Here is a 112,872-nt window from a genome sequence, read left to right as displayed (position 1 = left end):
GACGCCCTGCAAGCGGCGCTGCGCTCCTGGACGCTGCGGCACGAGACGCTGCGCAGCGGCTTCCGCTGGGCGGGCGAGGAACTGCGCCGGTTCACCCTCGATCCCGCCGACGTGTCCCTGAGCAGGACGGACGTCGGCGAGTTCACCGACGCCGACCGGCTCGTGCGCCATCTCCAGGACCGCTTCGACACCGTCGCGGACGCCCTGCGCTGGCCGAACCTCATCTACACGGCCGTCGTGCGCGAGGACTCCGCCAGCGTGTACATGGCCTTCGACCACAGCAACGTGGACGCCTACTCGCTGACCCGGATCGCCGCCGAGGTGAGCGAGCTGTACGCGGGCATCCGCGGCGGCCGCACCGAGCAGCCCCGCACCCCCGCCGCCAGTTACGTGGACTTCTGCGAGATCGAGCGGGCGGACGCGGACCGGCTCGACGGCGGCCACGACATCGTGGCGCGCTGGCGGGAGTTCATCCGGCGCGGCGACGGCACCCTGCCGGCCTTCCCGGTGGACCTCGGCCTGACGCCCGGCGGGCCGCTGCCCCGGCAGGCGATGCTGTGCGAACCGCTCGCGGACGCGGACACGGCGGCCGCGTTCGAGGCGTACTGCCGGCCGTACGGCGGGGCCCTGGTCGGGCTGCTGGCGGCGACCGCGCTGATCGTGCAGGAACTGGGCGGGCAGCCGGTGTACCGGACGGTGGTGCCCTTCCACACCCGGGTGCGCTCGCGCTGGACCGACTCGGTGGGCTGGTACGTGGGCGGGGCCCCGATCGAGGTGCCGGTCGGCCGCACCCGGGGCCTGCCGGACGCGCTGCGGGCGGTACGGGCGGAGCTGGGCGCCAACCGGGCGCTGGCCCGGATGCCGCTGGCCCGGGTGCTGGCGCTGCTCGGCGCGGACTTCCGGCCGACCTCGCCGGACCTGTACTCGATCGTCTCCTACGTGGACACCCGGTCGGTGCCCGGCGCCGACCGGTGGCGGGAGATGCGGGCGCACGCCCTGCTGCGGGTGTCGTACGGCGACCAGGTGTGCGTCTGGGTGAACCGGCAGCACGAGGGGCTCTGGCTGGCCACCCGGTACCCGGACACCGACGTGGCGGCGAAGAACATGCGGCTCTACGTCGAGCGGCTGCGGGACCACATCGCCTCGGCGGGCCACGGGCGCCTGTCGGCGGTGTCGTGAGCGCACATCGTTACCCAAACGGGCAACTTTGGCCCTGGCGTCGATCAACTGCCCCTTTTTACACTGTTGTTGAGGGGGGAGATGCGGTGCACACACAGTTGCACGGGCGGGGGGCCCTGTTCGACGCGGATCCGGCCGGCCTCGCGCCCCGGCTGGTGGGCCTGGCCCCCGGGCACCATCGCGCCCACCCTCTGGAGCACCCGGAGGAGCCGCCCTTCGTGGTGCTCACCGGGGCCCGGGGGCTGGGCAAGAGCGCGGTCCTCGGCGCGCTGCGGGACGCCTACCAGGGGCATACGCCGGTCGCGTTGATCGACTGCTCGGCCCGCCAGTTCACGGAGCCGCCCGCGGGTCGGTCCCCCGAGTCCTGGTCGCCGTCGGCCATCGCGCTGCTGGTGATCGCGGAGCAGCTGGCCGAGCCGGTGACCGGCGCCGGGCGGATCGCCTTCCCGCGGCTGATGTCGGGCCTGGTCGCGGTGGCCGCCGGCGGCTGGGGCGACGCCGACTCGGAGCGCATCCGCCGGGAGGTCGAGCGCATCCTGCTGCTGAACGAGCGCGGCGGGCGGTTCGGTTCGCTCGCCGGACGCTGGGCGGCCAAGGTCGCGGCGAAGGTGGTCGCGGCCGCCGCCGGCGGGAACGCGTTCGTCTCGGGCGCGGTGGAGGCCACCCTGGAGTCGGTCGCCGAGGGGTTCACCGGCCACCGGCAGCAGAAGGCGTCCCAGTGGTACCGGTCCTACCCGAACGCGGGCGGCAGCTCCCAGCGCGGGCTGATCCTGCTGTCCCAGCACTTCCGGGACGGCGGCGGCTCGCGCGAGCACGCGGAGCGGTATCTGGTACGGGCCCTGCTCGCCGACCTCACCGAGGCGTACACCGGGTTCATGGCGAAGATGCAGCGCCTCGGCCGGCCCCTGGTGCTGCTCGACAACGCCCAGTCGTCACCGGGTCCCGAGCTGACCGCGGCGGTGCTGCGCGACCGCGCCGACGGCATCGGCGACCGCGTCGCCTTCGTGGCCGCCCGGCGCGGCGAGGGGCGCGAGGAGCTGCCCAACGCGACACGGCGGAAGCTGGCCGAGGTCGCCCGGCGTACCGAGTGGACGCCGGACTCGGCGCCCTCCTCGCGTGCCCTGCTGGTCGCGCTGTCCCCGCTGAGCGCCGACGACACGCTGCACATCGTCGGCGCGCTGTGCTCGGACACCGCCGTACCGTCCCACCTCCCGGCCGCCGCCCACCGGCTGACCGGCGGGAACCCGCTGGGCGTGGTGCTGCTCGCCGAGTCGGCCGCGCAGCATCTGCCCGGCGTGACCTCGCTGGGCGAGCTGCTCACCGCGGAGTTCCGGCCGGCCGAGGACCGGCGGGGGCTGCCCGCCCACCAGGCGCTGCTGGACCGGCTGGTGCCGGCCGAGTACCTGGAGGAGCTGACCGTGCTGGCCGCCGCCCACGACCACGACTCGGCGTGCGCCCTGGCCGCGGCGCTGCTGCCGGACACCTTCGGGCCCGCGGACGTCCGGGCACTGCAGACGCTGCTCGCCGAGGAGGGACTGCCCGTGGTACCGGGCCAGTTCGTCGGCGATCCGTTCGTGCGGGCGCTGCTGTTGCTCCGGCTGCACCTGCGCGACGCGGACCACGCCTCCTGGCGCCGCGCGCACCAGACGCTGATCGACCACTACACGCGGCCGGAGCGGGCGCCGTACCGGCTGCACCACGAACTCGCCCTCGGCAACACGGAGTCGGCGGTCGCCAGGCTGCGGGACGACTTCACCACCGCCGACCCCCGGGCCTGGCTGCGGACCCTGCGCTTCATCGCGTCCGCGCCCTACTTCCACGCACACGACGCCGAGGGCCGTGACTTCAGCGGGCGCGGCAACCGGCGGGCCGCGGTCGCGCTCGGGACCACGGACGCCGGGTACGCGGTGCCGCGGGACGTGGACGCCGTACTCCACCTGCGGGTACGGCGGCTGCTGCACGCGGTGTGGGAGCTGACGGACCCGCTGGTGCTGCCCGATCCGAAGGTGTGCGACCGGCTCCGCTTCGAGCTGGAGCAACTGTCCAATCTGCGCCCCGCGGCGGGCGCGCTGCTGTGGCGGGCCTCCCGGGACTGGCCGGCCGCCGCGCTGGCCGGGCGCCCGCTGGAGGGCCCGGACGAACCCGAGGACGACGGGCGTGGGGAGGCCTGATGGCGGTCGGGGGCATGGGGAGCTGGGTCCGTGAGCACGTGTGGGAGATCCCGCTGCGCCGGTATCTGTCCCTGGGGCTCGCGGTGGTGCTGGTGGCCGGCGGGGTCTTCGGGGTGCGCACCGTGATGCGGGAGGTCCGGCAGTGCGCGCCGGGGGTGTCGCGCCCCGCGGGCGGCAAGGAGTGCCTGGGCGTGGCGACCGGGCCGTACGACTTCGGGCAGGAGCGGTTCGGCAAGGTGGTGGAGTCGATCCGCAAGGAGAACGACTCGCTGAACGGGCAGAAAGCGGACCCCTCTGTGACGGTGGCGCTGATGCTGCCGTTCACCTCGCACGAGACGACCGATCTCAACGACGTCGAGCACCAGCTCCAGGGCGCCTATCTCGCGCAGTACTGGGCCAACCACAATGGCGAGGACCAGTCCCCGAAGATCCGGCTGGTGCTGGCGAACTCGGGCACCGGCAAGGACACCTGGAAGACGGCGGTCCACCAGCTGGAAGGCATGACCGGGGGCAAGGACCGGCTGCGGGCGGTGGTCGGCATAGGGCAGAGCACCGACGCCAACGAGGCCGCCGTCAGAGAGCTGACCGAGCACCGGATCGCGGTGGTCGGCTCCTCCATCACCGCCGACACGCTCGCCAACGGGCAGCCCGGCAAGCCGAACCCGTTCCCCGGTCTCGCCCGGGTGGCGCCGACCAACGCCGACGAGGCCCGCGCGCTCGCCCACTACGCCCAGGCGAACCCGAACGGGAACAAGGCCATCCTGGTGTACGCCGACCCCGGCGACCCCTACACCAACTCGCTCAAGCAGTCGTTCGGGACGCTGCTGAAGGGCTCGCCGTACACCTCGGTCCTGGAGCAGCCCTTCACCCCGTCCGAGTCCTCGACCGACTTCCGGGACATCAAGCACACCGTGTGCGACACACCGGCGGACACCCACACGATCCTGTTCGCGGGCCGGCACGCCGATCTCCAGCAGTTCGTCAACGTGCTGGGCGGCCGCGGCTGCAAGGAGCACTCCTTCCAGATCCTCACCGGCGACGAGGCCTCCTACCTCACCTACGACAAGGACCTGGACCAGGAGGCCCTCCAGCAGAACCTCACCGTGCTCTACACCTCCCTCGCCCACCCCGACGCCTGGGTGGACGACCCGCCGAAGACCGGCGGGTCCACGGACGACTACTACGTCCTCAGGGGGCTGCTGAACGACGACAAGCGGGGGCCGATCGGCCCGGTCGCGCTCGACGACGGCCAGCTGATCATCGGCTACGACGCGGTGCGGCTCGCGGTGGAAGGCATCCGGCGGGCGGTGGTGCCCCAGGGCGAGGACATCCCCGCCCTCAAGAGCGTCGGAAACGTCTGGCCGCGTGTCGTCGGCTCGCTGAAGCTGGCCGGCGCGAGCGGCTGGATCTGCCTGGACAGGCACGGCAATCCCTACGACAAGGCCGTACCGATCGTGCGGCTGACCAAGGGCGGGGCCCAGTTCGTCCGGCTGGCCTGGCCGAAGGGGAAGGCGCTGGACAAGAGCGGCTGTCTGAAGCCCGAGTGAGTCGTCAGCCCGGGAAGTCCGCCCCCAGCAGGGCGATCAGTCGTTCGAATCTACGGCGCCAGTCCATGTCCGTCGGGCCCTCACCCTGGAACTCGTGCGTGAAGCGCAGCACACTCTCCGCCGTGCCGTCCCGCTCCAGGTGGAAGCGGAGCCGGCCGCCCTCGACCGTGTACTCCGCCATCCGGTCCACGTCCCAGGCGGTGATCCGGCCGGCGCCCAGGCCGCGCAGCGAGACCGCGCCGTCCAGACGGGGTTCGAGAGCGTCGACGGCGGTGCACCACGCCCCGATCCCCTCGGGGGTGGCCACCGCCGCCCAGACGTCCTCCATGGGCCTCGGGAGCCGCACCAGGAAGTGGAGTATGTGCGTGTTCCCGTGGGTCTGACTGGTGCCCTGCGCGATGGAACCGCTCATGACTCCAGTGTGGGCGACCCCTGGCTCACACGCCCGCGTAGGAGTGCTTGCCGGTGACGAAGATGTTCACGCCGTAGAAGTTGAACAGCCAACAGGCGAAGGCGATCATCGCCAGGTAGGCGGCCTTGCGGCCCTTCCAGCCGGCCGTGGCCCGCGCGTGCAGGTAGCAGGCGTAGGCGACCCAGGTGATGAACGACCAGGTCTCCTTGGGGTCCCAGTTCCAGTAGCGGCCCCAGGCGTCGCCGGCCCAGATCGCGCCCGCGATGATCGTGAACGTCCACAGCGGGAAGACGGCCGCGTTCACCCGGTAGGCGAACTTGTCCAGGGTGGCGGAGGCGGGCAGCCGCTCCAGGACCGAGGTGGCGAAGGAGCCGGGCTTCAGGCCGGCCTCCAGCTTGTTCTCGTACGAGTCCTTGAACAGGTACAGGATCGTGGCCACCGCGCCGACGTAGAACACGGCACCGCAGAAGATCGCGGTGGAGACGTGGATGTACAGCCAGTACGAGTGCAGGGCCGGGACCAGCTGGTCGCTGGCCGTGTAGAGCACGGTGACGGCGAGGCCGAGGAGCAGCAGGACCGTGGTGGTCAGGAACAGGCCCAGCCAGCGCACGTTCTTCCGCAGCGCCAGCAGCACCAGGTACACGCCGACGGCGACCGCGGTGAAGGTGATGCTGAACTCGTACATGTTGCCCCACGGCGCCCGCCGCACCGAGGCGGCGCGGGCCACCACGCCCGCGAGGTGCACCACGAAGGCCAGCACGGTCAGCGAGACGGCGATCCGGCCATACAGGTCGCCCTGGACGGTTCCGCCGTGCGCGCCGGGGCCGTCCGGCACGTCCCGGGAGCCGGCCGCGGCCCGGACGACGACCTGGGGGCGCTCCAGCACGGCGGTGCCGCCGGCCTTCTTCACGGTGACGGCGGGACGGCTCGTCTGCCGGGCGGTGTCCGCGGTGAGCGCGTTGGCCGTGCGGCCCACCTTGCTGCGGCTGCCGAAGATCCATTCGGCGATGTAGGCGAGGAAGGCCAGGGTGTACACGGTCATCGCGGAGTAGACGAGCGTGTTGCTCATGCTCGCGAGATGCTCGTTGGTCCCGGCGGCCAGCTCTGTTACGGCGGCGAGAGTCACTTCTCAGCCCCTTCGGCAGGTACGACGTGAGGGTCGGGGATGGGGGAAGGGTCGTCGTCGGGGTCGGGTGCCCCCGGCGCCTGGTCGTAGAGGGTTCCGGCGAGGTCGCCCAGCTCCTCCGGGAGCTTCGAGGACTCGCTGCGGCCGAGCCCGGCCATCTCGACGACCGTCACGCCGTCGGCCCCGCGCACCGCGCGCACCCAGACCCGGCGGCGCTGGATGAACAGGGACCCGGCCAGACCGAAGATCGCGGCGATCGCGCCGCCCAGCGCCCAGCCGCTGCCCGGCTCCTGGACGATCTCGAAGCCGGCCCACTGCTTGATCTCCTTGTCGAAGGTGATCGAGCCGGCGCCGTTCGGCAGCTGCATGCTGTCGCCGGGCTGGAGCAGCTTCTTCAGCAGCTGGCCCTTGTCGTCCTTGAACGCCTTCATGTGCGAGGTGTCCAGCTGGTACACGCTCTGCGGGATGCCCGCGTCCACCCCGAGGTCGCCGTGGTAGGCGTTCACCGCGAGCAGCGGGTTCAGCAGCGCCGGGAACTGGGACATCATCGTGCCGGCCTTCGGGTCGAAGGTCGGCACGAAGAACGCCTGGAAGCCGAGTTGCTCCTTCAGGCCCTTCGGGCTGCGGTAGCCGTCCATCACCTTCACCACGCCGTTGGAGGTGACGTTGCCGTCGAGCGGCAGCAGCGGCACGGCGTCGTGGTAGACGACCTTGCCCTTGCCGTCGCGGACGGTGATCACGGGGGCGTAGCCGTGGCTGACGAGGTAGACCTTGGACTCGCCGATGTGCAGCGGCTGGTTGACCTTGATGGTCGTGGCCTTGCGCTTGCCGTCCGCGCCCTCGCTGTATTCGATCTTCGCCTGGTAGGTGCGCGGCGTGCCCTTGTTGGGCCCGCTGGTCTCGTAGGTGCCGGTGAACTTCTTCAGGTCGAAGCTGAACGGCACCAGCTCGTCCGGCTGGAACATGCTGCCCGACTTGAAGTCGTCGTACATCGGCAGCGCGTTGGAGAAGCCGTCGCCCTCCACCATCAGCTTGGTGCCGTCCGACTTGTACATCTGGCCCCAGGCGAAGGCGACCAGCAGCACGATCAGCGCGATGTGGAAGATCAGGTTGCCGACTTCGCGCAGGTAGCCCTTCTCGGCGGCGACCGCGTCACCCTCGGCGTGGGCACGGAAGCGGCGCCGCTTCAGGAGCCTCAGCGCGGCCTCGCGCACATCCTCGGGCTCGGCCGTCGTGCGCCAGGTGGTGTACGCGGGCAGCCGGGACAGCCGCTTGGGGGCGCCCGGCGGCCGGCCGCGCAGCTGGCCGGTGAACTGCCAGGCGCGCGGCACGATGCAGCCGATGAGGGAGATGAACAGCAGGATGTAGATCGCCGAGAACCACACCGAGCTGTAGACGTGGAACAGCCCGAGCTTGTCGTAGACCGGCGCGAGCGTCTTGTGCGCCTCGCGGAAGGCGTCGACCTTGTTGAAGTCGGCACCGGTCTGCGGGATCAGCGAACCGGGGATCGCGCCGAGCGAGAGCAGCAGGAGCAGCAGCAGCGCGACCCGCATGGAGGTCAGCTGCCGCCAGAACCAGCGGATCCAGCCGACGACGCCCATGGCGGGCACACCGGACAGCTGCTCCTCGCGCGGGGCGGTGGACAGCTGGGACCCGGCGGCGCCGAGATCCTCCTGGCCCTGGCTCGTGTCGGTTTCGGTCTTGCTCATCGATCAGATCCCCACAGTGAAGCCGTTGGACCAGGTCTGCATCTGCTGCACCAGGCTGTCCCACGCACCGGTCAGCAGCAGCACACCGGTCACGATCATCATCGTGCCGCCGATGCGCATCACCCACACATAGTGGCGTTTGACCCAGCCGAAGGCGCCGAGGGCCTTGCGGAAGGCCACGGCCGCCAGCACGAAGGGCACGCCGAGGCCCAGGCAGTAGGCGACCATCAGGGTCGCCCCGCGCCCGGCGCTCGACTCCTGCATCGCGAGGATGTTCACCGAGGCGAGGGTCGGGCCGATGCAGGGCGTCCAGCCGATCCCGAACAGGGCACCGACTATCGGCGCGCCCACCAGCCCGGCCGTGGGCCGCTTGTGGAGGCGGAACTCGCGCTGGGTGAACCAGGGCATCAGCCCCATGAAGAACGCGCCCATGAGGATCATGACCACGCCGAGCACCTTGGACAGCGTCTCCTTGTGCTCCTGGAGGGTCCAGCCGAAGGAGCCGAACAGCGCGCCGCCGGAGACGAACACGGCGCTGAAGCCGAGCACGAACAGGGCGGCGCCGGCCACCATGCGTCCGCGCCGGGCCTCGGCCAGGTCGGTGCCGGCCACCCCGGTGACGTAGGAGAGGTATCCGGGCACCAGCGGCAGGACGCAGGGCGAGAAGAAGGAGACGAGGCCGCCGAGCAGGGCGAGCGGCAGCGCGACCAGCAGTGCCCCGTGGAGCACCGTCTGGTTCTGCGCGGCCAGCGTCACCGGGCCGGCCAGCGTCACAGTCGCGCTCACGTCACTTCTCCGCGACGACCGGCTTGAGCATCTTCAGCAGCGTGGTGTCGTCCAGCGCCTCCAGCGCCCGGGCGGCGACCTTGCCGTGCCGGTCGATGACGAGCGTGGAGGGGATCAGCTGGGGGTTCAGGGTGCCCTTCTTGAAGCGCAGCATGAGCTTGCCCGTGGGGTCGTACAGGCTCGGGTAGGCGATCCCGTGCGCCTGCTCGAAGGCGACCGCGGGGGTGGTGCTGGTGTCGCGGGTGTTGATCCCGACGAACTGCACGCCCTTGCCCTGGTACTGCTTCGACACCTTGGCGAAGTACTGGGCCTCCTCGCGGCACGGACTGCACCACGAACCCCAGACGTTGATGACGACGACCTGGCCCTTGTAGTCGGCGACGTTCAGGGTCTTGCCGTCGATGGTCCTGCCGGACAGGTCCGGGGCCGCGGCGCGCTTGCTCACCGGCACCGTGTCGATGCCGTTGTTGCCGGTCACGAAGTTGGTGTTGCCACCGCCGCCCGAGGTGCCGCCCTTACCGCACGCGGACAGGGACAGGGCCGCGGTGACGGCCACGGCGCTGAGCAGGACGGCGCGGCTACGGGTACTCATGTGAAAAGTTTCGCATGTCGTTCCCGGGGTTCTCGCGCACCCCCCTGCGGGGCGGAAAACCGCATTTCAGAGCTATTTACACGGGACATTTCAGACAAGGGAGCCGGGCCGGGCGGTCAGGCGAGGAACGTCTTCCAGCCACCGGCGGGCTGCCGGCCGACCTCCAGCGTGCGCAGCTTGTCCAGCACCTCGGGCTTCTGCACGTCGATCCACTCCACGAACTGCTTGAAGGAGACCAGCCGTACGTCGGCGCCCTTGTCCCGCTCGGCCGCGATGTGCTTGAACGCCTCCTCGACGGAGTCCATGTAGATGCCGCCGTTCCACTGCTCGAAGTGGTTGCCGATGAAGAACGGCGCCCGGTTCGTCTCGTAGGCCCGCTGGAAGCCGGCGATGTACGCCTGCGCGGACTGCTTGCGCCAGCCCGGGTAGTTGTAGGCGGGCGCCTTCGTGGAGTTCACGGACTGGTTGGCGAGCATGTTGTAGTCCATGGACAGCACCTCGAAGGAGTGCCCCGGGAACGGCACCTGCTGCAACGGCAGGTCCCAGATCCCCGACCGCTTCACCGGCCACACCTGACGGCCGCCCGGGGAGGAGGCGTCGTAGCGCCAGCCCAGCTCGCGCGCGGTGGGCAGCAGGTTGTCCTGGCCCAGCAGACAGGGGGTGCGGCCGCCGGCCAGCTCCTTGTCGTAGTCGAAGGGGAGCGCGGGCAGGTCGTGCCAGCCGGTGTTGGTCTTCCACTCCTTGACGAAGGACTTCGCCTGGTCGATCTCGCTCTTCCACTGCTGTGGCGTCCACCACTTCACCGAGCCGTGCGTCTCGCCGCAGAAGTGCCCGTTGAAGTGGGTGCCTATCTCGTGGCCCTCCAGCCAGGCCCGGCGGACGTTGGTGAGGGTGGCCTTGATGTGCTCGTCGGTGAGGTAGCCGATGTCGGAGGCGCCGCGCGGGTTGTTCGGGGGCAGGTACAGCCGCTTCTTCGACTCGGGCAGCAGGTACAGGCCCGAGAGGAAGAAGGTCATGTGCGCGCCGTGTTCCTTGGCGAGGTCCAGGAAGCGCGGGAAGAGGCCGTTGCCGACCTCGCCCGCGCCGTCCCAGGAGAAGACGACGAACTGGGGCGGGGTCTGGCCCGGCTCCAGCGGCTCGGGCCGCGCGGGCTGCCCCGGCTGCTTGCCGGTGAACGCGGTGGAGCCGTCGCCGATCGGCTTGGCCGGCCGTTCCCCGCTGCCCTGCACCTGGTGGGAACCGCCCGTGTGGTCACCGCCGTCCGAGGACTTGAGGCTTCCGCAGCCGGTGAGCGTGGCGGCGGCGGCCGCACCCGCGCCGAGGCCGAGCATTCCCCTGCGGGTGAGTGTCCGGGAGACGGTACGCATGAAAGATCCCCGATTCGTCGCGCGTGATGGTGGTCACCCAGTCAGAGGGCACGACGATCGGGGAGGTTCCGTGAACTTGTATGTTTTTCTTAATACTCCCGGCAAAAGCGTCCTAAGTGTCCCTTAACGGTCCGTCAGGTGACGGGACTCGGAACCGCGGTCGGCCGCTCGTACCGTGGTCAGGCGCCGAAGGCCTTCCCCTGCCCGGCGCCCTTGCCCTGCTGCGGCTTGGCGCCGGCGCGCAGATGGGCCGGCACGAGATCGATCGCGGGCTCGCTGTAGCCGACGGACACGATCTTGTCGCCGAGGTAGGTGAACGAGGTCAGGGAGGCGAGGGTGCACTGCCGCTTGCGCGGATCGTGCCACAGCCGCCGCCGCTCGACGTACGACCGCACGATCCACACCGGCAGCTGATGGCTGACCAGCACCGCCTCGTGCCCGCGCGCCTTGTCCTTGGCCGCGTTCAGCGCGCCCATCATCCGCACGACCTGGTCCACGTACGGCTCGCCCCAGGACGGCCGGAACGGGTTGGTCAGGTGCTTCCAGTTGCCGGGCCGCTGGAGGGCGCCGTCACCGACGCCGAAGGTCTTGCCCTGGAACACGTTCTCGGCCTCGATGAGCCGCTCGTCGGTGTCCAGGTCGAGGCCGTGCGCCTTGGCGATCGGGGCGGCGGTCTCCTGCGCCCGCTCCAGCGGGGAGGCGCAGACGTACGTGATGTCGCGCGGGGCCAGGTGCTCGGCGACCCGGTCGGCCATCCGCCGCCCCAGCTCGGACAGGTGGTAGCCGGGCAGCCGCCCGTACAGCACCCCGGTCGGGTTCTCCACCTCGCCGTGCCGCATGAGGTGGACGACGGTGACGTCCTTCTCGCTGGTGCCGACGCTGTTTCCGATGGTCACGCGGTGGCCTCCGCAGCCGCCCGGGCCGCCGCCGGAAGGGCGTCGGCGATCTTCTGCACGGCCCGCTCGTCGTGGGCCGTGGACACGAACCAGGACTCGAAGGCCGACGGCGGCAGGTAGACGCCGTTCGACAGCATCGAGTGGAAGAACGCGGTGAAGCGGTGCGTCTCCTGACGCTTGGCGTCCTCGTAGTTGCGCACCTGACGGTCGGTGAAGAACACCGTGAACATGTTGGAGGCGTTCTGCACCCGGTGCGCCACGCCCTCCTTGCTCAGCGCCTCGGTGACCAGGGACCGGAGCTGCGCGGAGGTCGCGTTGACGGTGTCGTACGCCGCCTCGTCGAGCAGCCGGAGCTGGGCGAGCCCGGCGGCGGTGGCCACGGGGTTCCCGGACAGCGTGCCGGCCTGGTAGACGGGCCCGGCGGGCGCGAGGTAGGCCATGACGTCGGCCCGGCCGCCGAACGCGGCGGCCGGGAACCCGCCGCCCATCACCTTCCCGAAGGTCATCAGGTCGGGCTTGACCCCGTCGACGCCGTACCAGCCGGCGCGGCTGGTGCGGAAGCCGGTCATGACCTCGTCGGAGATGTAGAGGGCGCCGTTCTTGTGGCAGGCGTCCCTGAGGCCCTGGTTGAAGCCGGGGTCCGGCGGCACCACGCCCATGTTGCCGGGCGAGGCCTCGGTGATCACACAGGCGATCTCGCCGGGGTGCCGGTGGAAGGCCTCCTGCACGGCTTCGAGGTCGTTGTACGGCAGCACGATGGTGTCGCCGGCCTGCGCGCCGGTCACCCCCGGCGTGTCGGGCAGCGCGAACGTGGCGACCCCGGAGCCCGCGGCGGCGAGCAGCGCGTCGACGTGCCCGTGGTAGCAGCCGGCGAACTTGATCACCTTGGACCGCCCGGTGAACCCGCGGGCGAGCCGGATGGCGGACATGGTCGCCTCGGTGCCGCTGCTCACCAGCCGGACCTGCTCCACCGGCTCGATCCGCGCGACGATCTCCTCGGCGAGCGCGACCTCGCCCTCGCCGGGCGTGCCGAAGGACGTTCCGCGGGTCACGGCCTCCTGGACGGCGGCGATGACCTCGGGGTGCGCGTGCCCGAGGATCATCGGGCCCCAGGAGCACACCAGGTCGACGTACTCCCGTCCGTCGGCGTCGGTGAGGTAGGGGCCGTTGCCGGACACCATGAAGCGGGGCGTGCCGCCGACGGCGCCGAAGGCGCGCACCGGGGAGTTCACGCCCCCCGGCGTGACCACCGAGGCACGGTCGAAGAGCGCCTGGGAGGCGGGCGCTTCGTAGGGATAGGGCGTTTCGCTCAGGGCACTCATGTGTGCGGCTTCTCCGACCTCTCGGACTCCGGTTGCGGGGTGACCTCCTCAGGGTAGGCCGCCGGACCGGTGCGGTGGCGGCCCGCCCGCCGTTCCGCGCCGCTCCGGTCCGCCATCTGCGAGACTGAGACCCGACACACACAGCTCCTGCGGGCACGTAAGGATCAGGGACCGGCAGATCCCCGTGGACTGTTGTTCCACCGCACGTTTCGGCGGGCGGCCGTGGGGGAGGTCACTGACACGATGATCGGGTTGCGCGGCGGGGGCCACGCGTCCTAGAAAAGCAGTCGGGTGGAGATATGCATCGCGGTGGCGGACTGGGCGAGGGGACCGATGACCTGGGTCCTCGACGTGCCCGGCGGGGAAGGCACCGGCGCGAAGCGGAGGACACGACCGAGGCACGTCGCACCCCGGCCGCACCGGCCGAACCGGAGCGGTACGACCGGGGGACCGACCGGTACGACCGACAGCCCGAGCGCACGCGTGAACAACAGCCGGAACGACCGCTGGACCGGACACGGGAGACTCCCCCGGACCGGCCGCGGGACTTCCCGCGGGACCTTCCGCACGACCGGACGGCACGGGACCTCCCCCTCGGCCGACCGCAGGACCTTCCGCTGGACCGGCCGAGAGACCTGCCTCTCGGCCAGGCACGGGACCTTCCGCTCGGCCAGGCACGGGACCTTCCGCTCGGCCGGCCGCAGGACCTTCCGCTGGAGCGTCCGTCGGACCCGGCGCGGGACCGGTCGTCGTCGGACCCGGCACGGGACCGGACCTTCGACGTCCCCCGGGACCGGACGTTCGACCTTCCCCGGGACCGGACCCTGGACCTGGACCCGACCTTCGGCGTGGACCGCGCGGGGGGCCCGGACCGCCCCGCGGACCCCGCTCCGGGGCGCGCGGGCCGGCGCCGGAAGGACCGCCGGGCCAACCGGGCCGACAGGGCCGAGCGGGCTGATCGTACGGACCAGGCCGACCGCCTCCGGGCGGGGAGCGGGAATGGTGGTCGAGTGGGGGTGACCTACAAGTACTTCGGCGCGCCGGACGGCGCGACGGCGGCCCGCGTTCCCATCTCGATGCGCCCCGAGGAACTCGGCGGCGACGAGCTGGGCATGAACGGCATGTTCACCAAGATCAAGCCGGAGACCATGGCGGCCATGGTCCTGACCGGCATCGAGGGCGTCCCGCTGCACAAGGTCCCGCCCCTCGAACTGGTCGTCCTGCACCCCGACTACGCGGTCGTCAAACTCCCCATGACCGTGGTCGACCCCCTGCGCGGCATCGGCGAGGAAGCCGTCGGCGCCGCGGCCTTCATCTGGTCCACGGTCCCGGACCGGGGCGGCCCCCGGGACGCCTTCAACGTGTACCAACTGCTGCACGAATGGCAGGACTTCTCGCATCGGCTGCATGAAGCGGGGCATCAGGCGTACTGCCTGGTGTGGCCGTGAGGTGGGGTTCGGGCGGGCGTTGAGGTGCCCCCTCTTCCAGCACAGTTGAGGGGGCCCGTCAGATGCAGACAGCCCGGCATGGAGAACCAGGCGGAGTCAGGACGGTGAGGTGGCCCTCGGTCCGCAGGTGCCCGGGGCGGTCAGGCGTCCTCGGTCGGTGTCGCCTCGCCGAGCATCGCCAGGGTCAGCACATTGCCGCCGATCCCCCAGCCGCCGTCGGTGACCTCTTCGACCAGGACCATGGTGTTGGCGCGGGCGCGCTCGCCGTAGAGCTCGACGTACAGCTCCGTGGTGCGGGTGACGATCAGTTCCTTCTGCTTCGGGGTGAGGGTCTTCTCGGGGATCTTGAAGTTGGCGAAGGGCATGGCTCGTTCTTCTTTCTCTCGGTGGGGTTCTCTCGGTGGGGTGTCGCGCGGGTCAGATGATTCCGCCGTTGGCGCGGACGACCTGGCCGTTGATCCAGTGGCCGGCCGGGGAGGCCAGGAAGGCGACGACCTCGGCGATGTCGGCCGTGGTGCCGAGCCGTTCCAGCGGGGCCCGGGCGGCCAGGCGGGCGATGGTCTCCTCGTCCTTGCCGTCCAGGAACCCGTCCGTGGCCGTGGGCCCGGGTGCGACGGCGTTGGCGGTGACGTCCCGGCCCCGCAGTTCCCGGGCCAGGATCTGGGTCAGCGCCTCGACCGCGCCCTTGCTCGCGGCGTACGCGCCGTAGGTCGGGAAGGCCAGCCCCACCACGGACGTGGAGAACGTAAGGATCGTCCCGCCGGAGCGCACCCGGCGGGCGGCCTGCTGGACGACGACGAAGGTGCCGCGGATGTTGGTGCGGTGCAGGTCGTCCAGGTCCGCGAGGTCCATCTCGGCGATCGGCGCCATGCGCACCCGGCCGGCCGCGTGCACGACGACGTCGATGCCGCCGAACTCCGCCTCGGCCGCGTCGAACAGGGCCGCGACCGCCTGTTCGTCGGCGACGTCGGCGCGCACCGCGATCGCCCGGCCGCCGCCGGCCTCGGCCTCCCGCACGGCCGCCTCGGCCTCGGCCCGGTTCCCGGCGTAGCCGACCACGAGCGCGTAGCCGTCGGCGGCCAGCCGGCCGACGGCCCCGCGGCCGATGCCGCGCGAACCGCCGGTGACGATCGCGACCCGGGGCGCGCCGGAGCGCGGGGCCGGACCGCCGGTCGCGTCGGGGAAGGTGGGGATGGGCATGGCCGGCTCCTGTGGTGGATGGTGGTCGGGCGACCGCGGCCTCGCCGTCGCCCTGCTGCTTCTCCACGATCGGCCGGTTCCGCGCGCCCAGCCAGGGCTGCGTCTACCCAGGGGACGCCATCCCCTGGTTACGCTCCCGCGCGCGAGTGACCATGGAGGGGTGAACCTTCCAGAGCTCGGCGCCTTCCTCCGGTCACGCCGCGACCGCGTCCGCCCCGCCGACGTCGGTCTGCCGCAGGGCCCGCGCCGTCGCGTCCCCGGGCTGCGCCGCGAAGAGGTCGCCCAGCTCGCGGGGCTGTCGGCGGACTACTACACCGAGCTGGAGCGCGGCAGCGCCAAGCACGGCGCGCAGCCCTCGGCCCAGACCCTGGCCGCCCTCGCCCGAGCCCTGCGGCTGAACGGCGACGAGCGCGACCACCTCTTCCACCTGGCCGAACGGCCGATCCCCCGATCGGCCCACGGAACGTCGGCACATGTGCAGCCCGCGCTCCTCGGACTGCTGGACCGGCTGTCCAACACCCCCGCGCGCGTCATCACCGACCTGCACGAAACGCTGGTGGAGAACGAGCCCGCCCGGGCCCTGCTCGGCGCGTCCCCGGCGCGGCGCGGCCCGGAGGCGAGCTACGTGTACCGCTGGTTCACCGATCCGCGGGCGCGCGAGATCCACCCTCCCGAGGACCACCCCCGCCACTCCCGGGTGTTCGTGGCCGACCTCCGGGCGGCGGCCGCCCGGCGCGGCCGGGACGCGGAGGTCGCGAAGATGGTCGCCGCGCTGCGCCGGCGCAGCCCGGAGTTCGCGACCCTCTGGGACACCCATGACGTCGCGGTGCGCCGCATGGACCACAAGCGGATCGTCCACCCCCTGCTCGGCGTCATCGAACTCGACTGCCACAACCTGCTCAGCGAGGACGGACGCCAGCGCCTGCTGTGGTTCACCGCGCCGCCCGGCAGCCGGGGCGCCGAGCAACTGGAGCTGCTGTCCGTCATCGGGACCCAGGACCTGGGTCCCGGCGCGGACACGGCACCGCAGGGGCTTGCCGCCCGGGAATCCGGATCCCAGCACTGACCCACGCCGCCGCGCGCACGCGACACCGATCACCGCGCCGCCGCACGCCCGCCGGACCGATCACAGCGCCACGCCGCGCCGCCCCCGCCCTCGGGACCGAACGCGGCGCCGACCCGCGCCGCCGCGCGCCCGCCGGTCCCCCGGTCGCATGAGCCGGGGCTCCCCGCCGCGCCCTCCCGGGGAACGACACCGGCCCGCCGTTCGTCTACAGTTCCGTAGACGGTCTACGGGGCTGTAGACGCTCGTTGTCGGCCGTCCACACGTCGACGCGGTCCGCGGCGGCAGGCACCCGTGCCCGAGCGGCGGTGCCGGCGGCCGTCGTCCGGACCGCCCGTCCCCGTACCCTCGCCGGCAGGCGGCTGGAGAATCATGCGCCCCAGGATCCTTGTCGTCGAAGACGATCACGTCCTGCGGGACGTGCTGCGCCGAGGTCTGTACGACGAGGACTTCGAGCCGGTCTTGGCCGCCGACGGCGCCACCGCCCTGCGCCTGGCCACGTCCGGCATCGCGGCGGCCGTCCTGGACGTCGGCCTGCCCGACGCGGACGGCCGGGACGTGTGCCAGGCGATGCGCGCCAACGGCTTCCCCGGTCCCGTGATCTTCCTGACCGCCCGGCACCACCTCGCCGACCGCCTCTCCGGCTTCTCCGCGGGCGGCGACGACTACCTGCGCAAGCCCTTCCACCTCGCGGAACTGGCCGCGAGACTGCGCGCGCTCCTCAGAAGGACCGCCCCGGCGGCGGTGGCCACGGCCGGGGACCTGGTCCTGGACGCGGTGGACCACAGCATGAGCGTGCACGGTGTCCGTACCGCGCTGTCCCCGACCGAGTTCCGGCTGCTGGCCACCCTCGCCGCCGCCGACGGGTCGCTCGTGCGCCGCCGCGACCTGGTGCGGGCCGGCTGGCCCGAGGGCGCCCGGGTCAGCGACAACACCCTGGACCAGTACCTGAGCCGGCTGCGCCGCAAGCTGCGGGAGACCGGCAGCCGCCTGTCGATCGGCACCGCGCGGGGGATCGGACACCGCCTGTCATGACGTGGAGGCGGAGGAACCGGAACCGGTCATGGAGGCGGGCGTCGCCCGCGCTCCTCGAACCCGGGCGTCCGGCCGTACCGCCGTCTAGCAGTACGGCGCCTGGTTGGTCAGGGACGACGCCACGCGCATCCACACGCCGAACTGGCGGTAGAGGGAGGCGAGCGGGCCGCTCGCCCGGACGGTGCGGTCGTCCTCGGCCGTGACACCGGGGAGGCCGAGCAGGGTCGCGGGGACGGCGGCGGACTGCCAGCGGACGGTGAGGACGGACTCGCCTGCGGCCGGGGCCGGGCGGGCCGGCAGCGTGGTGAGGGCGCCCGCGACCGCGTCCTCGATCGCCTTGCGGGCCTCCGCCTCCGGCCGCAGCTCGGCCGCGAACCGGCCGTGGGCGTACTTCACCGGGACCGTGACCACCGACGCGTCCCACTGCGCCATCTCGGCGCACGCCGCGTCGTCACCGGTGAGCGCCACCACCGGCACGCCCAGCGCCGCCGCCGTGGCGTGGGCGAGGCCGATCTCGCCGACCGGGCGGCCGTCCAGCCAGATGTCCTCGATCTCGTGGCCCATGAAGCTGTGGCTGAGCACGCCCGCGGCGCCGGCCCGGGAGTGGTAGCCGACGCAGACCATCGCGTCGTACTCCCCGGTCAGCCCCTCCAGCATGCCCATCTGCTTGGGCTTGCCGCGCACCAGGCGGACGGCCGGGAGCAGGGCTTCCGGGAGGAGGTTGCGCATCGGGCCGTGGGCGTCGTTGACGAGGACGTCGCTCGCGCCGGCCGCCAGCGCGCCGCGCACCGCCGCGTTCACGTCCTCCGCCATCATGGAGCGGCCGCGCTCGTAGTCCCGGCCGCCCGGCTGGACGTCATCGGCGTCGACGAGGCCGGTGATGCCCTCCATGTCCGCACTCATGTACACACGCATGGCGTCGACCCTAACGGACCCTACGTATTGTAGGTTCCCAACCGGCCACGGCCACCTGGTCGTTCGACCGTCCCTTCCACCACGCCCAACGGGGGAGCCATGCAGGACACGGAGACGGCGCCCGGCGCGGAGATCTGCGCCCGCAGTCTCGCGCCGACCCTGGCCGTGCTCGTCGTCAGCCTCGTCGTCGCGGCCGTCGGGGTGTACGAGCTGTGCGGCTTCGGTCTGCACAGCCTCGACCGGCGCCCGCACCTGTTCAGCGACGGCCTCGCCACCGGAGGGGTGATCGTCGCCGTGGTGGCGGCCGGTGCCGCGGTCGGCAACCTGGCCTGGACCCTGACGTCCGCCCGGCGCGGCATGGAACGGGCGGGCTGACGAGATGTACGAAAGGCCGGAAAGGGCCAGGTAAGAACCTCGCCCGCTACGCTCCTGTCCCGTACGCCGACCGGCGACGCTCCGCCCTACGACCTGTAGGGTCCGCGTAGAACCGTCCCCCTCCCCAAGGTGACCAGTCACCATGCCCGCTCCGCAGTCGACCCTGCCCTCGCCGCACGCCTCCACCCAGACCGGCCCGCGCCGGACGCTCCCGTCGCTCGCCCCCGGCCCGCGGCTGCGCGCCGCGGCGGCCTCGGCCACGGTCTGGTACCTGCGGCTGATCGCCGTACTCAACGTCCTCGCGGTGCTGTCCCTGCCGTTCCGCGAGGAGGTCCACGAGCACAACACCAGCAAGCTCTTCAACGAGCAGCACCCGCACCAGCACGTCGGCGCCTTCTTCACGCCGTACCTGGCCACCGCCGGCCTGGTCTCCGCCGCCCTCGCGATCTTCCTGACGCTGGTGATGCGGCGGCGCAAGCGGGCCGCGTGGCTGACCAACCTGCTGCTCGCCGGCCCGCTCTTCCTGGTCTACGCCGTCGGCCTCACCCAGGACCGGTACGCCGACCACGTCTTCAACTGGGTCTCCGCCGCCCTGACCGGCCTGTTCGTGGCCGCCCTGCTGATCGGCCGGCGCGAGTTCAACGCCGTCGGCGACCCCTCCAACCCCAAGCTGGCGCTGGCCGTCGGCGCGGGCGGACTGCTGGTCACGGGCGGCCTCGGCACCCTGCTGGTGCACGCCACCAACAAGCTGCCCGGCGCCGGCCTCACCGACGAGATCGCCTACACCTACCTGCGCGGCATCAGCGTCGGCGTCTTCGCCGACCGCATCGAGCACGTGCACGCCCCCCGCTGGACCGACATCACGGTCAACGCCCTGCTCGCCGCGGCCTTCTGCCTCGTCCTGTACGCCTGCTTCCGCTCCCCGCGCGGCAAGCAGCTGCTCACCGCCGCCGACGAGGAGAAGCTGCGCGCGCTGCTCGACAAGCACGGCGCCCGCGACTCCCTCGGCTACTTCGCGCTGCGCCGCGACAAGGCGGCCGTCTTCTCCCCCAGCGGCAAGGCGGCGATCACCTACCGCGTCGTCGGCGCGGTCTCCCTCGCCTCCGGCGACCCGATCGGCGATCCCGAGGCGTGGCCCGGCGCCATCGACGCCTGGCTCGCCGAGGCCCGCCGGCACGCGTGGATCCCGGCGGTCATGGGCGCGAGTGAGGAGGCCGGCACCGTCTACGCCCGGCACGGACTCGACGCCCTCGAACTCGGTGACGAGGCCATCGTGGACATCGCCGACTTCACCCTGGAGGGCCGTGCGATGCGCGTGGTCCGCCAGGCCCACAACCGGGTCAAGCGGGCCGGCTACACCGTGCGCGTCCGCCGGCACGAGGACATCCCGGCCGAGGAGATGGCCGTCCTCGTCGACCGCGCCGACCGGTGGCGCGACGGCGCGACCGAGCGCGGCTTCTCCATGGCCCTGGGCCGCCTCGGCGACCCGGCGGACGGCCGCTGCGTGATGCTGGAGTGCCGGGACGCCGACGGCGAGCCCCGCGCCCTGCTCAGCTTCGTGCCCTGGGGCGAGCACGGCCTCTCCCTGGACCTGATGCGCCGCGACCGCGACTGCGAGAACGGCCTGATGGAGTACATGGTCGTCGAGCTGCTGCTGGGCGCGAAGGAGCTGGGCGTGGAACGGGTGTCGCTGAACTTCGCGATGTTCCGCTCGGTCTTCGAGCGCGGTGCCCGCCTCGGCGCGGGCCCGGTGCTGCGGCTGTGGCGCTCGATCCTCACCTTCTTCTCACGCTGGTGGCAGATCGAGTCCCTGTACCGGGCGAACGCGAAGTACCGGCCGGTGTGGGAACCCCGCTTCCTGCTCTTCGCCAAGTCCAGCGACATCCCCCGGATCGGCCTGGCCAGCGCCCGGGCCGAGGGTTTCCTCACCCTGCCGGTGATCGGCGAGCGGTCCTCGTGACCTCCCGGTGAGGGGGCCGGACGGCCGTCTTCCCCGTGAGGGGGGCGGCCGTTCGCCTCCCCGGTGGAGCCGGTCAGCCCCCGCCCACCGTGAAGCCGATCACCGCGCCGCCGCCCTCGCGCCGGTAGGCGAACGGCGCGCCCCCGTGGGCCATCGCGACCTCCCGGACGATGGACAGACCGAGCCCGGAGCCCGGCAGGGAGCGCGCGTCGGCGGCCCGGTAGAAGCGGTCGAAGATCCGGATCAGGTCGCCCTCCGCGATCCCGGGGCCCCGGTCCAGCACCTCCACCCGTACCGTCCCCGGCCGCGCCGGACCGGTCACCTGGACCTCGATCGGCGCCTTGCCCGCACGGTCGAACTTGGCCGCGTTCTCGACCAGGTTGGAGATGGCCCGTTGCAGCATCCCGGGCCGGCCGTCGGTCGTGGTGTCCCCGGCGGCCCGCAGCACGATCTCCCGCCCGGTGCGCCGTGACGCCAGCCCCACCACGTCCTCCGCGATGTCCGCGAGGTCCACCCGCTGCGGCGGCTCGGTGTCGGACTGCCCGGCGGCGAGGTCGACCAACTCGTTGACCAGGTCGGTGAGTTCGCGCGCCTCCTGGGTCAGGTCGGCGACGAGGTCGTCCCGGGTGTCCGGCGGCAGCTCGTCGATGCGCCGCAGCAGCGAGATGTTGGTGCGCAGCGAGGTGAGCGGCGTACGCAGCTCATGGCCCGCGTCCTGGACCAGCCGCCGCTGGTCCTCCTCCGACTGCGCGAGCCGCCCCAGCATCCGGTCGAAGGCGCGGCCGAGCCGTCCCACCTCGTCCAGCCCCGCCACCGGCACCTCGATGCCCAGGCGCCGGGTGCGGGCGACGTCCTCGGCGGCGGAGGTGAGCACCACCAGGCGCCGGGTGATCCGGCGGGCCAGCCACCAGCCGAACAGACCGGCCGCCACCACCACGGCCGCCGTCAGGATCAGCGTCCGCTGCTGGAGGGTGCGCAGCAGGTCCTCGGTGTCGCTGAACTCCTGCGCGACCTGGACCGCGCCCCGGCCGTGGCCGAGCGAGACGGTGGCGATGCGGAAGAGGTCGTCGCCGACCCGTACGTCCTTGTGCTCGGCGACCTTCCCGGCCGTGCGCGCGGTCGCCATCGCCCGGTCGCGGGAGGTGACGGGCAGCACCGGGCTGCCGTGGTCCGTGATCTGCCCCTGCGCGCCGAGCACCTGGACGTCGGTACGGGCGGGGCGGACCAGGTCGTGTCCGGGCCGGGAGGAGGAGAAGTCCTCGGGGACCATCGTGTGCTGGCGCACCTCGTCCCGTACGTCCTGGACGACCTGGCTGAACACCGACTGCTGGTCGACGCGGACCAGCCGGGCGGCGGAGCCGTACGACACGATGCCGACGAGGATGGTGACGGCGGCGGTGACGGCGGCGAAGGAGACGGCGAAGGTGGTGCGCAGGGAGACCAGCTTGGGCCGACGCCGGGCCGGTGTCCGGCGCAGGCGGTCCACTCAGTCCTCCCGCAGCACGTAACCCACGCCCCGCACCGTGTGGATCAGCTGGGGGGCGCCGGGCTCGTCCAGCTTGCGGCGCAGGTAGCCGACGTAGACGGCGAGGTTCTTGGAGCCGGGGCCGAAGTCGTAGCCCCAGATGCGGTCGTAGATGGTGGAGTGGTCGAGCACGATGCCGGCGTTGCGGACCAGCAGCTCCAGCAGCTCGAACTCGGTGCGGGTCAGCTCCAGCTCCCGCCTGCCGCGCCAGACGCGGCGGGCCTGGAGGTCCATGCGCAGGCCGGCGGCCTCGATCTGCCGGTCGGACAGCTGGGGCTCGCCCCGGCCCGCGCCGTCGCCGCCGCTCGTCCCGGCCGGGACCGGGCTGGTGCGGCGCAGCAGGGCGCGCAGCCGGGCGAAGACCTCCTCGACGTCGAAGGGCTTGACCACGTAGTCGTCGGCGCCGGCGTCCAGCCCCGCGATGCGGTCGGCGGTCTCGACGAGGGCGGTGAGCATGAGGATGGGGGTGCGGTCGCCCTCGGCGCGCAGCACGCGGCAGACCTGGAGGCCGTCGATGCCGGGCATCATCACGTCGAGCACGAGGACGTCCGGCGGGGTCTTGTGGGCCTGTGCGAGCGCCTCGACGCCGTCCGCCACCGCCGTCACCTCGTACCCTTCCAGGGTCAGGGCACGCTCCAGGGCATGGCGGATGGCACGGTCGTCTTCGGCGAGCAGCACAGTCTGGGGCACGTACCCAGTTTGCCAAGGTCTCGATCGGTTCGGCCGGGACGGATGGGCCTACGATCACCCTTTTTACCGCCCTCTAACCGTCAAACGCGCAACCACCTCGGGTCCCCTACCGTCTTCTCACCCACCCCGTGGACAGGCCCGAAGCGGCGCGGCCCGGAACCCCCCGCCGCGGACGGCGCCCACCCGGCCGACCGGGTCGCACGGGTGGGCGGCGAGGCGGTGCGCCTACGGTTCCAGCGCCGCCAGTTGCTCGGCGAAGGGCACCACGCCGGGCTCCGTGCGGCGTTCGGCCTTCGGCATCAGGGAGGCCAGTTCCCGGCCCGCCCGCTCGATCCGCTGCGCGAGTCCCTCGGCTCCCCAGTCCTCGGAGGCGGCGTAGACCCCGGTGGGGACGGCCACGGCCTTCAGGTAGGAGAAGAGCGGGCGCAGCGCGTGGTCCAGGACCAGGGAGTGCCGCGCGGTGCCGCCGGTCGCGGCGAGCAGCACCGGCTTGCCGGTCAGCGCGTCCTTGTCCAGCACGTCGAAGAAGGACTTGAACAGCCCGCTGTACGAGGCGGAGAACACGGGCGTGACGACGATCAGCCCGTCCGCCCCGGTCACCGCGTCCTGCGCCGCGGCCAGCGCCTGTCCGGGGAACCCGTTGGTGAGGTGGTGCGCGATCTCCACCGCGAGGTCGCGCACCTCGATCACCTGCACGTCCACCTCCGCGTCGGCCCGCCGGACGACGGCGGCGGCCAGCCGGTCGGCGAGCAGCCGGGTGGAGGACGGGACGCTCAGTCCCGCCGACACGACGACGAGCTTCATACGGTGCTCTCCTCCTTCACGCCCTCGACGCCGTTCGCGTCCTGCGCGTCCTTCGCGTCCTTCGCGTCCTGCGCGTCCTTGGCGTCCTTCGCGGCGAGCAGGGACCGGTGGGTGGGGGCGTCCGGCACGCCGGCCGGGCGGTTCTTCGCGAACTCCGCGCGCAGCACCGGCACGACCTCCTCGCCGAGCATGTCCAGCTGCTCCAGGACGGTCTTCAGCGGCAGCCCCGCGTGGTCCATCAGGAACAGCTGGCGCTGGTAGTCGCCGGCGTACTCCCGGAAGGACAGGGTCCGCTCGATCACCTGCTGCGGGGAACCCACCGTCAGCGGGGTCTGCTCGGTGAACTCCTCCAGCGACGGACCGTGCCCGTACACCGGGGCGTTGTCGAAGTACGGCCGGAACTCGCGCACCGCGTCCTGCGAGTTCCGGCGCATGAACACCTGACCGCCCAGCCCGACGACCGCCTGCTCCGGCGTGCCGTGCCCGTAGTGGGCGTACCGGTTGCGGTACAGCTCGATCATCCGCCGGGTGTGCCCCATGGGCCAGAAGATGTTGTTGTGGAAGAAGCCGTCGCCGTAGTAGGCCGCCTGCTCGGCGATCTCCGGCGAACGGATCGAGCCGTGCCACACGAACGGCGCCACCCCGTCCAGCGGGCGCGGCGTCGAGGTGAAGCCCTGCAACGGCGTGCGGAACCTGCCCTCCCAGTCCACGACGTCCTCACGCCACAGCCGGCGCAGCAGCGCGTAGTTCTCCACCGCCAGGTTGATGCCCTCGCGGATGTCCTTGCCGAACCACGGATACACCGGACCGGTGTTGCCCCGGCCCATCATCAGGTCCACCCGCCCGTCCGCCAGGTGCTGGAGCATCGCGAAATCCTCCGCGATCTTCACCGGGTCGTTCGTCGTGATCAGCGTGGTCGACGTGGACAGGACCAGCCTCTCGGTGCGCGCGGCTATGTAACCGAGCATCGTGGTCGGCGACGACGGCACGAACGGCGGATTGTGGTGCTCCCCCGTCGCGAACACGTCCAGACCGACCTCCTCCGCCTTCAGCGCGATCGCGACCATCGCCTTGATCCGCTCACGCTCGGACGGCACCCGCCCCGTGGTCGGGTCCGGCGTGACGTCACCGACCGTGAAGATCCCGAACTGCATGGTCGCTCACCTTCCCAAGTTGTTTACGTTTCAACTATACCCCGCCAACAGAGCCCCACCTCCGGATATTCCGGAGCAGGCGCCGTGCGAAGCTGCCCCCATGCCGATCCTGCGTTCCGCCGCCCTCTTCGTCGTCGCCGCGCTGTTCGAGATCGGCGGCGCCTGGCTGGTCTGGCAGGGCGTGCGGGAGCACCGGGGCTGGCTGTGGGCGGCCGGCGGGGTGCTCGCGCTCGGGGCGTACGGCTTCGTCGCCACCTTCCAGCCGGACGCCCACTTCGGCCGCATCCTGGCCGCGTACGGCGGCATCTTCGTGGCGGGCTCGCTGCTGTGGGGCGCGGTCGCCGACGGCTACCGCCCCGACCGCTGGGACGTCACCGGCGCGCTGGTCTGCCTCGCCGGCATGGCCCTGATCATGTGGGCGCCGAGGAACGGCGGCTGACCCTCGCCTACATTGGACGCACGTCCGCCGATCCACCCGAGGAGCAGCCCATGGCCACGTCCGCCCCGTCCGCCGCCTCCCGCATCGCCGTCGTCACCGGCGCGAGCAGCGGTATCGGCGCCGCGACGGCCCGGCAGCTCGCCGCGGCCGGCTACCGCGTGGTGCTCACCGCCCGCCGCAAGGACCGCATCGAGGCGCTGGCCGAGGAGATCAACGCGGCCGGTCACTCGGCGACGGCGTACCCGCTGGACGTGACGGACCGCGCGGCCGTGGACGAGTTCGCCACGGCCTTCACGACCATCGGCGTCCTGGTGAACAACGCGGGCGGCGCGCTCGGCGCCGACCCGGTGGCCACCGGCGACCCGGCCGACTGGCGCACGATGTACGAGACGAACGTCATCGGCACCCTGAACCTCACCCAGGCCCTGCTGCCCAAGCTGGAGGCGAGCGGCGACGGGGTCGTGGTGGTCGTCTCCTCCACCGCCGGCCACGCCACCTACGAGGGCGGCGCCGGCTACGTCGCCGCCAAGCACGGCGCCCACGTCCTCGCCGAGACGCTCCGCCTGGAGATCGTCGGCAGCCCGGTGCGCGTCGTGGAGATCGCGCCCGGCATGGTGCGGACCGAGGAGTTCGCCCTCACCCGCTTCGGCGGCGACGCGGAGAAGGCGGCGAAGGTCTACGCGGGCGTGGCCGAGCCGCTGACCGCCGAGGACGTGGCCGAGACCATCACCTGGGCGGTGACCCGGCCCAGCCACGTCAACATCGACCTCCTGGTCGTACGCCCCCGCGCCCAGGCCTCCAACACCAAGGTCCACCGGGAGCGGTGATGGCGGAGGAACCCGCCGGTGCCGGGGACGCGCCCGAGACCCTCACCCCCGCCGAGGCCTACGACAAGCGCCGCCTCGCCCAGGAGAAGCGGGACGAGCGCAAGGTCTGGTACTTCCTGGCCTACTTCCTCTTCGGCATCCACCTGGTGGCGTTCGTCATGATCTACGCCGTGCGCCACGCCAAGTGATCACCGGCCGGCGGGGGCCCGGCAGGACGGGTCGTCCACGATGACCGCGTGCGCGGGCAGGATCTTGACGTCGTCCTTGTCCTCGACCTTGACGAACTTGGTGGTGGCGTAGCCCCGCTTGCCCTCGCCGACGCACTTGGTGGCCAGGTTCCCGAACCCGTCGGGGAAGTTGTAGACCTCGGCGGGCGAGTCCTCCCCGGCCCGGCCCGACACCGGCGCGTCCGCCTTGCCCCGCTCCTCGTAGTGCTGCCGGGAGCAGCCGCCGAGCAGCAGCACCGCGCCGAGCACGGTCACGGCGAGGCCCGCGCTCAGCCGGCGCACGCCTTGTCCTCCACGATCTGCACGTTCGACGGCGCGTTGGCGTTGGTGGTCACATAGGCCCGGTACCCGTGCCCGACGCACTTGGTGGCCAGGTTCCCGAACCCGTCGGGGAAGTTGTAGACCTCGGCGGGCGTGTTGTCCCCGGCCCTGCCCTGCACGGGCGCGTCGCCCTTGCCGCGCTGGTCGTCGTAGTGCTGCGAGCAGCCCGCCAGCAGAGCCGCCACGGCCACCGCCAGGCCCGCGGCCCGGACCGCCCCTCTTGTGCGCACTCGGTTCATCGGCCTTCCCCCTCCGGAGAGTTGACGCGTGCACCAAGAGGACAGCGGGGCGGCCCGCCGTGGTTCCGCCCCGCCGTGCGGCGAGGGCCCGCTCAGCCCTTCACGCAGACGACCTGCTTCAGCTTGGCCACGACCTCCACCAGGTCGCGCTGCTGCTCGATGACCTGGTCGATGGACTTGTAGGCGCCCGGGATCTCGTCCACGACGCCGGAGTCCTTGCGGCACTCCACGCCCCGGGTCTGCTCCTCCAGGTCCCTGGCGGTGTACCGCCGCTTGGCCGCGTTGCGGCTCATGCGCCGGCCCGCGCCGTGCGAGGCCGAGTTGAAGGAGTCGTCGTTGCCCAGGCCCCGCACGATGTACGACCCCGTGCCCATGGAGCCCGGGATGATCCCGAACTCCCCGGACCCCGCCCGGATCGCGCCCTTGCGGGTCACCAGCAGGTCCATGCCCTCGTACCGCTCCTGCGCCACGTAGTTGTGGTGGCAGGAGATCTCCGGCTCGAAGGAGGGCTTGGCCTTCTTGAACTCCTTGCGGATCACGTCCTTCAGGAGCGCCATCATCAGGGTGCGGTTGTGCTTGGCGTACTCCTGCGCCCAGAACAGGTCGTTGCGGTACGCCGCCATCTGCGGGGTGTCCGCGACGAAGACGGCGAGGTCGCGGTCGACCAGGCCCTGGTTGTGCGGGAGCTTCTGGGCCACGCCGATGTGGTGCTCGGCCAGTTCCTTGCCGATGTTGCGGGAACCGGAGTGCAGCATCAGCCAGACCGCGCCCGCGGTGTCCGTGCAGACCTCGATGAAGTGGTTGCCGCCGCCGAGCGTGCCCATCTGCCTGACGGCGCGCTCCTGCCGGAACCGGACCGCGTCGGCCACGCCGTCGAACCGCCCCCAGAACTCGTCCCATCCGCTGGTGGCGAGGCCGTGGAAGCCGCCGGGCTCGACCGGGTCGTCGTGCATCCCGCGCCCGACCGGAATGGCCTGCTCGATCCTCGTCCGCAGCCGGGACAGGTCGCCCGGCAGGTCGTTCGCGGTCAGCGACGTCTTCACCGCCGACATCCCGCAGCCGATGTCCACCCCGACGGCGGCCGGACAGACCGCGTCCCGCATCGCGATCACCGAACCGACCGTCGCGCCCTTGCCGTAGTGCACGTCCGGCATGACCGCGAGGCCCTTGATCCAGGGCAGGGTGGCGACGTTCTGCAACTGGCGCAGGGCGACGTCCTCCACCGTCGCCGGGTCCGTCCACATCCGGATCGGCACCCGCGCGCCCGGTATCTCCACGTATGGCATGACTTCCTCGTTCCCCCGGAAAAGACAACAAAAGGCTTAGAAGCAACAAAAAGGAAAAGCAACGCCAGAAGCGCTGACAGCGGACTTCGAACCGGCGTTCACGGCGGCGCGTGCGATACACATTGTCTCCAGGCCGGACCCCGCCGCGGCAAGCGAATAACCAGCGGGGACACTGGTGCGACCATCGAGCGCATCCGTCGGAGCGCAGCCGTCGAGAGGAGCCCGCCCGTGCAGCGGAAGGCGTATGTAACCGGCACCGCCGCCCTCCTCGCGGCGCTGCTGACCGGCTGCACGGGCGGCTCCGGCGGCTCCGGCGCCGCGGACGACGCCAACCCCGGCGACGCCGGCACCGCCACGGCCGCCGCCCAGCCCGGCAGGTACCGCACCCTGCCCGAACCCTGCGGCGCGGTCGGCCACGACACCCTCGACTCCCTGCTGCCCGGCATCAAGCAGATCACCGACCCCAGCCAGCGGGACAAGGCCTACCAGGGCGAGGCCGAACTGACCTACGACACCGACCGCAAGGTCGGCTGCCGCTGGAAGGTCGCCTCCGCCGACGCCACCGACCGGCTCTCCGTCGACCTCGAACGCGTGGTGTCGTACGACAACACGGTCAGCGACGACGACCAGGCCGACCAGCTCTTCCGGCAGAAGGAGACGGCCGCCCACCTCCCCGAGCCGAGCGGCACCCCCTCGGCGCCCGCCACGCACGGCGACGAGCCGAGCGGCACCCCCTCCGGCTCCGCCTCCGCCGCGGACGCCACCGGCGGCCCCTCCTCCGCACCGGGCTCCACCTCCACCTCGCCCGACCTCCAACCGCGCACCCTCTCCGACCTCGGTGACGAGGCGTATCTCGACGACCAGCTCGCCGGGTCCGGATCGACGGCCGCACAGCGGACGGTGACTGTGGTCTTCCGCACGTCCAACGTCGTCGTCACCATCCAGTACGAGGAGCAGCCGATGGCCGCCGGAACGACCCCCGACAGCAAGGAAATGCAGGACAGGGCCCGGAAACTGGCCTCCCGGCTGGACGGCGCGCTCGGCGGCTGATCCACTTCCCGGCCCCGGCGACCCCCGTCCGCGAAGCCCCCGGACGGAAACCGCACAGCTCCTTCACCGCGTACGGTGGGGCCCCGCAGGAACCCGCACGAACACCGAGCGTCATGAGTGAAGGAACCATGCAGCGAGACGACCGAGCCCACCTGAGCCAGCGAACCAGGAACCTCCGCCGTGTTCTTGTCTGCGCGGCAGCCGTTCCCGCGATGCTGATCACCGCGGCCTGCTCCTCCGACTCCGGCGACTCCAAGCCCAAGAGCGACGCCGGCGCGAGCGCCGGGCAGTCGGCGAGCGGCAGCGCGACGCCCTCCGCCAGCGCTTCCCCGACGCTGGAGCCGGCCACGTACACGACGCTCCCGAACCCCTGCAAGGTGCTGTCGGACAAGACCCTGGGCGACCTGGTCCCCAAGGCCGACACCGCGGGCAAGAAGGGCAGTTCGGACGAACCGTCGTCCCGTTCCTCCTGCTCCTGGAGCAGCCTGGCCAACAACGGCGTCAAGGGCTCCCAGTTCCGCTGGCTGAACGTCTCCCTGCTGCGCTTCGACTCCGACACCGCGCGCGGCTCCGCCAACACCCAGGCGCACGCGTACTTCGGCAACCAGGTCAAGGACTCCCAGTCGGTGGACGGCGGCACCAACGCCAAGGTCCAGCCGGTCTCCGGCGTCGGCGACGAGGCGACCGCGGTCCGCTACGACCTGAAGAAGAAGGAAGGCCTGTTCAAGCAGGAGACGATCGTCGCCCGGGTGCAGAACATCGTCGTCACCCTCGACTACAACGGCGCGGGCCTCGCGGGCGACAAGACCCCCGACGCCGACGACATCGCCAAGTCCGCGGAGAAGGCCGTCAAGGAGGTCGTGGCCTCGATCTCCTCCGCCGGCAAGGGCACCTCCGCGGGCGGCTCGTCGGCGAGCCCCTCCTCGTCCGCCAAGTCGCCCTCGGCCGACGCTTCTTCGTCCAAGTCGTCCGACAAGAAGGGCTGACCGAACGGGCTTACGACCCACCGGCCCCACGTGTCCCGCACACGTGTGCCACCCTGTTGCGTCGCAACAACAGGCAACGGGAGGGGAGTACGAGTGGCCGCGCCACCGCAGCTGACTCGGATGCACCGGATACTCATCGGCGTGGTCGTGGGCGGTGCCCTGATCATCGCGGGAATCGGTTTCGCCGGTTCCTACGCGGCCGTCCGTGAGCTGGCCTGGAAGAAGGGCTTCGGGAACTTCGCCTATGTGTTCCCGGTCGGCATCGACGCGGGCATCTGTGTCCTGCTCGCCCTGGACCTGCTGCTGACCTGGATCCGCATCCCCTTCCCGCTGCTGCGCCAGACCGCCTGGCTGCTGACGGCGGCGACGATCGCGTTCAACGGCGCCGCCGCCTGGCCGGACCCGCTGGGCGTCGGCATGCACGCGGTGATCCCGGTGCTCTTCGTCGTCTCCGTCGAGGCGGCCCGGCACGCCGTCGGCCGCATCGCCGACATCACGGCCGACAGGCACATGGAGGGCGTCCGGATCACCCGCTGGCTGCTCTCCCCGGTGCCGACGTTCCTGCTGTGGCGTCGCATGAAGCTCTGGGAGCTGCGCTCCTACGACCAGGTCATCAAGCTCGAACAGGAACGCCTCGTCTACCAGGCCCGGCTCCGTTCCCGCTTCGGCCGCGCCTGGCGCCGCAAGGCCCCGGTCGAGTCCCTGATGCCCCTGCGGCTGGCCCGCTACGGCGTCCCGCTGGCGGAGACCGCCCCCTCGGGCCTGCTGGCCGCGGGGATAGAACCGGTCCTGCTGCCCCCGGCGCCGGCGGCCGAGCTGACGGCGGGGGTTCCGGTGGCGGCCGGCACGGGGACGGCGGCCGGTACCGGTGCGGGCCCGTCGGCCGACGCCACCGCGCCCGCACAGGCCGGACCCGAACGGGCCGTACCCGCGCAGCCCGCCGCCGCGCCCGCGCCGCACGGCGAGCAGCACCCCCAGGCCCCCCAGAGTCCCCCGGGCCCCCTGCCGGACGACCAGAGCCCCTGGTTCCAGGCGCCCCGCGAGGTCGAGTACCACGGCGACTACGACCCGACCTACGAGCCGCCCCCGGAGCCCCAGTACGAGCCGGAGGAGCAGTACGAGGACTGGTACGAGGACCAGCCCCCGGAGCAGTTCCAGCAGCCCTCCCCCGAGGAGACCGGCAGCTTCCCGATCCCGGTGAGCCACAACCGCACCCGGGAACTGGGCGAGGGCGGCGGCTTCCCCGAGCCCGAGCCGACCGAGGAGGACTACTACCAGGTCTTCCGCAAGTCGATAGACGGCAGCTACCCGACCGGCGCCCAGTTCAAGGACAACGTCGAGGCGACCTTCGGCATCGCCCTCCCGCTGGAGCGGGCCAACCGCATGGTCGAGCACTTCAGCGAGCACCACGACGCACAGCTGCGGGAATACCCCATCGCGTAGGGAACGCGCGGACCTGCCGCCGGAGAACGAGCGGACATGACGAAGGGGCCCTCCCGAAGGAGGGCCCCTTCCGCGCGTCCGCGTCACATCGGCGTCACTCGCCGAGCAGGCTCCGCACCCGCTCCTGGCCCACCGCCAGCAGCAGCGTGGGCAGCCGCGGCCCGGTGTCCCGGCCCACGAGCAGCTGGTACAGCAGCGCGAAGAAGGACCGCTGGGCGGTCTTGATCTCCGGCGGCAGCTCCTTCGGCGTCGCGTCCGCCGAGAACCCGGCCTGCACCTTCGGCACGCCGTACACGAGGTGCGTCAGACCGTCCAGCGACCAGTGCTCGGCCAGGCCGTCGAGCAGCAGCCGCACCGACCGCTGCGACGCCTCGTCCAGCGACTTCAGCAGCTCGGCGTCCGGCTCCTCGCGCACGATGGTCCGCTGGTCCGCCGGCACGTGCGTGTTGATCCACGCCTCGGCCTTGTCGTAGCGCGGGCGCGCCTCGTCCAGCGAGCCCAGCGGCCGCTCCGGGTCCAGCTCGGAGAGGATGCGCAGCGCCTGGTCCTCGTGGCCCGCCGTGATGTCGGCGACGGAGGCCAGCGTCCGGTACGGCAGCGGGCGCGGCGTCTTCGGCAGCTCGCCGGCCGCCGTGCCCACCGCGCGGGTGTACGCGGCGACGTCGCCCGGCAGCGCGGAGCCGTCGGCGACCTTCGCGGCGAGCTTGTCCCACTCGTCGTACAGCCGCTGGATCTCCTGGTCGAAGGCGATCTTGAAGGACTGGTTGGGCCGGCGGCGCGCGTACAGCCAGCGCAGCAGCTGCGGCTCCATGATCTTCAGCGCGTCCGCCGGGGTCGGCACGCCACCGCGCGAGGACGACATCTTGGCCATGCCGGAGATGCCGACGAACGCGTACATCGGGCCGATGGGCTGCTTGCCGTCGAAGATCCCGACGATCTGCCCGCCCACCTGGAAGGACGACCCCGGGGAGGAGTGGTCGACACCGCTCGGCTCGAAGATCACGCCCTCGTAGGCCCAGCGCATCGGCCAGTCGACCTTCCAGACCAGCTTGCCGCGGTTGAACTCGGCGAGCCGGACGGTCTCGGTGAAACCGCACTCGTTGCAGGTGTACGACAGCTCGGTGGTGTCGTCGTCGTACGAGGTGACCGTGGTCAGGTCCTTCTCGCAGTTGCCGCAGTACGGCTTGTACGGGAAGTACCCGGCGGAGCCGGAGGAGCCGTCGTCCTCGGACGCGGCGCCGGAGCCCTCCTCGGCCTCCAGCTCCGCCTCGTCCACGGCCTTCTGCTGCTGCTTCTTGGCCTTGGGCTTGGTGCGGTACTGGGCGAGGATCGCGTCGATGTCGCCCCGGTGCCTCATGGCGTGCAGGATCTGCTCGCGGTAGGCGCCGGAGGTGTACTGCTCGGTCTGGCTGATCCCGTCGAACTCGACGCCCAGCTCGGCCAGCGACTCGACCATGGCGGCCTTGAAGTGCTCGGCCCAGTTCGGGTACGTGGAGCCCTTCGGGGCCGGGACCGAGGTCAGCGGCTTGCCGATGTGCTCGGCCCAGGAGTCGTCGACGCCGGCGATGCCCGCCGGGACCTTGCGGTAGCGGTCGTAGTCGTCCCAGGAGATCAGGTGGCGGACCCGGTACCCGCGGCGGCGGATCTCGTCGGCGACCAGGTGCGGGGTCATGACCTCGCGCAGGTTGCCCAGGTGGATGGGACCGGACGGGGAGAGTCCGGACGCGACCACGACCGGTTTGCCCGGGGCCCGGCGCTCCGACTCCTCGATGACCTCATCCGCGAAACGGGAGACCCAGTCGGTGGTCTCGGTGCTCTGAGCCACGATCGGCACGTCCTTCTTTCTCCATCGGGCAGCCGCAGCGGTCGCACGGCTGACCGCTCCATTGTCCCAGGCGGGACCACATCCACGAAAACGGCTTTTCAACGCGTTGGACGGCCCTCCCGCGGCCCGCGTTCACCGGTGGACCGGAAAATTCGTTGGACCCCCCGTGGGATACTGGGCGTGACCATCCATCCCCACGAGGAGAACGGCACTCCACCTATGGCCTCGGTCACGTCCCTCAGCGACTCCGTCCGGCAGCACCTCGCGTCCGCCCTCTCGGCCACCCTGCCGGAGGCCGCCGACGCGGACCCGCTGCTGCGACGAAGCGACCGGGCCGACTTCCAGGCCAACGGGATCCTGGCCCTCGCCAAGAAGGCGAAGGCCAACCCGCGCGAGCTCGCCACCCAGGTCGTCGCCCAGGTGACCTCCGGCCCCGTGATCGAGGACATCGAGGTCTCCGGCCCCGGCTTCCTCAACATCACCGTCTCCGACCGGGCGATCACCGAGAACCTCGCCGCGCGGTACGCGGACGAGGCCGGCCGCCTCGGCGTCCCGTTCGCCGCGAACCCGGGCACCACGGTGATCGACTACGCGCAGCCGAACGTGGCCAAGGAGATGCACGTCGGCCACCTGCGCTCCGCGGTGATCGGCGACTCGGTCGTCCAGCTCCTGGAGTTCACCGGCGAGACCGTGATCCGCCGCCACCACATCGGCGACTGGGGCACCCAGTTCGGCATGCTCATCCAGTACCTGGACGAGCACCCGCACGAGCTGGACCACAAGCGGTCCGCCGAGGACACCGCCGCCTCCGGCGAGGAGGCGATGTCCAACCTGGACCGCCTCTACAAGGCCGCCCGGAAGCTCTTCGACTCCGACGAGGAGTTCAAGACCCGCGCCCGCCGCCGGGTGGTAGACCTCCAGGCAGGCGACCCGCGCACGCTCGCGATGTGGCAGAAGTTCGTGGACGAGTCGAAGATCTACTTCTTCTCCGTCTTCGAGAAGCTGGACATGGAGGTCCGGGACGCGGACATCGTCGGCGAGTCCGGGTACAACGACATGCTGGCCGAGACCTGCCGCCTGCTGGAGGAGTCCGGCGTCGCGGTCCGCTCCGAGGGCGCGCTCTGCGTCTTCTTCGACGACATCAAGGGCCCGGACGGCAACCCGGTCCCGCTGATCGTCCAGAAGTCCGACGGCGGCTACGGCTACGCGGCCACCGACCTCTCCGCGATCCGCGACCGCGTCTTCAACCTCAAGGCGAGCACCCTCCTGTACGTGGTGGACGCCCGCCAGGCCCTGCACTTCCGGATGGTCTTCGAGACCGCCCGCCGGGCCGGCTGGCTGAACGACGACGTGACCGCCTTCCAGCTGGCCTTCGGCACGGTCCTGGGCAAGGACGGCAAGCCGTTCAAGACGCGTGCGGGCGAGACGGTCAAGCTCCAGGACCTGCTGGACGAGGCGGTCGACCGCGCGACGGCGGTGGTCCGGGACAAGGCCGAGAAGGTGGGCCTGACCGAGCAGGAGATCGAGGAGAACGGCCGGTACGTCGGCATCGGCGCGGTCAAGTACGCCGACCTGTCCACGTCGGCGGTGCGGGACTACAAGTTCGACCTGGACCAGATGGTCTCGCTCAACGGCGACACCTCCGTCTACCTCCAGTACGCCTACGCCCGCATCCAGTCCATCCTGCGCAAGGCCGGCGACACCCGCCCCGCGGCCCACCCGGAGCTGGCACTGGCCCCGGCCGAGCGCGCGCTGGGCCTCCACCTGGACCAGTTCGCCGAGACGGTCCTGGAGGTGGCCACGTCGTACGAGCCGCACAAGCTGGCCGCCTACCTCTACCAGCTGGCCTCGCACCTGACGACCTTCTACGACCAGTGCCCGGTCCTGAAGGCCGACACCCCCGCCCAGACCGAGAACCGCCTCTTCCTGGTCGACCTCACCGCCCGCACCCTGCACCAGGGCATGTCCCTGCTGGGCATCAGGACCCCCGAGAAGCTCTGACCGCGGGCCCTCGGCGGCTGCGGAGCCCGTCTCCGCGGCCGTCCGGGCGGTGGGCGCCGCCGGCCGGCTGGAACTCGGCGCCGCGAAGCCGGAGTTCCGGCCGGGCGAGGAGCGGTGGACGGTGCTCCTCGGCCCGGCCGGACACCCGTTCTGCATCACGGCCCAGGGATCAGCTCGCCGTGCAGCTGAACGTCGGCCAGGTGGTGGAGCCGTTCTTCTGGATGGTCAGCCCCCAGTTGTCGCCGCTGCCGTTGGGCTTGGCGACCAGCACCTGGGCGCTGGGATAGCTCGCGGTCACGTTCCAGGTGGCGATGACCTTCTCGGGCGCCGGTACGTTCGCGGTGACGGTCCAGTTGCCGGAACCGCTCACCGAGACGTTGAGGTTGTACCGGTCGTCCCACACCTGGCCCGCGGTGACGGCCGCCGTACAGCCGCCGGTACCGCCACCACCGCCACCGCCCCCGCCCCCGCTTCCACCGCCGTCCGGCGCGACGGCGCGGCCGGTCTGCGGGGAGATCATGCCCGCGCACATCCCGCGGCTCGCGAGGTTCTGGGCGATCCGCGGGATGGCGGCCAGGGTGTTGGCCGGCCACTCGTGCATGAGGATGACCTGGCCGTTGCCGAGCCGGGAGACGGCCTGGACGATGGCGTCGGTGCTGGCGCCGTTCCAGTCGCCCGAGTCGACGTCCCAGATCACCTCGGTGAGGCCGTACTTGGCCTCGACGCTCTTCAGCGTCGCGTTGGTCTCCCCGTACGGCGGGCGGAACAGTTTCGGCGTTCCGCCGCCGGCACTCGCGATGGCCTGCTGGGTGCGGGAGATCTCCGAGTCGATCTGGGCCTGGCTCATCTGGATGAGGTGCGGATGGGTGTAGCTGTGGTCGCCCACCCACATCCCGGCGTCGATCTCGGCCTTGACCTGCGCCGGGTACGAGGCCGCGTACTGGCCCTCGTTGAACATGGTGGCCCGCAGCCCGTTCTGCTTGAGCGCGTTGAGGACGGCCGGTGTGTGGTCGTTGGACGGGCCGTCGTCGAAGGTGAGTCCGACGTATCCGGAGCAGGTGGCGGCCTGCGACGGTGCTGCTCCGACGGTCAGGGTGCCCGCGGTCGCCGCCGCGAGGGCGGCGGTGACGGCAAGGGCGAGTCTGGCGGTGCGCATACGTGTGCTCCTTCTTGGGACCGGGGCGTCAACTCGCCGAACAGGACACCGTGGGCCAGGTCGTACTGCCGTTCTTCTGGATGGTCACGCCCCAGTTGTTGCCGTTGCCGTTGGGTTTGGCGACGAGCACCTGGCTGCTGGGATAGCTGGCGCTGACGTTCCAGGTGGCCATGACCTTCTCCGGGGACGGCACGTTCATCGTCACCGTCCAGTTGCTGGAGCCGCTGACCGAGACGTTGAGGTTGTACCGGTCGTCCCACGACTGGCCGGCCGTGATGGTCGCCGTGCAGCCCCCGGTGCCACCACCACCGCCGCCACCGCCACCACCGCCGCCACCGCCCGAACCCGAGCTGTCCAGCGTGATGTTGGAGTTGCCGCTGCTCTGGTAGCCCTCGGTCGCCATGATCATGTAGTAGTTGAAGCTGCCCAGGTTCATCCCGTGGCTGGCCCAGGCGTCGAAGTGGTTGCCGGTGGTGATGGTGCCGCCGGTCCGCTTGGTCTGCCGCACGCTCCAGTACTGGTTGAACGTCTTGGTGCCCTCCACGGACGGCGCGTTGGTGCGGGTCGTCTCGTAGATGTCGTACGTCCCGCCGTCACTGGTGACGGTGCCCTTGTAGGTGCCGGTGGGCCGGTAGGTGCCCCAGTTGTCGACGATGTAGTACTCGACCAGCGGGTTCGAGGTCCAGCCGTACAGCGAGAGGTACGCGTTGCCGGACGGGTTGAAGGTGCCGGAGTAGGTGACGGACCGGCGGCCGCCGTTGCTCCAGCCCTTGCCCGCCACGAAGTTGCCGACGTTGCTCCAGTTGGTGCTGTAGTTGCCCGCGGAGCCCAGGTTCATGGAGACGGAGCCACCGCCGTCGGTCCAGAACGAGTAGTAGTAGCCGTTGTTGGTGCCGGTCTGGTTCGTGGTGATGACCGTGTCGGCACGGGCGATCCCGGTGCCGGGCAGGGTCAGCGCCCCCACGGCGAGCAGGACGACGGCGCAGACACCTCTGAAGAGCGAGGTGAGACGGCCCAGCGGACCGCGTTCTCTTCGGCTGCGGATCTTCATGGACGTGCTTCCTCCTCATGGAACGGGGTGGGGCCGGATGAGGGGTGGAGCGACGCGCTGCGCGATGGGGCATCAGTGTTGGGTCGTCCGCAAGGACAGTCAATGGTTTCGGTAGAAATTTCGAAACATTCGCTTCATCAAGTCGTAATGTCTGTCTGCGTTTTGGCAGGTCGGACCGCGGTTCCGAGGGGTGTCACAGGTTCCGCAGAAACTCGGGGGACGACACCGCGGGAATGGTCTGAGCGCATGTCGAAAGTTTCGAGGCCGTGAGGCGATGCGTTGTCAGACCCTGCCCCTACAGTCACCGGCATGGCGACTCTTCCCAACCCGCTGCCCCGGCTGGCCACCGAGCCCAGCGGGCGTTCCGTGGGGCTTCGGCTGCCGCCCGGCAGGCTGATCGACGAGACCCGTGACGGCCCGCACCACGAACCCCTGCTCTGGGTCGCGGACAAGCCGGCCGCCCCCGGCACCTGGACCGCGCTCGGCGCACCCGCCGCCCGCGCCGGGCTGCTGCCGGTGCTGGTGGAGACCGGAGGCCCCCAGGGCGCCCCGGACGAATGGGACCTCGTCCCGGCGCACACGTCCTACCCCGGGGACCACGACCCGGAGGAGGTCCTCGCCGACCACTGGGAGGCGGACTGGGCGGACGCGGACGGCGAGTCCGCCGGCACGCTGGCCCCGTTCGCGGCCGACTGGCCCGGGACCGCCCCCGCCAAGCGGCTCACCGTCGACCCGGGCACCTGCGCGGCGCGCGCCGCCGACGAACTGACCGCGGACGAACGCCAGTCCGTGTTCCCGGAGCCCCGCCTCGCCCTCGTGCCCGCCCGGCGCTCCGCCGACATACCGGCCGCGCTCGGCTGGAGCGGCCCGGTGAACCACGACGGTGACGTGGCCCGGCTCTGCGCGGTCCTGCGCTCCTGGGAGGACCGGTTCGGTATACGGGTCGTCGCCCTCGGCTTCGACGCCCTGCTGCTGTCCGTGGCTGCCCCGCCGACCGACCCGGCGGAGGCCGAGGCCGTCGCGGCGGAGCACTTCGCGTTCTGCCCGGACAACGTCATGCAGGGCACCGGCACCCTGCGCGCCTACGCGAAGGAGCTGGTCGGCGAGACCACCTGGTTCTTCTGGTGGGACTGACCCGGGACCGCACGGGACGGAAGCGGACGGGGGGAGGACCGGGTCACTGCTGCGCGGGCGCCCACTTCTCCCCGCCCAGCGGAAAGGCGTACGCGGGCCGCCCGTTGTTGCCGCTGGTGCGGAACGGCCGGCCCTTGTCGCCGATCTCCAGGGTGCCGTGCCGCCCGCCGCTGGACCAGGAGAGCTCCAGGTACCAGCTGACGTCGTACGCCGACGCGTCCGCCGTGATGTAGAAGACCTCCGGGTCCGACTCGCTCACGCTGAACGGGAAGCCGCGCTGCCCGGCCACCGGCTGGACGGCCGGGCGTACGGCGTCCAGGGCGACGGTGAAGGAGTGGGTGGGCACCCCGGCGCCGCAGCCGACGCCGGGGTAGCCCATGGCGTAGTCGTTCCAGGCGAGCGGTGCCCGCTTGCCCGCCATCCGTACCGAAAGCCCCTCCAGCACCACGGTGTCCCGCCCGCTGCCCTGCACGGTGAGCGTCACGAACTGCTCCCCGGCCGACACCGCCTGGTGCACGGCCACCCACGCGGGCGCGCCGTTCTCGCTGGGCGGCGGGTTCACATCCTCGGGCGGCCGGTTGATCAGGTAGTGCTGGGAGCAGGGGCTTTCCCAGGAGTACGGGTGGGTGGTCACCGTGAGGGGGACCGCCGAGGCGGGCGCCTGCCCGCTGGTGTCGGAGGGCGCGCTCGTGGCGGCGTCCGGTCCGCCGGCGTTGCCCGGGGTGGCGGAGGCGGAGGGGTGCCGGGCGGACGGCGAGGCGGAGGGTGAGCGGCTGCCCCGGGGGCGGACCGGTCCGGCACCGGTCGCCGGCGCCCGGTCGGAGGCGGCGACCGCCGCGGGTTCGGCGCCCTTGCCATCGTTGTCCTGGTTCCCGCCGGGCACGACCAGCGCGACGGCCACGGCGCCGAGTACGGCGGCGCCGGCCACCGCCGCCAGCAGGACGGGGCGACGGCGGCGGACGCGGGGAGCGGGCGGGGCCGGATCCGGCGCCGGGCCGCCCACCGCTGCCGCCACGGACTCCGGGGCGGGGGCGGGGGCGGGTTCCGATGGCGGATCGGCCTCCTCGGCCGGCGCCCCGGCACCCTCTTCCGACCCGGAAACCTCTCCAGCCACCACAGCCTCGGAAGCCTCGGCGGTCACACCCTCACCAGCGGCCCCCTTCTGTCCGCGCCGCGCATCCGCCAGCACCCAGCTCCGGTGCAGTGCGACGAGTTCCCCGGGCGTCGCCCCGCACAGCCGGGCCATGCGTTCCACGGGCGCGTAATCCGTCGGTACCGCGTCCCCGTTGCAGTAGCGGTGCAGCGTGGACGTGCTCATGTGGAGCCGTTTGGCGAGCATGCCGTAGCTGTGTCCGGAGCGGTTCTTCAACTCCCGCAACAGCTCGGCGACTCCGGTCCCCCCGGCGCTTTCCGACACGGTCCTTCCCCTCCCCTGTCCCATTCCCCCGTTCCAGGGAAGGGACGTTCTTGCAGGTCACAGCCCATTTGACCGTTCCAGCGTCCCGGATGCTCCGCCGGGGCTGGCGGGCGGGACGAACGGCCCCGCAGGCTGTGGACATCCAAGCACTCCACGACCAGGAATCGAGAAGCGCCATGCTCAACTCCCGGATGCGCCGCACCCGTACGCCCCTGCTCGCCGTCGCCGGCGCCGCCCTCGCCGCCCTCGCCCTCACGGCGTGCGACAGCGGTACGGGGACCCAGGACGAGGGCGCGGCCAAGCACTCCTCGTCGGCGGCCACGAGCGAGGGGACGCCGAACGCCAACCAGCCGTCCGCCGACGCGAAGGGCGGCGAGGACGCGACGGGGGCGAAGGACGGGACCGGATCCGGCACCTCCTCGTCCGGCCACGCAAGCGCCAGGCAGTCCTCCACCGGCACCCACCGCGGCTCCTCGGGCTCGGGTTCGGGTTCCGCCGCCTCCGAGCCGTGGGACCCCGCCAACCGGGTGCTGTGCAACGGCTCCAACACCCGCGTCACCGCGCAGCTCCAGTCCCGTCCGCTCAACCACATGCTGCTCACGGTCACGAACACCGGCTCGAAGTACTGCGACCTGACGTACTACCCGGTGCTGCGCTTCGACGGGATGCAGTGGGCGCCGCAGGCGGACGAGTCGACCCACCCGCAGGCGGTGACCACCCTCGCGCCCGGCAAGTCGGGTTACGCGGAGGTCCGGCTGTCCGCCGCCGATGGCAGCGGCGACGGCGGCACGACGGGCCGCCGGCTGACCGTGTACTTCCAGGGCAAGACGCCGAAGAGCGACGGCGGCGCGACGGCGAACCCGACGCTGCCCGCGAAGGGCGTGTACTACGACAGCTCGCTGGAGGTCACCTACTGGCAGAGCGACCTGTCCAGCATCTCCGGCTGGTGACCCGCCCGCCGGGCGGGCTCGAGAGGGCCTAGGGTCTTTCGTTTGGATCAGGCCCCGCGAGCCCGGCGTGATCCAAACGAGAGGCCCTAGTAGGCGATGGAGATGTGGGCGCGGGGATGCGCGTCGCGCTCGATCTCGTCCACGACGGCGAGCGCGAAGTCGGCGCCGGAGATCTCCGACCCGCCCTGGTCGTCGTAGAACGCGACGTCCCCGCCGACGCGGTAGGTCCCGGTCCGCTCGCCGGCGGCCCAGGAGCCGTAGCCGGCCGCCGGGGAGACCAGGGTCCAGTCGAGCGAGGCGGGCGCGGAGCCGGAGAGCCATTCCCGGACCGTGTCCATCTCGCGCGCCTCGGACCGGAACTGCTCGGGGACGTCGCCCTCGGCGAACCGGGGCTCGCCCGGCGCGCGGCGCAGCGAGGAGAACCCGCCGATGACGATCAGCCGGGCGCCGTCGGCGTCCGCCGCGGCGGCGACGTCCTGGTAGAGGCCGAGCAGCCGGCCCACCAGGTCGCCGCGCGGCGACAGGGCCGCGACCACCGCGTCGTGGCCGGGGACCAGCCGTACGGCGTCCTCGGCCGGGCCGTGCGTGTAGGTCACCCCGTCGACCGGGGCCTTGGGCGTCGACCGTGAGTACGACGCCACCCGGTGGCCCCGGGACACGGCCTCCGCGGCGATGTTGGCGCCTGTGTAGCCGGTCCCACCGATGATCAGGATCTTGCTCATGGGCCGCTCCCGCCGGTCGGGGTCAGCGCCAGCCGAGGGCGGGCGCGACATGGGTGAGGATGCTCTCCAGGACATGACTGTTGTAGTCCACGCCGAGTTGGTTCGGCACGGTCAGCAGCAGCGTGTCGGCCTCGGCGATCGCCTCGTCCCCGGCCAGCTGCTCGATCAGGGCTTCCGGCTCGGCGGCGTAGGTGCGGCCGAAGATCGCCCGTGTGTCGGCGTCGAGGTAGCCGATGCTGTCGCTGCTGTCGCCGTCACGGCCGAAGTAGGCGCGGTCGCGGTCGTCGGTGAGGGCGAAGATGCTGCGCGACACGGACACGCGTGGCTCGCGCTCCCAGCCCGCCTCGGCCCAGGCCTTGCGGTAGGCCCGGATCTGCGCCGCCTGCTGGACGTGGAACGGCGCGCCGCCCTCGTCGTCCTTGACGGTCGAGCTCATCAGGTTCATGCCGAGCCCGGCGGCCCAGGCGGCGGTGGCGTTGGAGCCCGCACCCCACCAGATGCGGTCGCGCAGTCCCTCGGAGTGCGGCTCGATGCGCAGCAGCCCCGGCGGGTTGGCGAACATCGGGCGCGGGTTCGGCTCGGCGAAGCCCTTGCCCTGGAGCACCATCAGCAGCACCTCGGTGTGCTTGCGGGCCATGTCGGCGTCGGTCTCGCCCTCGCCGGGCGCGTACCCGAAGTACCGCCAGCCGTCGATGACCTGCTCCGGTGAGCCGCGGCTGACGCCGAGCTGGAGCCGGCCGCCGGAGATGAGGTCGGCGGCGCCGGCGTCCTCGGCCATGTACATGGGGTTCTCGTACCGCATGTCGATCACGCCGGTGCCGATCTCGATGCGCGAGGTCTTCGCGCCGATCGCGGAGAGCAGCGGGAACGGCGAGCCCAGCTGCCGGGCGAAGTGGTGCACGCGGAAGTACGCCCCGTCGGCCCCGAGCTCCTCGGCGGCCACGGCGAGGTCGATGGACTGCAGCAGCGTGTCCCGGGCGCTGCGGGTCCGCGAGTGCGGGCTGTCGGCCCAGTGGCCGAAGGAGAGGAATCCGATGCGTTTCATGCCGGGTGAACAGCACCCGAAACTAATTGATTCCTCAACCATCCCCGCCGTGCGTCGCCGGTGCCGGGCGGGACGACGACGGCCGGGCCGGTCCGGGGGTGATCCCGGACCGGCCCGGCCGCCGGTCTGATTCCTAGCGCAGCTGCCGAGCGACCTCGGTCGCCCAGTACGTGAGGATGTTGCGCGCACCGGCCCGCTTGATGCCGGTCAGCGTCTCCAGGATGGCCCGGTCCCGGTCCACCCAGCCCTTCTCGGCGGCGGCCTCGATCATCGCGTACTCGCCGGAGATCTGGTACGCGGCGACGGGGACGTCCACCGCGTCCGCGACCCGGGCGAGGATGTCGAGGTACGGTCCGGCCGGCTTGACCATCACCATGTCCGCGCCCTCGGCGAGGTCCAGCTCCAACTCCCGCAGGGACTCGCGCCAGTTGGCGGGGTCCTGCTGGTACGTCTTGCGGTCGCCGCTGAGCGAGGAGGCGACGGCCTCGCGGAAGGGGCCGTAGAAGGCCGAGGAGTACTTGGCGGTGTAGGCGAGGATCGCCACGTCCTCGCGGCCGATCTGGTCGAGCGCGTCGCGGATCACGCCGATCTGGCCGTCCATCATCCCGCTGGGGCCGACGATGTGGGCGCCGGCGTCGGCCTGGACCTGGGCCATCTCGGCGTACCGCTCCAGCGTGGCGTCGTTGTCGACGCGGCCCTCGGCGTCCAGCACCCCGCAGTGCCCGTGGTCGGTGAACTCGTCCAGGCACAGGTCGGACATGACGAGGAGGTCGTCGCCGACCTCGGCGCGCACGTCGCGCAGGGCGACCTGGAGGATGCCGTCGGGGTCGGTCCCGGCGGTGCCCTGGCCGTCCTTCTTGCCCTCCTCCGGCACGCCGAAGAGCATGATCCCGGAGACTCCGGCCGCCACCGCGTCCAGCGCCGCCTTCTTCAGGCTGTCGCGGGTGTGCTGCACGACGCCGGGCATGGTCGCGATCGGCACCGGCTCGCTGATGCCCTCGCGGATGAACGCGGGCAGGATCAGGTCGGCGGGGTGCAGGCGCGTCTCGGCGACCATCCGCCGCATGACGGGCGTGGTCCGCAGCCGCCGGGGACGCGTACCGGGGAAGGATCCGTACTTCGTCATGCCCCCTACGCTACGCCCGCGCACCCCCCGCCTTTACCGACGCACTGTCGGCCCCACGGCGCCCCATTGAGGGGCAAACCGGAACGCCGATACCGAGTTTTTGCGCCCCCCTGGCCATCTCTGGATCCGCACGCCTCCCCAGCGTTCTACGCGCGTGGTGTCATGCACCCGACATCCACCTCTGCCTCCCAAAAGGAGCCGCGCAATGCTGCGGAAGGCCCTCACCCGCGCCGCCGTCGCCCTCGCCGCCGGTACCGCCGTCGCCGTCGCCGCCGTACCCGCGAACGCGGCGAGCTACTCGGCGTTCGCCTTCTCCCGGGCCGGCACCGGCCAGCCCGCGATCTACGACTTCATCAACTCGGCCACCAGCAAGCTCGACATGACGATGTACGAGCTGGAGGACACGACGGCCGTCAACGACCTCGTCGCGCTGGAGAAGAAGGGGGTCGCCGTCCGGGTCGTCCTGGACCAGGCGCACAAGACGGCCAACAACGCGGCGTACACGGCGCTGAAGAACGCGGGCGCCGGTGTGGTCTGGTCGTCCACCGCGTACGTCTACACCCATCAGAAGACGATCACGGTGGACGGCACCAAGTCCCTCGTGCTGACGGGCAATCTGACCTCGCAGTACTACTCGACCAGCCGGGACTACGGGGTGTTCACCGACGACACCCGTGACGTCGCCGCGATCGAGAAGGTCTTCGACGCGGACTACGCCGGGACCTCGGTCACCCCCACCGACGGCGACCACCTGCTGTGGTCCCCCACCGACTCGCGCAGCCGGCTGGTGTCCTTCATCAACGCGGCGACCAAGACACTCGACGTGCAGGAGCTGGAGTTCAGCGACAGCACGGTCGTCAACGCGATCGTGGCCCGCGCCAAGGCGGGCGTGAAGGTCCGCGTCGTCCTGGAAGACCCGTCCAGCTACGCAAGCGAGGTGTCGGCGGTCAAGGCGGCGGGCGGCACGGTCGTCGGCTACTCCGACCCCAACGGCTTCTACATCCACGCCAAGGCGATGGTCGCCGACTACGGGCTCGCGACCCAGGAGGTCGAGGCCGGCTCCATGAACATCAGCAGCAACTCCCTCGCCAACAACCGGGAGCTGGGCATCATCCTGACCGGCACGGGCGTGGCCCAGCCGGTCGCGCAGACCATCGAGACGACGTTCGCCGGCGACTACGCGGGCGGTACGGCGGCGTAACCGCACGACGGGACACCGACGGCCCGGGTGGGGCGGCGACTTGGCCGCCCCACCCGGGCCTGGTTCCGCCGCCTGCGGATCCGCTGGGAGACACGCGACGACATCCCCGGAGCCTTCCTCACCCTCGGATGCGCACTCGTCCGCCGGCGACGCCTGAAGCCAACCCGACAGGAGTTCTCAGCGTACGGAAGCCCCGTGCGCGGCCGGGAGCCATCAGGCCGCGCAGCGGGACGGGTACCGAGGTCGGCGAGCCACGGGGCGGGGCGGCGTGGCCGGGGCGAAGGTTCACGCCATGGCCGCGGCCGGAAGCCGAAGTCGACGTGGGCGGACGGGGCGTGGCGGGGTGTACGGCACGTGCGTGAGGCGGGTGCGGCGCCGAGGCTCAGGCGATGCGTAAAGGAGAGCGGGATGGCAGGGGGAAGCGGCTCTCGTTCGGCGGGGTGAATTTTTGTGTGCGGGCGTCGAGGGGGCGGAGCAGACATGACAAGGCGCGTCGTGCGCGCGGGGCGATCACGGCTGGTGAAGTCCGATAAGTTCATGGATCTTGGAATATTCATTCCGTATATGCGCCTGGTTACGCCTCCGTGGGACGGTCTGGCGGATTTGGGTTCCTGTTGTGACGCCTTGCCACCATTACGGCGGGGTGTGTTACTTGGTGTATCCGTCTCAGCGGACAGGTGCCCCCCGCGGAAGCGTGTGGGCCCGCGGGGGCGCACTGCCTGAGTGCCCGTCGGCATTCCCTTTTTCCTGAGACCTCGTGTGTGATCCTCGGCGGCGGCCCGCCCACCATCGCCGGCCGGGATCCATTGCAAGGCCTTCGGGATCCCACCTGGCCAGTGGCTGTGGAAGCCGACGCATGTGCCCGTGGACGGCGGAGTCGCATCACCTGATCGTGCTCGGTCGCACCCTGTCGTGCCCCGAGTCAAGAGGAGTCCGTCATGCCCATCAGTCCGAACCAGGGTTCCAGTGGTGGTGGCACGCTTGTCACCATCACCGGGACCAACTTGTCCGGCACGACCGCGGTGCACTTCGGCACCCGGTCGGCCACCTCGGTCACCAACGTCTCCCCGACGCAGGTCACCGCTGTCTCTCCGTCCGGTAACGGCGTGGTCGGCGTCACCGTCACCACGCCGGGCGGCACGAGCAACCCGGTCTCGTTCTTCTACGTGGGAGCGCCCTTCAAGCAGTCGTTGAGCCCCACTTCGGGTTCGACCGCCGGCGGGGCGACCGTCACCATCACCGGCACGGGCCTGTCGACGGCCACCAGCGTGTCCTTCGGCGCCAACAGCGTCACGCCCACCGTGGTGTCCGACAGCCAGATCACCGCCGTCGCACCCGCCGGTGCCGCCGGCTCGGTGGGCGTCAGCGTCACGACGGCCGGCGGCACCAACAACGGCCTGTCCTACACCTACGTCGCGGTCCCGACCGTGACCACGGTCGCCCCGGCCGAGGGGCCGACGTCGGGCGGCACGGCGGTGACCATCACCGGCACCGGCCTCGCCGGCACGACCCAGGTCACCTTCGACGGTAACCCGGCACCCTTCACCGTGATCTCCGACACCTCGGTGTCGGCCGTCACACCGCCGGGAACAGCAGGCGCCGTGGACGTCGTGGTCAGCAACGACGCGGGCAGCGCAACCGCCGCGGACGGCTTCACCTACGTGGCGGGACCCGGCATCTGACCGGTGCTCTCGCCTGAGAGATGACATGCCGCGCTTTCCGCGGAGCCCCTCGGCTCCGAACGTATGGGGGCCGAGGGGCTTTCCGCCTTCCCCGCCATCGACCGCCAAGGAAAACCCATGAACGACGCACGCTCCACGTCGACAACCGAGCGCTTGGCCGCTCCAGCGGCAGGACCCGTACTGACCTCGGTCGTTCCTTCCACCGGGCCCGCTGCGGGCAACAACACCGTGACGCTCAACGGCAGCGGCTTCGCCGGCATCACCGCAGTCCTCTTCGGCACCACGCCGGCCCTCACCTACACCGTGAATTCCACGACGAAAATCACCGCGGTGGCACCGCCCGGCACGGGCAGCGTCGCCGTGACCGTCAAGAACCCCGGTGGCACCAGCAACGCCGTCACCTACACCTACGCCGCGCCCCCGACCCTGACATCCGTGTCACCCAGCCAGGGCCCGGCCTCCGGCGGCACGACGATCATCCTCACCGGCACCGGCCTGTCCTCGGCCACCGCGGTCATGTTCGGCGCCACGCCCGCCACCACGTTCACCGTCGACGCCCCCACCCAGATCACCGCCGTCACACCCGCCGGCTCCGGCCCGGTTCCGATCACCGTCACAACCCCCGGCGGCACCACGGGGCCGGTCTACTTCTTCTACCTCACCGCCCCCACCCTCATCTCCGTCACCCCCGCCCAGGGCCCCGCTTCCGGTGGCACCGGCATCACCCTGAGGGGCGCCGACCTGACGGGAGCCACTGCGGTCCTCTTCGGCGCCACCCAGGCCACCACCTTCACGGTCGACTCCCCGACACAGATCACTGCCGTCACCCCCACCGGTACCGGAACGGTGCCGGTGACGGTCACCACGCCCGGTGGCACCAGCAACCCTGTTGCCTACAGCTACGTGCCCACGCCACAACTGTCCGGCCTCTCTCCGACCCAGGGACCCGTCGATCCGGGAGCCGTGATCACCCTCACCGGCAGCGGTCTGACGACCACCACCACGGTCCGCTTCGGCACAGACCCCGCCGCGTTCACCGTGCTGTCGGACACCACGATCACCGCCTCGGCGCCCGCCGGGCCCCCCGGGACCGTCTTCGTCACCGTGACCACGCCGGGCGGGACCAGCAACTCCCTGCCCTACACACGCGTCTCCGCGCCCCACATCTGATCTGCCGCCTCTCGGGCTTCCGCAAGACGATGAAGGTCCAGCCCATGCGAAGGGGTGAACCTCGTCCGACTCGGCAGACCACGAACAGCATCTATCGCATATGCCAACAGAATGGTCATAAGGTGACGCTCCATCGGATAGTCGCGGGCGAAAAGGGGCTCACGACACAAAGGAGCAGTCACATGGCACGTAGACACCCACGCCGGCAGGGAACTCTCATCGCGACGGCCGCGCTGGCGGCCGTGGTCGGCTTGGCCACGCCGGCGGCGGCGGCGGACTCCTCGACCACCGTGCAGGCGTCGCCCTCGACGGCGACCGTCGGAAGCCCGGTGACACTCACCGCCACCGTTGCCTGTCCCCAGGACCCCACCGGCGGCCTGGGCGTGACCTTCTTCGACGGCGGCGACACGTTGGACACCGTCCCGGTCGATGCGAGCGGCCACGCCACCTTGGCCACGTCGTTCGGCACGACCGGCACGCACACCATCACGGCCGCCTACAACGGAAACCAGGTCGGAGGCGAAGGCTGCGGCGCCTCGAACGGCACCACCACCGTGACCGTGACCCAAAGCCCCACACCCCCCAACCCGAGCCCTTGCCTCCTCCTGTGCGCGCCGACTCTGGGAACGTCATTGATCAACTTCAGCACCGGCAACATCAACAACAACATCGGCAACGAAATCATCAAAAACCTCCACTGAGAACCCGGGACGTGCAGTGAGTCACTGCGCCCGAGACCAGTCACAGCCACCTGGGGGCGTCAAGACCGCCCTTCAGGCCGTACTTTCCGGATCATCCGATCCCGGCGGATTGGGCGAGCGGGCCGTTGGGGCTCATTCTCCGGTGCGGCGGCCGGGCGGGGAGTACTGACGGAGGCCGTCGTTCCACTCGGTGTGGTGATCGTCCGCGAGCTGTCCGGCGGATGGACGGCCGGGCCCCTTCCCGCACGCCGCGAGGCCGCTGTGGGGGCGTGGCCTCGGGCTCCCCCGCTCGGTGGTGTCGGTGATCAAGTGATGCTTGCCGCCGGTTCTGCGCAGCAGCGGCTCGATCACCGCCCACAACTCGTCGCGGCCTCCCGCGGCTTCGCACCCCTGATCATCACTCCCGGAGTGATCCAACCACCTCGAACATCACTTCGCGGGAGTTCTTAGTCCAAACGGTTTACATATCGTTTACGCGCCCCTACCCTCCGAAGGTGGGAGCGCTCCCATCGGTCTGAATGTCATGACCATGATCACGACACCGAACCCGAACCCGATCTGCGAGAGGTCACTTCCCCCCATGTTCAGACGCAGCAGAACGTCGGCGCTGCTCGCCGCAGTCGCCACCATGCTCTCCGCGTTAGGGCTGGTCTTCCTCGGCACGGGATCCGCGTCCGCCCACGGCGTCGCCATGTTCCCCGGTTCGCGCACCTACCTCTGCTACAAGGACGCCATCACCAGCACCGGCGCGGTCGACCCGACCAACCCGGCCTGTGCGGCGGCCATCGCGCAGAGCGGTGCCAACTCGCTCTACAACTGGTTCGCGGTGCTGGACTCCAACGCCGGCGGCCGGGGCCAGGGTTATGTACCGGACGGCACCATCTGCAGCGCCGGGAACAAGTCGCCGTACGACTTCAGCGGCTACAACCTGGCCCGCAACGACTGGCCGAAGACCCACCTGACCTCGGGCTCCACCATCCAGCTCCAGTACAGCAACTGGGCCGCGCACCCGGGTGACTTCCGGGTCTACATCACCAAGCAGGGCTGGTCGCCGACCACGCCGCTCGCCTGGTCGGACCTCCAGCTCGTCTCGACCACGACCAACCCGCCGGCGTCCGGCTCCCCGGGCACGGACGGCGGCCACTACTACTGGAACCAGGCGCTGCCCTCCGGCCGGTCGGGCGACGCGCTGATGTTCATCCAGTGGGTGCGGTCGGACAGCAACGAGAACTTCTTCTCCTGCTCCGACATCGTCTTCGACGGCGGCCACGGCGAGGTGACGGGCATCCGCGGCAGCGGCAGCACGACCCCGCCCCCGGACGGCGGCGGTACGACCCCGCCGCCCACCGGCGGTACCGGCTCCTGCATGGCCACGTACAGCGTGGACAGCTCCTGGAGCGGCGGCTTCCAGGCCACGGTCACGGTCATGAACCACGGCGACTCGGCCATCAACGGCTGGCACGTCGGCTGGACACCCGGCAGCGGTACGACGATCGGCAGCGTGTGGAGCGGCGTCCTGTCCTCCGGCTCGGGCGGCGCGGTGACGGTCGGCAACGCGGCGTACAACGGCACCATCCCGGCGGGCGGCACCACGACGTTCGGCTTCACCGCGACGTCGTCGGGCAACAACCTCCCATCGGGCACGTTGAGTTGCACGACCCCGTAGCAGGACCCGGCCTGCGGACCCCGTCTCGGGGCGTCCGCAGGCCCTTCCTCGCGCCGCGGCCGGGGCGCGAGGGGGTGGTGTTGAATGTGGCCCCATGAGCGAGAGCGGGCGTGCGGCGAGTTGGACGGCGGTGCTGGTCTGTCAGGGGCGGGCGGCGGCGGACGGGCGGGCCGGGACGGACCGGTTCTCGGATCCGGTGGCGGTCCGGTTGCTGCGTGACGCGGAGCGCGCGTCCGTGGACGAGGTGCGCGCGGGCACTCCGCCGAAGGGCTGGCGGGAGCGCACGGCGTACGAGAAGGTGCGGGCCTGCGGTGAGTTGCTGGTGCCGCGGACCGTCGCCATCGACGAGGCACTGCGCGCCCGCCCGACCGGCCAGCTCGTGGTCCTCGGCGCCGGTCTGGACACCCGCGCGTGGCGGCTGGCCGGACTCGCAAAGACGGATGTGTGGGAGGTCGATCACCCCGCCTCCCAGCAGGACAAACGCGCCCGCCTCGCCGAGGCCGCGCCCGCACCGCGGCCCGTCGCCCGTTCCGTGCGGTTCACGCCGGTCGACTTCGCCGTCGACGACCTCGGCGCCGCGCTGGACGCCGCCGGGCACGACCCCTCCGCGCCGACGAACTGGCTGTGGGAGGGCGTCGTCCCCTACCTCACCCGCGACGAGGTGCGCGCCACGGTGTCCGCGCTCGCCGCCCGGACGGCGCCGGGCAGCACGCTCGTCGTGAACTACCAGGCTCCTTCGGCGAGGGTGGCCGCCGGTCAGCTGCTGTCCCGGGTGCTCGGCGATTCCATCACCGCGGGCGAGCCGTGGCGCTCGCTCTGGAAGCCGCCGCAGCTGGCCGCGCTGCTCGCGGAGTACGGCCTGCGGGTGGTGTCCGACGACGATCTCCTCACCCTCGCGCGGGACCTCGGCGGCCCGACGCGCGTGCGGACGTCACTCCGGTCCAGCCGCGTGGCCGTGGCGGAGCGCGCCTAGCCCGACAGCTGCGGAACCCAGTGGTCCACGACCCGGCGCAGCCGCCGGCGGTGGTCGGCGATCCAGTCGTCCGGCGGGACGACGGGCACCCGCACGGTGACCATGGACCCGGACTCGTCCTCCACCACCACCTCCGGGCAGCCGCGCTCCCCGTCGAGCCGGACGAAGAGGGACGGCCCCCTGTCCATCTCCATCCAGGCCGCGTCGGCGCCCGCGTCGAGCCGGTCCAGCGCGTCGGCCCAGCCGGTCAGCCGGCGAGCCGACAGCGCGAGGTCGAGACGGCCGGACACGAAGGGCGTCCGGACGACGATCTCGGCACGGAGTCCCGCGCTCCACCTGGGGTCGAGTCCCAGCACGCCGACCGTGACGCTGTTGCCCTCGTCATCGGCGAGAGAGACGAGCCGCGTCGGGGGACCGTCGTCCATGCCTGTCCTTTCGTCGACTGCCGGAACCGGGGGGAGCGAACCCGCACTCCGCCCACACCGTCTTGCACGGAACCGGTCCCAGCCGCACGCCCCAGCGGTCGGCCAGTGTCCCGACCAGGAGGAGACCGTACCCGGACTCGGCCGGGGCGGCGGTGGCGGCCGTACGCACCGGAAGCGCCTCCGCACGCGTGTCCGTGACCTCGATGCGCAGGACGCCCGGCTCGGGCACCACGAGGGTCAGCCGGAAGCTGCGGCCCGGCACCCTGCCGTGCAGCACCGCGTTCGCGGCGAGTTCGGCCACGAGCAGCCGGGCCGGGTCCAACGGCACGTCCCACGCGTCCAGTTGCTCGGCCGCGAGGAGCCGCGCCAGACGGGCGCCCCGGCGCGTGGCCGAAAGCGGTACGGAGAACTGGTGCAGTGGCGCCTGCGCCCGCACGGTCTGCTGAGTTCGCTGATTCACATCACGCAGCGTGTCGGTGCGTGCGTAGCCTGTGAATACCAGTGGCCCGTGCGACCCCTGCCTGTCCGCACCTCCCCCGGATCCGTCCGGGCTGTACGGCGTGACCGGGCACGGACGGCCGCGGTTGGACCACCGAGGAAGCGGCGGGAGGGCAGCAGACATGAGCGACTGGGATGCCGAGCTGGAGGACGAGGAGGCCGGGGCCGTGATCCGCACGGTCGCCCGGCAGTTGAAGCTGTGGCGCGAGACGGCGGGCCTCACCCAGCCCGAGTTCGGAGCCCTGATCGGGTACGGCGAGGAACTGGTCTCCTCCGTGGAACGCAGACGGCGCATCCCCCGCCCCGAGTACCTGGACGCGGCGGACGAGGCGCTGGGGGCGAACGGCAGGATCTCCGCGATGAAGGCGGACCTGGAGGAGGTCCGCTACCCGAAGAAGGTACGGGACGTGAAACGCCTTGAGGCCGAGGCGGTCGTGATCAGCTCCTACAACAACTCCATCGTGGACGGCCTCCTGCAGACCGGAGAATACGCGCGGGCAGTGTTCAGCGCCCGCCGGCCGGCCTTCACCGCGGACGAGTTGGAACGGCACGTCGCCGCTCGGCTGGCACGTCAGGAGATCATCAACACCACAACCGCCGAGCCGCTCTTCAGCTTTGTCCTGTGCGAGTCGACGCTGCGGCGGCTGATCGGGGGCAAGATGGTCATGCGCGGGCAGCTCGAACGGCTGTTGGAGGTGGCCCAGTTGCCCAACGTCGACCTGCAAGTCCTCCCCCTCAGGAGTGAGGACAACTCGGGCCTCGACGGCCCCTTCCGGCTGCTCAAGCTCAAGGACGGTGCGACCGTGGCGCTGAGCGAAGCCGCGTTCATCAGCCGTGCGTTCAGCAGCCCCAGAGAAACCAACCTTGGTGATATGCGCTATGGGATCATCCGAGCCCAGGCGCTTACGCCTCGCGATTCATTGGCCTTGATCGAGCAAGTACTTGGAGAGACATGAGCCCCAAGCTGAAGTGGATAAAGAGCAGCTACAGCTCGTCCGACGGCCCGTCCTGCGTCGAGGTGGCCACCCCCGACGAAACCCGCGTCCTCGTCCGCGACTCCAAGAACCCCACCGGCCCCCGTCTCGCCCTCACCCCCGCCACCTGGGCGAGCTTCCTGCCGTACGCCGCGAAGCACTGACGGTGGAAAGCCGCCCGCCCACCCTTCGGCCAAGAGCCTCGGGTGGGCGGGTGGGCAAGGACCGCGAGGACCCTCAGGTCGTCGAACGACGCCTCCGCGCCCCCGGGCGCCGCTCGCTCGGGCGGGTCACCGGGTCGCCCGCCTCCAGCGCCGCGTCGCGTCGCTTGGCGCCGAAGTCGGCCAGGGCCTCCGCCAGCTTGTGGACGGACGGCTCCGGGGCCATGACGTCGACCCGCAGACCGTGCTCCTCCGCCGTCTTCGCCGTCGCCGGGCCGATGCAGGCGATCACCGTCACGTTGTGCGGCTTGCCCGCGATGCCGACCAGGTTGCGGACCGTGGAGGACGAGGTGAAGAGCACCGCGTCGAAGCCGCCGCCCTTGATCGCCTCACGGGTCTCGGCCGGCGGGGGCGAGGCGCGCACGGTGCGGTAGGCCGTGACGTCGTCGACCTCCCAGCCCAGCTCGATCAGACCGGCCACCAGGGTCTCCGTGGCGATGTCGGCCCGCGGCAGGAAGACACGGTCGATCGGGTCGAAGACCGGGTCGTAGGGCGGCCAGTCCTCCAGGAGACCCGCCGCCGACTGCTCACCGCTCGGCACCAGGTCCGGCTTCACGCCGAAGGCGATCAGCGCGCGAGCCGTCTGCTCGCCCACCGCAGCCACCTTGATACCCGCAAAAGCCCGAGCGTCAAGGCCGTACTCCTCGAACTTCTCCCGGACGGCCTTCACCGCGTTGACCGACGTGAAGGCGATCCACTCGTAGCGGCCGGTGACCAGGCCCTTGACCGCGCGCTCCATCTGCTGGGGCGTGCGCGGCGGCTCCACGGCGATGGTGGGCACCTCGTGCGGCACCGCGCCGTAGGACCGCAGCTGGTCGGAGAGCGAAGCCGCCTGCTCCTTCGTGCGCGGCACGAGCACCTTCCAGCCGAACAGCGGCTTGGACTCGAACCACGACAGCTGGTCGCGCCGGGCGGCGGCGGAACGCTCGCCGACCACGGCTATCACCGGGCGGCCGCCCTCCGGGGAGGGCAGCACCTTGGCCTGCTTCAGCGTCTGCGCGATGGTGCCGAGGGTGGCGGTCCAGGTGCGCTGGCGGGTCGTCGTACCGGCGACGGTGACGGTCAGCGGGGTGTCCGGCTTGCGGCCGGCCGAGACCAGCTCGCCCGCCGCGGCGGCCACCGCGTCCAGGGTCGTGGAGACGACCACCGTGCCGTCGGAGGCGCCGACCTCGGTCCAGCAGCGGTCGGAGGCGTTGCGGGCGTCCACGAAGCGCACGTCCGCGCCGTCGGCGTCCCGCAGCGGCACACCGGCGTACGCCGGCACACCCACCGCGGCCGCCACGCCCGGGACCACCTCGAAGGGCACCCCGGCGGCGGCGCAGGCGAGCATCTCCTCGGCCGCGTCCGTGTCGAGTCCGGGGTCCCCGGACACCGCACGGACGACCCGCCTGCCGCCCCGTACGGCCTCCATGACAAGATGAGCGGCATCCCGGGCAGGAGACGGGGCAGCGGCGGTGGCTGACGTGCCGTCAACGACCGTGAGCTGCGGCGTGCCCGTGCCCGGTGGCGACGTGGAGAGGTTCCCGTCGGTGTGCACGACGGAGACGCCCTGCCGCGCGTGCGTCCGGATCACATCGAGCACCTCGGGCTCGGCGATCAGGACGTCCGCGTTCGACAGTGCCTCCACGGCGCGCAGAGTCAGCAGTCCCGGATCCCCGGGTCCGGCACCGAGGAAGGTGACGTGCCCGTGTTCCGGACCGGCGGCAGGAAGGGCGGTGGGGCTCAATGTGCTCGCTCCCCCATCAGACCGGCCGCGCCCTGGGCGAGCATCTCGGTGGCGAGGTCGCTACCGAGTGCCAGCGCACTCTCGTGCGTCTGGGGCACGGGACCGGTGGTGGACAGCTGCACCATGCGGGTGCCGTCGGTGGTGCCGACGACGCCGCGCAGGCGCATTTCCTTGACAACCTGCCCGTCGCCCAACAGGTCGGCCAGCGCACCCACGGGTGCGCTGCAGCCGGCCTCCAGGGCGGCGAGCAGTGATCGTTCGGCGGTCACGGCGGCCCGCGTGAACGGGTCGTCGAGCTCGCCGAGCGCCGCGATCAGGTCCGCGTTCTCCGCGGCGCACTCGATCGCCAGGGCCCCCTGGCCGGGGGCGGGCAGAACCGTGTCGACCGACAGGAAGTCGGTCACCTCTTCGATGCGGCCGAGCCGGTTGAGGCCGGCGGCGGCCAGCACGACCGCGTCCAGCTCGCCTTCGCGGACGTACCGGATGCGGGTGTCCACGTTGCCGCGTATCGGGACCGTCTCTATGTCCAGGCCGTGGGCGCGGGCGTACGCGTTCAGCTGCGCCATGCGGCGCGGGGAGCCGGTGCCTATGCGGGCGCCGCGCGGCAGGTCGGTGAACTTCAGGTCGTCGCGTGCGACGATCACGTCGCGCGGGTCCTCGCGCACCGGCAGGGCCGCGAGGACCAGCTCCGCGGGCTGCCCGGTGGGAAGGTCCTTGAGCGAGTGAACGGCGAAGTCGACCTCGCCGCGTACCAGCGCCTCGCGCAGCGCCGCGACGAACACGCCGGTGCCGCCGATCTGCGCGAGGTGCTCGCGGGAGGTGTCGCCGTACGTGGTGATCTCGACCAGCTCGACGGGCCGGCCGGTCACCTTCCGGACGGCGTCCGCCACCTGCCCGGACTGGGCCATGGCGAGCTTGCTGCGCCGCGTCCCCAGTCGAAGTGCCTTGTCACTCATGCCGGTCGGTCCTTCGTTTCCGTGCTGTCCCCGGCCCGGGAGACGGAGGCGACCGTCTCGGGGTCGAGGTCGAACAGGGTGCGCAGCGCGTCCGCGTACCCGGCGCCGCCGGGCTCGGCCGCGAGCTGCTTGACCCTCACCGTCGGCGCGTGCAGCAGCTTGTCCACGACGCGGTGCACGGCCTGGCGGATCTCGCCGCGCTGGCGTTCGTCCAGGTCGGGCAGGCGGCCGTGCAGCCGCGCGATCTCGGAGGCGACGACGTCGGCGGCCATGGTGCGCAGCGCGACCACGGTCGGCGTGATGTGCGCCGCCCGCATGGCCGCCCCGAAGGCCGCGACCTCGTCGGAGACGATACGCCGTACCTGGTCCACGTCGGCCGCCATCGGCGCGTCCGCGGAGGCCTCCGCGAGCGACTCGATGTCCACCAGGCGCACCCCGGCCAGCCGGTGCACGGCCGCGTCGATGTCGCGGGGCATGGCCAGGTCGAGGAGGAAGAAGAAGGGCGCCGGACGCTCGGCGACCGGCTCGGGACGGCGCCGCTCGGGGATCCGGCCCGCGGTCGCGGCGGTCGCGGCGAGCGCGGTGATCAGCTCGGCGTCCGCCTCGGGCGCACGACCGCCCGCCGGGCGCGTGTTGCCCCCGGCGGCCCAGGCCGCGTGCTGCTCCAGGGTGGCCGCGTCCATGCCGGCCACCGCGGCCTCGCCCAGCACGGAGAAGCCGGGCTGTGCGGCGGCCAGGTCCAGGGGGCAGTTCTCGTCGGCGGTCGGCTGCGGGGCTCCGGTCGGCGCGGCCGCCGGGGCGGCGTCGGCGACGGCCGGCTGCCCGGTGCGGCCCTCGACCGCCTGCGCGACCGCCTCCGCCGTGAGCACCAGACCCGTCGCCCCGGTACAGGAGACGACGACGTCGGCACGTGTCAGCTCGTCGCCCACGGCGTCCATCCGTACCGCGCGGGCGGTCACCGCGTTGTCGTCGGCCTCGTGCAGGATCTGCACGAGCCGCTCGGCGCGCTCGAAGGTCCGGTTGGCCACGGTGATCTCGGCGACCCCGGCCCGCGCGAGCGTGGCGGCGGCCAGCGAGGACATCGAACCGGCGCCGATCACCAGCGCCTTGCGGCCGGTCGCCCAGCGGCGGACGTCGCCGCCCGCGGCCAGCTGCTCCAGACCGAAGGTGACCAGGGACTGGCCGGCGCGGTCGATGCCGGTCTCGGAGTGGGCGCGCTTGCCGACCCGCAGGGCCTGCTGGAACAGGTCGTTCAGCAGCTTGCCCGCGGTGTGCAGCTCCTGGGCGCGGGCCAGGGAGTCCTTGATCTGGCCGAGGATCTGCCCCTCGCCGACGACCATCGAGTCCAGACCGCAGGCCACCGAGAACATGTGGTGGACGGCCCGGTCCTCGTAGTGGACGTACAGGTAGGGGGTCAGTTCCTCCAGGCCGACGCCGCTGTGCTGGGCGAGCAGCGTGGACAGCTCCGCGACACCGGCGTGGAACTTGTCCACGTCGGCGTACAGCTCGATGCGGTTGCAGGTGGCGAGCACCGCGGCCTCGGTGGCGGGCTCGGCGGCGACCGTGTCGTGCAGCAGCTTGGTCTGCGCGTCCGCGTTCAGCGCCGCCCGCTCCAGCACGCTGACCGGGGCGCTGCGGTGGCTCAGTCCGACGACGAGGAGACTCATGCCGGCATCACCGCGGGTACGTCCCCGTCGGGGCCCTGGTCGGTGGAGTCGTCGCGCGGGGTGACCGCGGCGGGCAGGGCGCCGTCACCGGCGGCGGTCTCCTCGCCGGACTTGCGCTGCTCGTGGAAGGCGAGGATCTGCAGCTCGATCGACAGGTCGACCTTGCGCACGTCGACGCCGTCCGGCACGGACAGCACGGTCGGCGCGAAGTTCAGGATGGAGGTGACACCGGCGGCCACGAGCCGGTCGCAGACCTGCTGGGCGGCGCCGGCCGGGGTGGCGATCACACCGATGGAGACGCCGTTGTCCTTGATGATCTTCTCGAGCTCGTCGGTGTGCTGCACGGGGATGCCGGCGACCGGCTTCCCGGTCAGCCCGGGGTCGGCGTCTATGAGCGCGGCGACCCGGAAACCGCGGGAGGCGAACCCGCCGTAGTTGGCGAGGGCGGCGCCGAGGTTGCCGATACCGACGATGACAACCGGCCAGTCCTGGGTGAGGCCGAGTTCGCGGGAGATCTGGTAGACGAGATACTCCACGTCGTAGCCGACACCGCGTGTTCCGTAGGAGCCCAGGTAGGAGAAGTCCTTGCGCAGCTTCGCGGAGTTGACCCCCGCCGCCGCGGCCAGCTCCTCGGAGGAGACCGTGGGTACCGAGCGCTCGGACAGCGCGGTCAGGGCTCGGAGGTACAGCGGAAGCCTGGCGACGGTGGCCTCGGGAATCCCTCGGCTGCGGGTCGCCGGTCGGTGTGTTCGGCCAGTTGCCACGGTGCTCCTGCGGGTAGAGCGGGGCTGCGGGCGGTCGTACGTACCCAGACCGCCCCGTCGAAAGCAGGCTATGTCTTTGTGAACGCGTGCACAAAGATGGTGTCCGATTTGCCCGGCAGAAGTGACCGGGGTCACGCATCTTTCACGCCGTTGGCGGGAACCAGCGGCCACCCACCGGCGTGCCTTCATTACTGGGGGCAAAACCGCCCACGCTCCTCACGAATCCTGCCCCCGAGACACAACCGCCCATCGATCCTAAGCGAATTCCGGCTCAGTTGGACTACTCGGTCAGTGCCCGACGCAGCCGGTCCGCGTTCACGCGCCAGAAGGTGTGCTGCTCGCCGTCGATCAGCACGACGGGGATCTGCTCCCAGTACCGGTCGTACAGCGCCTCGTCCTCGGTGATGTCCTTCTGTTCCCAGGGCACCCCGAGGTCCCCGCAGACCTTCTCGATCACGGCCTGCGCGTCGTCGCACAGATGGCAGCCCGGCTTGCGGACGAGGGTGACCAGCCGCTCACCGGGCTCGGGCTTCTCGGTCTTGCGTCGGAAGAGTGGACTCATACCGGCCATTCTCGCGCGCCACCCGCCACACGCCGGTTTAACCGTCGCCTCACCCAGAGTTCACGGCCTTCGAACCTCTCGGCTCCGGAACCACCGAACGGACTGGCTATGCTCACGACATGGCCGCTCTCGGATGGCTCACTCCCCGTAGGCGCTCCGCCACGGCGCGGAGCGTGTTGGCAGGCGAGGCCTCGGCGGAGGCCGCCCGCAAGTCCTCCCAGGAGGCGGAGGAGGCCCGGCCGCAAGCGCCCCTGACCCCGGAGGAACCGCAGTTCCCGGTGGTGGGCGACGACAAGGCCGCCGCGTTCTTCGACCTCGACAACACCGTGATGCAGGGTGCCGCGATCTTCCACTTCGGGCGGGGCCTGTACAAGCGGAAGTTCTTCGAGACCCGCGACCTGGCCCGGTTCGCCTGGCAGCAGGCCTGGTTCCGGCTGGCCGGCGTCGAGGACCCCGAGCACATGCAGGACGCCCGGGACTCGGCACTCTCCATCGTCAAGGGCCACCGCGTCGCCGAACTCCAGACCATCGGCGAGGAGATCTACGACGAGTACATGGCCGACCGCATCTGGCCGGGCACCCGCGCCCTCGCCCAGGCCCACCTGGACGCGGGCCAGAAGGTGTGGCTCGTCACGGCGGCCCCGGTGGAGATCGCCACGGTGATCGCCCGCCGCCTCGGCCTGACCGGTGCGCTCGGCACCGTCGCGGAGTCGGTCGACGGCATCTACACCGGCCGGCTGGTCGGCGAGCCGCTGCACGGCCCGGCGAAGGCGGAGGCGGTACGCGCGCTGGCCATGGCGGAGGGGCTGGACCTCTCCCGCTGCGCCGCGTACAGCGACAGCCACAACGACATCCCGATGCTCTCCCTCGTCGGCCACCCCTACGCCATCAACCCGGACGCCAAGCTGCGCAGGCACGCCCGGGAGAAGGACTGGCGGCTGCGGGACTACCGCACCGGCCGCAAGGCGGCGAAGGTGGGCATCCCGGCCGCGGCCGGCGTCGGCGCGGTGGCCGGCGGCACGGCCGCGGCGATCGCCCTCAGCCGACGGCGTCGATAAATCCGCACCTCACCGCGAGCGGCGCCGTCCTCCCAGGCCAGACCGGCGCAGGCGGCCGGAATTATGCCGCGGTCACTTCAACACGCACTCGACTTTGCCGAAAAACGTCGCCCCTCGGTCACCAAGTGATCAGATTACGGAACTTGAGAGGGCGCCAATCGGTAACAGATGCGACGCAATCGATGATTTGAGCAACTCGGTGTAGCAGGCCCTGCACGAAGCGTTATTCTCCTCAGACGCAAACCGGTACCCCTCCGTCGCTACGACGGGTGAACGGTTCCGCACTGCACGTGATGAAAGCTCTGCCTCTGGGAGTCCCGTGTACCCACACGTCGGGGTTGACGCCTCGGGCCTGGCTACGCTGCGCGCAACTGTCGCAACGGTCAAAGAGACGCTGCGCGGCCTCGTCCCCACCGCGCACGCCGTCCCCGCCTTCGCCACCGCCGCGCCCACCGGCCCGTGCTACGCACTGGCCGACGGCGGCGCCGCCGTCGGCAGACGAGGGCGGTCCGCCGGTGCCGGCTCCGCCGCCACCGCCCGCCGCCCGGCCGCCGACAGCGACAGCGCCCGCATGATGGACCTGGTCGAGCGCGCCCAGGCGGGGGAGGCCGAGGCCTTCGGCCGGCTGTACGACCAGTACAGCGACACGGTCTACCGCTACATCTACTACCGCGTCGGCGGCCGGGCGACCGCCGAGGACCTGACGAGCGAGACCTTTCTGCGCGCCCTGCGCCGGATCGGCACCTTCACCTGGCAGGGCCGCGACTTCGGCGCCTGGCTGGTGACGATCGCCCGCAACCTCGTCGCCGACCACTTCAAGTCCAGCCGCTTCCGCCTGGAGGTCACCACCGGCGAGATGCTCGACGCCAACGAGGTCGAGCGCTCCCCGGAGGACTCCGTCCTGGAGTCCCTGTCGAACGCCGCGCTCCTGGACGCCGTACGACGGCTCAACCCGCAGCAGCAGGAGTGTGTGACGCTCCGCTTCCTCCAGGGGCTGTCGGTCGCCGAGACCGCCCGGGTCATGGGCAAGAACGAGGGCGCCATCAAGACCCTCCAGTACCGCGCCGTCCGCACCCTCGCCCGGCTACTGCCGGACGACGCCCGCTGACCGCGGGCAACCGTCAACTCACCTACGGTGAACGCGGGTTGCGTTTCCGGACCGATCGTCCGGTGTCCGTAACCCAAGTGCCGCGCCAGTCGTTGTGCGGGATACAGGCTCCCTGTGGTCGCTTCCCGGCCGCCCCATCGCTCGATCGGGTGGAGAAGGCCGGGTGTGCAACCCTCAGGACCCCCTGGGGAGTCGACCGTCATGACGAGAGGAGGTGCCGCCAGTGATCGCGAACGTATCGGCGCACCGGCGGGCGAACGCCTTCGCCCAGGCCCTGGAGGAGCAGTCCGACCGGGACACGGCGGCCGAGCAGTCCGCAGCGCCGGCGGGGGACCCGCCGGTCCCCGAGGATCCGACCGAGCAGGGCCGGCTGCTGGCCCTCGCGGAAGACCTCGGCGCGCTGCCCAAGCCGCAGCTCGACCCCGAGGTCAAGGTCGTCCAACGCGCCCAGCTGGTGGCCGCGATGGAGGCCATGTTCCAGGAGGGGGCCGGGGCGGCGGACGTGTCCGTGCCGGGTCAGCGCCGGGCCAAGGGCGCGCATCGGGCGAGCCCGCTGGGCAAACTCCGGCCGCGGTCCAGGCTGACCAAGGGCCTCGCGGCCGGCGGGCTCAGCGTGGGCGTGGCCGCCGGGGCCTTCGGCGGGGTCGCCGCCGCGAGCTCCGACGCCCTGCCCGGCGACTCGCTGTACGGACTGAAACGCGGCATCGAGGACTTCAAGCTCAACTACCTGAGCGACGGCCAGGACCAGCGCGGCCAGACCTACCTCGACCAGGCGTCCACCCGGCTCGGCGAGGCCCGCCGGCTGATGGACCGCGGCCGCGGCGGGCACCTCGACCACGAGTCCATCGGCGAGATCCGCCGCACCCTTTCCGGGATGCAGCGCGACGTCACCGAGGGCCACCGGCTGCTGCACGCGGCCTATGAGGCCGACCCGGACTCGCTGGGCCCGATCCAGGCGCTGTCCGCGTTCTCCCGGTCCCACCGCGAGGCCTGGAGCGCCCTCAGCGACAAGCTGCCGGTGCAGCTCGGGGACGTCAAAGAGCAGGTGTCGTCGGTCTTCGACGCCATAGACCAGGAGGTCGCCCCGCTCCAGTCCCTGCTGCCGCAGCAGCCCACCCAGGGCGGCGACGGCAAGCACCGGGGCTCGGGCCCGGCATCCACCGGCGCCACCGGCCGCCACCGGTCGGCCCCGCCCAGCGACACCCCCTCCGCCGGCCACGCCACCCCCGGCGGCCCCAGCGGCACGGCCACCGGCAACACGGGCGACGGCCTGCTGGGCGGCAACACGGGCGGCCTGCTCGACCCGCCCAGGTCGGGCGGCGACAGCAACCCGCCGTCCACCACCAAGCCCCCGGCCACCGCCCCCGACGTCACCCTGCCCCCGCTCCTCCCGGGCCTGCTCCCGGGGCTGGGGATCGACAACAACGACGCGAACTAGGGCAGTACGGCGGTGGGGGCGCCCCGAGAACAGGGCGCCCCCACCGCCGTACACCCCCGGCCGGGAGAACTCGGCCGGAAGAAGACGGTCAGCACAAGACCGTCAGAAGAAGACCGACCTGCGCTGCACCAGCAGCTTGTACAGCGTGTGCTGGATCTGCTCCCGGACCTGGTCCGTGAGGTTGAACATCAGCATCGGATCCTCGGCGGCCTCCGGCGGGTAGCCGTCCGTGGGGATCGGCTCGCCGAACTGGATCGTCCACTTCGTCGGCAGCGGCACCGCGCCCAGCGGGCCGAGCCAGGGGAACGTCGGCGTCAGCGGGAAGTACGGGAAACCCAGCAGCCGCGCCAGCGTCTTCGCGTTGCCGATCATCGGATAGATCTCCTCCGCGCCGACGATCGAGCACGGGACGATCGGCACCCCCTGCCGCAACGCCGTCGACACGAACCCGCCCCGCCCGAACCGCTGGAGCTTGTACCGCTCGCCGAAGGGCTTCCCGATGCCCTTGAACCCCTCCGGCATCACCCCCACCAGCTCGCCCTGCTCCAGCAGCCGTTCCGCGTCCTCCGCGCACGCCAGGGTGTGCCCGAGCTTGCGGGCCAGCTCGTTGACCACCGGCAGCACGAACACCAGGTCCGCCGCGAGCAGCCGCAGATGCCGGCCGGCCGGATGCCGGTCGTGCACCGCGACCTGCATCATCAGCCCGTCCAGCGGCAGCGTCCCGGAGTGGTTCGCGACGATCAGCGCCCCGCCCTTGTCGGGGATGTTCTCGATGCCCTTCACGTCGACCCGGAAGTATTTCTCGTACACCGGCCGCAGCAGCGACATCAGGACCTGGTCGGTCAGCTCCGCGTCGTACCCGAAGTCGTCGACCTCGTACTCCCCGGTCAGCCGGCGCCGCAGGAACGCCAGCCCGGCCGCCACCCGCTGCTCCAGCCCGCCGGACGCACCGGACCCGGGCCGCTCCACCGGCTCGTCCGGCTCCGGCCCCCGTGCCGGCAGCCGCTGCACCTCACCCAGCTCCCCGCCGCCGCTGCCGGACCCGGCGCGGCGCCCGCTCGCGCCCCGCCGCCGCCCCGGCCGCTGGGCACCGGTTCCGGAGCCCCGGGACCGGTCGTCGTCGAAGGGAATGACCTTGGCGTCCGCCATCGTTACCGCGCTCCTCGGTTGACGCTAGTCGCCGCTGTGGGTCGTGGACCGGCCACCGCCCGGCAGGGTCGCGGCGATCCGGTCGACCGCTCCCGCGACGGTCTCCGGCGGCAGCAGCCCGGCGCCCTGGCCCCGGGCGAAGTCCGCGAACGCCTCCGCCGTCGTGTAGCGGGGCGTGAAGCCCAGCGTCTCGCGCATCTGCACGGTGTCCACGACCCGCCCGTGGGTCAGCAGCCGGAACTGCTCCGGTGAGAAGTCCGTCATACCCAGCGTACGGACCAGGGAGCCGGCCCAGGTCACCGCGGGCAGCAGCAGCGGCACCGTGGGCCGCCCGAGCCTGCGGGAGCACTGGGACAACAGCAGCACCCCGTCCCCGGCGATGTTGAAGGTGCCGCTGTTGAGGGTGCCCCGGCGCGGCTCGTGCGCGGCGAGCCGCAGCACGTCCACCACGTCGTCCTCGTGCACGAACTGAAGCCGCGGGTCGTAGCCGAACACGGTCGGCAGCACCGGCAGCGCGAAGTACGAGGCGAGCGGGGTGTCGGCGGCCGGCCCGAGGATGTTGGCGAACCGCAGCACGCACACGGCCACGTCGGGCCGGCGCCGGGCGAACCCCCGTACGTACCCCTCGACCTCGACGGTGTCCTTCGCGAAGCCGCCGCTGGGCAGCGACTTGGCCGGGGTGGTCTCGGTGAACACGGCGGGATCGCGCGGCGCGGAGCCGTACACATTGGTGCTGGACTTCACCACCAGCCGCTGGACGGCCGGCGACTTCTGGCAGGCACCGAGCAGCTGCATGGTGCCGATGACGTTGGTCTCCTTGACCGTGGCCCGGCTGCCGCCGCCGAGCGCGGTGCCCGTCACATCGAGGTGGACGACGGTGTCGGCGGCCGTCTCGGCCAGCACTCTGGCTATGGCCGGCTTGCGGATGTCGGTCTGGATGAACTCGGCCTCACCCAGCTCGTGCGCGGGCGGCACCGCGTCCACCGCGATGACACGCTCGACCTCCGGGTCCCGCTGGATCCGCCGCACGAACCGGCCGCCCAGCTGCCGGGCCGCCCCGGTGACGAGCACGACCTTGCCCAAGATCAGCGCCTTCCTTCCCGCGTACCGAAGTTCCGCGTTCCCCGTGAAGGCCAACTTAGCGGGTCGGTGTTGCGCCGTGATGACGCCCGGTGCGGGAGGGGCGGAATTTCCCCGGCCAGGACGAACCGGACGATCCGGACATGGCTGTGGCCCTCCGCCATTGCCGGCGGAGGGCCACAGAACACGCTCTCGCGGAGCGCCGCAATCGGTTCCCGCGTGCGCGGGACCGGATTACTTCTTGTTGCGACGCTGAACGCGCGTGCGCTTGAGCAGCTTGCGGTGCTTCTTCTTGGCCATCCGCTTGCGCCGCTTCTTGATAACAGAGCCCACGACTACCCTCGCTCACTTCTCATCACTCGGTTGTTTGGGCGCCATGGGCCCACACGACCTACGAGGGGCTAGCCTACCCAACCGAGCGCCGAGGTCGTAATCGAGGGTCTCCGGGATCCCCCGGAGGGGGTCGTCAGCCCGTCTCCACCCCCACATAGCTGTCGCGGAGGTACTCGTGGACCGCTTGTTCGGGGACGCGGAAGGACCGCCCCACCCGGATCGCGGGCAGATGACCGCTGTGCACCAGCCGGTACACGGTCATCTTCGACACTCGCATCACCGTGGCGACCTCCGCCACGGTAAGGAACTGAACCTCGTTCAGAGGCCTCTCGCCAGCTGCAGCCATGACACACCTGCACCTTCCGCACTCGACGGCCACCGGCTTCCCCTTCCGGTGACTCTTCGTCGCTGCGTGCTCACTCCCCAGACTAGGGGCGGGTGATACGAGTGGGGAAGAGGTGCACCCATCGGCGGCCTACTGTGACAGACACGCGCGTTTGAGTACGTAGCGGGTGAGCGGCCGGTAGTGACTAGACCGCGCTCCGTCGTCGAGGGGTACGACGACGCGGACGGCGCCCTCCGCCTGGCCGACGAACGGCGCGGGGTCGTCGGTGTCGGCCAGACCGATCGCCTCGAACCCCAGCTGACCTGCGCCGCAGACCCAGCCGTGGTCGCCGACGACCAGCTCGGGCAGGGGGCCGGGGCCGGCCGCGGCGGCCTCCAGGACGGCCCGGACGGGCAGGGGTGAATGACAGTGCGCGCCAGGCTCACAACCGGGGCGCCCGCCCTCGGTTTCCCGCACCAACGCGACGCGTCGTACGTAGTCGATGCGGTGCGTGCGTAGACCGAACCGGGTCAATATGTCGACACAGCGACCCTGCGCGGGGGTGAGGACCTCACATCCCGCCGCCGAGAGGGCGTCCGCGAGTGCGGCGTAGAAACCGAGCAGCGGCCGGGGGTGGCCGGTACCGAGGAGCACGGGCGCGCCACGCTGTGCCACCGCGGCCAGCCGTCCGGCGAAGGCGTCCAGCGCGGCGAGGGTCCGCCGGGGGTCGATCACATCCGGTCCTGAAGTATGCCGGGGATCGGCCGAAACCCCACACTTCTCGGCCATCAACGCGAGCAGTTCCGGCTCTGCCCAATTCCCTCGCGGGTCGATCCCGATCAGCAGGCGGGGGTCGCGGGCCGCGAACAACCGGTAGCTGCGGAGGCTGCGTTCCCGGGAGGTGCCCACGACCCCGGCCAGCCCGGCGGCCGGCAGATACCTCAACACGGGTGCGATGGTGCCCCCTTGCCCGGCCCGGCGAGGGAAACACCGGCCCGATACGGCACGTTCGGCCTAACGGTCTCCCGCCTCCCGCCGTACCGGGTGGCCGGGCGAGGACGTTACGGCAGCAGGCCGCGCAGGGGGAACGCCGACCGGCGTGTCGCCAGGATCGCCTGGTCCAGGCGGTCCGCCGGGTCGTAGCCGTCCTCCCAGGGCGACCAGGACACCGGCCAGCGGCCGTCCGTCATGCGCAGCGGGCCCAGCCGGCGTGTCCGGGCGTACACCTCCTGGCGCCAGCCCTCGGGGATCACCGTCTCCGGCGCCACCGGCTTTCCGGCGGCGATGCCCACGAGGTGCGTCCAGGACCGGGGCACGACGTCCACCACGGCGTATCCGCCGCCCCCGAGCGCGATCCACTTCCCGTCGGCGTACTCGTGCGCCAGCTCGTGGCAGGCCGTCTGCACGGCGCGCTGCGCGTCCAGGGAGACGGCGAGGTGCGCCAGCGGGTCCTCGAAGTGCGTGTCGGCGCCGTGCTGCGTCACCAGCACCTGTGGCCGGAACTCCGCGAGCAGCTCCGGCACCACCGCGTGGAACGCCCGTACCCATCCCGCGTCGCCCGTGCCGGCCGGCAGCGGCAGGTTCACCGCGGTCCCCTCCCCGGCGCCGGCGCCGGTCTCCTGCGGCCACCCGGACTGCGGGAACAGCGTCCGGGGGTGTTCGTGCACGGAGATCGTCAGCACCCGGGGGTCCTCCCAGAACGCGGCCTGCACCCCGTCCCCGTGGTGCACGTCCACGTCCACGTAGGCGACCCGTTCGACCCCCAGTTCCAGCAGCCGCGCGATCGCGAGGGCCGCGTCGTTGTACACGCAGAACCCGGACGCGCCGCCGGGCATCGCGTGGTGCAGCCCGCCCGTGAAGTTCACCGCGTGCAGCGCGTCCCCCCGCCACACCGCTTCGGCCGCCGCCACCGACTGCCCGGCGATCAGTGCGGACACCTCGTGCATCCCGGCGAACGCGGGGTCGTCCAGCGTCCCGAGGCCGTACGACCCGTCGGCGCCGGCCGGATCGGCCGAGGCGGCCTTCACCGCGTCGATGTAGTCCTCCCGGTGGACCAGTCGCAGCGTCGACTCCCCGGCCGGCTTGGCCGCGACGATCTCCAGCTCCGGGTCGAGTCCCAGGGCGCCGACCAGTCTCCGGGTCAGCGCCAGCCGGACCGGGTCCATCGGATGACCCGGGCCGAAGTCATAGCCCGTTACTGCCTCGTCCCACATCAGCTGTGCGCGGCCGCTCATGCCCGCCACCGTATCGGTCCGGTTGAGTCGCGAACGACCTGGCGTACACGAGCGTCACCAGCACCAACACCATCGGCAGCAGCATCGCCCCCCGATAGCTCCAGGCGTCGCCCACCGCCCCCACCAGCGGCGAACCGACCAGGAATCCGACGTAATTGAAGATGTTCAGCCGCGCCACGGCCGCGTCCGACGCCCCGGGGAACAGCCGTCCCGCCGCCGCGAAGGTCTGCGGCACCAGCACGCACAGCCCCAGGCCCAGCAGTGTGAACCCGAGCATCCCCAGCCACGCCCCGGGCGCCGTCGCCACCACCGCGAACCCGCCGGCCGCCAGCAGCGCGCCGAGCCGTACGACCGCCACGGCCCCGAACCGCCGCACCCCGAAGTCGCCCAGCGCCCGCCCGGCCAGCGTGGTCACCATGTACACGTTGTACGGCACCGTCGCCAGCTGCTCGGAGCCGCCCAGCACGTCCTTCAGGTACTTCGCGCTCCAGTTGGAGACCGTCGAGTCCCCGATGTAGGCGAAGGTCATCACCAGGCACAGCGGCAGCAGCAGCCGGAAGACCACTCCCCCGCCGCCGCTCCCCTCCGCCACCGGCGCCGGATCCCCGTCGACGTATCCGCGGCTGCCCACCAGCGCCGCCGGCAGCAGCACCGCGACCACCGGCAGATACGACACCCACAGCGCCAGCTGCCAGTGCGCCCCGGCCCAGGCCAGCGACGCCCCGACGATCCCGCCCAGGCTGTAGGCCGCGTGGAAGCTGAGCATGATGCTGCGCCCGTACGCCCGTTGCAGGCTCACCCCGAGCATGTTCATGGAGGCGTCCAGCGCGCCCACGGCCAGCCCGAACACCCCGAGCGCCACCGCCACCGCGGCCAGTTGCCCCTGGCCGCCCGCCCCGGTGCCCAGCAGGGCCAGCAGCACCACCGGCTGGGACCAGCGCAGCAGCCGGCTGGGCCGGACCCGCTTCACCAGCTGCTCGGTGGCGACGCTGCCGGCCCCGGCCAGGACCGGCACCGCGGCCAGGAAGACCGGCAGCAGCGCGTCGGAGATGCCGTACCGGTCCTGGATGGCGGGGATCCGCGTCACCAGCAGGGCGAACGTGACGCCCTGGGCGAAGAAACCGAACGCCAGCGAGGCCCTGCCGCGCCGCAGCACATCAGTCATGGCGGCGAGCGTAGGGCCCCGGTCTACCTGTGGGTAGGTATCGCCAAAGGTGAATTTCCTTCAGTTTCAGGGGTGTTCAGGGGCTCGGCCGTCTCGGCGGAAAGCAGTTTCTCCATCGGCTCGGCGGCCCGTGCCCCGCTGACCAGGAAGGCGGTCGCCAGCGCGGCGACCAGGAAGACGGTGCCGAGCCAGACCATGGTGTCCACGGGCACGGTGTACGCGCCCACGACGCGCGCCACGCACTCCGTGAGCAGTGCCAGGCCCCAGACGGCGGAGAAGGTCCTCTCGTGCCTGCGGAAGGCCGCCGAGCGGGCCGAAGCGCCGGTGGCGAGCCGCTGCCACGCGGCCTCCTTCGCCGGGTCCCCCTTCACCAGGAAGGGCCGCACGGCGGTGCTCATCATCGGCCGCCCGAGCCGGACGGAGATCAGGATTCCGATGCCGATGGTGCTGCTGACCGCGCCGTCCTTGGCGAGCATCAGCCGCGGGTCGCCGGAGAGGTAACCCGCCAGCAGCGAGACGATGTTGACGGCCAGGATGAGCCCGGCCAGCGCGTTGGTGCGGCGCTCGCGCACCAGGCTCCACAGGGTCCGCGCCGCCGGCACCACGCTGCTCCAGGCGAGCGCCGCGAAGGTGCTCGCGCCGAAGGCGCCCTTGAGGAGGTAGTACGCCCCGAGGGGCACCGCCACGTCCACGATCAGCGGCCGGAAGCCGTCCAGCACGCTCGGGTCGCGCTGGTGCTGTTCGGCTCGGCCCTTGGTCCCCGTGTCCTTCGTCATGTTCCCAAGCTTCGCCGTGGGCGGGAGCGGGCTGGTAGGAACGATCGTCCGGACGTCGGCATGACAGATGTCAGGCACTCGCCGGTGGCGCGGGTCATATCAGCAGGTCGGCCAACTCGTCCATGTGGGAGAACAGTTGGGTGGCGCCGGTGAGTCGCTCGGCGGGTGTCATCGCGGTGAACCCATACACGTCCATTCCGGCCGCCACGGCCGCCTGGACGCCCAGTGGGGAGTCCTCCACGACCGCGCAGCGCTCCGGGGCGACGCCCATCCGTTCGGCCGTGTAGAGGAAGAGGTCGGGTGCGGGCTTGCCGCGTCCGACGTCCTGCGAGCTGAAGATGCGATCCTCCTGGAACCACCGGTCGAGTCCGGCGGTGCGGTGCCCGACCCTGATCTTCTGGTGGCTGCCGGAGGAGGCCACGCAGTACGGCACTCCGTCCGCGGCCAGCTTCTCCAAGACGTCCACCGCGCCGGGGACGGGCCGCAGTTCCCGCTCGAAGGAGGCGAAGATGCGGGCGTGCAGGACGTCGTCGAAGTCCTCGGGGAGCCGGCGTCCGGTGCGCTCCAGGACGAGGTCGTGGACGCGGTGCATGGCCGACCCCATGTAGTCCCGCAGGGAGTCCTCGTACGACGTCGGGACGCCCAGCTCGGTCAGGTAGGCGGCCAGGTGGCGGTTGGAGATCGGCTCACTGTCGACCAGGACGCCGTCGTTGTCGAAGATGATGAGGTCGTAGCGCATACGCCAACCCTAAAGGCCCTGAAACGCGGAAAACCCCCCGCACCACAGTGCGGGGGTTCCCCTCAAAAATTGTTCGGCGGCGTCCTACTCTCCCACAGGGTCCCCCCTGCAGTACCATCGGCGCTGTGAGGCTTAGCTTCCGGGTTCGGAATGTAACCGGGCGTTTCCCTCACGCTATAACCACCGAAACCCTAATGGTTTCGAGCGAACAAGCACACTTTGTAGTTATGCGTTCTGCTCTGAGCCGGCAACCGTTCGTTGCCTCAGAACTTACACAGTGGACGCGAGCAACTGAGGACAAGCCCTCGGCCTATTAGTACCGGTCACCTCCACCAGTTACCTGGCTTCCAGATCCGGCCTATCAACCCAGTCGTCTACTGGGAGCCTTACCCCATCAAGTGGGTGGGAGTCCTCATCTCGAAGCAGGCTTCCCGCTTAGATGCTTTCAGCGGTTATCCCTCCCGAACGTAGCCAACCAGCCATGCCCTTGGCAGAACAACTGGCACACCAGAGGTTCGTCCGTCCCGGTCCTCTCGTACTAGGGACAGCCCTTCTCAAGACTCCTACGCGCACAGCGGATAGGGACCGAACTGTCTCACGACGTTCTAAACCCAGCTCGCGTACCGCTTTAATGGGCGAACAGCCCAACCCTTGGGACCGACTCCAGCCCCAGGATGCGACGAGCCGACATCGAGGTGCCAAACCATCCCGTCGATATGGACTCTTGGGGAAGATCAGCCTGTTATCCCCGGGGTACCTTTTATCCGTTGAGCGACGGCGCTTCCACAAGCCACCGCCGGATCACTAGTCCCGACTTTCGTCCCTGCTCGACCCGTCGGTCTCACAGTCAAGCTCCCTTGTGCACTTACACTCAACACCTGATTGCCAACCAGGCTGAGGGAACCTTTGGGCGCCTCCGTTACCCTTTAGGAGGCAACCGCCCCAGTTAAACTACCCATCAGACACTGTCCCTGATCCGGATCACGGACCCAGGTTAGACATCCAGCACGACCAGACTGGTATTTCAACGACGACTCCACAACCACTGGCGTGGCCGCTTCACAGTCTCCCAGCTATCCTACACAAGCCGAACCGAACACCAATATCAAACTGTAGTAAAGGTCCCGGGGTCTTTCCGTCCTGCTGCGCGAAACGAGCATCTTTACTCGTAGTGCAATTTCACCGGGCCTATGGTTGAGACAGTCGAGAAGTCGTTACGCCATTCGTGCAGGTCGGAACTTACCCGACAAGGAATTTCGCTACCTTAGGATGGTTATAGTTACCACCGCCGTTTACTGGCGCTTAAGTTCTCAGCTTCGCCCCACCGAAGTGGAGCTAACCGGTCCCCTTAACGTTCCAGCACCGGGCAGGCGTCAGTCCGTATACATCGCCTTACGGCTTCGCACGGACCTGTGTTTTTAGTAAACAGTCGCTTCTCGCTGGTCTCTGCGGCCACCCCCAGCTCAGACCGTAAAGATCATCACCAGGTGTGGCCCCCCTTCTCCCGAAGTTACGGGGGCATTTTGCCGAGTTCCTTAACCATAGTTCACCCGAACGCCTCGGTATTCTCTACCTGACCACCTGAGTCGGTTTAGGGTACGGGCCGCCATGAAACTCGCTAGAGGCTTTTCTCGACAGCATAGGATCATCCACTTCACCACAATCGGCTCGGCATCAGGTCTCAGCCGTATGCAAGGCGGATTTGCCTACCTTGCGGCCTACACCCTTACCCCGGGACAACCACCGCCCGGGATGGACTACCTTCCTGCGTCACCCCATCACTCACCTACTAACCGCTTGGTTCAGCGGCTCCACCACTCCCCTTCACCCGAAGGATCCAGGGCGGCTTCACGGCCTTAGCATCACGATGCTCGATGTTTGACGCTTCACAGCGGGTACCGGAATATCAACCGGTTATCCATCGACTACGCCTGTCGGCCTCGCCTTAGGTCCCGACTTACCCTGGGCAGATCAGCTTGACCCAGGAACCCTTAGTCAATCGGCGCACACGTTTCTCACGTGTGAATCGCTACTCATGCCTGCATTCTCACTCGTCAACCGTCCACAACTACCTTCCGGTGCTGCTTCACCCGGCAGACGACGCTCCCCTACCCATCACAGCAGGCGTTGGCCCTAATGCTGCAATGACACGACTTCGGCGGTACGCTTGAGCCCCGCTACATTGTCGGCGCGGAATCACTAGACCAGTGAGCTATTACGCACTCTTTCAAGGGTGGCTGCTTCTAAGCCAACCTCCTGGTTGTCTGTGCGACTCCACATCCTTTCCCACTTAGCGTACGCTTAGGGGCCTTAGTCGATGCTCTGGGCTGTTTCCCTCTCGACCATGGAGCTTATCCCCCACAGTCTCACTGCCGCGCTCTCACTTACCGGCATTCGGAGTTTGGCTAAGGTCAGTAACCCGGTAGGGCCCATCGCCTATCCAGTGCTCTACCTCCGGCAAGAAACACACGACGCTGCACCTAAATGCATTTCGGGGAGAACCAGCTATCACGGAGTTTGATTGGCCTTTCACCCCTAACCACAGGTCATCCCCCAGGTTTTCAACCCTGGTGGGTTCGGTCCTCCACGAAGTCTTACCTCCGCTTCAACCTGCCCATGGCTAGATCACTCCGCTTCGGGTCTTGAGCGTGCTACTAAAAACGCCCTATTCGGACTCGCTTTCGCTACGGCTTCCCCACCCGGGTTAACCTCGCAACACACCGCAAACTCGCAGGCTCATTCTTCAAAAGGCACGCAGTCACGAGAAACACCGAAGTATTTCCGACGCTCCCACGGCTTGTAGGCACACGGTTTCAGGTACTATTTCACTCCCCTCCCGGGGTACTTTTCACCATTCCCTCACGGTACTATCCGCTATCGGTCACCAGGGAATATTTAGGCTTAGCGGGTGGTCCCGCCAGATTCACACGGGATTTCTCGGGCCCCGTGCTACTTGGGTGTCTCTCAAGCAAGCCGCTGACATTTCGACTACGGGGGTCTTACCCTCTACGCCGGACCTTTCGCATGTCCTTCGCCTACATCAACGGTTTCTAACTCGCCCTACGGCCGGCAGACCGTAGAAGAGAGATCCCACAACCCCGCACACGCAACCCCTGCCGGGTCTCACACGCATACGGTTTGGCCTCATCCGGTTTCGCTCGCCACTACTCCCGGAATCACGGTTGTTTTCTCTTCCTGAGGGTACTGAGATGTTTCACTTCCCCTCGTTCCCTCCACACTGCCTATGTGTTCAGCAGCGGGTGACAGCCCATGACGACTGCCGGGTTTCCCCATTCGGAAACCCCCGGATCAAAGCCTGGTTGACGACTCCCCGGGGACTATCGCGGCCTCCCACGTCCTTCATCGGTTCCTGGTGCCAAGGCATCCACCGTGCGCCCTTAAAAACTTGGCCACAGATGCTCGCGTCCACTGTGCAGTTCTCAAACAACGACCAGCCACCCATCACCCCACCAGCAAAACCGGTGAGTGCACTGGGGCCGGCGACTGAGGAGAAGATCATTCCCTCAGACACCCAACAGCGTGCCCGACACCCTCCGCTGCCCTCTCATCCGTTCCACGCCGAAGCAGTACTAGGAAGAAGAGCCATCCGAAAAGTGCCGAGTAGTCAACGTTCCACCCATGAGCAACCAGCATCAGACATTCGCTGATGTACTGGCCTCTGACCAGGCAAGCCCGGTAAGAAGTGCTCCTTAGAAAGGAGGTGATCCAGCCGCACCTTCCGGTACGGCTACCTTGTTACGACTTCGTCCCAATCGCCAGTCCCACCTTCGACAGCTCCCTCCCACAAGGGGTTGGGCCACCGGCTTCGGGTGTTACCGACTTTCGTGACGTGACGGGCGGTGTGTACAAGGCCCGGGAACGTATTCACCGCAGCAATGCTGATCTGCGATTACTAGCGACTCCGACTTCATGGGGTCGAGTTGCAGACCCCAATCCGAACTGAGACCGGCTTTTTGAGATTCGCTCCACCTCACGGTATCGCAGCTCATTGTACCGGCCATTGTAGCACGTGTGCAGCCCAAGACATAAGGGGCATGATGACTTGACGTCGTCCCCACCTTCCTCCGAGTTGACCCCGGCGGTCTCCCGTGAGTCCCCAGCACCACAAGGGCCTGCTGGCAACACGGGACAAGGGTTGCGCTCGTTGCGGGACTTAACCCAACATCTCACGACACGAGCTGACGACAGCCATGCACCACCTGTACACCGACCACAAGGGGGGCACTATCTCTAATGCTTTCCGGTGTATGTCAAGCCTTGGTAAGGTTCTTCGCGTTGCGTCGAATTAAGCCACATGCTCCGCCGCTTGTGCGGGCCCCCGTCAATTCCTTTGAGTTTTAGCCTTGCGGCCGTACTCCCCAGGCGGGGCACTTAATGCGTTAGCTGCGGCACGGACAACGTGGAATGTTGCCCACACCTAGTGCCCACCGTTTACGGCGTGGACTACCAGGGTATCTAATCCTGTTCGCTCCCCACGCTTTCGCTCCTCAGCGTCAGTATCGGCCCAGAGATCCGCCTTCGCCACCGGTGTTCCTCCTGATATCTGCGCATTTCACCGCTACACCAGGAATTCCGATCTCCCCTACCGAACTCTAGCCTGCCCGTATCGACTGCAGACCCGGGGTTAAGCCCCGGGCTTTCACAACCGACGTGACAAGCCGCCTACGAGCTCTTTACGCCCAATAATTCCGGACAACGCTTGCGCCCTACGTATTACCGCGGCTGCTGGCACGTAGTTAGCCGGCGCTTCTTCTGCAGGTACCGTCACTCTCGCTTCTTCCCTGCTGAAAGAGGTTTACAACCCGAAGGCCGTCATCCCTCACGCGGCGTCGCTGCATCAGGCTTTCGCCCATTGTGCAATATTCCCCACTGCTGCCTCCCGTAGGAGTCTGGGCCGTGTCTCAGTCCCAGTGTGGCCGGTCGCCCTCTCAGGCCGGCTACCCGTCGTCGCCTTGGTGAGCCATTACCTCACCAACAAGCTGATAGGCCGCGGGCTCATCCTGCACCGCCGGAGCTTTACACCATCAAGGATGCCCAAGACGGTCATATCCGGTATTAGACCCCGTTTCCAGGGCTTGTCCCAGAGTGCAGGGCAGATTGCCCACGTGTTACTCACCCGTTCGCCACTAATCCACCCCGAAGGGCTTCATCGTTCGACTTGCATGTGTTAAGCACGCCGCCAGCGTTCGTCCTGAGCCAGGATCAAACTCTCCGTGAATGTTTACTCGGCCAAAAAATATTTCAGCCGGTTGGCACACACGGGAGCGGAACGACCGGAGGAATAGTCCGATCGTCCTCAGCGTCCTCGCTGTGTTTTTTCAAAGGAACCTCGACCATCGGTGATCCGATGGACGGGGTATCAACATATCTGGCGTTGACTTTTGGCACGCTGTTGAGTTCTCAAGGAACGGTCGCTTCCTTTGTACTCACCCTCTCGGGCTTTCCTCCGGGCGCTTCCCTTCGGTGTTTCCGACTCTATCAGATCTTTTCTCGATCCGATTTCCTCGGTGCTTTCCAGGTTTCCGCTTCCGCGTTTCCCTTTCCGGCGGTTCCGACTCTATCAGATCCTTTCGGCGTCTGACTCCCAGTCAGGGGGGTTTGCCTTCCCGGCCGTTGGGCCGTTCCGACGAGTGAGACTTTAGCGGATTCCCGGCTCCCGAGCTAATCGGGGGCCTGCGCCCTTTCGAACGCGGATTCCTCATTTCGCAAATACGCACGCCAAAACTTTCGACACCGGGGTGTCGGGAGTGGGTGGTGCTCACGGAATGGCTGTCCGGGGACCGACCGGAGTCGGCGCTCACGTCGGACAACTCGGAGTACCTTACGGATCGCTCCGAGGTGTGTCAACTCCGGGCCGGCCCCCGCGTCGGGGTCAGTCCTTCTTGCCGGTGGCCAGCTCACGACTGCGGTCGCGGGCGGCCTCCAGGGCGGCGATGAGGGCGGCGCGGACGCCGTGGTTCTCCAGCTCGCGGATGGCGTTGATCGTCGTACCGGCCGGGGAGGTGACGTTCTCGCGGAGCTTGACCGGGTGCTCCCCGCTGTCGCGGAGCATCACGGCGGCGCCGATCGCGGACTGGACGATGAGTTCGTGGGCCTTGTCGCGGGGCAGGCCCAGCAGGATGCCGGCGTCGGTCATGGCCTCGACCAGATAGAAGAAGTACGCCGGTCCCGACCCGGACAGGGCGGTGCAGGCGTCCTGCTGGCTCTCGGGGACACGCAGGGTCTTGCCGACGGCGCCGAAGATGTTCTCCGCGGTGGCCAGGTGGTCCGGGGTCGCGTGGGTGCCGGCGGAGATGACGGACATGGCCTCGTCGACGAGGGCGGGGGTGTTCGTCATGACGCGGACGACCGGGGTGCCCTGGGCGAGGCGCTCCTCGAAGAAGGCGGTCGGGATGCCGGCGGCGCCGCTGATGACCAGTCGGTCGGCGGGGACGTGCGGGGCCAGCTCGTCCAGGAGGGCGCCCATGTCCTGCGGTTTGACCGTGAGGATCAGGGTGTCGGCGGTCTTGGCGGCCTCGGTGTTGGTGACCGGGGTGACGCCGTGGCGGGCGCGGAGCTCTTCGGCGCGTTCGGGGCGGCGGGCGGTGACCAGGAGGTCGGCGGGCGCCCAGCCGGCCCGGATCATTCCGCTGAGCAGGGCTTCGCCGATCTTCCCGGTGCCGAGTACTGCGACTTTCTGGCTCATGCGGTTCAGTCTGGCACCGGTGCTCCGGGCGGCGGGGCGGCTGTCCGGCCTGCGGAACGGCGCGCCCCGCAGGCCCTCAGCCCTTCCTCGCCACCAGCAGGAGCACGTCGTACGTCTCCTCCACGACGCCGTCCGGGAAGACCTCCAGGAGGTGGCCGCGCTCCTCGTCGAGGAAGGCGGTGCGCCGGGGCTCGTCCAGGACCAGGAAGAGCGAGTGGCTGCCGATGTTGGCGAGGTGGGTGTCGAGGGTGACCCGGCGGCTCCAGCGGATCTTGTGGCGGGCGAAGTCGAGGCGGCCGCTCGGGTCGGCCAGGTCCAGCCGCTCGTTGGCCTTCGCGTACCGCTCGGCCGGGTCGAAGCCGAAGAAGCGGCCCTCGCGCTCCGCCGCCCGCGCGATCCACTCGATGTCGAAGGCGTCCGTGTTCCACCACAGCGCCAGCGCGCCGCCCGGTCGCAGCACCCGCAGCGCCTCCGGCACCGACTGGGCCGGGTCGGTCCAGTGCCAGGCCTGGGCGTAGGTGAGGAAGTCGGTCGTGGCGTCGGCGAGGGGAAGGGCGTTGCCGTTGGCCCGCAGCAGCGGGATGTCCGGGTTGCCGCGGCGGAACTCCGCGGCCATGCCCTCGCCGGGCTCGATCGCGAGGACGTCCGCGCCGCGCGCGTGCAGCAGCGCGGTGGCGATGCCGGTGCCCGCGCCGACGTCCACCACCCGCGCGCCGGACAGGGACCGGCCGGCCGTCTCCTCGATGGTGTCGAAGAGGGCGGACGGGTAGGAGGGACGGCTGGCCGCGTACTGGGCGGCGGCCGCGTTGAAGGAGTGGGCGCGGGCGGAGCGCTCGGCGGCGGGCGGCTGCGTGGTCGTCATACCCCCATGGTGCTCGGTGGCCGGGACCGGTGACAGCGGCTTTCGGCCCGCCGGGTCAGCGGCGGCGCTTCTTCTTCGCCGGGTTGCCCGAGCGGCGGGTGGTGCGTGCGGCGTGCTCCGCGCGGGCCGTCTCGTACTCCTCGCGGTGCAGTCGTTCGCCCGGGGCCTCGGTGAGGGAGCGCAGGAAGTAGGCGAGCAGGATGCCGACGAAGCCGATGGCGAGCAGGCCGCGCAGGGAGGACTGGCGCTGGGGGTCGGGGCGCTTGCCGAAGCCGCCCCAGGTGTTGCCGAAGGCGAGCGCGGTGCAGACCGCGAACATGGCGACGATCAGCACGGTCACGAAGGTGCCGGTGCCGGCGATCCGGATGCCCTGGAAGGCGAAGCGCAGCACCAGGCAGGAGACGACCGCCGCGGCGAGGGAGCCGATGGCGACTCCGGTGCGGCGCAGCGCGTAGCCGTCGTCGTGGTGCACCCAGGACGTGCCGAAGAAGCGCAGGGGTTCGGGGCGAGGGCCGCCCGCGGAGCCCTCCGGGGTGCCCGGGGTGCCGGTTTCGTCGCTCACGGGACGATTATGGCGCCGGGCGGCGGAGGGGTCGCGGGCGGGGCGACGCCTGGTGCGGGTCAGCCGCAGCGGTCGGCCACGTAGCCGTCGCTGCCGGTGTGGACGTAGGCGTCGGAGACGAACTCGCCGTCGCTGATGTTGTCCCAGATGTTCGTGGTGCCGTACGTGCCGGTGACCGTGGTCCCCGGGGTCTGGCAGTAGATCGGCACCTTGGCGCCCTCGGGCAGGACGCGGGTGACGCCGTAGCCGGTGCCGGGGCCGCTGCGGACGTTCACGCGGACGCCCGGGGCGACCGGGTAATAACGGACGGACATGCGGTTTCCTCCCCCGTGAGTCCCATGGCCGCATGGGACTGCTGATTGGCGAACGGAGGTTAGCAAGCCGCCTCGGTCTGGTACGAGCCATCGACTAGGCTCCGTGCGTCGCGCGGACGAGGAGCACGGGGGGCGGTCCAGTCGATGACGCCACAGCGCAGCACCGGAGCGGGCGCGGAGGCCGATATGCCCGAGTATGCCGGTCACTACCGTCTGGAGTCACGGCTGGGGTCCGGTGGCATGGGGGTGGTCCACCTCGCCCGCAGTACGTCCGGGCTGCGGCTCGCGGTGAAGGTCGTGCACGCCGAGTTCGCGCGGGACCGGGAGTTCCGGGGGCGGTTCCGGCAGGAGGTGGCCGCGGCGCGCCGGGTCAGCGGTGCCTTCACCGCGCCGGTGGTGGACGCGGATCCGGAGGCCGAACGGCCGTGGATGGCCACGCTGTTCATTCCCGGGCCGACCCTGTCCGAGCAGGTGAAGCAGCACGGGCCGCTGGACGCCGGGCAGTTGCGGCGGCTGATGGCGGGGCTCGCGGAGGCGTTGCGCGACATTCACCGTGTGGGCGTGGTGCACCGGGATCTCAAGCCGAGCAACGTACTGCTCGCGGAGGACGGTCCGAAGGTCATCGACTTCGGTATCTCCCGGCCCAAGGACAGCGAACTGCGCACGGAGACCGGCAAGTTGATCGGGACGCCGCCGTTCATGGCGCCCGAGCAGTTCCGGCGGCCGCGGGAGGTGGGGTCGGCCGCGGACGTCTTCGCGCTGGGTTCGGTGCTGGTGCACGCGGCGACCGGGCGGGGGCCGTTCGACTCCGACAGCCCGTATGTCGTCGCCTATCAGGTGGTGCACGACGAGCCCGATCTGTCGGGGGTGCCGCGGTCCCTGGCGCCGCTGGTCGAGCGCTGTCTGGCCAAGGAGCCGGAGGACCGGCCCACGCCGGACGAGCTGATGCGGCAGCTGCGGTCGGTGGCGGCGGCGTACGACACGCAGGCGTTCATACCGGCGCAGCGGACCTCCGGTGCCGTGGGTCCGGTGGACCCGGGCGCGGACGTGCCGCCGTCTCCGAAGGAGGGGAAGGACAGGGGAGAGGAGAAGAAGTCGCGGGGCCGGGGGCTGCGGCCGGGGCGGCTCGCGGCCGTGGTGGCCGGGACGCTCGGGCTCGTGGCGGGCGGAGTGCTGGCCTCCGTGCACTGGCTGGGCGACGACGGGAAGCCGGGGAATCCGCGGACGGCGGCGGTGGGGTTCGCCGGGTGGCGTACGAAGCCGGTCGCCGGGCAGGCGGCCGCGCCCCGGTGCGCCTTCGGCGCGGGGAAGCTGCTGTGCGCCGGTGGCGGTCAGGCGTACGCGCTCGACGCGCGCGGTGGCCGGGTGCTGTGGCGGCATCCCTTCGCGGGGGCGCGCTGGAGCGGGGCCCCGGTGGTGTCGGGCGGGCTGGTGCAGGTGCGCGACCAGGCCGGGGACGCGGTGGCGCTGGACCCGGGCACGGGCCGCACCCGCTGGCGGCGTGCCCTGCCCACGGGCGCCGGCACCCGGTACACGGCCGGGACGCTGCTGATCACGGGCGCGGACGGCACGGTCACGGGGGTCGACGGCCGCTCGGGGCGGACGAGCTGGAGCCATCGGCTGCCGGGCGACGGCCCACTGCGCGTCGACACCTTCCCGGACGACGGTGCGGCCGGTGCGCTCGCCTGTGCGACGACGACCAGCGCCGACGGCAGGAGCACCCGGGTCGTGGCCTTCGACCCGGCGACGGGTGCGGTGCGCTGGGACGCCCGGCTGTCCGGGCTGCTCCGGCCGGTCGGGGCCGAGGGCGGCGCCATGTACTTCACGGCGGCCGATCCGGTGTACGGCGACACCGATGCCGTGGTGCGGTACGACGCCGCGTCCCGGACCGCGCGCCGGGTGCCGCTGCCGGCGCCCCGGCCGGACGTGCACGCCGCCGTGCGTCGCGGTGTGGTCTACCTGCTGGACGTGAACGGCGGCCTGGACGCCGTGGACACCGGGGCGGGCGAGCGGGTGTGGCACCTGGAGACGTCGGTGAGCCGCGGCTCGGCGCCGGTCGTCGGGGACCGGTACCTGTACTTCTCGGCGGGTGACGGCCGGCTGCTGGCCGTGGAGGTGCGCGGCGGGCGGCTCGCGGGGCAGACACCGGCCCGGCCGGGGGCCGGTTCGCAGGCGGTCGCGGCGCTGCGGGCCGCGCCCGTCCTCGCCGCCCCTCAGGTGTACGGCACCGCTCCGGACGGCTCGGTGTTCGCGCTCGACGGGCGGGACCCGTCGGCCTGGTGAGACGGAAAAGGGGCCGCCCCCTGGTGGAGGCGGCCCCTTCCGGGTGTCGCGGGGATCAGCCGAGCTTGCTCACGTCGCGCACCGCGCCCTTGTCGGCGCTGGTCGCCATCGCGGCGTAGGCGCGCAGGGCGGCGGAGACCTTGCGGTCGCGGTCCTTCGGGGCGTAGGTGCCGTTCAGCTCCTCGGTGCGGCGGGCCAGTTCGGCGTCGTCCACCAGCAGCTCGATCGACCGGTTCGGGATGTCGATGCGGATGCGGTCGCCGTCCCGGACGAGGGCGATGGTGCCGCCGGAGGCCGCCTCCGGGGAGGCGTGGCCGATGGACAGGCCCGAAGTGCCGCCCGAGAAGCGGCCGTCGGTGATCAGCGCGCAGCTCTTGCCGAGGCCGCGGCCCTTCAGGTACGACGTCGGGTACAGCATCTCCTGCATGCCGGGGCCGCCCTTGGGGCCCTCGTAGCGGATGACGACGACGTCGCCCTCCTTGACCTCCTGGGTGAGGATCCGCTGGACGGCCTCCTCCTGGGACTCGCAGACCACGGCCGGGCCCTCGAAGGTCCAGATCGACTCGTCGACGCCGGCCGTCTTGACCACGCAGCCGTCGACGGCCAGGTTGCCCCTGAGGACCGCGAGGCCGCCGTCTTTGGAGTAGGCGTGCTCGGCGGAGCGGATGCAGCCGCTTTCGGCGTCGTCGTCCAGGGTCTCCCAGCGCTCGGACTGGGAGAAGGCCTCGGCGGAGCGGACGCAGCCGGGGGCCGCGTGCCACAGTTCGACGGCCTCGGGGGAGGGGGAGCCGCCGCGCACGTCCCAGGTCTTGAGCCAGTCGGCGAGGGACGGGCTGTGCACGGCGTGCACGTCCTCGTTGAGCAGGCCGGCCCGGTGCAGCTCGCCGAGCAGGGCGGGGATGCCGCCGGCCCGGTGCACGTCCTCCATGTAGTACGTGCGGTTCTTGGCGACGTTGGGGGCGACCTTGGCGAGGCAGGGGACGCGGCGGGAGACGGCGTCGATCTGCTCCAGGCCGAAGGGGACGCCCGCCTCCTGGGCGGCGGCCAGCAGGTGCAGGATCGTGTTGGTGGAGCCGCCCATCGCGATGTCCAGGGCCATGGCGTTCTCGAACGCCTGGAAGGTGGCGATGTTGCGCGGCAGGACGGTGTCGTCGTCCTGCTCGTAGTAGCGGCGGGTGAGGTCCATGACCGTGCGGGCCGCGTCGACGTAGAGCTGCTTGCGCGCGGTATGGGTGGCGAGGACCGAGCCGTTGCCCGGCAGGGAGAGGCCGATGGCCTCGGTGAGGCAGTTCATCGAGTTGGCGGTGAACATGCCGGAACAGCTGCCGCAGGTCGGGCAGGCGTTCTCCTCGATGCGCAGGATGTCGGCGTCGGAGACCTTGTCGTTGGCGGCCTCGGAGATGGCGTCGATCAGGTCGAGGGTGCGGACGGTGCCGTCGACCAGGGTGGCGCGGCCGGCCTCCATGGGGCCGCCGGAGACGAAGACCGTCGGGATGTTCAGGCGCAGGGCGGCCATCAGCATGCCCGGGGTGATCTTGTCGCAGTTGGAGATGCAGACCAGGGCGTCGGCGCAGTGGGCCTCCACCATGTACTCCACCGAGTCCGCGATCAGGTCGCGGGAGGGCAGCGAGTAGAGCATGCCGCCGTGGCCCATGGCGATGCCGTCGTCCACGGCGATGGTGTTGAACTCGCGCGGGATGCCGCCCGCCTCGGTGATCGCCTCGCTGACGATGCGGCCGACCGGCTGGAGGTGGGTGTGGCCCGGCACGAACTCGGTGAAGGAGTTCGCGACCGCGATGATCGGCTTGCGGCCGATGTCCGCGCCGGGTACACCGGAGGCGCGCATAAGGGCGCGGGCGCCCGCCATGTTGCGGCCGTGGGTGACTGTGCGGGACCTCAGCTCGGGCATCGTCGCTCGCTCCTCGATGGACAATTCTGGCTTTCTCCGAGACTACGCCGCTGCTCCAAGGGATGGACACGGTTGTCCGCGATGCGGGACGAGTGTTTCACCCCGGGTGGTGTCAGGGCTGCGTGAGGTGCCGCTGTACGACGGGGGCCACGTGCGCGACGAGCTGCTCCGGGTCGGCCGAGGCCAGCGGTTCCAGTCTGATCACGTACCGCAGCACGACCGCGCCCACCAGCTGGGCGGCGGCCAGCTGGGCGCGCAGTTCGGCGTCCGGCAGCCGCAGGCGCTCGGCGACACGGTGGGTCAGCTGCTCGGCGACCAGGCGGCGGAAGACGGCGGCGGCGGTGTCGTCGGTGAGCGCGGAGCGGAGGATCGCCAGCAGCGGTGCCCGGGTCTCCGGGTTCTCCCAGACGCCGAACATGAAGCGGGCCAGCCGCTCCCCCACCGCCTGGGGCGGGCCCTCGGCCAGGGTGTCCGGGGCGCCGAGGGCGGGGGCGAAGGCGACCTCCACGGCCGCCGCGAAGACCTGTTCCTTGGTGCCGAAGTAGTGGTGGACCAGCGCGGAGTCCACGCCGGCCGCCTGGGCGATCCGGCGCACGGACGTCCGGTCGTAGCCGTGCGCGGAGAACTCCTCGCGGGCCGCCGTGAGGATGCGGTCGCGGGTGCCCGCGGCGTCGGTGCGCGGGGGCCGGCCACGGCGGCGGGCGGCGGGTCCGGGCGCCTCGGCGGGGCCGGTCATCGCCGGGGGAGGCGGACGGCGGCGGCCAGGTGCTTGCGGGTGAAGGCCAGGGCCTCGGCGAGGTCGGCCTCGCGCTCGGCGCTCGACATCGCCCGCCGGGTGTTGACCTCGATGACGACGTGGCCGTCGAAACCGGAGACGGTCAGGTGTTCCAGCAGCTCGGCGCAGGGCTGGGTGCCGCGGCCCGGCACCAGGTGCTCGTCCTTGGCCGAACCGCGCCCGTCGGCGAGGTGCACGTGCCCGAGCCGGTCGCCCATGCGGTCGATCATCGCCAGGGCGTCGGTGCGGGCCGTCGCCGTGTGGCTGAGGTCGATGGTGAAGTGCCGGTAGTCGTCGCCGGTGACGTCCCAGGCGGGGGCGTAGGCGAGCATCTCGCGGTCGCGGTAGCGCCAGGGGTACATGTTCTCGACGGCGAACCGCACGTCGGTCTCGTCCGCCATCCGCCAGATCCCGGCGACGAAGTCGCGGGCGTACTGCCGCTGCCAGCGGAACGGGGGGTGTACGACGACGGTGGAGGCGCCCAGTTTCTCGGCGGCGGCCTGCGCCCGGCGCAGCTTGGTCCAGGGGTCGGTGGACCACACCCGCTGGGTGATCAGCAGACAGGGCGCGTGCACGGCCAGGACCGGGATGCCGTGGTAGTCCGACAGCCGGCGCAGCGCCTCGATGTCCTGGCTGACCGGGTCGGTCCACACCATGACCTCGACGCCGTCGTATCCCAGCCGGGCGGCGATCTCGAAGGCCGTCGCCGTGGACTCCGGATACACGGAGGCTGTCGACAGCGCGACGGGCACGTCCCTTGGTTCAGCCACGTCCGTCACCTTAAAGGGTTCGGCGGGGCGGGTGCCGGGTGCCTGTTCACCGTTGTGAGGTTTGCCATGGGGGGCCTAGGCGGTGCCCATGTGGTCGAGGCGCCGCAGGATGACGCCCTCGCGCAGCGCCCACGGGCATATCTCCAGGCTCTCCACGCCGAAGAGGTCCATCGCGCCCTCGGCCACCAGGGCGCCGGCGAGGAGCTGGGCCGCCCTGCCGTCGGAGACGCCGGGCAGCTCCGCGCGCTGGTCGATGGTCATGCCGGACAGGCGCGGGACCCAGGCCTCCAGGGACTCGCGCTTGAGTTCGCGCTGCACGTAGAGGCCCTCGGCGCTGCGGGCGGCGCCGGCGATGCGGGCCAGCTGTTTGAAGGTCTTGGAGGTGGCGACGACGTGGTCGGGGGCGCCGAAGCGGGCGAACTCGCCGACCGTGCGGGCGATCTCCGCGCGGACGTGGCGGCGCAGGGCGCGCACGTCGTCCGGGGCGGGCGGGTCGCCGGGCAGCCAGCCGGCGGTGAGCCGACCGGCGCCGAGCGGGAGGGAGGCGGCGGCGTCCGGTTCCTCGTCGATGCCGAAGGCGATCTCCAGGGAGCCGCCGCCGATGTCCAGCACCAGCAGCTTCCCGGCGGACCAGCCGAACCAGCGGCGTACGGCGAGGAAGGTGAGGCGGGCCTCCTCGGCGCCGGAGAGGACCTGGAGTCGTACGCCGGTCTCGTCGGTGACCCGGGCGAGGACCTCGTCGGCGTTGCTCGCCTCGCGGACGGCGGAGGTCGCGAACGGCAGCAGGTCCTCGACGCCCTTGTCCTCGGCGGCCTGGAGGGCGTCGCGTACGACGTCGACGAGCTTCTCGATGCCGGCGTCCCCGATGGCGCCGCCGTCGTCGAGGAGTTGGGCGAGCCGAAGGTCGGCCTTGTGCGAATGGGCGGGCAGCGGGCGGGCGCCGGGGTGGGCGTCCACCACCAGCAGATGCACCGTGTTCGAACCCACGTCCAGGACACCGAGTCTCATGTACGGAACGCTACTGCCAGAACGCGGCTCCTCGGTCCCCGGTCCGGGGGCGGGGCCCTTACCCTGGACGAGTGCCAAAGACGAAAAAGGCAAAGTCGGCAAAAGCTGAAAAGGCGGACAAGGTACGCAAGGCCGCCAGAGCTTCCAAGGGGTCGAAGGTGAGCGACGAGAAGGGGCTCGACTTCGCGCGCGCGTGGGTGGAGTTTCCCGATCCGGCGGACGACGAGCAGGTCTTCCGCTGCGATCTGACCTGGCTGACCTCGCGCTGGAACTGCATCTTCGGCAGCGGCTGCCAGGGCATCCAGGCGGGCCGCGCGGACGACGGCTGCTGCTCGCTGGGCGCGCACTTCTCCGACGAGGACGACGAGAAGCGGGTCGCCGCGCACGTGGCCCGGCTCACGCCGGACATCTGGCAGCACCACGACGAGGGGCTGCGCGGCGGCTGGGTCTCGGAGGACGAGGAGGGGTCCCGGCAGACGCGGCCCTTCCAGGGGTCCTGCATCTTCCAGAACCGGCCGGGGTTCGCGGGCGGCGCGGGCTGCTCGCTGCACATCCTGGCGCTGAAGGAGGGGCGGGAGCCGCTGGAGACCAAGCCGGACGTGTGCTGGCAGCTGCCGATCCGGCGGACGTACGAGTGGATCGACCGGCCGGACGACACGCGGGTGCTCCAGGTGTCCATCGGGGAGTACGACCGCAGGGGCTGGGGCCCCGGCGGCCACGACCTGCACTGGTGGTGCACGTCGGCGACGTCGGCGCACGGCGCGGGCGAGCCGGTGTACCTCTCCTACCGGGCCGAGCTCACGGAGCTGATGGGCAAGGCGGGGTACGACCGCCTGGTCGAACTGTGCGAGCAGCGTCTGGCGTCGGCGCTCCCGGTGGTGGCCCCGCACCCGGCGGACCCGGCACCGTAGCCGCCACTCTCTGTTTTCCGCCCGGGCTTCGCGCCCGGGCTTCCACGATGCCCGCACCCCGGCCGTAAAGCCCGCCGCCCGGCCGGCCGCAGTGCGCCCCCACTCCGCGGGCCCCTGGGCCGCTGACCGCCCGCTCCCCCGCACCTGCGGCGCCCGCACCCCGGCGTGACCTCCTACGTGTCGGACGGGCTCGGCGTCTCGGTCGGGGGCGGCGGCGGGGGTGTGGGGGGCGAGGTGTCGGTGGGCGGTGGGGGCGTGGGTTCCGTGGGCGGGGAGGTCGGGGTGGCGGGCGGAGGTGGGGTGGGGATGCTCGGGGTGGGGGTGGGCGAGGGCGGCACGGGGTGGCGGGTCGGGGCCGTGCCGTAGCCGGTGATGGTGACCACCGCGCCGGCCGGGGAGACGGCCACCTGGGCGTGCCAGGGACCCGAGGGCTCCCGGAGGTGGTCGACGTAGGCCTTCACGGTCACGGAGGTGCCGGGGGCGAGGGTGCCCGAGGAGCGGCTCAGATAGAGCCAGGACGCTCCCGTGGTCGCCGACCAGCGCAGGGGGGACGAGCCGGTGGCCGTCAGGGTGATCAGGGTGGTGTCGCCGTCGTTCGCCGCGGTCACCGTCAGACCGCCGGAGGCGTCCGTGCCGGTTCCCAGGACATTGCGCACCGCCACCGAGACGTCCGGCTTGCCGTCCTCGCCCGGACGCTTCACGCGCGCGCTGCCCGCGTTCTCGTAGCCGCCCGTGCCGCCGCCCCCGAGCGTGTCGGGGCCCTGCGCCTCGTGGGTGGTGCCGTGGTGGCCGTCGCCCTCCCCGGCCGGCGCGCCCCGGTAGGCGGCCCACAGGGCGAGCGCGGGTGCCGCCACCACCGTCGCGACCACCGTCGTCGTCACCGCGCGGGCGCGCAGCCGGTCGCGGCGGGCCGCACGGTCCTTGGGGTCCATCGGGAAGCCGCGGCGGTCGAAGCGGGGGGCGGCCGCGACCCGCGACCGGGAGAGTGCGGCGAGGGCCGCGCGGGGCGCCTCCAGGACCGGCAGCTCGGCGGGGGTGACCGTGGTGCCGGGCCAGCGGCCGGGGGCCGCGCGTTCGGCGGTGCGGCGGCAGCGCGGGCAGTCGTCGACGTGCCGGACCAGCTCGCGGCGCAGCGCCGTGGAGAGGATCAGCCGGTTGTCCCCGGTGAGGTGCGCGACGCTCGGGCAGCCGCCGGTCTCCACCACGGCGAGCGCGGCGCGGGTGCGCTCGACCTCGCAGGCGGCCGCGGCCAGCAGATCGCGGGCGGCGGCCGGTGCCATGCCGAGGACGGCGGCGACCTCGCGGGCGGTGAGGTGGTGGCGGACGGCGAGTTCCAGGGCCTCGCGCTGCTCGGGGGTGGTGCCGGCCGCCTCCGGCCAGGCGAGCAGGGCCAGCTCCCGGCGCCGGTGTTCCTGGAGCGGCGCGGGGAGGTCGGGTCCGGACGGCTCCTGTCCGGCGGGCTTGCCGGTGCGGCCCGCCGCGTGCGCGGCCTGCCGCCGCTGCTTGGCCTCGGCCAGCTTGCGCAGACACGACCAGCGGGCCAGCGCGTACAGCCAGGCCCTGCGGTCGCCGTCGGCGGCGGGGGCGCGGTGCGCGCGCCGCTCGGCCAGCGCGAGGGCGTCGCCCAGGGCGGCGGTGGCCGCGTCGTGGTCGCACAGGATGGACAGGCAGTAGGTGAACAGGCCGTCCAGGTACGGCTCGTGGCTCGACGACGCGCGGCGGGCGATGGAGTGCGCGGCGGCCCGGTCGCGGGCCTCACGGGCCCTGCGGGCATCGGGCGCCCCATGAACGTCACGAGCGTCGTCCGCCTCGCGGGTCTCACGCGGCTCGGGCGCCTGCGCACGGTCGCCGGGTTCACGCGTCTCGCGCGCCTCTCGCGCCCGGCCGTGCGCCCGGTACGCGCCGGTGGTGCGGGGGGTGGTCTCCGGGCTGCTGCTCATCACCCGTGCGACCGTAGGCCGCGGCGGAGCGTCCCTTCCGGAGCCTTGAGCTGTTTTAATCCGTACGGGTGAAACGATCCCTCATAAGGGGACAGGAACCCTTTGTTCCGCGGCTGAATACGGACGCCCGGTGACCGGTACGGGTCCACCCACATGGCGGTCCCCCGTTCCGCTGTCAGTGCCGCGGGCTACGGTTTCCGCATGGCTGCCCGTACCAAGACCACCAAGGACCGCCCGTCCTACCGCTGCACCGAGTGCGGCTGGCAGACGGCCAAGTGGCTCGGCCGCTGCCCCGAGTGCCAGGCGTGGGGCACGGTCGAGGAGTACGGCGCGCCCGCCGTGCGCACCACGGCGCCCGGCCGGGTCGTGAACTCCGCGCTGCCCATCGGCCAGGTCGACGGCCGGCAGGCCACCGCCCGCTCCACCGGCGTGCCCGAGCTGGACCGGGTGCTCGGCGGCGGGCTGGTGCCGGGCGCGGTGGTGCTGCTCGCGGGCGAGCCGGGCGTCGGCAAGTCCACCCTGCTGCTGGACGTGGCGGCCAAGGCGGCGAGCGAGGAGCACCGCACCCTCTACGTCACGGGCGAGGAGTCGGCGAGCCAGGTACGGCTGCGCGCCGACCGCATCGGCGCCCTGCACGATCATCTGTATCTGGCCGCGGAGACCGATCTGTCCGCGGTCCTCGGTCACTTGGACGAGGTCAAGCCGTCCCTGCTGGTCCTCGACTCGGTGCAGACCGTCGCCTCCCCGGAGATCGAGGGGGCGCCCGGCGGCATGGCCCAGGTGCGCGAGGTGGCCGGGGCGCTGATCCGCGCCTCCAAGGAGCGCGGCATGTCCACGCTGCTGGTGGGCCACGTCACCAAGGACGGCGCCATCGCGGGCCCCCGCCTCCTGGAGCACCTGGTGGACGTCGTGCTGCACTTCGAGGGCGACCGGCACGCCCGGCTGCGCCTGGTACGCGGCGTCAAGAACCGGTACGGCGCCACGGACGAGGTCGGCTGCTTCGAGCTGCACGACGAGGGCATCACCGGCCTGGCCGACCCCAGCGGCCTCTTCCTCACCCGGCGCGACGAACCGGTGCCGGGCACCTGTCTGACCGTGACCCTGGAGGGCCGCCGCCCGCTGGTCGCGGAGGTGCAGGCGCTGACCGTCGACTCCCAGATCCCCTCCCCCAGGCGCACGACGTCCGGTCTGGAGACCTCCCGGGTGTCGATGATGCTGGCCGTGCTCGAACAGCGCGGGCGGATCAGCGCCCTCGGCAAGCGGGACATCTACTCGGCGACGGTCGGCGGGGTGAAGCTGTCCGAGCCGGCGGCCGACCTGGCGATCGCCCTCGCGCTGGCCTCCGCGGCGAGCGACACCCCGCTGCCGAAGAACCTGGTGGCCATCGGCGAGGTGGGCCTGGCGGGCGAGGTGAGGCGGGTCACGGGCGTGCAGCGCAGACTCGCCGAGGCGCACCGGCTGGGCTTCACACATGCCCTGGTGCCGGGTGATCCGGGGAAGATCCCGCCGGGGATGAAGGTGCTGGAAGTCGCCGACATGGGAGACGCACTGCGGGTCCTGCCCCGCTCCCGTCGCCGAGAGGCCCCACGGGAGGCGGAGGACCGCCGGTAGACTTTGCCCAGGTCTCGCCCGTCCGTACGAACCGCGTGCGGGTACGGGAGCGCGTCAGAACCTGCGACCGGAGGAGTGCAGTGGCAGCCAACGACCGGGCAGCAGCTCCCGGAAAGTCCGGTGGGAGTGCCGGTTCCGATGGCCTGATGCGCGCCTCGCTGAGCGCCGTGGCACCCGGTACGGCCATGCGGGACGGCCTGGAGCGCGTGCTGCGCGGCAACACCGGCGGGCTGATCGTGCTCGGCTCCGACAAGACCGTCGAGGCGATGTGCACGGGCGGGTTCGTGCTGGACGTGGAGTTCACCGCGACCCGGCTGCGGGAGCTGTGCAAGCTGGACGGCGGCATCGTGCTGTCGTCGGACCTGTCGAAGATCCTGCGCGCGGGCGTCCAGCTGGTCCCGGACCCGACGATCCCCACGGAGGAGACGGGCACCCGGCACCGCACGGCGGACCGGGTGAGCAAGCAGGTCGGCTTCCCGGTGGTCTCGGTCTCCCAGTCGATGCGGCTGATCGCACTCTACGTCGACGGTCAGCGCCGTGTCCTGGAGGACTCCGCGGCGATCCTCTCCCGCGCGAACCAGGCGCTGGCCACGCTGGAGCGGTACAAGCTGCGCCTGGACGAGGTGGCGGGCACGCTGTCGGCGCTGGAGATCGAGGACCTGGTGACGGTGCGGGACGTGTCCGCCGTCGCGCAGCGCCTGGAGATGGTCCGGCGGATCGCCACCGAGATCGCCGAGTATGTGGTGGAGCTGGGCACCGACGGCCGCCTCCTCGCCCTCCAGCTGGAGGAGTTGATCGCGGGGGTCGAACCGGACCGGGAGCTGGTGGTGCGGGACTACGTGCCCGAGCCGACGGCGAAGCGTTCCCGCACGGTGGAGCAGGCCCTGTCCGAGCTGGACGCGCTCACCCAGGCGGAGCTGATCGAAGTCGGCACGGTGGCGCGGGCGTTGGGCTACACCGGTTCGCCCGAGACGCTCGACTCCGCGGTGTCCCCGCGGGGCTTCCGGCTGCTGGCCAAGGTGCCGCGGCTGCCCGGCGCGATCATCGACCGGCTGGTCGAACACTTCGGCGGCCTCCAGAAGTTGCTGGCCGCGAGCGTGGACGACCTCCAGACGGTGGACGGCGTGGGCGAGGCGCGGGCGAGGAGCGTCCGCGAGGGTCTGTCCCGCCTGGCCGAGTCCTCGATCCTGGAGCGGTACGTCTGACCAGCGGCAGGCGCGACGCGGTTCCCGCCCGACGCGGCGCGCCGGCCTGATCCAAACGAGAGGTCCTAGTCCGCCGACAGCACGAACGACGCCGTCAGTTTCCCGTACCCCGGGGTCTTTGCCTCCAGCAGATACGTGCCCGCCTTCGCCGTGCCGCCGGACGGTGTCGCGCAGTGGGCGGCGCTCGGGTGGCGGTCCCACCGCACGGTGTACGTGATGCTCTTGCCGGCCGGCACCCGGAATGGCAGGTTGCCCGCGCCCTTGGGGCAGTCGGCGGAGGACCAGAACGCGTCGTCGGTGTCCGCGGGCGTGATCGTCAGCACCGCGTTCTTCGGCCCGAGGTCGACCTTGCAGTCGGCGGACGAGCCGTTCTTCGCGGTGAGTTCGAAGGTCGGCGTCTGGTCGGGCGAGTAGGAGTTGTGCAGGCTGCGCAGGCTCAGCGACACCGCCCCGGCCGTGCAGTCGGGCAGCGGGGAGGAGCCGGGGAGGGCGTCGCCCGCGACGACCCCGCCGCCGGCGGCGGAGCCGGCACTCGAACCGCCCGTGCCCGAACCGCCGTCGCCGGTACCGGAATCGGAACCGGAGCCCCCGCCGTCACCGGAAGCGGAACCGGAACCGGAATCCGACCCCGAACCGGAGCCCGAGCCCCCCGACTCGTCGCGCCCGCCCGGGTGTTGGCTGTAGGCGGGACCCGACCCGGACGGACCGGGTGTGATGGTGTTCGCGGGATTCTTGCCGCCGGACGCGCTGGTGCCCTTCTTGCCGCCCCCGCCCCCGGCGGTGACGAACCAGGCGATCAGCAGCGCCACCACGGCGACCACCGACAGCAGTACGGCCCTCCGACGCCAGTAGATGGAGGAGGGAAGCGGCCCGACCGGATTGCGCAGAGATCCCACGCCCAAACTCTACGAGAGATCGGCGCGCGGCCTTGCGCCACCCGCCGTGCGCGCGACAACTTTTCCGGATCATCATCCCGGCAACTGCCCCGGCAGGCACGGTTTTTCAGTTTCCGGCACGCTCGGTGACCGCGCCGTCACCCGCACCACCCGGCGGGGCGTGGCAGGATCGGAAGGCCATGACTGAGAAGCTCCACGCCCCCGTGATCGCCTGGTTCGACGCCCACGCCCGCGACCTCCCCTGGCGCCGCCCGGAGGCGGGCGCTTGGGGGGTGATGGTCAGCGAGTTCATGCTCCAGCAGACCCCGGTGAACCGGGTGCTGCCCGTCTACGAGCAGTGGCTCGCCCGCTGGCCGCGCCCCGCCGACCTGGCGAAGGAGGCTCCCGGCGAGGCGGTGCGCGCCTGGGGCCGGCTCGGCTATCCGCGCCGTGCGCTGCGGTTGCACGGCGCCGCGGTCGCCATAACGGAACGGCACGGCGGGGACGTACCGACGGAGCATGCGCAGCTGCTCGCGCTGCCCGGCATCGGCGAGTACACGGCCGCCGCGGTGGCCTCGTTCGCGTACGGGCAGCGGCACCCGGTGCTGGACACGAATGTGCGCCGGGTGCTGGCGCGGGCGGTGACGGGGGTGCAGTACCCGCCGAACGCGACCACGGCGGCCGAGCGGCGCCTCGCCCGCGAGCTGCTGCCCGAGGAGGAGGCGACGGCCGCGCGCTGGGCCGCCGCCTCCATGGAGCTGGGCGCGCTGGTGTGCACGGCGAAGAACGAGGGCTGCGCGCGCTGCCCGATCGCCGCGCAGTGCGCCTGGCGGCTGGCCGGCAAGCCGGAGCACCAGGGCCCGCCGCGCCGGGGGCAGACGTACGCCGGCACCGACCGGCAGGTGCGCGGCAAGCTGCTGGCCGTGCTGCGGGAGGCGCACACGCCGGTGCCGCAGGCGGTGCTGGACCGGGTGTGGCACGAGCCGGTGCAGCGGGCCCGCGCGCTCGACGGGCTCGTCACCGACGGTCTGGTGGAGCCGCTGCCGGGCGGTCTGTACCGGCTGCCGCTGACCTGACACCCAGCCAGTTCACAGCGGGCGTGCCTCTGTTACGGAGACCCGCGCCCAACCAGCCCCCAACAAAAGCCGCATAACCGGTCATAAGGGTTCACCTCTTTACCCGCTTCCTACGTCCGTTACACAACCGACGGATAGCCGATTGCCAGCCGCAGGCTGGTGCGCACAGCCTCGTGACAACGACTGCCTACCTTCTTGTTCGTGCCCGGCGGACCACCGGGACGGACAGCAGGACGGCGGGACTTCGGCGGGGAGCCGGAGCACACGGGGAACGGAGGCGGTTGAACATGGCCCAGGGCGAGGTGCTCGAATTCGAGGAGTACGTCCGCACGCGGCAGGACGCGCTGCTGCGCAGTGCGCGTCGACTGGTGCCGGACCCCGTCGACGCCCAGGACCTGCTGCAGACCGCGCTGGTACGGACGTACGGCCGCTGGGACGGCATCGCCGACAAGCGGCTCGCCGACGCCTATCTGCGCCGGGTCATGATCAACACGCGGACCGAGTGGTGGCGGGCACGCAAGCTGGAGGAGGTCCCCACCGAGCAGCTGCCGGACGCCTGCGTGGACGACTCCACCGAGCAGCACGCCGACCGCGCCCTGCTGATGGATGTCCTGAAGGTTCTCGCACCCAAGCAGCGCAGCGTCGTGGTGCTGCGACACTGGGAGCAGATGTCCACGGAGGAGACGGCTGCGGCCCTCGGCATGTCGGCCGGTACGGTCAAGAGCACACTGCACCGGGCGCTCGCCCGGCTCCGTGAGGAGCTGGAGGCCCGCGACCTGGACGCACGGGCGCTGGAGCGTGAGGAGCGGGAGCGTTGCGCGGCCTGACCGGGCCCGGGCCGGAACCGGCCCGCGGGAGTTTGCTGGCGGTGATCGCGGCGGTGGCCTCGGTCACCGCCCTCGCCCTTTTCGCCGCGGCGTGCGGCACGGGCGGCACGGGGGCGCGGGACGAGGGCCCAGCGCACGCCTCGGCGGTGGCCGGGGCCGTCGCCTCCCCCTCGCCGTCGCCGTCCGACCCGGACAAGTACCGGAAGGTGGACGCCGTACGGCTGCTCAAGCAGGACCCGGCCGTCTCGGCCGCGGTCAAGCGGGAGCTGAAGCCGTGCAGCGGCGACGAGTACCCGGTGGACGTCTCGTACGGCGATCTGACCGGGAACTCGGTGGACGACGTGGTGGTCAACGTGCTGACCTGCGCCGACGCGGTCGGGATCGGCTCGTATGTGTACCGGGAGGAGTCCGGCGTCTTCAAGAACGTCTTCCGGACCGAGGAGTCCCCGGTCTATGCGGAGATCGACCAGGGTCGGCTTTCGGTGACGAGGCAGTATTACGAGAAGGGCGATCCCATCTCCAGCCCGTCCGGTGAGATCGTGACGCCGTACACCTGGAAGACGGGACGGTTCGCGCCCGGCAAGAGCGTGCGCAACGAGTACAGCAAGTCGGCCGGCGAGGTTCCGTCGCCCGTGCCGGACGACTGACCGCGCGCGCCCCCATCACGACCAGCACCGTTACGAGGACAGAGAGCACCCGGGATGGCAGACCAGACCCACGTTCTGTTCGTCGAGGACGACGACGTCATCCGCGAGGCCACCCAGCTCGCGCTGGAGCGGGACGGCTTCGCGGTCACGGCCATGCCCGACGGGCTGTCGGGCCTGGCGGCGTTCCGGGCGAACCGCCCCGACATCGCCCTGCTCGACGTCATGGTCCCGGGGCTGGACGGCGTCAGCCTGTGCCGGCGGATCCGGGACGAGTCGACCGTGCCGGTGATCATGCTGTCGGCGCGCGCCGACTCCATCGACGTCGTCCTCGGCCTGGAGGCGGGCGCGGACGACTACGTGACCAAGCCGTTCGACGGTGCCGTGCTGGTCGCCCGGATCCGGGCGGTGCTGCGCCGCTTCGGGCACGCGGGCGGCTCCCACCATCCGGAGGAGACCGGGTCCGCGGTGCAGGACGGCTCCACCCTGACCTTCGGCGACCTGCGGATCGACACCGACGGCATGGAGGTGCACCGGGCCGGGGAGCCGGTGGCGCTCACCCCCACCGAGATGCGGCTGCTGCTGGAGTTCTCCTCCGCGCCGGGCTCGGTCCTCTCCCGCGACAAGCTCCTGGAGCGGGTGTGGGACTACGGCTGGGGCGGCGACACCCGGGTGGTCGACGTGCATGTGCAGCGGCTGCGGCAGAAGATCGGCCAGGACCGCATCGAGACCGTCCGTGGCTTCGGCTACAAACTGAAGGCCTGAACGGAGCGGCGGCATGCGGGGGTTTCTTCGCCACCCGGTCCGGCGCATGGAGCGCGTCGGCCTGCACACCGGGATCAGATGGAAGCTGAGCGCGGCGATCGCGCTGGTGGCCGGGCTCGTGGCGGTCGCGCTGAGCCTGGTCGTGCACAACGCGGCCCGGGTCTCCATGCTGGACAACGCGCGCGACCTGGCCAACGACCGGGTCCTGCTGGCCCAGCGCAACTACGAGCTGTACGGGCGGACCAACTTCCCCGACATCAAGATCGACGACCCGGCGCTGCCGCGCGCGCTGCGGCAGAAGGTGGCGGCCGGACGGCGGGCCAGCGACGTCGCCGACCACGGCTCGAAGCCGCCGGACATCTGGGCCGCCGTACCCGCCAAGGACGGGCACGTCCTCTCCTGGCACAGCCACTTCCCCGACCGGTCCCTGGGCGTGATGAACGACCTGGACCAGGCCCTGGTCATCGGCTCCATCGCGGTCGTCCTCGGCGGCAGCGCGCTCGGCGTGCTGATCGGCGGGCAGCTGTCCGGGCGGCTGCGCAAGGCGGCGGCCGCGGCGAACGAGGTCGCCCGGGGCGAGACCGACGTACGGGTGCGGGAGGCGATCGGCGGGGTCGTACGGGACGAGACCGACGATCTCGCGCGGGCCGTGGACGCCATGGCGGACGCGCTGCGGCAGCGGCTGGAGGCCGAGCGGCGGGTCACCGCGGACATCGCGCACGAGCTGCGCACCCCGGTGACGGGGCTGCTGACGGCCGCCGAGCTGCTGCCGCCGGGCCGGCCCACCGAGCTGGTGCTGGACCGGGCCAAGGCGATGCGCACGCTGGTCGAGGACGTGCTGGAGGTGGCCCGCCTGGACAGCGCCTCGGAGCGGGCCGAACTCCAGGACATCCTGCTCGGCGAGTTCGTGGCCCGGCGGGTGGCCGCCAAGGACCCGGAGATCGTCGTACGGATCGTCCACGAGTCCGAGGTGACGACCGACCCGCGGCGCCTGGAGCGGGTGCTGTTCAACCTGCTCGCCAACGCCGCGCGGCACGGCCGGCCGCCGATCGAGGTGAGCGTCGAGGGCCGGGTGATCCGGGTCCGCGACCACGGCCCCGGCTTCCCCGAGGAGCTGCTGGCCGAGGGCCCGAGCCGGTTCCGCACCGGCAGCAAGGACCGCGCGGGCAAGGGGCACGGCCTGGGCCTGACCATCGCGGCCGGCCAGGCCCGGGTCCTCGGCGCCCGGCTCACCTTCCGCAACATCCGCCCGGTCGGCACCCCCGCCCAGCTGCCCGCCGAGGGCGCGGTGGCGGTCCTCTGGCTCCCCGAGCACGCGCCCACCAACACGGGCAGCTACCCGATGCTGCCGCTGTCGGGGAGCACCGGCTGACCCTCAGGGTCTTTCGGCAAGGGCCTGGCCGAGCAGCGCATCGGTGAGCCGCAGTGCGGCGGGCCGGTCCAGGGGGGCGTGGCCGAGCAGGAAGCGGTACCAGAACAGGCCGTAGAACTGGTCGACCAGCAGATCGACGTCCTGGCCCGCCGGGAGTTCGCCGCGCTCGCGGCCCCGCTCCAGGACCGCGCGCACCGCGGCCCGGCGCGACTCGGTGAACGTCCGCAGCAGTTCGGCCAGCCGCGGGTCCCGGGCCGCCTCGCGGACCAGCGTGCGCAGGGCCGGGCCGGAGGGGGGCCGCTGCGCCGCCTCGAAGGTGGCGGTCACCAGGGCCCGCAGATCGTCCCGGAGGTTTCCCGTGTCCGGCGCGGGTACGTCCTGGGCGGCCCGGTCCAGCAGCGCGTCCAGCAGGACGGCGCCCTTGGACGGCCACCAGCGGTACAGGGTCTGTCTGCCGACACCCGCGGCGCGCGCGATGGTCTCCACGGTGACGGGGGCGCCGTCCGCGTCGGCGAGCAGGCCGAGGGCGGCGTCGAGGATCGCCCGGCGGGCGGCCTCGTTGCGGCGCCGCCCGGTGTGCGGGCGCGGTTCCCTGGTGTCGTGCACGTGCCACTTCCTCTCGAAACCCCCTTGACGAGACTAGCGGTCTCGGCAACGCTTGGCGAGACCGGCGTTCTCGGCAACAGGCCGGAACCCGGTGACGCCTCGGGAGAGAAGCCACTCATGAGCACTCCGCACACCCTTGCGCACCCCCTCGCCGGACAGCGTGTCGTCGTCATGGGCGGCAGCTCGGGCATCGGCGAGGCGACCGCCGCGTTCTGCGCGGCGGACGGCGCGGAGGTGATCATCACCGGTCGCGGCCAGGACCGGCTCGACGCCGCGGTGACGCGGCTCGCCGGCCAGGGCGGAAAGGTCTCGGGCCACCGGCTGGACGCCTCGGACCGGGCCGCGCTGGACGCCTTCTTCGCCGGGTCCGGCACCGTCGACCACCTGATCGTCGCCCTCAGCGGCGGCAAGGGCGCCGGAGCCTTCGCCGAGCTGGACCTCGCGGACCTGGCGGCGGGTTTCGACGGCAAGTTCTGGCCGCAGGTCCGGGTGCTCCAGGCCGCGCTGCCCGCGCTGCGCCGGGACGGCTCGGTCACCCTGGTGACCGCCGCGTCCGCCCGCGCCGCCATCCCGGGCACCGCCGGCCTCGCCGCGATCAACGGCGCCCTGGAGGCGATGGTCCCGCCGCTCGCCGTCGAACTGGCCCCGCTGCGGATCAACGCGGTCGCCCCGGGCGTCGTCGACACCCCCTGGTGGGACGACAAGCCGGCCGAGCAGCGCCAGGCCATCTTCGAGGACATCGCCGCCGCCACCCCGGTGGGCCGGGTCGGCCGCCCCGAGGACATCGCCCGCGCCCTGCACATGCTCGCCGCGAACGGCTTCGTGACCGGCGTCGTCCTGGAGGCCTCGGGCGGCGCGAGCCTGTCGACGAAGCGCTGACGAGGGAGGCGGGGCGGCCCGCCCCTACCCGGGCGCGGCTCGTTCCCCGGCCCCGTCGGCGGTCCTGCCGAGTGTGCCCGGCGCGGGAACACGCAAAGGCGAAGGCCCCCGGGGCGGACACCCGCCGGGGGCCTTCGGTGCGCGGACGGCGAGGTCAGATCGCCTCGGCCAGCGGGGGCACCACCGCTTCCGATTCCTCGGTCTTCGGGGTCTGGGGGCCGCCCCGCAGGGGGACCTCCTTGACGAAGAAGGCCGCCAGCAGGACCAGGACGGCGATCACGGCACCCAGCAGGAACGCGGAGTGGGTGCCCGCGGAGACCGCGTGCTGGTACGCCTCGCGGGCCAGCGGCGGCAGCTTCTTCAGGCTCTTCGCGTCGAGCTGGGCGGACTGCTCGGTGATGTTCTTGCCCAGCGCACCGGCCCGCTCGGCCATGACGTCCTTGACCCGGTTGTTGAACAGCGCGCCCATGACGGCGACACCGAACGAGGAACCGAGCGTCCGGAACAGCGTCGTGGACGACGAGGCCACGCCCATGTCCTTCATCTCGACGCTGTTCTGCGCCACCAGCATGGTGATCTGCATCAGGCAGCCCATGCCGAGGCCGAGCACGGCCATGTAGAGGCCGGAGGTGAGGCGGGTCGTGCCCGTGTCCATCAGCGACATCAGGTACAGGCCGACGACCATCAGCACACCGCCGACGATCGGGAAGATCTTGTAGCGGCCACTGTTGGTGGTGACGCGGCCGGCGACCATCGACGTGACCATCATCGCGCCGAGCATCGGCAGCAGCAGCAGACCGGAGTTGGTCGCGGACGCGCCCTGCACCGCCTGCTGGTAGAGCGGCAGGAACAGCGTGGCGCCGAACATCACGAAGCCGGTGATGAAGCCGATGACGGACATCAGGGTGAAGTTGCGGCTGCGGAAGATGTGCAGCGGCAGCACCGGCTCGGCGGCCTTCGTCTGCCAGAACACGAACCCGACCAGCGCGACCACGCCGAGCGCGATCAGCTCCAGGATGCGCGCGGAGCTCCAGGCGTACTCGCTGCCGCCCCAGGTGGTGACCAGCACGATCGAGGTGATGCCGACGGTCAGCAGGACGACACCGAGGTAGTCGATGCCCGCCTGGGACCGCTTCTTCGGCAGGTGCAGCACGGCGGTGACCAGCACGAGGGCGACCGCGCCGAGCGGCAGGTTGATGTAGAAGGACCAGCGCCAGCCCCAGTTGTCGGTGATGGTGCCGCCGACCAGCGGACCGCCGATCATCGCCAGCGCCATGACGCCGGCCATCATGCCCTGGTACTTGCCCCGCTCCCGCGGCGGCACCAGGTCGCCGATGATCGCCATCACGCCGACCATCAGGCCGCCGGCGCCGAGACCCTGCACGGCACGGAAGCCGATCAGCTCGCCCATGTTCTGGGCCATGCCGCTGAGCGCCGAGCCGATCAGGAAGAGCACGATCGAGCTGAGGAAGGCGCCCTTGCGCCCGTACATGTCACCGAGCTTGCCCCAGATCGGGGTAGAGGCCGCGGTGGCCAGGGTGTAGCCGGTCACCACCCACGACAGGTGTTCCAGACCGCCGAGTTCACCGACGATCGTGGGCATCGCCGTACCCACGATCATGTTGTCGAGCATCGCGAGCATCATCGCGATCATGAGCGCGAGCAGTACAACGCGCACGCTCCGCTGTTTCCGCCCCTCTTGGGCGTTCTCCACCGTGTCCGCCATCTTCCTTCTTCCCACTCCCCCCGGCGGCCACTTACTTGCCGCCCGGCTAGTTACTACACTGGGCAAGGTAGACGGCAACTAGCCGGGCGTCAAGTAAGTTTCGCGGGAGCGCAAGGAGTACGAGGATGGGCGGCACCATGGACGGCACCAAGCAGCAGCGCCGCGGCAACACCCGCCAGCGCATCCAGGACGTCGCGCTCGAACTCTTCGCGGAGCAGGGCTACGAGAAGACCTCTCTGCGCGAGATCGCGGAGCGCCTCGACGTCACCAAGGCGGCCCTGTACTACCACTTCAAGACCAAGGAAGAGATCATCGTCAGCCTCTTCGAGGACCTGACGCAGCCGATCATGGACCTGATCGAGTGGGGTCGCGACCAGCCGCACACCCTGGAGACGAAGCGGGAGATCGTACGGCGCTACAGCCAGGCCCTCTCGCACGCGGAGCCGCTGTTCCGCTTCATGCAGGAGAACCAGGCGACGGTGCGGGAGCTGCGCATCGGCGACTCCTTCAAGGACCGGATGCGCTGCCTGCGGGACATCCTGCTGGACCCGGACGCCGAACTGGTCGACCAGGTGCGCTCGGTCAGCGCGCTGTTCACCCTGCACGCCGGCATGTTCCTGCTCCAGGACCTGGAGGGCGACGTCGAGAAGAAGCGCGCGGCCGTTCTGGAGGTCGCCCTGGACCAGGTCACCCAGGCGCACGAGCACGCGCGCCGGTAGCGTCCGCTCAGACCTTGAGGCCCTTGCCGCGCAGGTAGGACAGCGGGTTGAGGGCAGAGCCGTAGCTCGGGGTGGTACGGATCTCGAAGTGCAGGTGCGGGCCGGTGGAGTTGCCGGTGGAGCCGGACAGGGCGATGTGCTGGCCGGCCTTCACGGTCTGGCCGATGCGCACGTCCACGCGGGACAGGTGCGCGTACTGGGAGTAGACGCCGTTCTCGTGCTTGATCACGATGGCGTTGCCGTACGCGGGGCCGTCGCCGGCACCGTTGGGACCGGCCTTGACCACGGTGCCGCCGTGCACGGCGACGACGTCGGTGCCGGTCGGCACGGCGAAGTCCTGGCCGCTGTGCTTGGCGACCCAGTGGGCGCCGGACTGGTTGAAGCCCGCGGACAGCGAGTACTTCTTCACCGGGTCGACCCAGGAGGCGGCCGACGGAGCGGCGCTCGCGGCTCCGGCGCCCAGCACGACCGGGACAGCGACACCGGCGGCCAGAACGGCGGCACGGGTACGGAGCGAGGACGTACGGAGAGCACGGGACGTGAAGCGCTTGATCATCGGGACCTCGTGAAATCGGGGACAGATCGGCCACCCGGCGTACAGACGTTCGCCGCGGTGGCCATCCCTTGGTAACCGATCGCCCCGCCGGGTAAAAGCGACGCTTCTACGGCGCGCGGTAGTAGCGGGCCACCCACCCGTCACTGCCTTGACGACCCGGCGACCACCGGGCACCTACGCCCCCGACGTGCGTCTTTGCCCCGGGGTTCAGAGGCGAACATGTCTTTTGCCCACCCTTTACCCGGGCGGCGCATCCCACTATCAGGGGTAGTAAGGGACATTTCGCCTGTGCGCCTTATCACCGGGCCGGCCCATGCGCACGGCCGCGAATGTGACGCAGCCCCCTGTCCACCTACCGTCCGGTAACCCTACGGTTCCCCTCGCGCCACCCGCACCGCAGATCATGCACCTGCCATCTTCGGGACGGATGCGAGAGGACCCCCACCGATGACCACAGGCCCCCTGGCGCGCCGCATCACCGTGACCGCCGTCTCCGTGGCCGCCCTGGCCGCCGTGGCCGTCCCGGCCCGGGCGGCGGACGCCCGCCCGGCCCCGGCCGACGACCCGGCGGCGACGGCGAGCGCCACCACCGGCAAGGTCGACTACGCCACCTGGCAGCAGGACTGCCGGACGGTGATGGACCAGGCGCTGCCCTACGTCAAGCAGCGCATCGCCGAGGCCGCGCCGGGCGGGAAGCAGGCCATCGTCCTCGACATCGACAACACCGCCCTGGCGACCGACCTCGGCCTCCAGGTCCCGCAGGCGGCCAACAAGCCGGTCCTGGACGTCGCCGAGTACGCCCAGGAGCACGGCGTCTCCCTCTTCTTCGTCACCGCCCGCCCGGGCATCATCGAGGCGCCCACCAAGTGGAACCTGGAGTACGACGGCTACCGGGTCTCCGGCCTCTACGTGCGCGGCCTCCTCGACCTCTTCAGGAACGTGGCCGACTACAAGACGGCCCAGCGCGCCGACATCGAGAGCAAGGGCTACGACATCATCGCCGACATCGGCAACAGCGCCACCGACCTCTCCGGCGGCCACGCCGACCGCACCTTCAAACTGCCCGACTACGACGGTCAGTTGTCGTAACCCCGTTAGGCTCCATCCGTAGTCTTCGGGACGTCGTACGACCACGGGGGTGGCGGATGGAGCCGACGGTACTGGGCGGCAAGCTGGCGTCCGCGGCGATCGGCCCGCTGGTGCGGAAGCTGATCGTGCAGGACGGTCCTGGGGCGGGCCTGGTGGACAGGCCGGTGCGGCTGTCCGCGCTGGTGACCTTCCGGGGCGAGAAGCGCACGCTCGGCGAGAAGGACGTCCACCGGCTCGCCGGGCGGATCGTGGACCGGGCGGTGGAGTCCCCGGGCGAGGCGCCGTTCCCGGCGGACGAGCGGGATGCGGTGGCCGATGCGCTGGCCAGGCGACTGCTGACGCTCGGCGAGCTGGAGATGGACGACGTGCAGGCGGTGCGCCTCGGGTACCACGACCTGGCGAGACGGCTGAGCGACGGTTCGACCGCCTTCGACGGCCTCTCCGCGGACGCCCGCCACTTCCTCGACTCCGCGACCGAATGGGCCTGCCTGCAGATCCTGGAGTTCTTCACCCGGCGGTCGTCCTTCGTGGCCCGCACCCTCGTGGAGCAGAGCCGGGCCCACGCCGAACTCATCGCCAAGGTGGACGAGTTGATCGTCCGCACCCCGCGCCCCGACGGGCGGGACACCGCCTTCGAGCGCCGCTACCTGCCGTACGTGGCCGACCGCCACAACCACATCACCATCTACGGCGTCGATCTGCACGACTCCCCGGACCGCTGGCCCCTGGAAGTCGCCTACCTGAGCCTGGAGGCGACGGCGGCCGGGGAGTCCCCGCCCCACCCGGCGACCGGCGAGCACCCACCGGCCGTCACCGGCCGGCTGCGGGCCGAGGAGGCGCTGCTCGCCGACGACCGGGTGCTGCTGCGCGGCGACGCCGGCTCCGGCAAGACCACCCTGGTGCAGTGGCTCGCGGTCACCGCGGCCCGCGACGGCGACCGCGTCCCCTACGTCCTCCCCCTGCGCACCCTGATCCGCACCGGCGCCCTGCCCGCCCCGGACGGCTTCCTGAAGGCCGTGGGCTGCCCGCTGACCCCGCCGGAGGGCTGGGCCGAGCGCGTGCTCACGGCGGGCCGGGGCCTGGTCCTGGTGGACGGCCTGGACGAGATACCGGCCGCCGACCGCCACCGCACCCGCGACTGGCTGCGCTCCCTCCTCGCGGCCTACCCCGGCAACCACTGGCTGCTGACCTCCCGCCCGACCGCCGTCCGCGCCGACTGGCTGGCCCAGGAGGGCTTCCGGGAGCTGACCCTGGCCCCGATGCGCCGCTCGGAGGTGGCGACCTTCGTCCACCGCTGGCACGAGGCGGCGCGCGCACCGGAGTTCGAGGCGCCGCTGCTGGACTCCCTGCGCACGAAGCGCGATCTGTCCCGGCTGACCACCAACCCCTTGATGTGCGGCCTGATCTGCGCCCTGCACCGCGAACGCCGGGGCTATCTCCCGACCGGCCGCAAGGAGTTGTACGACGCCGCCCTCACGATGCTGCTCGCGCGCCGGGACCGGGAGCGGGGCATGGCCGTCGAACTGGGCGAGGAGGCCCAGCTGGAGCTGCTGCAACGGCTCGCGTACGCGCTGGTGCTGAGCGGCCGCACGGAGATGGACGCCGGCACGGCGGAGGGCATCGTGGAGCGGTGCCTTCCGGCGGTGGCCTCCGCGGGCGGCGACGCGCCGGCGGTCCTGCGGGAGCTGCTGCTGCGCAGTGGCCTGCTCCGGCAGCCGGCACAGGGCGTCGTGGACTTCGTCCACCGCACCTTCCAGGACTACCTGGGGGCGCGGTACGCGGTCGAGGAGGGGCACCTGGAGGTGCTGCTCGGCCACGCCGACGACACCCAGTGGGAGGACGTCGTCCGCATGGCCGTCGCCCACGCACGCCCCCGGGAACGGGCCTGGCTGCTGCGGCAGCTGCTCGCCCGGGACACCCCCCGCCTGACCCTGCTGGCCCTGGCCTGCCTGGAGCACGCGGTGGCCCTGGACGCGGGGGTGCGGGCGGAGGTGGAGGAGCGGGCGGCGGCCCTGATCCCGCCGCGGACGAAGGAGGACGCGCGGTCCCTGGCCGGCGCCGGCCCGCTGGTGCTGGAGCTGCTGCCGGGCCCGGACGGGCTGACGGACGCGGAGTCACTGGGCGTGGTGATCACCGCGTCCCTCCTCGGCGAGGCGGAGCCGGAGGGGGCACTGGGGGTGCTGCGGCGGTTCCGAGAGCATCCGGATCTGGATGTGCGGCGACAACTCGTCGGTACGTGGCGCCGGTTCGACGCCGGGCGGTACGCGGCCGAGGTGCTGGACCACCTGGACCGTGACGGCCTTCTCCTGGAGATCGGGTCGGCCGGGCAACGTGCGCTCATGGCCAGGATGAAGCCATGGCACGGGCTTGCCTTCAAAGGCGCGCACAGAGTCGAGGACATCCTGGCCACGGTATCGACACGCGAAGCGGTGACGTTGCTCGTCTTTTGGGACAACCCTGACCTCACGGAGCTCGGCGCGCTACTACCGTTCACCTCGTTGAACGGGCTCCAGGTGACACGCTGCTCGAACGTGGTCGGGCTGGATCGTCTTTCCGCGCTTCCGCTCACTCACTTCGGCTGCTCGGACATCGTCGACATAACAGGTCTGCGGTCTCTGCGCTCCCTCACCACGCTCTCCGTGAGCCAGCACTTGCCGGGCGACGACCTCACCGCCACCCTGCCGGTCGACGCGCCACTGGATTTCCTCTTCCTCGGAAAGAACAGCACCGACAGCACTGGTTTGCGCGGGCTGAGGCACTGGACCGGTCTGCGCACACTGAGCCTCGGACCACTGACCACGGAACCGACGGCCGCCGACTGGCGAGAAGTCGCGGAACTTCCGGGCCTTACCGGGCTCTACGTGAACGGAAACATTCTTCGGGAATTCCCGCACTCCCTCGACCACATGCCGGAGCTTCCCGGCGTCGAAGAGCTTCAGGTCCCGGTGGTGACCGGCGCCGAGGACCTCTCCCCCCTGGCTCTGCGGTTGCCGGGTCTGCGGACGGTAACCCTGACCCACCAGTCCGGGACCTCCATCCCGGCCTCCGGATACCGGGAACTCTTCCCGAACGCGGAACTCACCGTGGAAGAACGCTGAAAGGGGCCGGTGCCCGAAGGCACCGGCCCCTTTTTTCAGCTGAGCCGCCGGAGGCTCACGCGTCCTTGCTCAGGTTCGGGCCGCCGCCCGCCGCCTGCTCGATCGGCGGGGCGTCCGGCAGGGCCGACTTCTCCTCGCCGCGGAAGGTGAAGGTCGCGGTGTCGCCCTCGCCCTCCGTGTCCACGACCACGATGTGGCCGGGGCGCAGCTCGCCGAAGAGGATCTTCTCGGAGAGGCTGTCCTCGATCTCGCGCTGGATGGTGCGGCGCAGCGGCCGGGCGCCCAGCACGGGGTCGTAGCCCTTCTTGGACAGCAGCTCCTTGGCGGACTGGGACAGCTCGATGCCCATGTCCCGGTCCTTCAGGCGCTCGTCCACCTTGCTGATCATCAGGTCGACGATCCGCAGGATGTCCTCCTGCGTGAGCTGCGGGAAGACGACGACGTCGTCCACACGGTTGAGGAACTCGGGCCGGAAGTGCTGCTTCAGCTCGTCCTGGACCTTGTTCTTCATGCGCTCGTAGTTGGTCTTCGTGTCACCCGAGGCCGCGAAGCCCAGGTTGAAGCCCTTGGAGATGTCCCGGGTGCCGAGGTTGGTCGTCATGATGATGACCGTGTTCTTGAAGTCCACGACCCGGCCCTGGGAGTCGGTCAGGCGACCGTCCTCCAGGATCTGCAGCAGCGAGTTGAAGATGTCCGGGTGGGCCTTCTCGACCTCGTCGAACAGCACGACGGAGAACGGCTTGCGGCGCACCTTCTCGGTCAGCTGGCCGCCCTCCTCGTAGCCCACGTAGCCGGGGGGCGAACCGAAGAGACGGGAGACCGTGTGCTTCTCGCTGAACTCCGACATGTCGAGGGAGATCAGCGCGTCCTCGTCGCCGAAGAGGAACTCGGCGAGCGCCTTGGACAGCTCGGTCTTACCGACACCGGACGGGCCGGCGAAGATGAACGAGCCACCGGGGCGCTTCGGGTCCTTCAGACCGGCACGCGTACGGCGGATCGCCTTCGACAGCGCCTTGACGGCGTCGTTCTGGCCGATGACCCGCTTGTGGAGCTCCTCCTCCATGCGCAGCAGGCGGGAGGACTCCTCCTCGGTCAGCTTGAAGACCGGGATGCCGGTGGCCGTGGCGAGGACCTCGGCGATCAGCTCGCCGTCGACCTCGGCGACGACGTCCATGTCGCCGGCCTTCCACTCCTTCTCCCGCTTGGCCTTGGCGGCCAGGAGCTGCTTCTCCTTGTCGCGCAGGGAGGCGGCCTTCTCGAAGTCCTGCGAGTCGATCGCGGACTCCTTGTCCCGGCGGACACCGGCGATCTTCTCGTCGAACTCGCGCAGGTCCGGCGGCGCGGTCATCCGGCGGATGCGCATCCGGGAGCCGGCCTCGTCGATCAGGTCGATGGCCTTGTCCGGCAGGAAGCGGTCCGAGATGTACCGGTCGGCCAGGGTGGCGGCCTGGACCAGCGCCTCGTCGGTGATGGAGACGCGGTGGTGCGCCTCGTACCGGTCGCGCAGGCCCTTGAGGATCTCGATGGTGTGCGGCAGGGACGGCTCGGCGACCTGGATGGGCTGGAAGCGGCGCTCCAGGGCCGCGTCCTTCTCCAGGTGCTTGCGGTACTCGTCCAGCGTGGTGGCACCGATGGTCTGCAGCTCACCGCGGGCCAGCATCGGCTTCAGGATGGAAGCCGCGTCGATGGCGCCCTCGGCGGCACCCGCACCGACCAGCGTGTGCAGCTCGTCGATGAACAGGATGATGTCGCCGCGGGTGCGGATCTCCTTGAGCACCTTCTTCAGGCGCTCCTCGAAGTCACCGCGGTAGCGGGAGCCGGCGACCAGGGCGCCGAGGTCCAGGGTGTAGAGGTGCTTGTCCTTCAGCGTCTCGGGCACCTCGCCCTTGACGATGGCCTGGGCGAGGCCCTCGACGACGGCGGTCTTGCCGACGCCGGGCTCACCGATCAGCACCGGGTTGTTCTTGGTACGGCGGGACAGCACCTGCATGACCCGCTCGATCTCCTTCTCGCGCCCGATGACCGGGTCGAGCTTGGACTCACGGGCGGCCTGGGTGAGGTTCCGGCCGAACTGGTCCAGGACGAGGGACGTCGAGGGGGTGCCCTCGGCGGGGCCGCCGGCGGTGGCGGTCTCCTTGCCCTGGTAGCCGGAGAGCAGCTGGATGACCTGCTGCCGCACCCGGTTGAGGTCGGCGCCCAGCTTGACCAGGACCTGGGCGGCGACGCCCTCGCCCTCACGGATCAGGCCGAGCAGGATGTGCTCCGTGCCGATGTAGTTGTGGCCCAGCTGAAGGGCCTCGCGGAGCGACAGCTCCAGGACCTTCTTGGCACGGGGGGTGAAGGGGATGTGACCGGACGGGGCCTGCTGGCCCTGGCCGATGATCTCCTCCACCTGCTGGCGGACCGCCTCGAGCGAAATGCCGAGGCTCTCCAGGGCCTTAGCGGCGACACCTTCGCCCTCGTGGATGAGACCCAGGAGGATGTGCTCGGTGCCGATGTAGTTGTGGTTGAGCATCCGGGCTTCTTCCTGAGCCAGGACGACAACCCGCCGCGCGCGGTCGGTGAACCTCTCGAACATCGTTAATCGCTCCTCAGAGCGGTCAGGCAGTGGGGGGAACTTCCCCTCCCTGTCCTTCCGCAGCTTAGTCCCGCAAGCGGGGACCGCTCATTCCAACTGCCGACACCGTCGATGGCCTCCTGACCCCGAACGCCGACATCTGCTCCAACCCGATGGTGCGAGACGATGTTCCCGCAGGCCAGGCAGTTACCCCACTCGCCACTACGCCGATGGCGAACGGGAGGCCGCCTCGCCCGCACGTCGCCCCCTCCCACTAGGCATGTCTTACCCGCTGGGACGGACACTCCATGCCGCGCGCACCGGTTCCCTCCGCTATGGGCGAACAACCTTGCGGCTCCCCCCGCCCCCGCACGCCCCTATTTCGAGCACGGTGCGCAATCGACGGGGCACCCAGCGTAACTCCCGGCCCGTCCCGCCGGTTGCACTGGCATGGCTGGCTCGGTCTCCACGCCCTCCACGGTCCCCCTTCCGCGCCGTCCCGTCGAACCGGGAGCGTCCGCCGCCCGCCACCCCGGGGCCGCGGGGTGGCGCGGTGTCCGGCGCTGGTACGAGCGCGAGCTGGGCTGGGCCGCCGTTCCCGGACGTCCGCCGCGGCTGCCCACCGGGGTGCGGTTCGACGTGCTGGACGTGCCGGCCGAGGCGGGCGCGGGGGCGCTCCGGCATCTCGCGCCGGGCTCGCCGGTGGCCCTGCGGGGCGACCGGATGGAGCTGCTGGTGGCCGCGGGCAGCGCGGAGGAGCTGCCGGGACTGCTGGAGTGGCTGGAGTGGGGCGCCGTCACGCTCGATCTGCGGGCCCTGGGGGCGGGGGACGCTCTTTTGGCCCCACTGCCGCCCGGATGGCCGCCGTCGTCCGCCGAGGGGCCTTCCCGGGGTCTTCCGGGGGCGCGCTCGCGGGGGCTTTCCGTATGCCGTGAGGGGGCCGCCGTGTGGTTGCGGCCCCCCGAGCCGGGGCGCGAGGCCGAGGCCTCACTGCCCGCGATGCCGGCCCTGGGGCGCGAGGAGCACGCCCCCGATCTCGTACGACTGGTGGACACGGTGGCGGCGTGCTGCCACCGCGTCCGGCTGCGGCGGGCCGCCGGCCGCGCCGGGAGGGTCGTACCGTCGGACCGGTGATCGGTCGTGGTACCGGTAATCGGCCGCTGGATCAGCCGTTGGCCTTCTCGTACGCCTCGCGGATGGACGCGGGAACGCGGCCCCGGTCGTTGACCTCCAGGCCGTTCTCCTTGGCCCAGGCGCGGATCGCCGCGGTGTCCTGGTTGCCGCCGGCGGCGGCACGGGCCTTTCCACGGCCGCCGGAGGCACGGCCCCCGGTACGCCGACCGCTCTTCACATAAGGGTCGAGAAGGCCGCGCAGCTTGTCCGCATTGGCGGTCGTGAGATCGATCTCGTACGTCTTGCCGTCCAGCGCGAACGTCACCGTCTCGTCCGCCTCGCCGCCGTCGAGGTCGTCGACAAGAAGGACCTGAACCTTCTGTGCCACCGGATTTCCTTTCATCGATAACGTTGAGGGTCAGGGTGCGCGCGTCCGCCCGTTTCGCCGCCCCTGTTATATGCAGTACTGCAGTACGTCGGAAAGCAAACCGCTTTTGCCGGAAAAACACAAACCCCTGGGAGAGGATCGCGGGGCACTCCGGGCACGGAAAGCTGCGCGTTTCGGACATAGGGCACCGTGCATAGTCACGGCGGCAATGACGATCACAGATGCAGAAGCATCCGGCTGTTGCCCAGGGTGTTCGGTTTCACTCGTTCGAGTCCGAGGAACTCCGCGACGCCCTCGTCATAGGAACGGAGCAGCTCCGCGTAGACATCGGTGTCGACCGGCGTCTCACCGATCTCGACGAAGCCGTGCTTCCCGAAGAAGTCCACTTCGAAGGTCAGGCAGAAAACGCGGCGAACGCCGAGCCAGCGCGCGGTGTGCAGCAACTTCTCCAGCAACTGATGGCCGACGCCCGCGCCCTTGAGGCCGGGCTTCACGGCCAGAGTGCGCACTTCCGCCAGGTCCTCCCACATGACGTGCAGTGCGCCGCAGCCGACCACCTCGGCGTTGTCGTCCCGTTCGGCGACCCAGAACTCCTGGATGTCCTCGTAAAGCGTGACCGTGGCTTTGTCGAGCAGGATGCGGTCGCGGACGTAGGCGTCGAGGAGGTGGCGCACGGCCGGAACATCGCTGGTGCGGGCACGACGGACCGTGATGGCTTTTGCGGGAACTTCGGGACGCGCTGCTGACATGAGCGGACGCTATCGCCCGTCGGCGCCCTCTGCCGAGCCGGGGTTCTCCTCTTGCCGCGCCCGCGCGGCTTCCGGTTCCCCGGCTTCGGTGGGCCGCGCCCGGCGCGCTTCGGGTGCTTCCGCGGATTGCGGCCCCTGGACGATGCGTACGGCGTCCGCGAGGGCCTGGCGCTGTTCCTGGCTCATCATCCCGAAGAAGGCGACGAGCGCGGCGGCCGGGTTGTCGCTCTGCGACCAGGCGTCGTTCATGAGTGCGGCGGCGTAGGCGGCGCGGGTGGAGACGGCCTCATATCGATAGGCGCGGCCTTCCGCCTCGCGGCGCACCCAGCCCTTCTGATGGAGATTGTCCAAAACCGTCATCACGGTGGTGTACGCGATGGAGCGTTCCTGCTGGAGGTCTTCCAGGACTTCTCGAACGGTCACCGGGCGGTTCCACTTCCACACCCGCGTCATGACCGCGTCTTCGAGTTCTCCCAAGGGGCGAGGCACAACTCAGACAATAGTGGGAGATCCCGGCAATGGCGTGCCGGACGTGCGCGAAGCCCACGAATGCGGGCAAAAAGGGCACGAGCCGGGACGCGTACCGCTTTCCCGGCTCGCGGTGATCTCCGGGGAGTGCTCAGGCGTCGCCGGCGGCGGGCGCGTTGCGCGTCCCCTCCGCGCGGGCGAGGGCGGCGTCCACGGCCGCGTCCTCCTTGGCCTTGGCGGCCCCGCCCTGGGTCTTCACGATCACCCGGACCAAACCGATGAAGAACGCGGCCATCACGACCGGCGGAACAAGCGCGGAGACGTAGTCCATGGCACCAGGGTAGCCACGGCGGAACGGGCGAATGGTGCGGGGGGCGCAAACGCCGACAGGTCCCCGGGGGCGGGCGGGGCCGTTCGGGGCACTCCGCGGAACGCGGGCGCGGGTGGGCGCGGGGCCCGTCCGGACAAGGAGCCGCCCGCGCCCCGGAGAGGTGGGCGCGGGCGGCTCGGCGCGGGCCGGTCAGCCGACCAGTTGGCGGGGCGGTGCGGCGGGCTTGCGCGGGGGGAAGACCTCGCCGGGGGTGGGGATGGGGCGCTTGGGGGCCGCCGGGTCGGGGGCCGGGCGCTCGGCCGGCGCCGGCTTGGGAGCGGGCTCGGACGGCCGCTTGCCGTCGTCCTGGGCCTGCCGCGCCGCGCCCCCGGAGAGGGCCAGCAGGCGCGCTCGCGCGGGCGGTGCGGCCGGGGCCGGGATCCTGACCGTGCCCTGGGCGAAGCGGGCCCGTACGTCCCGCTCGGCCAGCGGCCGGCAGCGCTCCAGCAGGTCGGCCGCCCTCGGATTGCCCCGCAGCGCCCGCAGCGCCGCGAGGTCGTCCGGCACCGGCAGGTACCCGATGCCCAGCGTCTCCTCCAGGAGGGCGAGATAGCCGGCCGCGGTGCCCGGGAGCGCGGCCCGGTAGCGGCCGAGGTCGGCCACCAGGAAGGCGCGCAGTCTGGCCCCCTCGCGGATCGCCTCGTCGAGCGACTCGGCGAGCCGGAGGCAGTCCTGGGCGTCCTGGGCGGACGCGTGGCCGGCGTGAAGGGCGAGGGCGAGGGCGCGGCGGAGCACACGCAGCTCCTCCGCGCCGAACGCCATGCCGCCGCGGGATCCGTATGGCGTGGGCATGCGGCGACGCTACCGCTAATCGGACAAAAGTGACACAACGGGATGATGTGTCGCCATGGGTTTCCCTCGACCGGGGCTGCTTTCCCACCCACTCGCCCCACAACCACCCGTGGGGGCGCCGCCGGCCGGCCGCGCTTCGGCGGCCCGGCCGGCGGGGGCGGCCTCCCTCAGAGGCGTGCCACGTTCCGCTCGTACACCAGGCGCAGGCCGATCAGGGTCAGCCACGGCTGGTGCT

103 protein-coding genes and 3 rRNA genes (2 of these 106 running past the window's edge) are annotated in these 112,872 nt (G+C 71.1%); 42 read left to right on the top strand and 64 right to left on the bottom strand.

Annotated features, from left to right (window positions below; all coding sequences use genetic code 11):
• The 3 genes from ACSP97_RS20610 to ACSP97_RS20600 all read left to right on the top strand — a co-directional run.
• A protein-coding gene (locus ACSP97_RS20610; RefSeq protein WP_355145238.1) for a condensation domain-containing protein crosses the window boundary here: on the top strand, nt 1-1,179 show its 3' portion. It extends 228 nt beyond the left edge of the window; only the last 1,179 of its 1,407 coding nucleotides appear in the window; its start codon lies off the left edge, out of view; it ends in the stop codon at nt 1,177-1,179.
• An 86-nt stretch (nt 1,180-1,265) separates the two neighbouring features.
• On the top strand, nt 1,266-3,350 hold the full coding sequence (locus ACSP97_RS20605; RefSeq protein WP_364733695.1) for a hypothetical protein: 2,085 nt from the start codon (nt 1,266-1,268) through the stop codon (nt 3,348-3,350).
• Nucleotides 3,350-4,897: an ABC transporter substrate-binding protein gene (locus ACSP97_RS20600; protein WP_358271051.1), complete on the top strand. Its 1,548-nt coding sequence runs from the start codon at nt 3,350-3,352 to the stop codon at nt 4,895-4,897. Before ACSP97_RS20605 ends, ACSP97_RS20600 begins: the two co-directional genes overlap by 1 nt.
• A gap of 4 nt (nt 4,898-4,901) precedes the next feature.
• On the opposite strand, the gene ACSP97_RS20595 is transcribed toward ACSP97_RS20600, so the two are convergent.
• The 8 genes from ACSP97_RS20595 to hemL all read right to left on the bottom strand — a co-directional run bounded on the left by ACSP97_RS20595 (nt 4,902) and on the right by hemL (nt 13,098).
• Nucleotides 4,902-5,309 (bottom strand): SRPBCC family protein, encoded by a 408-nt coding sequence (locus tag ACSP97_RS20595; RefSeq protein ID WP_355145232.1) that lies wholly within the window; start codon nt 5,307-5,309, stop codon nt 4,902-4,904.
• Nucleotides 5,310-5,334: 25 nt separating this feature from the next.
• Nucleotides 5,335-6,435, bottom strand: a complete 1,101-nt coding sequence (gene ccsB / locus ACSP97_RS20590) for a c-type cytochrome biogenesis protein CcsB (RefSeq protein WP_355145230.1) — start codon at nt 6,433-6,435, stop codon at nt 5,335-5,337.
• Complete coding sequence (gene resB / locus ACSP97_RS20585) at nt 6,432-8,144, bottom strand: cytochrome c biogenesis protein ResB (RefSeq protein WP_440553713.1); 1,713 nt, start codon at nt 8,142-8,144, stop codon at nt 6,432-6,434. Before resB ends, ccsB begins: the two co-directional genes overlap by 4 nt.
• A gap of 3 nt (nt 8,145-8,147) precedes the next feature.
• A complete protein-coding gene (locus ACSP97_RS20580) occupies nt 8,148-8,912 on the bottom strand; it encodes a cytochrome c biogenesis CcdA family protein (protein ID WP_146467011.1) in 765 nt (254 codons plus the stop codon).
• Nucleotides 8,913-8,931: 19 nt separating this feature from the next.
• Nucleotides 8,932-9,522, bottom strand: a complete 591-nt coding sequence (locus ACSP97_RS20575) for a TlpA family protein disulfide reductase (RefSeq protein WP_355145226.1) — start codon at nt 9,520-9,522, stop codon at nt 8,932-8,934.
• Nucleotides 9,523-9,638: 116 nt separating this feature from the next.
• Nucleotides 9,639-10,889: a hypothetical protein gene (locus ACSP97_RS20570; protein WP_355145224.1), complete on the bottom strand. Its 1,251-nt coding sequence runs from the start codon at nt 10,887-10,889 to the stop codon at nt 9,639-9,641.
• A 179-nt stretch (nt 10,890-11,068) separates the two neighbouring features.
• On the bottom strand, nt 11,069-11,728 hold the full coding sequence (locus tag ACSP97_RS20565; RefSeq protein WP_355146004.1) for a histidine phosphatase family protein: 660 nt from the start codon (nt 11,726-11,728) through the stop codon (nt 11,069-11,071).
• 53 nt (nt 11,729-11,781) lie between these two features.
• A complete protein-coding gene (hemL, locus tag ACSP97_RS20560; protein ID WP_355146002.1) occupies nt 11,782-13,098 on the bottom strand; it encodes a glutamate-1-semialdehyde 2,1-aminomutase in 1,317 nt (438 codons plus the stop codon).
• A 1,019-nt stretch (nt 13,099-14,117) separates the two neighbouring features.
• On the opposite strand from hemL, the gene ACSP97_RS20555 reads away from it, so the two are divergent.
• Entirely contained in the window at nt 14,118-14,555 is a 438-nt protein-coding gene (locus ACSP97_RS20555; RefSeq protein ID WP_003992141.1) for a hypothetical protein, read from the top strand.
• A gap of 140 nt (nt 14,556-14,695) precedes the next feature.
• On the opposite strand, the gene ACSP97_RS20550 is transcribed toward ACSP97_RS20555, so the two are convergent.
• Entirely contained in the window at nt 14,696-14,920 is a 225-nt protein-coding gene (locus ACSP97_RS20550; protein ID WP_355145213.1) for a tautomerase family protein, read from the bottom strand.
• 52 nt (nt 14,921-14,972) lie between these two features.
• The gene (locus ACSP97_RS20545) at nt 14,973-15,755 is read right to left on the bottom strand and encodes an SDR family oxidoreductase (protein WP_355324554.1); all 783 of its coding nucleotides are present in this window, start codon (nt 15,753-15,755) and stop codon (nt 14,973-14,975) included.
• 160 nt (nt 15,756-15,915) lie between these two features.
• Between ACSP97_RS20545 and ACSP97_RS20540 the strand changes: the two genes are divergently transcribed.
• Entirely contained in the window at nt 15,916-16,821 is a 906-nt protein-coding gene (locus ACSP97_RS20540; RefSeq protein WP_355145209.1) for a helix-turn-helix transcriptional regulator, read from the top strand.
• Between the two features lie 369 nt (nt 16,822-17,190).
• On the top strand, nt 17,191-17,853 hold the full coding sequence (locus tag ACSP97_RS20535; RefSeq protein WP_355324560.1) for a response regulator transcription factor: 663 nt from the start codon (nt 17,191-17,193) through the stop codon (nt 17,851-17,853).
• An 84-nt stretch (nt 17,854-17,937) separates the two neighbouring features.
• Here ACSP97_RS20535 and ACSP97_RS20530 read toward each other — a convergent pair whose 3' ends face one another.
• Nucleotides 17,938-18,768 carry a M55 family metallopeptidase gene (locus ACSP97_RS20530; RefSeq protein ID WP_355145205.1) on the bottom strand — a complete coding sequence of 277 codons (831 nt, stop codon included), beginning with the start codon at nt 18,766-18,768 and terminating at the stop codon, nt 17,938-17,940.
• Between the two features lie 99 nt (nt 18,769-18,867).
• Between ACSP97_RS20530 and ACSP97_RS20525 the strand changes: the two genes are divergently transcribed.
• A complete protein-coding gene (locus tag ACSP97_RS20525; RefSeq protein ID WP_355145203.1) occupies nt 18,868-19,143 on the top strand; it encodes a hypothetical protein in 276 nt (91 codons plus the stop codon).
• Nucleotides 19,144-19,285: 142 nt separating this feature from the next.
• Nucleotides 19,286-21,103 (top strand): phosphatidylglycerol lysyltransferase domain-containing protein, encoded by a 1,818-nt coding sequence (locus tag ACSP97_RS20520; RefSeq protein ID WP_358680626.1) that lies wholly within the window; start codon nt 19,286-19,288, stop codon nt 21,101-21,103.
• Between the two features lie 73 nt (nt 21,104-21,176).
• On the opposite strand, the gene ACSP97_RS20515 is transcribed toward ACSP97_RS20520, so the two are convergent.
• The 4 genes from ACSP97_RS20515 to ACSP97_RS20500 form a co-directional block, all read right to left on the bottom strand.
• The gene (locus ACSP97_RS20515) at nt 21,177-22,589 is read right to left on the bottom strand and encodes a sensor histidine kinase (protein WP_355145199.1); all 1,413 of its coding nucleotides are present in this window, start codon (nt 22,587-22,589) and stop codon (nt 21,177-21,179) included.
• Nucleotides 22,590-23,306, bottom strand: coding sequence for a response regulator transcription factor (locus tag ACSP97_RS20510; protein ID WP_355146000.1), 717 nt, complete (start codon nt 23,304-23,306; stop codon nt 22,590-22,592). It abuts the gene before it with no gap.
• A gap of 237 nt (nt 23,307-23,543) precedes the next feature.
• On the bottom strand, nt 23,544-24,122 hold the full coding sequence (locus ACSP97_RS20505; protein ID WP_355532037.1) for an FMN reductase: 579 nt from the start codon (nt 24,120-24,122) through the stop codon (nt 23,544-23,546).
• Entirely contained in the window at nt 24,119-25,276 is a 1,158-nt protein-coding gene (locus tag ACSP97_RS20500; RefSeq protein WP_440553707.1) for an LLM class flavin-dependent oxidoreductase, read from the bottom strand. Before ACSP97_RS20500 ends, ACSP97_RS20505 begins: the two co-directional genes overlap by 4 nt.
• Nucleotides 25,277-25,376: 100 nt before the next feature.
• On the opposite strand from ACSP97_RS20500, the gene ACSP97_RS20495 reads away from it, so the two are divergent.
• Genes ACSP97_RS20495 through ACSP97_RS20485 form a run of 3 tightly spaced genes read left to right on the top strand, consistent with a single transcriptional unit; the run spans nt 25,377 to nt 26,730 of the window.
• A complete protein-coding gene (locus ACSP97_RS20495) occupies nt 25,377-25,715 on the top strand; it encodes a YnfA family protein (protein WP_180329947.1) in 339 nt (112 codons plus the stop codon).
• 50 nt (nt 25,716-25,765) lie between these two features.
• Entirely contained in the window at nt 25,766-26,542 is a 777-nt protein-coding gene (locus ACSP97_RS20490; protein WP_355532765.1) for an SDR family NAD(P)-dependent oxidoreductase, read from the top strand.
• Nucleotides 26,542-26,730: a hypothetical protein gene (locus ACSP97_RS20485; protein ID WP_355145190.1), complete on the top strand. Its 189-nt coding sequence runs from the start codon at nt 26,542-26,544 to the stop codon at nt 26,728-26,730. Before ACSP97_RS20490 ends, ACSP97_RS20485 begins: the two co-directional genes overlap by 1 nt.
• On the opposite strand, the gene ACSP97_RS20480 is transcribed toward ACSP97_RS20485, so the two are convergent.
• From ACSP97_RS20480 to ACSP97_RS20470, 3 genes are all read right to left on the bottom strand, one after another.
• The gene (locus ACSP97_RS20480; RefSeq protein ID WP_205009890.1) at nt 26,731-27,051 is read right to left on the bottom strand and encodes a hypothetical protein; all 321 of its coding nucleotides are present in this window, start codon (nt 27,049-27,051) and stop codon (nt 26,731-26,733) included.
• Entirely contained in the window at nt 27,039-27,329 is a 291-nt protein-coding gene (locus ACSP97_RS20475; RefSeq protein ID WP_355532769.1) for a hypothetical protein, read from the bottom strand. The genes ACSP97_RS20480 and ACSP97_RS20475 overlap by 13 nt, the downstream gene beginning before the upstream one ends.
• Before the next feature lie 92 nt (nt 27,330-27,421).
• Nucleotides 27,422-28,615 carry an RtcB family protein gene (locus ACSP97_RS20470; protein WP_355532771.1) on the bottom strand — a complete coding sequence of 398 codons (1,194 nt, stop codon included), beginning with the start codon at nt 28,613-28,615 and terminating at the stop codon, nt 27,422-27,424.
• Nucleotides 28,616-28,843: 228 nt separating this feature from the next.
• Here ACSP97_RS20470 and ACSP97_RS20465 point away from each other — a divergent pair, with 228 nt between their 5' ends.
• The 3 genes from ACSP97_RS20465 to ACSP97_RS20455 all read left to right on the top strand — a co-directional run bounded on the left by ACSP97_RS20465 (nt 28,844) and on the right by ACSP97_RS20455 (nt 32,094).
• Nucleotides 28,844-29,665 carry a DUF3558 domain-containing protein gene (locus ACSP97_RS20465; protein WP_355324569.1) on the top strand — a complete coding sequence of 274 codons (822 nt, stop codon included), beginning with the start codon at nt 28,844-28,846 and terminating at the stop codon, nt 29,663-29,665.
• A gap of 212 nt (nt 29,666-29,877) precedes the next feature.
• Nucleotides 29,878-30,651: a DUF3558 family protein gene (locus ACSP97_RS20460; protein ID WP_440553703.1), complete on the top strand. Its 774-nt coding sequence runs from the start codon at nt 29,878-29,880 to the stop codon at nt 30,649-30,651.
• Nucleotides 30,652-30,771: 120 nt separating this feature from the next.
• On the top strand, nt 30,772-32,094 hold the full coding sequence (locus tag ACSP97_RS20455; protein WP_355145180.1) for a DUF2637 domain-containing protein: 1,323 nt from the start codon (nt 30,772-30,774) through the stop codon (nt 32,092-32,094).
• A 94-nt stretch (nt 32,095-32,188) separates the two neighbouring features.
• Here ACSP97_RS20455 and lysS read toward each other — a convergent pair whose 3' ends face one another.
• On the bottom strand, nt 32,189-33,928 hold the full coding sequence (lysS, locus tag ACSP97_RS20450) for a lysine--tRNA ligase (RefSeq protein WP_355145178.1): 1,740 nt from the start codon (nt 33,926-33,928) through the stop codon (nt 32,189-32,191).
• A 210-nt stretch (nt 33,929-34,138) separates the two neighbouring features.
• Between lysS and argS the strand changes: the two genes are divergently transcribed.
• Nucleotides 34,139-35,920 carry an arginine--tRNA ligase gene (gene argS / locus ACSP97_RS20445; RefSeq protein WP_440558456.1) on the top strand — a complete coding sequence of 594 codons (1,782 nt, stop codon included), beginning with the start codon at nt 34,139-34,141 and terminating at the stop codon, nt 35,918-35,920.
• 169 nt (nt 35,921-36,089) lie between these two features.
• Here the strand turns inward: argS and ACSP97_RS20440 are convergent, their stop codons facing one another.
• Nucleotides 36,090-37,076, bottom strand: coding sequence for a polysaccharide deacetylase family protein (locus ACSP97_RS20440; protein WP_355324578.1), 987 nt, complete (start codon nt 37,074-37,076; stop codon nt 36,090-36,092).
• A 28-nt stretch (nt 37,077-37,104) separates the two neighbouring features.
• Nucleotides 37,105-38,127, bottom strand: coding sequence for a glycoside hydrolase family 11 protein (locus ACSP97_RS20435; RefSeq protein ID WP_355145174.1), 1,023 nt, complete (start codon nt 38,125-38,127; stop codon nt 37,105-37,107).
• A 309-nt stretch (nt 38,128-38,436) separates the two neighbouring features.
• Between ACSP97_RS20435 and ACSP97_RS20430 the strand changes: the two genes are divergently transcribed.
• A complete protein-coding gene (locus ACSP97_RS20430; RefSeq protein WP_382014185.1) occupies nt 38,437-39,261 on the top strand; it encodes a DUF4253 domain-containing protein in 825 nt (274 codons plus the stop codon).
• A 43-nt stretch (nt 39,262-39,304) separates the two neighbouring features.
• Here ACSP97_RS20430 and ACSP97_RS20425 read toward each other — a convergent pair whose 3' ends face one another.
• Complete coding sequence (locus ACSP97_RS20425) at nt 39,305-40,678, bottom strand: helix-turn-helix domain-containing protein (protein ID WP_440553699.1); 1,374 nt, start codon at nt 40,676-40,678, stop codon at nt 39,305-39,307.
• A 176-nt stretch (nt 40,679-40,854) separates the two neighbouring features.
• Here ACSP97_RS20425 and ACSP97_RS20420 point away from each other — a divergent pair, with 176 nt between their 5' ends.
• A complete protein-coding gene (locus ACSP97_RS20420; protein WP_388295258.1) occupies nt 40,855-41,628 on the top strand; it encodes a DUF4232 domain-containing protein in 774 nt (257 codons plus the stop codon).
• A gap of 86 nt (nt 41,629-41,714) precedes the next feature.
• Here the strand turns inward: ACSP97_RS20420 and ACSP97_RS20415 are convergent, their stop codons facing one another.
• From ACSP97_RS20415 to hemB, 3 genes are all read right to left on the bottom strand, one after another.
• Nucleotides 41,715-42,350 carry an NAD(P)-dependent oxidoreductase gene (locus ACSP97_RS20415; protein ID WP_440553696.1) on the bottom strand — a complete coding sequence of 212 codons (636 nt, stop codon included), beginning with the start codon at nt 42,348-42,350 and terminating at the stop codon, nt 41,715-41,717.
• 22 nt (nt 42,351-42,372) lie between these two features.
• Nucleotides 42,373-43,395 carry an LLM class flavin-dependent oxidoreductase gene (locus tag ACSP97_RS20410; protein WP_440553694.1) on the bottom strand — a complete coding sequence of 341 codons (1,023 nt, stop codon included), beginning with the start codon at nt 43,393-43,395 and terminating at the stop codon, nt 42,373-42,375.
• A gap of 133 nt (nt 43,396-43,528) precedes the next feature.
• On the bottom strand, nt 43,529-44,521 hold the full coding sequence (hemB, locus tag ACSP97_RS20405) for a porphobilinogen synthase (RefSeq protein ID WP_355145164.1): 993 nt from the start codon (nt 44,519-44,521) through the stop codon (nt 43,529-43,531).
• A 205-nt stretch (nt 44,522-44,726) separates the two neighbouring features.
• Between hemB and ACSP97_RS20400 the strand changes: the two genes are divergently transcribed.
• The 6 genes from ACSP97_RS20400 to ACSP97_RS20375 all read left to right on the top strand — a co-directional run bounded on the left by ACSP97_RS20400 (nt 44,727) and on the right by ACSP97_RS20375 (nt 51,914).
• Nucleotides 44,727-45,722 (top strand): phospholipase D-like domain-containing protein, encoded by a 996-nt coding sequence (locus ACSP97_RS20400; RefSeq protein WP_355145162.1) that lies wholly within the window; start codon nt 44,727-44,729, stop codon nt 45,720-45,722.
• A gap of 938 nt (nt 45,723-46,660) precedes the next feature.
• Nucleotides 46,661-47,404 carry an IPT/TIG domain-containing protein gene (locus tag ACSP97_RS20395; RefSeq protein WP_355145160.1) on the top strand — a complete coding sequence of 248 codons (744 nt, stop codon included), beginning with the start codon at nt 46,661-46,663 and terminating at the stop codon, nt 47,402-47,404.
• A 117-nt stretch (nt 47,405-47,521) separates the two neighbouring features.
• Nucleotides 47,522-48,574 (top strand): IPT/TIG domain-containing protein, encoded by a 1,053-nt coding sequence (locus ACSP97_RS20390; protein ID WP_355330888.1) that lies wholly within the window; start codon nt 47,522-47,524, stop codon nt 48,572-48,574.
• Nucleotides 48,575-48,756: 182 nt separating this feature from the next.
• Nucleotides 48,757-49,275 (top strand): Ig-like domain-containing protein, encoded by a 519-nt coding sequence (locus ACSP97_RS20385; RefSeq protein ID WP_355145156.1) that lies wholly within the window; start codon nt 48,757-48,759, stop codon nt 49,273-49,275.
• A gap of 580 nt (nt 49,276-49,855) precedes the next feature.
• The gene (locus ACSP97_RS20380) at nt 49,856-50,941 is read left to right on the top strand and encodes a lytic polysaccharide monooxygenase auxiliary activity family 9 protein (RefSeq protein WP_355145154.1); all 1,086 of its coding nucleotides are present in this window, start codon (nt 49,856-49,858) and stop codon (nt 50,939-50,941) included.
• Between the two features lie 94 nt (nt 50,942-51,035).
• Nucleotides 51,036-51,914, top strand: coding sequence for a class I SAM-dependent methyltransferase (locus ACSP97_RS20375; RefSeq protein ID WP_440553691.1), 879 nt, complete (start codon nt 51,036-51,038; stop codon nt 51,912-51,914).
• On the opposite strand, the gene ACSP97_RS20370 is transcribed toward ACSP97_RS20375, so the two are convergent.
• Together ACSP97_RS20370 and ACSP97_RS20365 are read right to left on the bottom strand one after the other, a co-directional pair.
• Nucleotides 51,911-52,339, bottom strand: coding sequence for a DUF5959 family protein (locus ACSP97_RS20370; protein ID WP_355532791.1), 429 nt, complete (start codon nt 52,337-52,339; stop codon nt 51,911-51,913). The genes ACSP97_RS20375 and ACSP97_RS20370 overlap by 4 nt on opposite strands.
• The gene (locus tag ACSP97_RS20365; protein ID WP_435851917.1) at nt 52,296-52,808 is read right to left on the bottom strand and encodes an ATP-binding protein; all 513 of its coding nucleotides are present in this window, start codon (nt 52,806-52,808) and stop codon (nt 52,296-52,298) included. Before ACSP97_RS20365 ends, ACSP97_RS20370 begins: the two co-directional genes overlap by 44 nt.
• Nucleotides 52,809-52,959: 151 nt before the next feature.
• Here ACSP97_RS20365 and ACSP97_RS20360 point away from each other — a divergent pair, with 151 nt between their 5' ends.
• Together ACSP97_RS20360 and ACSP97_RS20355 are read left to right on the top strand one after the other, a co-directional pair.
• A complete protein-coding gene (locus ACSP97_RS20360) occupies nt 52,960-53,793 on the top strand; it encodes a DUF5753 domain-containing protein (RefSeq protein WP_355532795.1) in 834 nt (277 codons plus the stop codon).
• Nucleotides 53,790-53,975, top strand: coding sequence for a DUF397 domain-containing protein (locus tag ACSP97_RS20355; RefSeq protein ID WP_382014257.1), 186 nt, complete (start codon nt 53,790-53,792; stop codon nt 53,973-53,975). Before ACSP97_RS20360 ends, ACSP97_RS20355 begins: the two co-directional genes overlap by 4 nt.
• 73 nt (nt 53,976-54,048) lie before the next feature.
• Here ACSP97_RS20355 and ACSP97_RS20350 read toward each other — a convergent pair whose 3' ends face one another.
• The 5 genes from ACSP97_RS20350 to ACSP97_RS20330 all read right to left on the bottom strand — a co-directional run bounded on the left by ACSP97_RS20350 (nt 54,049) and on the right by ACSP97_RS20330 (nt 59,716).
• Nucleotides 54,049-55,758 carry a bifunctional uroporphyrinogen-III C-methyltransferase/uroporphyrinogen-III synthase gene (locus tag ACSP97_RS20350; protein ID WP_355145144.1) on the bottom strand — a complete coding sequence of 570 codons (1,710 nt, stop codon included), beginning with the start codon at nt 55,756-55,758 and terminating at the stop codon, nt 54,049-54,051.
• Nucleotides 55,755-56,714, bottom strand: a complete 960-nt coding sequence (gene hemC, locus ACSP97_RS20345; RefSeq protein WP_440553688.1) for a hydroxymethylbilane synthase — start codon at nt 56,712-56,714, stop codon at nt 55,755-55,757. The genes ACSP97_RS20350 and hemC overlap by 4 nt, the downstream gene beginning before the upstream one ends.
• Nucleotides 56,711-58,381, bottom strand: a complete 1,671-nt coding sequence (locus ACSP97_RS20340) for a glutamyl-tRNA reductase (RefSeq protein ID WP_440553686.1) — start codon at nt 58,379-58,381, stop codon at nt 56,711-56,713. Before ACSP97_RS20340 ends, hemC begins: the two co-directional genes overlap by 4 nt.
• The gene (locus ACSP97_RS20335; RefSeq protein ID WP_355145138.1) at nt 58,378-59,145 is read right to left on the bottom strand and encodes a redox-sensing transcriptional repressor Rex; all 768 of its coding nucleotides are present in this window, start codon (nt 59,143-59,145) and stop codon (nt 58,378-58,380) included. Before ACSP97_RS20335 ends, ACSP97_RS20340 begins: the two co-directional genes overlap by 4 nt.
• A gap of 280 nt (nt 59,146-59,425) precedes the next feature.
• A complete protein-coding gene (locus ACSP97_RS20330; RefSeq protein WP_355145136.1) occupies nt 59,426-59,716 on the bottom strand; it encodes a glutaredoxin family protein in 291 nt (96 codons plus the stop codon).
• Between the two features lie 110 nt (nt 59,717-59,826).
• Here ACSP97_RS20330 and ACSP97_RS20325 point away from each other — a divergent pair, with 110 nt between their 5' ends.
• The 3 genes from ACSP97_RS20325 (at nt 59,827) to ACSP97_RS20315 (ending at nt 63,311) form a co-directional block, all read left to right on the top strand.
• Nucleotides 59,827-60,765 (top strand): HAD family hydrolase, encoded by a 939-nt coding sequence (locus ACSP97_RS20325; RefSeq protein ID WP_355145134.1) that lies wholly within the window; start codon nt 59,827-59,829, stop codon nt 60,763-60,765.
• A 319-nt stretch (nt 60,766-61,084) separates the two neighbouring features.
• Nucleotides 61,085-61,873, top strand: coding sequence for an ECF subfamily RNA polymerase sigma factor, BldN family (locus ACSP97_RS20320; RefSeq protein ID WP_070022641.1), 789 nt, complete (start codon nt 61,085-61,087; stop codon nt 61,871-61,873).
• A gap of 223 nt (nt 61,874-62,096) precedes the next feature.
• A complete protein-coding gene (locus ACSP97_RS20315) occupies nt 62,097-63,311 on the top strand; it encodes a DUF5667 domain-containing protein (protein ID WP_440553682.1) in 1,215 nt (404 codons plus the stop codon).
• Between the two features lie 102 nt (nt 63,312-63,413).
• Here ACSP97_RS20315 and ACSP97_RS20310 read toward each other — a convergent pair whose 3' ends face one another.
• From ACSP97_RS20310 to ACSP97_RS20235, 16 genes are all read right to left on the bottom strand, one after another.
• Complete coding sequence (locus ACSP97_RS20310) at nt 63,414-64,460, bottom strand: lysophospholipid acyltransferase family protein (RefSeq protein WP_355145130.1); 1,047 nt, start codon at nt 64,458-64,460, stop codon at nt 63,414-63,416.
• Nucleotides 64,461-64,484: 24 nt separating this feature from the next.
• Nucleotides 64,485-65,543, bottom strand: a complete 1,059-nt coding sequence (locus tag ACSP97_RS20305) for an NAD-dependent epimerase/dehydratase family protein (protein ID WP_355330873.1) — start codon at nt 65,541-65,543, stop codon at nt 64,485-64,487.
• 231 nt (nt 65,544-65,774) lie between these two features.
• Nucleotides 65,775-65,873, bottom strand: coding sequence for a 30S ribosomal protein bS22 (locus tag ACSP97_RS20300; protein ID WP_003948845.1), 99 nt, complete (start codon nt 65,871-65,873; stop codon nt 65,775-65,777).
• A gap of 133 nt (nt 65,874-66,006) precedes the next feature.
• A complete protein-coding gene (locus ACSP97_RS20295) occupies nt 66,007-66,219 on the bottom strand; it encodes a helix-turn-helix domain-containing protein (protein WP_070022648.1) in 213 nt (70 codons plus the stop codon).
• 129 nt (nt 66,220-66,348) lie between these two features.
• Nucleotides 66,349-67,146, bottom strand: a complete 798-nt coding sequence (locus ACSP97_RS20290; protein WP_355145125.1) for a phosphatase — start codon at nt 67,144-67,146, stop codon at nt 66,349-66,351.
• 113 nt (nt 67,147-67,259) lie between these two features.
• A complete protein-coding gene (locus tag ACSP97_RS20285) occupies nt 67,260-68,432 on the bottom strand; it encodes an acetoin utilization protein AcuC (protein ID WP_440553678.1) in 1,173 nt (390 codons plus the stop codon).
• Nucleotides 68,383-69,597: an MFS transporter gene (locus ACSP97_RS20280; protein ID WP_355532805.1), complete on the bottom strand. Its 1,215-nt coding sequence runs from the start codon at nt 69,595-69,597 to the stop codon at nt 68,383-68,385. Before ACSP97_RS20280 ends, ACSP97_RS20285 begins: the two co-directional genes overlap by 50 nt.
• Before the next feature lie 23 nt (nt 69,598-69,620).
• The gene (locus ACSP97_RS20275; RefSeq protein WP_391869862.1) at nt 69,621-70,373 is read right to left on the bottom strand and encodes a VC0807 family protein; all 753 of its coding nucleotides are present in this window, start codon (nt 70,371-70,373) and stop codon (nt 69,621-69,623) included.
• A 94-nt stretch (nt 70,374-70,467) separates the two neighbouring features.
• Nucleotides 70,468-71,112, bottom strand: a complete 645-nt coding sequence (locus ACSP97_RS20270; RefSeq protein ID WP_355532809.1) for an HAD family hydrolase — start codon at nt 71,110-71,112, stop codon at nt 70,468-70,470.
• Between the two features lie 71 nt (nt 71,113-71,183).
• A 5S ribosomal RNA gene (rrf, locus tag ACSP97_RS20265) occupies nt 71,184-71,300 on the bottom strand.
• A 105-nt stretch (nt 71,301-71,405) separates the two neighbouring features.
• Nucleotides 71,406-74,524 (bottom strand): 23S ribosomal RNA (locus ACSP97_RS20260).
• A gap of 302 nt (nt 74,525-74,826) precedes the next feature.
• Nucleotides 74,827-76,351: ribosomal RNA gene (locus ACSP97_RS20255) — 16S ribosomal RNA — on the bottom strand.
• Together the 16S, 23S and 5S rRNA genes form the textbook arrangement of a ribosomal RNA operon.
• A gap of 654 nt (nt 76,352-77,005) precedes the next feature.
• A complete protein-coding gene (proC, locus tag ACSP97_RS20250) occupies nt 77,006-77,818 on the bottom strand; it encodes a pyrroline-5-carboxylate reductase (protein ID WP_355149805.1) in 813 nt (270 codons plus the stop codon).
• 76 nt (nt 77,819-77,894) lie between these two features.
• The gene (locus ACSP97_RS20245) at nt 77,895-78,680 is read right to left on the bottom strand and encodes a class I SAM-dependent methyltransferase (RefSeq protein WP_440553674.1); all 786 of its coding nucleotides are present in this window, start codon (nt 78,678-78,680) and stop codon (nt 77,895-77,897) included.
• A 55-nt stretch (nt 78,681-78,735) separates the two neighbouring features.
• Nucleotides 78,736-79,242 carry an EamA/RhaT family transporter gene (locus ACSP97_RS20240; protein WP_440553672.1) on the bottom strand — a complete coding sequence of 169 codons (507 nt, stop codon included), beginning with the start codon at nt 79,240-79,242 and terminating at the stop codon, nt 78,736-78,738.
• A 59-nt stretch (nt 79,243-79,301) separates the two neighbouring features.
• Complete coding sequence (locus tag ACSP97_RS20235; RefSeq protein WP_355149799.1) at nt 79,302-79,556, bottom strand: SH3 domain-containing protein; 255 nt, start codon at nt 79,554-79,556, stop codon at nt 79,302-79,304.
• A 144-nt stretch (nt 79,557-79,700) separates the two neighbouring features.
• On the opposite strand from ACSP97_RS20235, the gene ACSP97_RS20230 reads away from it, so the two are divergent.
• Nucleotides 79,701-81,839 carry a serine/threonine-protein kinase gene (locus tag ACSP97_RS20230; protein ID WP_440553670.1) on the top strand — a complete coding sequence of 713 codons (2,139 nt, stop codon included), beginning with the start codon at nt 79,701-79,703 and terminating at the stop codon, nt 81,837-81,839.
• A 55-nt stretch (nt 81,840-81,894) separates the two neighbouring features.
• Here ACSP97_RS20230 and ilvD read toward each other — a convergent pair whose 3' ends face one another.
• The 4 genes from ilvD to ACSP97_RS20210 all read right to left on the bottom strand — a co-directional run bounded on the left by ilvD (nt 81,895) and on the right by ACSP97_RS20210 (nt 86,301).
• Complete coding sequence (gene ilvD / locus ACSP97_RS20225; protein ID WP_355328126.1) at nt 81,895-83,748, bottom strand: dihydroxy-acid dehydratase; 1,854 nt, start codon at nt 83,746-83,748, stop codon at nt 81,895-81,897.
• Nucleotides 83,749-83,860: 112 nt separating this feature from the next.
• Nucleotides 83,861-84,484, bottom strand: a complete 624-nt coding sequence (locus ACSP97_RS20220) for a TetR/AcrR family transcriptional regulator (RefSeq protein ID WP_355328124.1) — start codon at nt 84,482-84,484, stop codon at nt 83,861-83,863.
• On the bottom strand, nt 84,481-85,293 hold the full coding sequence (locus tag ACSP97_RS20215) for a sugar phosphate isomerase/epimerase family protein (RefSeq protein WP_070022503.1): 813 nt from the start codon (nt 85,291-85,293) through the stop codon (nt 84,481-84,483). Before ACSP97_RS20215 ends, ACSP97_RS20220 begins: the two co-directional genes overlap by 4 nt.
• A 75-nt stretch (nt 85,294-85,368) precedes the next feature.
• The gene (locus ACSP97_RS20210; protein ID WP_355529728.1) at nt 85,369-86,301 is read right to left on the bottom strand and encodes a Ppx/GppA phosphatase family protein; all 933 of its coding nucleotides are present in this window, start codon (nt 86,299-86,301) and stop codon (nt 85,369-85,371) included.
• Between the two features lie 71 nt (nt 86,302-86,372).
• Between ACSP97_RS20210 and ACSP97_RS20205 the strand changes: the two genes are divergently transcribed.
• Nucleotides 86,373-87,212 (top strand): hypothetical protein, encoded by an 840-nt coding sequence (locus tag ACSP97_RS20205; RefSeq protein ID WP_440553667.1) that lies wholly within the window; start codon nt 86,373-86,375, stop codon nt 87,210-87,212.
• A 173-nt stretch (nt 87,213-87,385) separates the two neighbouring features.
• On the opposite strand, the gene ACSP97_RS20200 is transcribed toward ACSP97_RS20205, so the two are convergent.
• Nucleotides 87,386-89,152: a BACON domain-containing protein gene (locus ACSP97_RS20200; RefSeq protein WP_440553665.1), complete on the bottom strand. Its 1,767-nt coding sequence runs from the start codon at nt 89,150-89,152 to the stop codon at nt 87,386-87,388.
• Between the two features lie 201 nt (nt 89,153-89,353).
• Here ACSP97_RS20200 and radA point away from each other — a divergent pair, with 201 nt between their 5' ends.
• Together radA and disA are read left to right on the top strand one after the other, a co-directional pair.
• Entirely contained in the window at nt 89,354-90,763 is a 1,410-nt protein-coding gene (radA, locus tag ACSP97_RS20195) for a DNA repair protein RadA (RefSeq protein ID WP_355328120.1), read from the top strand.
• A gap of 80 nt (nt 90,764-90,843) precedes the next feature.
• Complete coding sequence (gene disA, locus ACSP97_RS20190; RefSeq protein WP_355529722.1) at nt 90,844-91,968, top strand: DNA integrity scanning diadenylate cyclase DisA; 1,125 nt, start codon at nt 90,844-90,846, stop codon at nt 91,966-91,968.
• A gap of 65 nt (nt 91,969-92,033) precedes the next feature.
• On the opposite strand, the gene ACSP97_RS20185 is transcribed toward disA, so the two are convergent.
• On the bottom strand, nt 92,034-92,864 hold the full coding sequence (locus ACSP97_RS20185) for a hypothetical protein (RefSeq protein ID WP_355328118.1): 831 nt from the start codon (nt 92,862-92,864) through the stop codon (nt 92,034-92,036).
• A 179-nt stretch (nt 92,865-93,043) separates the two neighbouring features.
• Here ACSP97_RS20185 and ACSP97_RS20180 point away from each other — a divergent pair, with 179 nt between their 5' ends.
• From ACSP97_RS20180 to cseC, 5 genes are all read left to right on the top strand, one after another.
• A complete protein-coding gene (locus tag ACSP97_RS20180; RefSeq protein ID WP_355149779.1) occupies nt 93,044-93,919 on the top strand; it encodes an A/G-specific adenine glycosylase in 876 nt (291 codons plus the stop codon).
• 287 nt (nt 93,920-94,206) lie between these two features.
• On the top strand, nt 94,207-94,746 hold the full coding sequence (locus ACSP97_RS20175; protein WP_070022497.1) for a SigE family RNA polymerase sigma factor: 540 nt from the start codon (nt 94,207-94,209) through the stop codon (nt 94,744-94,746).
• The gene (locus ACSP97_RS20170; RefSeq protein ID WP_382011206.1) at nt 94,734-95,393 is read left to right on the top strand and encodes a hypothetical protein; all 660 of its coding nucleotides are present in this window, start codon (nt 94,734-94,736) and stop codon (nt 95,391-95,393) included. Before ACSP97_RS20175 ends, ACSP97_RS20170 begins: the two co-directional genes overlap by 13 nt.
• 54 nt (nt 95,394-95,447) lie before the next feature.
• Nucleotides 95,448-96,155: a two-component system response regulator CseB gene (gene cseB, locus ACSP97_RS20165; RefSeq protein WP_355149777.1), complete on the top strand. Its 708-nt coding sequence runs from the start codon at nt 95,448-95,450 to the stop codon at nt 96,153-96,155.
• Between the two features lie 13 nt (nt 96,156-96,168).
• Nucleotides 96,169-97,527: a two-component system sensor histidine kinase CseC gene (gene cseC, locus ACSP97_RS20160; RefSeq protein WP_440553660.1), complete on the top strand. Its 1,359-nt coding sequence runs from the start codon at nt 96,169-96,171 to the stop codon at nt 97,525-97,527.
• Nucleotides 97,528-97,530: 3 nt separating this feature from the next.
• On the opposite strand, the gene ACSP97_RS20155 is transcribed toward cseC, so the two are convergent.
• The gene (locus tag ACSP97_RS20155; protein WP_355149773.1) at nt 97,531-98,133 is read right to left on the bottom strand and encodes a TetR/AcrR family transcriptional regulator; all 603 of its coding nucleotides are present in this window, start codon (nt 98,131-98,133) and stop codon (nt 97,531-97,533) included.
• A gap of 117 nt (nt 98,134-98,250) precedes the next feature.
• On the opposite strand from ACSP97_RS20155, the gene ACSP97_RS20150 reads away from it, so the two are divergent.
• The gene (locus tag ACSP97_RS20150) at nt 98,251-99,012 is read left to right on the top strand and encodes an SDR family oxidoreductase (protein WP_382077597.1); all 762 of its coding nucleotides are present in this window, start codon (nt 98,251-98,253) and stop codon (nt 99,010-99,012) included.
• Between the two features lie 154 nt (nt 99,013-99,166).
• Here the strand turns inward: ACSP97_RS20150 and ACSP97_RS20145 are convergent, their stop codons facing one another.
• Nucleotides 99,167-100,738 (bottom strand): MDR family MFS transporter, encoded by a 1,572-nt coding sequence (locus tag ACSP97_RS20145; protein ID WP_355149769.1) that lies wholly within the window; start codon nt 100,736-100,738, stop codon nt 99,167-99,169.
• Nucleotides 100,739-100,863: 125 nt separating this feature from the next.
• Here ACSP97_RS20145 and ACSP97_RS20140 point away from each other — a divergent pair, with 125 nt between their 5' ends.
• Nucleotides 100,864-101,457, top strand: a complete 594-nt coding sequence (locus ACSP97_RS20140) for a TetR/AcrR family transcriptional regulator (RefSeq protein WP_355328108.1) — start codon at nt 100,864-100,866, stop codon at nt 101,455-101,457.
• A 7-nt stretch (nt 101,458-101,464) separates the two neighbouring features.
• Here the strand turns inward: ACSP97_RS20140 and ACSP97_RS20135 are convergent, their stop codons facing one another.
• Nucleotides 101,465-102,013, bottom strand: a complete 549-nt coding sequence (locus tag ACSP97_RS20135; protein WP_355328106.1) for a M23 family metallopeptidase — start codon at nt 102,011-102,013, stop codon at nt 101,465-101,467.
• Between the two features lie 447 nt (nt 102,014-102,460).
• On the opposite strand from ACSP97_RS20135, the gene ACSP97_RS20130 reads away from it, so the two are divergent.
• Together ACSP97_RS20130 and ACSP97_RS20125 are read left to right on the top strand one after the other, a co-directional pair.
• Nucleotides 102,461-103,102, top strand: a complete 642-nt coding sequence (locus ACSP97_RS20130) for an HAD family acid phosphatase (RefSeq protein WP_355149763.1) — start codon at nt 102,461-102,463, stop codon at nt 103,100-103,102.
• 56 nt (nt 103,103-103,158) lie between these two features.
• A complete protein-coding gene (locus ACSP97_RS20125; RefSeq protein WP_440553656.1) occupies nt 103,159-106,200 on the top strand; it encodes an NACHT domain-containing protein in 3,042 nt (1,013 codons plus the stop codon).
• Between the two features lie 55 nt (nt 106,201-106,255).
• Here the strand turns inward: ACSP97_RS20125 and ACSP97_RS20120 are convergent, their stop codons facing one another.
• Complete coding sequence (locus ACSP97_RS20120; protein WP_070022487.1) at nt 106,256-108,778, bottom strand: ATP-dependent Clp protease ATP-binding subunit; 2,523 nt, start codon at nt 108,776-108,778, stop codon at nt 106,256-106,258.
• A gap of 429 nt (nt 108,779-109,207) precedes the next feature.
• On the opposite strand from ACSP97_RS20120, the gene ACSP97_RS20115 reads away from it, so the two are divergent.
• Nucleotides 109,208-109,891, top strand: a complete 684-nt coding sequence (locus ACSP97_RS20115) for an SCO3374 family protein (protein WP_355149759.1) — start codon at nt 109,208-109,210, stop codon at nt 109,889-109,891.
• 31 nt (nt 109,892-109,922) lie between these two features.
• Here ACSP97_RS20115 and ACSP97_RS20110 read toward each other — a convergent pair whose 3' ends face one another.
• The 6 genes from ACSP97_RS20110 to ACSP97_RS20085 form a co-directional block, all read right to left on the bottom strand.
• Nucleotides 109,923-110,258, bottom strand: coding sequence for a histone-like nucleoid-structuring protein Lsr2 (locus ACSP97_RS20110; RefSeq protein WP_355149757.1), 336 nt, complete (start codon nt 110,256-110,258; stop codon nt 109,923-109,925).
• A 215-nt stretch (nt 110,259-110,473) separates the two neighbouring features.
• Nucleotides 110,474-111,007, bottom strand: a complete 534-nt coding sequence (locus ACSP97_RS20105) for an amino-acid N-acetyltransferase (protein WP_180330000.1) — start codon at nt 111,005-111,007, stop codon at nt 110,474-110,476.
• A gap of 9 nt (nt 111,008-111,016) precedes the next feature.
• Nucleotides 111,017-111,460, bottom strand: a complete 444-nt coding sequence (locus ACSP97_RS20100) for a BlaI/MecI/CopY family transcriptional regulator (RefSeq protein ID WP_382014967.1) — start codon at nt 111,458-111,460, stop codon at nt 111,017-111,019.
• A 166-nt stretch (nt 111,461-111,626) separates the two neighbouring features.
• Complete coding sequence (locus ACSP97_RS20095) at nt 111,627-111,806, bottom strand: hypothetical protein (RefSeq protein ID WP_355328102.1); 180 nt, start codon at nt 111,804-111,806, stop codon at nt 111,627-111,629.
• A 189-nt stretch (nt 111,807-111,995) separates the two neighbouring features.
• Entirely contained in the window at nt 111,996-112,607 is a 612-nt protein-coding gene (locus ACSP97_RS20090) for a hypothetical protein (RefSeq protein WP_355149823.1), read from the bottom strand.
• 197 nt (nt 112,608-112,804) lie between these two features.
• On the bottom strand, nt 112,805-112,872 hold the 3' end of the coding sequence (locus tag ACSP97_RS20085; protein WP_070022481.1) for a type III pantothenate kinase. The gene runs 730 nt beyond the window's last position; 68 of the gene's 798 nt are visible here — the last part of the coding sequence; its start codon lies off the right edge, out of view; it ends in the stop codon at nt 112,805-112,807.

Source organism: Streptomyces sp. SCPE 10, assembly GCF_051980735.1.
In the GTDB taxonomy this organism is placed as follows: domain Bacteria; phylum Actinomycetota; class Actinomycetes; order Streptomycetales; family Streptomycetaceae; genus Streptomyces; species Streptomyces misionensis.
This window is presented reverse-complemented; position numbering and strand designations above follow the sequence as displayed.

Excerpts from the sequence above, each read along its gene's own strand:
- ACSP97_RS20375 (WP_440553691.1), top strand. The coding sequence starts at position 51,036 with ATGAGCGAGAGCGGGCGTGCGGCGAGTTGGACGGCGGTGCTGGTCTGT.
- ACSP97_RS20410 (WP_440553694.1), bottom strand. The coding sequence starts at position 43,395 with ATGAAACGCATCGGATTCCTCTCCTTCGGCCACTGGGCCGACAGCCCG.
- ACSP97_RS20490 (WP_355532765.1), top strand. The coding sequence starts at position 25,766 with ATGGCCACGTCCGCCCCGTCCGCCGCCTCCCGCATCGCCGTCGTCACC.
- ACSP97_RS20520 (WP_358680626.1), top strand. The coding sequence starts at position 19,286 with ATGCCCGCTCCGCAGTCGACCCTGCCCTCGCCGCACGCCTCCACCCAG.
- argS (WP_440558456.1), top strand. The coding sequence starts at position 34,139 with ATGGCCTCGGTCACGTCCCTCAGCGACTCCGTCCGGCAGCACCTCGCG.
- resB (WP_440553713.1), bottom strand. The coding sequence starts at position 8,144 with ATGAGCAAGACCGAAACCGACACGAGCCAGGGCCAGGAGGATCTCGGC.
- ACSP97_RS20460 (WP_440553703.1), top strand. The coding sequence starts at position 29,878 with ATGCTGATCACCGCGGCCTGCTCCTCCGACTCCGGCGACTCCAAGCCC.
- ACSP97_RS20095 (WP_355328102.1), bottom strand. The coding sequence starts at position 111,806 with ATGGACTACGTCTCCGCGCTTGTTCCGCCGGTCGTGATGGCCGCGTTC.
- ACSP97_RS20420 (WP_388295258.1), top strand. The coding sequence starts at position 40,855 with ATGCTCAACTCCCGGATGCGCCGCACCCGTACGCCCCTGCTCGCCGTC.
- ACSP97_RS20385 (WP_355145156.1), top strand. The coding sequence starts at position 48,757 with ATGGCACGTAGACACCCACGCCGGCAGGGAACTCTCATCGCGACGGCC.
- ACSP97_RS20150 (WP_382077597.1), top strand. The coding sequence starts at position 98,251 with ATGAGCACTCCGCACACCCTTGCGCACCCCCTCGCCGGACAGCGTGTC.
- proC (WP_355149805.1), bottom strand. The coding sequence starts at position 77,818 with ATGAGCCAGAAAGTCGCAGTACTCGGCACCGGGAAGATCGGCGAAGCC.
- ACSP97_RS20140 (WP_355328108.1), top strand. The coding sequence starts at position 100,864 with ATGGGCGGCACCATGGACGGCACCAAGCAGCAGCGCCGCGGCAACACC.
- ACSP97_RS20595 (WP_355145232.1), bottom strand. The coding sequence starts at position 5,309 with ATGAGCGGTTCCATCGCGCAGGGCACCAGTCAGACCCACGGGAACACG.
- ACSP97_RS20475 (WP_355532769.1), bottom strand. The coding sequence starts at position 27,329 with ATGAACCGAGTGCGCACAAGAGGGGCGGTCCGGGCCGCGGGCCTGGCG.
- ACSP97_RS20400 (WP_355145162.1), top strand. The coding sequence starts at position 44,727 with ATGCTGCGGAAGGCCCTCACCCGCGCCGCCGTCGCCCTCGCCGCCGGT.
- ACSP97_RS20200 (WP_440553665.1), bottom strand. The coding sequence starts at position 89,152 with ATGAGCAGCAGCCCGGAGACCACCCCCCGCACCACCGGCGCGTACCGG.
- ACSP97_RS20120 (WP_070022487.1), bottom strand. The coding sequence starts at position 108,778 with ATGTTCGAGAGGTTCACCGACCGCGCGCGGCGGGTTGTCGTCCTGGCT.
- hemC (WP_440553688.1), bottom strand. The coding sequence starts at position 56,714 with ATGAGTGACAAGGCACTTCGACTGGGGACGCGGCGCAGCAAGCTCGCC.
- ACSP97_RS20390 (WP_355330888.1), top strand. The coding sequence starts at position 47,522 with ATGAACGACGCACGCTCCACGTCGACAACCGAGCGCTTGGCCGCTCCA.
- ACSP97_RS20145 (WP_355149769.1), bottom strand. The coding sequence starts at position 100,738 with ATGGCGGACACGGTGGAGAACGCCCAAGAGGGGCGGAAACAGCGGAGC.
- ACSP97_RS20395 (WP_355145160.1), top strand. The coding sequence starts at position 46,661 with ATGCCCATCAGTCCGAACCAGGGTTCCAGTGGTGGTGGCACGCTTGTC.
- ACSP97_RS20115 (WP_355149759.1), top strand. The coding sequence starts at position 109,208 with ATGGCTGGCTCGGTCTCCACGCCCTCCACGGTCCCCCTTCCGCGCCGT.
- ACSP97_RS20125 (WP_440553656.1), top strand. The coding sequence starts at position 103,159 with ATGGAGCCGACGGTACTGGGCGGCAAGCTGGCGTCCGCGGCGATCGGC.
- cseB (WP_355149777.1), top strand. The coding sequence starts at position 95,448 with ATGGCAGACCAGACCCACGTTCTGTTCGTCGAGGACGACGACGTCATC.
- ACSP97_RS20285 (WP_440553678.1), bottom strand. The coding sequence starts at position 68,432 with ATGAGCGGCCGCGCACAGCTGATGTGGGACGAGGCAGTAACGGGCTAT.
- ACSP97_RS20495 (WP_180329947.1), top strand. The coding sequence starts at position 25,377 with ATGCCGATCCTGCGTTCCGCCGCCCTCTTCGTCGTCGCCGCGCTGTTC.
- ACSP97_RS20175 (WP_070022497.1), top strand. The coding sequence starts at position 94,207 with ATGGCCCAGGGCGAGGTGCTCGAATTCGAGGAGTACGTCCGCACGCGG.
- ACSP97_RS20440 (WP_355324578.1), bottom strand. The coding sequence starts at position 37,076 with ATGCGCACCGCCAGACTCGCCCTTGCCGTCACCGCCGCCCTCGCGGCG.
- ACSP97_RS20600 (WP_358271051.1), top strand. The coding sequence starts at position 3,350 with ATGGCGGTCGGGGGCATGGGGAGCTGGGTCCGTGAGCACGTGTGGGAG.
- ACSP97_RS20355 (WP_382014257.1), top strand. The coding sequence starts at position 53,790 with ATGAGCCCCAAGCTGAAGTGGATAAAGAGCAGCTACAGCTCGTCCGAC.
- ACSP97_RS20270 (WP_355532809.1), bottom strand. The coding sequence starts at position 71,112 with ATGCGCTACGACCTCATCATCTTCGACAACGACGGCGTCCTGGTCGAC.
- ACSP97_RS20360 (WP_355532795.1), top strand. The coding sequence starts at position 52,960 with ATGAGCGACTGGGATGCCGAGCTGGAGGACGAGGAGGCCGGGGCCGTG.
- hemB (WP_355145164.1), bottom strand. The coding sequence starts at position 44,521 with ATGACGAAGTACGGATCCTTCCCCGGTACGCGTCCCCGGCGGCTGCGG.
- ACSP97_RS20275 (WP_391869862.1), bottom strand. The coding sequence starts at position 70,373 with ATGACGAAGGACACGGGGACCAAGGGCCGAGCCGAACAGCACCAGCGC.
- ACSP97_RS20530 (WP_355145205.1), bottom strand. The coding sequence starts at position 18,768 with ATGCGTGTGTACATGAGTGCGGACATGGAGGGCATCACCGGCCTCGTC.
- ACSP97_RS20235 (WP_355149799.1), bottom strand. The coding sequence starts at position 79,556 with ATGTCCGTCCGTTATTACCCGGTCGCCCCGGGCGTCCGCGTGAACGTC.
- ACSP97_RS20330 (WP_355145136.1), bottom strand. The coding sequence starts at position 59,716 with ATGGCCGGTATGAGTCCACTCTTCCGACGCAAGACCGAGAAGCCCGAG.
- ACSP97_RS20100 (WP_382014967.1), bottom strand. The coding sequence starts at position 111,460 with ATGACGCGGGTGTGGAAGTGGAACCGCCCGGTGACCGTTCGAGAAGTC.
- ACSP97_RS20535 (WP_355324560.1), top strand. The coding sequence starts at position 17,191 with ATGCGCCCCAGGATCCTTGTCGTCGAAGACGATCACGTCCTGCGGGAC.
- ACSP97_RS20340 (WP_440553686.1), bottom strand. The coding sequence starts at position 58,381 with ATGAGTCTCCTCGTCGTCGGACTGAGCCACCGCAGCGCCCCGGTCAGC.
- ACSP97_RS20545 (WP_355324554.1), bottom strand. The coding sequence starts at position 15,755 with ATGCCCATCCCCACCTTCCCCGACGCGACCGGCGGTCCGGCCCCGCGC.
- ACSP97_RS20220 (WP_355328124.1), bottom strand. The coding sequence starts at position 84,484 with ATGACCGGCCCCGCCGAGGCGCCCGGACCCGCCGCCCGCCGCCGTGGC.
- ACSP97_RS20570 (WP_355145224.1), bottom strand. The coding sequence starts at position 10,889 with ATGCGTACCGTCTCCCGGACACTCACCCGCAGGGGAATGCTCGGCCTC.
- ACSP97_RS20135 (WP_355328106.1), bottom strand. The coding sequence starts at position 102,013 with ATGATCAAGCGCTTCACGTCCCGTGCTCTCCGTACGTCCTCGCTCCGT.
- ACSP97_RS20415 (WP_440553696.1), bottom strand. The coding sequence starts at position 42,350 with ATGAGCAAGATCCTGATCATCGGTGGGACCGGCTACACAGGCGCCAAC.
- ACSP97_RS20550 (WP_355145213.1), bottom strand. The coding sequence starts at position 14,920 with ATGCCCTTCGCCAACTTCAAGATCCCCGAGAAGACCCTCACCCCGAAG.
- ACSP97_RS20245 (WP_440553674.1), bottom strand. The coding sequence starts at position 78,680 with ATGACGACCACGCAGCCGCCCGCCGCCGAGCGCTCCGCCCGCGCCCAC.
- ACSP97_RS20575 (WP_355145226.1), bottom strand. The coding sequence starts at position 9,522 with ATGAGTACCCGTAGCCGCGCCGTCCTGCTCAGCGCCGTGGCCGTCACC.
- ACSP97_RS20485 (WP_355145190.1), top strand. The coding sequence starts at position 26,542 with ATGGCGGAGGAACCCGCCGGTGCCGGGGACGCGCCCGAGACCCTCACC.
- ACSP97_RS20430 (WP_382014185.1), top strand. The coding sequence starts at position 38,437 with ATGGCGACTCTTCCCAACCCGCTGCCCCGGCTGGCCACCGAGCCCAGC.
- ACSP97_RS20470 (WP_355532771.1), bottom strand. The coding sequence starts at position 28,615 with ATGCCATACGTGGAGATACCGGGCGCGCGGGTGCCGATCCGGATGTGG.
- ilvD (WP_355328126.1), bottom strand. The coding sequence starts at position 83,748 with ATGCCCGAGCTGAGGTCCCGCACAGTCACCCACGGCCGCAACATGGCG.
- ACSP97_RS20180 (WP_355149779.1), top strand. The coding sequence starts at position 93,044 with ATGACTGAGAAGCTCCACGCCCCCGTGATCGCCTGGTTCGACGCCCAC.
- ACSP97_RS20500 (WP_440553707.1), bottom strand. The coding sequence starts at position 25,276 with ATGCAGTTCGGGATCTTCACGGTCGGTGACGTCACGCCGGACCCGACC.
- ACSP97_RS20280 (WP_355532805.1), bottom strand. The coding sequence starts at position 69,597 with ATGACTGATGTGCTGCGGCGCGGCAGGGCCTCGCTGGCGTTCGGTTTC.
- ACSP97_RS20210 (WP_355529728.1), bottom strand. The coding sequence starts at position 86,301 with ATGAGACTCGGTGTCCTGGACGTGGGTTCGAACACGGTGCATCTGCTG.
- ACSP97_RS20505 (WP_355532037.1), bottom strand. The coding sequence starts at position 24,122 with ATGAAGCTCGTCGTCGTGTCGGCGGGACTGAGCGTCCCGTCCTCCACC.
- cseC (WP_440553660.1), top strand. The coding sequence starts at position 96,169 with ATGCGGGGGTTTCTTCGCCACCCGGTCCGGCGCATGGAGCGCGTCGGC.
- ACSP97_RS20565 (WP_355146004.1), bottom strand. The coding sequence starts at position 11,728 with ATGCGGCACGGCGAGGTGGAGAACCCGACCGGGGTGCTGTACGGGCGG.
- ACSP97_RS20325 (WP_355145134.1), top strand. The coding sequence starts at position 59,827 with ATGGCCGCTCTCGGATGGCTCACTCCCCGTAGGCGCTCCGCCACGGCG.
- ACSP97_RS20090 (WP_355149823.1), bottom strand. The coding sequence starts at position 112,607 with ATGGCGTTCGGCGCGGAGGAGCTGCGTGTGCTCCGCCGCGCCCTCGCC.
- ACSP97_RS20525 (WP_355145203.1), top strand. The coding sequence starts at position 18,868 with ATGCAGGACACGGAGACGGCGCCCGGCGCGGAGATCTGCGCCCGCAGT.
- ACSP97_RS20310 (WP_355145130.1), bottom strand. The coding sequence starts at position 64,460 with ATGGCGGACGCCAAGGTCATTCCCTTCGACGACGACCGGTCCCGGGGC.
- radA (WP_355328120.1), top strand. The coding sequence starts at position 89,354 with ATGGCTGCCCGTACCAAGACCACCAAGGACCGCCCGTCCTACCGCTGC.
- ACSP97_RS20380 (WP_355145154.1), top strand. The coding sequence starts at position 49,856 with ATGTTCAGACGCAGCAGAACGTCGGCGCTGCTCGCCGCAGTCGCCACC.
- ACSP97_RS20295 (WP_070022648.1), bottom strand. The coding sequence starts at position 66,219 with ATGGCTGCAGCTGGCGAGAGGCCTCTGAACGAGGTTCAGTTCCTTACC.
- ACSP97_RS20230 (WP_440553670.1), top strand. The coding sequence starts at position 79,701 with ATGACGCCACAGCGCAGCACCGGAGCGGGCGCGGAGGCCGATATGCCC.
- ACSP97_RS20435 (WP_355145174.1), bottom strand. The coding sequence starts at position 38,127 with ATGAAGATCCGCAGCCGAAGAGAACGCGGTCCGCTGGGCCGTCTCACC.
- ACSP97_RS20370 (WP_355532791.1), bottom strand. The coding sequence starts at position 52,339 with ATGGACGACGGTCCCCCGACGCGGCTCGTCTCTCTCGCCGATGACGAG.
- ACSP97_RS20130 (WP_355149763.1), top strand. The coding sequence starts at position 102,461 with ATGACCACAGGCCCCCTGGCGCGCCGCATCACCGTGACCGCCGTCTCC.
- ACSP97_RS20105 (WP_180330000.1), bottom strand. The coding sequence starts at position 111,007 with ATGTCAGCAGCGCGTCCCGAAGTTCCCGCAAAAGCCATCACGGTCCGT.
- ACSP97_RS20455 (WP_355145180.1), top strand. The coding sequence starts at position 30,772 with ATGCACCGGATACTCATCGGCGTGGTCGTGGGCGGTGCCCTGATCATC.